Annotated in this window: 97 protein-coding genes, 1 other RNA gene and 1 pseudogene (2 of these 99 cut by a window edge); 49 read left to right on the top strand and 50 right to left on the bottom strand. The window is 72.4% G+C overall.

Translation table 11 applies throughout. The features are described from left to right. Together sucB and H291_RS0107045 are read left to right on the top strand one after the other, a co-directional pair. Positions 1-781, top strand: the end of a protein-coding gene (sucB, locus tag H291_RS0107050) for a 2-oxoglutarate dehydrogenase, E2 component, dihydrolipoamide succinyltransferase (protein WP_020014276.1). It extends 1,046 nt beyond the left edge of the window; 781 of the gene's 1,827 nt are visible here — the last part of the coding sequence; its start codon lies off the left edge, out of view; the stop codon is at positions 779-781. Positions 782-946: 165 nt separating this feature from the next. After that, positions 947-1,897, top strand: coding sequence for a TIGR01777 family oxidoreductase (locus tag H291_RS0107045; protein WP_033325787.1), 951 nt, complete (start codon positions 947-949; stop codon positions 1,895-1,897). Between the two features lie 46 nt (positions 1,898-1,943). On the opposite strand, the gene H291_RS0107040 is transcribed toward H291_RS0107045, so the two are convergent. Then, on the bottom strand, positions 1,944-3,335 hold the full coding sequence (locus H291_RS0107040; RefSeq protein WP_020014274.1) for a hypothetical protein: 1,392 nt from the start codon (positions 3,333-3,335) through the stop codon (positions 1,944-1,946). Between the two features lie 251 nt (positions 3,336-3,586). Continuing rightward, positions 3,587-4,675 (bottom strand): Gfo/Idh/MocA family oxidoreductase, encoded by a 1,089-nt coding sequence (locus H291_RS0107035; RefSeq protein ID WP_033325785.1) that lies wholly within the window; start codon positions 4,673-4,675, stop codon positions 3,587-3,589. Positions 4,676-4,841: 166 nt separating this feature from the next. Between H291_RS0107035 and H291_RS0107030 the strand changes: the two genes are divergently transcribed. The 9 genes from H291_RS0107030 to H291_RS0106990 all read left to right on the top strand — a co-directional run bounded on the left by H291_RS0107030 (position 4,842) and on the right by H291_RS0106990 (position 15,424). Next, on the top strand, positions 4,842-5,555 hold the full coding sequence (locus tag H291_RS0107030; RefSeq protein ID WP_020014272.1) for an HNH endonuclease family protein: 714 nt from the start codon (positions 4,842-4,844) through the stop codon (positions 5,553-5,555). Positions 5,556-5,838: 283 nt separating this feature from the next. Further along, entirely contained in the window at positions 5,839-6,834 is a 996-nt protein-coding gene (locus H291_RS32340; RefSeq protein WP_020014271.1) for a type IV toxin-antitoxin system AbiEi family antitoxin domain-containing protein, read from the top strand. 123 nt (positions 6,835-6,957) lie between these two features. Beyond that, entirely contained in the window at positions 6,958-7,671 is a 714-nt protein-coding gene (lipB, locus tag H291_RS0107020; RefSeq protein WP_026365493.1) for a lipoyl(octanoyl) transferase LipB, read from the top strand. A 91-nt stretch (positions 7,672-7,762) separates the two neighbouring features. Further along, on the top strand, positions 7,763-8,764 hold the full coding sequence (lipA, locus tag H291_RS0107015; protein WP_026365492.1) for a lipoyl synthase: 1,002 nt from the start codon (positions 7,763-7,765) through the stop codon (positions 8,762-8,764). 42 nt (positions 8,765-8,806) lie between these two features. Further along, positions 8,807-9,544 carry a DUF4191 domain-containing protein gene (locus H291_RS0107010; RefSeq protein WP_020014268.1) on the top strand — a complete coding sequence of 246 codons (738 nt, stop codon included), beginning with the start codon at positions 8,807-8,809 and terminating at the stop codon, positions 9,542-9,544. Between the two features lie 349 nt (positions 9,545-9,893). Further along, on the top strand, positions 9,894-11,318 hold the full coding sequence (glnA, locus tag H291_RS0107005; protein ID WP_020014267.1) for a type I glutamate--ammonia ligase: 1,425 nt from the start codon (positions 9,894-9,896) through the stop codon (positions 11,316-11,318). Positions 11,319-11,511: 193 nt separating this feature from the next. Next, on the top strand, positions 11,512-11,697 hold the full coding sequence (locus H291_RS0107000) for a hypothetical protein (protein WP_020014266.1): 186 nt from the start codon (positions 11,512-11,514) through the stop codon (positions 11,695-11,697). Between the two features lie 248 nt (positions 11,698-11,945). Next, positions 11,946-12,485 (top strand): DUF2199 domain-containing protein, encoded by a 540-nt coding sequence (locus H291_RS0106995; RefSeq protein ID WP_020014265.1) that lies wholly within the window; start codon positions 11,946-11,948, stop codon positions 12,483-12,485. A gap of 170 nt (positions 12,486-12,655) precedes the next feature. Beyond that, positions 12,656-15,424, top strand: a complete 2,769-nt coding sequence (locus H291_RS0106990) for a cation-translocating P-type ATPase (protein WP_020014264.1) — start codon at positions 12,656-12,658, stop codon at positions 15,422-15,424. Between the two features lie 114 nt (positions 15,425-15,538). Here H291_RS0106990 and H291_RS34785 read toward each other — a convergent pair whose 3' ends face one another. From H291_RS34785 to H291_RS0106965, 5 genes are all read right to left on the bottom strand, one after another. Further along, positions 15,539-17,482: an elongation factor G gene (locus H291_RS34785; RefSeq protein ID WP_020014263.1), complete on the bottom strand. Its 1,944-nt coding sequence runs from the start codon at positions 17,480-17,482 to the stop codon at positions 15,539-15,541. A 118-nt stretch (positions 17,483-17,600) separates the two neighbouring features. Beyond that, on the bottom strand, positions 17,601-18,245 hold the full coding sequence (locus H291_RS29010) for an AAA family ATPase (protein ID WP_020014262.1): 645 nt from the start codon (positions 18,243-18,245) through the stop codon (positions 17,601-17,603). Next, a complete protein-coding gene (locus tag H291_RS0106975; RefSeq protein ID WP_020014261.1) occupies positions 18,242-19,153 on the bottom strand; it encodes an alpha/beta hydrolase in 912 nt (303 codons plus the stop codon). The genes H291_RS29010 and H291_RS0106975 overlap by 4 nt, the downstream gene beginning before the upstream one ends. A 169-nt stretch (positions 19,154-19,322) precedes the next feature. Further along, positions 19,323-22,730: a bifunctional [glutamine synthetase] adenylyltransferase/[glutamine synthetase]-adenylyl-L-tyrosine phosphorylase gene (locus tag H291_RS0106970; RefSeq protein WP_020014260.1), complete on the bottom strand. Its 3,408-nt coding sequence runs from the start codon at positions 22,728-22,730 to the stop codon at positions 19,323-19,325. A gap of 52 nt (positions 22,731-22,782) precedes the next feature. Next, positions 22,783-24,117, bottom strand: coding sequence for a glutamine synthetase family protein (locus tag H291_RS0106965; RefSeq protein WP_020014259.1), 1,335 nt, complete (start codon positions 24,115-24,117; stop codon positions 22,783-22,785). A 105-nt stretch (positions 24,118-24,222) separates the two neighbouring features. Here H291_RS0106965 and panB point away from each other — a divergent pair, with 105 nt between their 5' ends. Then, the gene (panB, locus tag H291_RS0106960) at positions 24,223-25,053 is read left to right on the top strand and encodes a 3-methyl-2-oxobutanoate hydroxymethyltransferase (RefSeq protein ID WP_020014258.1); all 831 of its coding nucleotides are present in this window, start codon (positions 24,223-24,225) and stop codon (positions 25,051-25,053) included. A gap of 57 nt (positions 25,054-25,110) precedes the next feature. Here the strand turns inward: panB and H291_RS0106955 are convergent, their stop codons facing one another. Next, on the bottom strand, positions 25,111-25,296 hold the full coding sequence (locus tag H291_RS0106955) for a hypothetical protein (RefSeq protein ID WP_020014257.1): 186 nt from the start codon (positions 25,294-25,296) through the stop codon (positions 25,111-25,113). A gap of 14 nt (positions 25,297-25,310) precedes the next feature. On the opposite strand from H291_RS0106955, the gene ppgK reads away from it, so the two are divergent. After that, complete coding sequence (ppgK, locus tag H291_RS0106950) at positions 25,311-26,057, top strand: polyphosphate--glucose phosphotransferase (RefSeq protein ID WP_020014256.1); 747 nt, start codon at positions 25,311-25,313, stop codon at positions 26,055-26,057. A 98-nt stretch (positions 26,058-26,155) separates the two neighbouring features. Here ppgK and H291_RS0106945 read toward each other — a convergent pair whose 3' ends face one another. Continuing rightward, entirely contained in the window at positions 26,156-26,527 is a 372-nt protein-coding gene (locus H291_RS0106945; protein ID WP_020014255.1) for an STAS domain-containing protein, read from the bottom strand. A gap of 268 nt (positions 26,528-26,795) precedes the next feature. Further along, positions 26,796-27,152, bottom strand: coding sequence for a DUF3467 domain-containing protein (locus tag H291_RS0106940; protein ID WP_020014254.1), 357 nt, complete (start codon positions 27,150-27,152; stop codon positions 26,796-26,798). A gap of 267 nt (positions 27,153-27,419) precedes the next feature. On the opposite strand from H291_RS0106940, the gene H291_RS0106935 reads away from it, so the two are divergent. The 3 genes from H291_RS0106935 to H291_RS0106925 all read left to right on the top strand — a co-directional run bounded on the left by H291_RS0106935 (position 27,420) and on the right by H291_RS0106925 (position 31,870). Continuing rightward, positions 27,420-29,615, top strand: a complete 2,196-nt coding sequence (locus H291_RS0106935) for a HelD family protein (RefSeq protein ID WP_020014253.1) — start codon at positions 27,420-27,422, stop codon at positions 29,613-29,615. A 102-nt stretch (positions 29,616-29,717) separates the two neighbouring features. Beyond that, positions 29,718-30,926, top strand: a complete 1,209-nt coding sequence (locus H291_RS0106930; protein WP_020014252.1) for an NAD(P)/FAD-dependent oxidoreductase — start codon at positions 29,718-29,720, stop codon at positions 30,924-30,926. Beyond that, complete coding sequence (locus H291_RS0106925; RefSeq protein ID WP_020014251.1) at positions 30,923-31,870, top strand: RNA polymerase sigma-70 factor; 948 nt, start codon at positions 30,923-30,925, stop codon at positions 31,868-31,870. The genes H291_RS0106930 and H291_RS0106925 overlap by 4 nt, the downstream gene beginning before the upstream one ends. A 45-nt stretch (positions 31,871-31,915) precedes the next feature. Here H291_RS0106925 and H291_RS0106920 read toward each other — a convergent pair whose 3' ends face one another. Both H291_RS0106920 and H291_RS0106915 read right to left on the bottom strand, forming a co-directional pair. Continuing rightward, complete coding sequence (locus H291_RS0106920; RefSeq protein WP_020014250.1) at positions 31,916-32,578, bottom strand: histidine phosphatase family protein; 663 nt, start codon at positions 32,576-32,578, stop codon at positions 31,916-31,918. A gap of 104 nt (positions 32,579-32,682) precedes the next feature. Next, a complete protein-coding gene (locus tag H291_RS0106915; RefSeq protein ID WP_020014249.1) occupies positions 32,683-33,492 on the bottom strand; it encodes an inositol monophosphatase family protein in 810 nt (269 codons plus the stop codon). Between the two features lie 42 nt (positions 33,493-33,534). Between H291_RS0106915 and H291_RS0106910 the strand changes: the two genes are divergently transcribed. Continuing rightward, a complete protein-coding gene (locus H291_RS0106910; protein WP_020014248.1) occupies positions 33,535-34,422 on the top strand; it encodes a hypothetical protein in 888 nt (295 codons plus the stop codon). 70 nt (positions 34,423-34,492) lie between these two features. Next, on the top strand, positions 34,493-35,866 hold the full coding sequence (locus H291_RS0106905) for a glutamate decarboxylase (RefSeq protein WP_020014247.1): 1,374 nt from the start codon (positions 34,493-34,495) through the stop codon (positions 35,864-35,866). On the opposite strand, the gene H291_RS0106900 is transcribed toward H291_RS0106905, so the two are convergent. Next, complete coding sequence (locus tag H291_RS0106900; protein ID WP_020014246.1) at positions 35,867-36,433, bottom strand: pyridoxamine 5'-phosphate oxidase family protein; 567 nt, start codon at positions 36,431-36,433, stop codon at positions 35,867-35,869. Positions 36,434-36,483: 50 nt separating this feature from the next. Then, complete coding sequence (locus H291_RS0106895) at positions 36,484-37,980, bottom strand: collagen-binding domain-containing protein (RefSeq protein ID WP_198012421.1); 1,497 nt, start codon at positions 37,978-37,980, stop codon at positions 36,484-36,486. Between the two features lie 264 nt (positions 37,981-38,244). Between H291_RS0106895 and H291_RS0106890 the strand changes: the two genes are divergently transcribed. Further along, the gene (locus H291_RS0106890) at positions 38,245-38,757 is read left to right on the top strand and encodes a GNAT family N-acetyltransferase (RefSeq protein WP_020014245.1); all 513 of its coding nucleotides are present in this window, start codon (positions 38,245-38,247) and stop codon (positions 38,755-38,757) included. Positions 38,758-38,769: 12 nt separating this feature from the next. On the opposite strand, the gene H291_RS0106885 is transcribed toward H291_RS0106890, so the two are convergent. The 3 genes from H291_RS0106885 to H291_RS0106875 form a co-directional block, all read right to left on the bottom strand. Further along, positions 38,770-39,495: an AAA family ATPase gene (locus tag H291_RS0106885; RefSeq protein ID WP_198012420.1), complete on the bottom strand. Its 726-nt coding sequence runs from the start codon at positions 39,493-39,495 to the stop codon at positions 38,770-38,772. Positions 39,496-39,504: 9 nt separating this feature from the next. Then, the gene (locus H291_RS0106880) at positions 39,505-40,290 is read right to left on the bottom strand and encodes a phosphotransferase family protein (RefSeq protein WP_020014243.1); all 786 of its coding nucleotides are present in this window, start codon (positions 40,288-40,290) and stop codon (positions 39,505-39,507) included. A 210-nt stretch (positions 40,291-40,500) separates the two neighbouring features. After that, positions 40,501-41,466 carry an aminoglycoside phosphotransferase family protein gene (locus tag H291_RS0106875; RefSeq protein WP_020014242.1) on the bottom strand — a complete coding sequence of 322 codons (966 nt, stop codon included), beginning with the start codon at positions 41,464-41,466 and terminating at the stop codon, positions 40,501-40,503. Between the two features lie 106 nt (positions 41,467-41,572). On the opposite strand from H291_RS0106875, the gene H291_RS0106870 reads away from it, so the two are divergent. Continuing rightward, positions 41,573-42,136, top strand: coding sequence for a dihydrofolate reductase family protein (locus H291_RS0106870; protein ID WP_026365488.1), 564 nt, complete (start codon positions 41,573-41,575; stop codon positions 42,134-42,136). 171 nt (positions 42,137-42,307) lie between these two features. On the opposite strand, the gene H291_RS32335 is transcribed toward H291_RS0106870, so the two are convergent. The 5 genes from H291_RS32335 to H291_RS0106845 form a co-directional block, all read right to left on the bottom strand. Next, on the bottom strand, positions 42,308-42,898 hold the full coding sequence (locus H291_RS32335; protein ID WP_157236756.1) for a DUF7660 family protein: 591 nt from the start codon (positions 42,896-42,898) through the stop codon (positions 42,308-42,310). Positions 42,899-42,904: 6 nt separating this feature from the next. Then, positions 42,905-43,138 carry a hypothetical protein gene (locus tag H291_RS0106860; protein WP_020014239.1) on the bottom strand — a complete coding sequence of 78 codons (234 nt, stop codon included), beginning with the start codon at positions 43,136-43,138 and terminating at the stop codon, positions 42,905-42,907. A 335-nt stretch (positions 43,139-43,473) separates the two neighbouring features. After that, positions 43,474-44,103 carry a DUF7878 domain-containing protein gene (locus tag H291_RS0106855; protein WP_157236755.1) on the bottom strand — a complete coding sequence of 210 codons (630 nt, stop codon included), beginning with the start codon at positions 44,101-44,103 and terminating at the stop codon, positions 43,474-43,476. Continuing rightward, positions 44,100-44,942 (bottom strand): hypothetical protein, encoded by an 843-nt coding sequence (locus H291_RS34115; RefSeq protein WP_020014237.1) that lies wholly within the window; start codon positions 44,940-44,942, stop codon positions 44,100-44,102. Before H291_RS34115 ends, H291_RS0106855 begins: the two co-directional genes overlap by 4 nt. Positions 44,943-45,144: 202 nt before the next feature. Further along, complete coding sequence (locus H291_RS0106845; protein ID WP_020014236.1) at positions 45,145-45,438, bottom strand: hypothetical protein; 294 nt, start codon at positions 45,436-45,438, stop codon at positions 45,145-45,147. Positions 45,439-45,832: 394 nt separating this feature from the next. Here H291_RS0106845 and H291_RS33690 point away from each other — a divergent pair, with 394 nt between their 5' ends. After that, the gene (locus tag H291_RS33690; protein ID WP_157236754.1) at positions 45,833-46,873 is read left to right on the top strand and encodes a hypothetical protein; all 1,041 of its coding nucleotides are present in this window, start codon (positions 45,833-45,835) and stop codon (positions 46,871-46,873) included. 327 nt (positions 46,874-47,200) lie between these two features. On the opposite strand, the gene H291_RS0106840 is transcribed toward H291_RS33690, so the two are convergent. Continuing rightward, positions 47,201-47,602: a hypothetical protein gene (locus H291_RS0106840; RefSeq protein ID WP_020014235.1), complete on the bottom strand. Its 402-nt coding sequence runs from the start codon at positions 47,600-47,602 to the stop codon at positions 47,201-47,203. 249 nt (positions 47,603-47,851) lie between these two features. Between H291_RS0106840 and H291_RS0106835 the strand changes: the two genes are divergently transcribed. After that, positions 47,852-49,084: a cytochrome P450 gene (locus H291_RS0106835; RefSeq protein WP_020014234.1), complete on the top strand. Its 1,233-nt coding sequence runs from the start codon at positions 47,852-47,854 to the stop codon at positions 49,082-49,084. A 518-nt stretch (positions 49,085-49,602) separates the two neighbouring features. Beyond that, positions 49,603-51,612, top strand: a complete 2,010-nt coding sequence (locus tag H291_RS32330; RefSeq protein WP_020014233.1) for a cytochrome P450 — start codon at positions 49,603-49,605, stop codon at positions 51,610-51,612. Between the two features lie 67 nt (positions 51,613-51,679). Here the strand turns inward: H291_RS32330 and rnpB are convergent. Both rnpB and H291_RS0106825 read right to left on the bottom strand, forming a co-directional pair. Further along, positions 51,680-52,079: RNase P RNA component class A (gene rnpB / locus H291_RS32595), an RNA gene on the bottom strand. A gap of 46 nt (positions 52,080-52,125) precedes the next feature. Then, a complete protein-coding gene (locus H291_RS0106825) occupies positions 52,126-52,509 on the bottom strand; it encodes a tautomerase family protein (RefSeq protein WP_020014232.1) in 384 nt (127 codons plus the stop codon). A 187-nt stretch (positions 52,510-52,696) separates the two neighbouring features. Here H291_RS0106825 and H291_RS0106820 point away from each other — a divergent pair, with 187 nt between their 5' ends. Further along, a complete protein-coding gene (locus H291_RS0106820) occupies positions 52,697-53,536 on the top strand; it encodes a YaaA family protein (RefSeq protein WP_020014231.1) in 840 nt (279 codons plus the stop codon). A gap of 8 nt (positions 53,537-53,544) precedes the next feature. Then, the gene (locus tag H291_RS34110) at positions 53,545-55,200 is read left to right on the top strand and encodes an MFS transporter (RefSeq protein ID WP_332256668.1); all 1,656 of its coding nucleotides are present in this window, start codon (positions 53,545-53,547) and stop codon (positions 55,198-55,200) included. Between the two features lie 45 nt (positions 55,201-55,245). Here the strand turns inward: H291_RS34110 and H291_RS0106810 are convergent, their stop codons facing one another. The 3 genes from H291_RS0106810 to H291_RS0106800 form a co-directional block, all read right to left on the bottom strand. Then, positions 55,246-55,962, bottom strand: coding sequence for a histidine phosphatase family protein (locus tag H291_RS0106810; RefSeq protein ID WP_020014229.1), 717 nt, complete (start codon positions 55,960-55,962; stop codon positions 55,246-55,248). 7 nt (positions 55,963-55,969) lie between these two features. Continuing rightward, positions 55,970-56,725, bottom strand: a complete 756-nt coding sequence (locus H291_RS0106805) for a zinc ribbon domain-containing protein (RefSeq protein WP_020014228.1) — start codon at positions 56,723-56,725, stop codon at positions 55,970-55,972. Between the two features lie 165 nt (positions 56,726-56,890). Further along, the gene (locus H291_RS0106800) at positions 56,891-57,802 is read right to left on the bottom strand and encodes a Nif3-like dinuclear metal center hexameric protein (RefSeq protein WP_020014227.1); all 912 of its coding nucleotides are present in this window, start codon (positions 57,800-57,802) and stop codon (positions 56,891-56,893) included. Positions 57,803-57,913: 111 nt separating this feature from the next. Here H291_RS0106800 and H291_RS29000 point away from each other — a divergent pair. Then, positions 57,914-58,363: pseudogene (locus H291_RS29000) on the top strand (S-ribosylhomocysteine lyase); the annotation flags it as partial. 150 nt (positions 58,364-58,513) lie between these two features. After that, on the top strand, positions 58,514-59,245 hold the full coding sequence (gene mtnN / locus H291_RS0106790; RefSeq protein ID WP_020014225.1) for a 5'-methylthioadenosine/S-adenosylhomocysteine nucleosidase: 732 nt from the start codon (positions 58,514-58,516) through the stop codon (positions 59,243-59,245). A 118-nt stretch (positions 59,246-59,363) separates the two neighbouring features. Here the strand turns inward: mtnN and H291_RS0106785 are convergent, their stop codons facing one another. Further along, positions 59,364-60,269 carry a LysR family transcriptional regulator gene (locus H291_RS0106785; protein ID WP_033326272.1) on the bottom strand — a complete coding sequence of 302 codons (906 nt, stop codon included), beginning with the start codon at positions 60,267-60,269 and terminating at the stop codon, positions 59,364-59,366. A 174-nt stretch (positions 60,270-60,443) separates the two neighbouring features. Here H291_RS0106785 and H291_RS0106780 point away from each other — a divergent pair, with 174 nt between their 5' ends. After that, the gene (locus H291_RS0106780) at positions 60,444-61,748 is read left to right on the top strand and encodes an aspartate aminotransferase family protein (protein WP_020014223.1); all 1,305 of its coding nucleotides are present in this window, start codon (positions 60,444-60,446) and stop codon (positions 61,746-61,748) included. 14 nt (positions 61,749-61,762) lie between these two features. Here H291_RS0106780 and H291_RS0106775 read toward each other — a convergent pair whose 3' ends face one another. Beyond that, complete coding sequence (locus tag H291_RS0106775; protein WP_020014222.1) at positions 61,763-63,688, bottom strand: bifunctional 3'-5' exonuclease/DNA polymerase; 1,926 nt, start codon at positions 63,686-63,688, stop codon at positions 61,763-61,765. Positions 63,689-63,885: 197 nt separating this feature from the next. Between H291_RS0106775 and H291_RS0106770 the strand changes: the two genes are divergently transcribed. From H291_RS0106770 to H291_RS34470, 3 genes are all read left to right on the top strand, one after another. Then, positions 63,886-64,455 carry a DUF222 domain-containing protein gene (locus H291_RS0106770; protein ID WP_020014221.1) on the top strand — a complete coding sequence of 190 codons (570 nt, stop codon included), beginning with the start codon at positions 63,886-63,888 and terminating at the stop codon, positions 64,453-64,455. 121 nt (positions 64,456-64,576) lie between these two features. Continuing rightward, positions 64,577-64,894, top strand: a complete 318-nt coding sequence (locus H291_RS34105; protein ID WP_026365484.1) for a DUF222 domain-containing protein — start codon at positions 64,577-64,579, stop codon at positions 64,892-64,894. Positions 64,895-65,208: 314 nt separating this feature from the next. Then, a complete protein-coding gene (locus H291_RS34470; RefSeq protein WP_232216000.1) occupies positions 65,209-65,628 on the top strand; it encodes an HNH endonuclease signature motif containing protein in 420 nt (139 codons plus the stop codon). 343 nt (positions 65,629-65,971) lie between these two features. On the opposite strand, the gene H291_RS0106755 is transcribed toward H291_RS34470, so the two are convergent. From H291_RS0106755 to H291_RS28990, 7 genes are all read right to left on the bottom strand, one after another. Next, positions 65,972-68,077 (bottom strand): hypothetical protein, encoded by a 2,106-nt coding sequence (locus tag H291_RS0106755; RefSeq protein ID WP_026365483.1) that lies wholly within the window; start codon positions 68,075-68,077, stop codon positions 65,972-65,974. Then, complete coding sequence (locus H291_RS0106750; RefSeq protein WP_020014219.1) at positions 68,074-69,462, bottom strand: VWA domain-containing protein; 1,389 nt, start codon at positions 69,460-69,462, stop codon at positions 68,074-68,076. Before H291_RS0106750 ends, H291_RS0106755 begins: the two co-directional genes overlap by 4 nt. After that, positions 69,459-72,950, bottom strand: a complete 3,492-nt coding sequence (locus tag H291_RS32325; RefSeq protein ID WP_157236753.1) for a DUF5682 family protein — start codon at positions 72,948-72,950, stop codon at positions 69,459-69,461. Before H291_RS32325 ends, H291_RS0106750 begins: the two co-directional genes overlap by 4 nt. Further along, the gene (locus H291_RS0106740) at positions 72,947-74,095 is read right to left on the bottom strand and encodes an ATP-binding protein (protein WP_020014217.1); all 1,149 of its coding nucleotides are present in this window, start codon (positions 74,093-74,095) and stop codon (positions 72,947-72,949) included. The genes H291_RS32325 and H291_RS0106740 overlap by 4 nt, the downstream gene beginning before the upstream one ends. 146 nt (positions 74,096-74,241) lie before the next feature. Next, positions 74,242-78,117, bottom strand: a complete 3,876-nt coding sequence (locus H291_RS0106735; RefSeq protein ID WP_020014216.1) for a DUF4132 domain-containing protein — start codon at positions 78,115-78,117, stop codon at positions 74,242-74,244. Positions 78,118-78,341: 224 nt separating this feature from the next. After that, complete coding sequence (gene aspS / locus H291_RS0106730) at positions 78,342-79,817, bottom strand: aspartate--tRNA(Asn) ligase (protein ID WP_020014215.1); 1,476 nt, start codon at positions 79,815-79,817, stop codon at positions 78,342-78,344. Between the two features lie 313 nt (positions 79,818-80,130). Further along, entirely contained in the window at positions 80,131-81,111 is a 981-nt protein-coding gene (locus H291_RS28990) for an alpha/beta fold hydrolase (protein WP_232215999.1), read from the bottom strand. A 169-nt stretch (positions 81,112-81,280) separates the two neighbouring features. Here H291_RS28990 and H291_RS0106720 point away from each other — a divergent pair, with 169 nt between their 5' ends. After that, on the top strand, positions 81,281-81,937 hold the full coding sequence (locus H291_RS0106720) for a biliverdin-producing heme oxygenase (protein WP_020014213.1): 657 nt from the start codon (positions 81,281-81,283) through the stop codon (positions 81,935-81,937). Positions 81,938-82,062: 125 nt separating this feature from the next. Next, complete coding sequence (locus tag H291_RS0106715) at positions 82,063-83,799, top strand: L-aspartate oxidase (protein ID WP_020014212.1); 1,737 nt, start codon at positions 82,063-82,065, stop codon at positions 83,797-83,799. 68 nt (positions 83,800-83,867) lie between these two features. On the opposite strand, the gene H291_RS0106710 is transcribed toward H291_RS0106715, so the two are convergent. After that, positions 83,868-84,560, bottom strand: coding sequence for a cytochrome b/b6 domain-containing protein (locus H291_RS0106710; protein WP_020014211.1), 693 nt, complete (start codon positions 84,558-84,560; stop codon positions 83,868-83,870). Further along, positions 84,547-85,023: a hypothetical protein gene (locus H291_RS0106705; RefSeq protein WP_157236751.1), complete on the bottom strand. Its 477-nt coding sequence runs from the start codon at positions 85,021-85,023 to the stop codon at positions 84,547-84,549. Before H291_RS0106705 ends, H291_RS0106710 begins: the two co-directional genes overlap by 14 nt. 215 nt (positions 85,024-85,238) lie before the next feature. Here H291_RS0106705 and H291_RS0106700 point away from each other — a divergent pair, with 215 nt between their 5' ends. Together H291_RS0106700 and H291_RS32320 are read left to right on the top strand one after the other, a co-directional pair. After that, positions 85,239-85,802: an RNA polymerase sigma factor gene (locus H291_RS0106700; protein WP_026365480.1), complete on the top strand. Its 564-nt coding sequence runs from the start codon at positions 85,239-85,241 to the stop codon at positions 85,800-85,802. Then, a complete protein-coding gene (locus H291_RS32320; protein WP_157236750.1) occupies positions 85,799-86,824 on the top strand; it encodes a zf-HC2 domain-containing protein in 1,026 nt (341 codons plus the stop codon). The genes H291_RS0106700 and H291_RS32320 overlap by 4 nt, the downstream gene beginning before the upstream one ends. A gap of 86 nt (positions 86,825-86,910) precedes the next feature. Here H291_RS32320 and H291_RS0106690 read toward each other — a convergent pair whose 3' ends face one another. Beyond that, the gene (locus H291_RS0106690) at positions 86,911-87,930 is read right to left on the bottom strand and encodes a LacI family DNA-binding transcriptional regulator (protein WP_020014207.1); all 1,020 of its coding nucleotides are present in this window, start codon (positions 87,928-87,930) and stop codon (positions 86,911-86,913) included. 248 nt (positions 87,931-88,178) lie between these two features. Here H291_RS0106690 and H291_RS0106685 point away from each other — a divergent pair, with 248 nt between their 5' ends. From H291_RS0106685 to H291_RS28980, 6 genes are all read left to right on the top strand, one after another. Further along, positions 88,179-89,441: a sugar ABC transporter substrate-binding protein gene (locus H291_RS0106685; protein ID WP_026365478.1), complete on the top strand. Its 1,263-nt coding sequence runs from the start codon at positions 88,179-88,181 to the stop codon at positions 89,439-89,441. Positions 89,442-89,448: 7 nt separating this feature from the next. Beyond that, entirely contained in the window at positions 89,449-90,615 is a 1,167-nt protein-coding gene (locus tag H291_RS0106680) for a carbohydrate ABC transporter permease (RefSeq protein WP_084467789.1), read from the top strand. After that, positions 90,612-91,538 carry a carbohydrate ABC transporter permease gene (locus tag H291_RS0106675; RefSeq protein ID WP_020014204.1) on the top strand — a complete coding sequence of 309 codons (927 nt, stop codon included), beginning with the start codon at positions 90,612-90,614 and terminating at the stop codon, positions 91,536-91,538. The genes H291_RS0106680 and H291_RS0106675 overlap by 4 nt, the downstream gene beginning before the upstream one ends. An 8-nt stretch (positions 91,539-91,546) precedes the next feature. Further along, positions 91,547-93,709: a glycogen debranching N-terminal domain-containing protein gene (locus H291_RS0106670; protein WP_157236749.1), complete on the top strand. Its 2,163-nt coding sequence runs from the start codon at positions 91,547-91,549 to the stop codon at positions 93,707-93,709. An 83-nt stretch (positions 93,710-93,792) separates the two neighbouring features. Then, positions 93,793-94,893, top strand: coding sequence for a LacI family DNA-binding transcriptional regulator (locus H291_RS0106665; protein ID WP_020014202.1), 1,101 nt, complete (start codon positions 93,793-93,795; stop codon positions 94,891-94,893). Positions 94,894-95,340: 447 nt separating this feature from the next. Beyond that, positions 95,341-95,529, top strand: coding sequence for a hypothetical protein (locus tag H291_RS28980; RefSeq protein WP_020014201.1), 189 nt, complete (start codon positions 95,341-95,343; stop codon positions 95,527-95,529). A gap of 392 nt (positions 95,530-95,921) precedes the next feature. Here the strand turns inward: H291_RS28980 and H291_RS0106655 are convergent, their stop codons facing one another. From H291_RS0106655 to H291_RS0106640, 4 genes are all read right to left on the bottom strand, one after another. Continuing rightward, entirely contained in the window at positions 95,922-98,474 is a 2,553-nt protein-coding gene (locus H291_RS0106655) for a glycoside hydrolase family 31 protein (protein ID WP_020014200.1), read from the bottom strand. Between the two features lie 50 nt (positions 98,475-98,524). After that, entirely contained in the window at positions 98,525-99,346 is an 822-nt protein-coding gene (locus H291_RS0106650) for a carbohydrate ABC transporter permease (protein WP_020014199.1), read from the bottom strand. An 89-nt stretch (positions 99,347-99,435) separates the two neighbouring features. Further along, complete coding sequence (locus H291_RS0106645) at positions 99,436-100,326, bottom strand: carbohydrate ABC transporter permease (RefSeq protein WP_026365476.1); 891 nt, start codon at positions 100,324-100,326, stop codon at positions 99,436-99,438. After that, positions 100,323-101,591 (bottom strand): ABC transporter substrate-binding protein, encoded by a 1,269-nt coding sequence (locus H291_RS0106640; protein ID WP_020014197.1) that lies wholly within the window; start codon positions 101,589-101,591, stop codon positions 100,323-100,325. The genes H291_RS0106645 and H291_RS0106640 overlap by 4 nt, the downstream gene beginning before the upstream one ends. A gap of 170 nt (positions 101,592-101,761) precedes the next feature. On the opposite strand from H291_RS0106640, the gene H291_RS0106635 reads away from it, so the two are divergent. Next, on the top strand, positions 101,762-102,376 hold the full coding sequence (locus tag H291_RS0106635) for a TMEM175 family protein (protein WP_020014196.1): 615 nt from the start codon (positions 101,762-101,764) through the stop codon (positions 102,374-102,376). A gap of 80 nt (positions 102,377-102,456) precedes the next feature. Continuing rightward, on the top strand, positions 102,457-103,059 hold the full coding sequence (locus H291_RS0106630; RefSeq protein WP_020014195.1) for a VOC family protein: 603 nt from the start codon (positions 102,457-102,459) through the stop codon (positions 103,057-103,059). A gap of 80 nt (positions 103,060-103,139) precedes the next feature. On the opposite strand, the gene H291_RS0106625 is transcribed toward H291_RS0106630, so the two are convergent. After that, positions 103,140-103,730, bottom strand: a complete 591-nt coding sequence (locus tag H291_RS0106625) for a uracil-DNA glycosylase family protein (RefSeq protein ID WP_020014194.1) — start codon at positions 103,728-103,730, stop codon at positions 103,140-103,142. A 130-nt stretch (positions 103,731-103,860) separates the two neighbouring features. On the opposite strand from H291_RS0106625, the gene H291_RS0106620 reads away from it, so the two are divergent. Genes H291_RS0106620 through H291_RS0106610 form a run of 3 tightly spaced genes read left to right on the top strand, consistent with a single transcriptional unit; the run spans position 103,861 to position 106,561 of the window. Next, positions 103,861-104,721 carry a CPBP family intramembrane glutamic endopeptidase gene (locus H291_RS0106620; protein ID WP_020014193.1) on the top strand — a complete coding sequence of 287 codons (861 nt, stop codon included), beginning with the start codon at positions 103,861-103,863 and terminating at the stop codon, positions 104,719-104,721. Then, entirely contained in the window at positions 104,718-105,902 is a 1,185-nt protein-coding gene (locus H291_RS0106615) for a sensor histidine kinase (RefSeq protein WP_026365474.1), read from the top strand. Before H291_RS0106620 ends, H291_RS0106615 begins: the two co-directional genes overlap by 4 nt. Continuing rightward, on the top strand, positions 105,899-106,561 hold the full coding sequence (locus H291_RS0106610; RefSeq protein WP_020014191.1) for a response regulator: 663 nt from the start codon (positions 105,899-105,901) through the stop codon (positions 106,559-106,561). Before H291_RS0106615 ends, H291_RS0106610 begins: the two co-directional genes overlap by 4 nt. Positions 106,562-106,919: 358 nt before the next feature. On the opposite strand, the gene H291_RS0106605 is transcribed toward H291_RS0106610, so the two are convergent. After that, the gene (locus tag H291_RS0106605; RefSeq protein WP_157236747.1) at positions 106,920-109,862 is read right to left on the bottom strand and encodes a glycoside hydrolase family 43 protein; all 2,943 of its coding nucleotides are present in this window, start codon (positions 109,860-109,862) and stop codon (positions 106,920-106,922) included. A gap of 232 nt (positions 109,863-110,094) precedes the next feature. After that, positions 110,095-110,646, bottom strand: coding sequence for a hypothetical protein (locus H291_RS28975; protein ID WP_020014189.1), 552 nt, complete (start codon positions 110,644-110,646; stop codon positions 110,095-110,097). Between the two features lie 124 nt (positions 110,647-110,770). Here H291_RS28975 and H291_RS0106595 point away from each other — a divergent pair, with 124 nt between their 5' ends. Further along, on the top strand, positions 110,771-111,583 hold the full coding sequence (locus H291_RS0106595; RefSeq protein WP_020014188.1) for an NAD-dependent epimerase/dehydratase family protein: 813 nt from the start codon (positions 110,771-110,773) through the stop codon (positions 111,581-111,583). Between the two features lie 7 nt (positions 111,584-111,590). Here the strand turns inward: H291_RS0106595 and H291_RS0106590 are convergent, their stop codons facing one another. Next, positions 111,591-112,349, bottom strand: a complete 759-nt coding sequence (locus tag H291_RS0106590) for an SDR family oxidoreductase (protein ID WP_020014187.1) — start codon at positions 112,347-112,349, stop codon at positions 111,591-111,593. An 84-nt stretch (positions 112,350-112,433) separates the two neighbouring features. Between H291_RS0106590 and H291_RS0106585 the strand changes: the two genes are divergently transcribed. Beyond that, on the top strand, positions 112,434-113,360 hold the full coding sequence (locus H291_RS0106585; RefSeq protein WP_020014186.1) for a DUF2797 domain-containing protein: 927 nt from the start codon (positions 112,434-112,436) through the stop codon (positions 113,358-113,360). 60 nt (positions 113,361-113,420) lie between these two features. Here the strand turns inward: H291_RS0106585 and H291_RS28970 are convergent, their stop codons facing one another. Together H291_RS28970 and H291_RS0106575 are read right to left on the bottom strand one after the other, a co-directional pair. Next, the gene (locus tag H291_RS28970; protein WP_020014185.1) at positions 113,421-114,161 is read right to left on the bottom strand and encodes a hypothetical protein; all 741 of its coding nucleotides are present in this window, start codon (positions 114,159-114,161) and stop codon (positions 113,421-113,423) included. A 59-nt stretch (positions 114,162-114,220) separates the two neighbouring features. Then, a complete protein-coding gene (locus H291_RS0106575) occupies positions 114,221-114,793 on the bottom strand; it encodes a CGNR zinc finger domain-containing protein (protein WP_020014184.1) in 573 nt (190 codons plus the stop codon). A gap of 97 nt (positions 114,794-114,890) precedes the next feature. Here H291_RS0106575 and H291_RS0106570 point away from each other — a divergent pair, with 97 nt between their 5' ends. Next, positions 114,891-115,343, top strand: partial view of an MFS transporter gene (locus tag H291_RS0106570; RefSeq protein ID WP_020014183.1) — the beginning only. The gene runs 813 nt beyond the window's last position; the window shows 453 of its 1,266 coding nt (coding positions 1-453); its start codon is at positions 114,891-114,893; its stop codon lies beyond the right edge, outside the window.

Here is a 115,343-nt window from a genome sequence, read left to right as displayed (position 1 = left end):
CGCTGCCGCCGCGCCCGCTGCCGCCAAGGCCCCCGCGGCCAAGCTCGAGGTGTCGCCGCTGCGTGGCACCACCGAGAAGATGTCGCGCCTGCGCAAGATCGTCGCCGAGCGCATGCTCGAGGCCGTGCAGACGCAGGCCCAGCTGACCACGGTCATGGAGGTCGACGTCACGCGCGTCGCGAAGCTCCGGGCCAAGGCCAAGGAGTCCTTCGCCGCTCGCGAGGGTGCCAAGCTGACGTTCCTGCCGTTCTTCACGCAGGCCGCCGTCGAGGCGCTCAAGGCGTACCCGAAGATCAACGCCACGATCGACACCGAGAAGGGCGAGATCACCTACCACGGCTCGGAGAACGTCGGCATCGCCGTCGACACCGAGCGCGGCCTGGTGGTCCCGGTCATCAAGAACGCGGGCGACCTGAACCTCGCCGGCATCGCCCGGCAGATCCAGGACCTGGGTGCGCGCACCCGGGCCAACAAGGTCACGCCGGACGAACTCTCGGGCAGCACGTTCAACATCACGAACACCGGCTCGGGCGGCTCGCTCATCGACACGCCGATCGTGCCGCTGGGCCACGCCGCCATCCTGGGCACGGGCACCATCACCAAGCGCCCGGTCGTGGTGACCGACGCCGAGGGCAACGAGAGCATCGCGGTGCGCTCGATGTCGTACATCTTCCTGTCCTACGACCACCGCCTGGTCGACGGTGCGGACGCCGCGCGCTTCCTCACCGCGATCAAGAACCGTATCGAAGAGGGCGCGTTCGAGGCCGAGGTCGGCCTCTGACCAAGGCCTCCGGGTCGGCCGGGTAGCCTCGCGCGCCCGACGTCGACCAGCAGGTAGAACGCTGTGGCCGGTCCCGCTCCGGGGCCGGCCACGGTCGTTCCCGGGGGCAGCCGTGGCCCTTCCCGGAGACGACGGGAGGAGTGCCGGGCAGGCTAGATTCGCGGGATGGACGTAGTGGTGGCCGGGTCCCACGGTCTCGTCGGTTCCGCGCTGGTCGCGGACCTCGTGGAGCGGGGTCACGGTGTGCGCCGCCTGGTGCGCCGGGGCGCGGAGGCTGACAACGGCTCGGCCGCCGGGGCGACTCCCGCCGGGGACGACGCCGCCGTCCGGCAGGTGCCCTGGGACCCGCGGACCGGGGAGCTCGACCCGGCCGCGCTGGAGGGCGCGGGCGCCGTCGTGAACCTGGCCGGGGCCGGGATCGGCGACCACCGCTGGACCCCGGCCTACAAGCAGAAGCTCCTGGGCTCCCGCACCACCACCACGAGCCTGCTGGCTCGCACGATCGCGCGGCTGGACGGGCCGCCGGTGCTGGTCAACGCCTCCGCGGTCGGGGCGTACGGGGACCGCGGGGACGAGCTGCTGACCGAGGCGTCGGAGCGCGGGGACGACTTCCTCGCCCACCTGGTCAAGGCGTGGGAGAACGCCACGGCCCCCGCCGCGGAGGCCGGCGCGCGGGTGGTCTGGCTGCGCAGCGGCATCGTGCTCGCGCCGTCGGGCGGGGCGCTCGGCCGGATGCTGCCGCTCCTGCGCCTGGGCGTGGGCGGGCCGCTCGGCAGCGGCCGGCAGTGGTGGAGCTGGATCACGCTGGCCGACGAGGTCGCGGCCGTCCGGCACGTCATCGACGCGAACGTCCGCGGGCCCGTGAACGCCGTCGCGCCCGAGCCCACCACCAACCGGGAGCTGACCCGCGCGCTCGCCCGGGCACTGTCGCGTCCGGCGGGGCTGGCGGTGCCCCGGTTCGCGCTACGGATCGCGCTCGGGCAGCTCGCCGACGACCTGATCGCCTCGCAGCGCGTGGTGCCCGCCGTGCTGAACCGCACGGGGTTCACCTGGACGCACGCCGACCCGGAGGCGGCGGCCCGCTGGGTAGCGGGCCGCCCGGCCACCGGCGCCTAGCGCCGTCCGCTCTGTCGACAGCCGATCTTGCCGACAGCTGACCGGGTCAGCGGACCTCGCTGACCCGCCAGCCGCCCGGGGTCCAGACCAGGGTCAGGTCCGCCGACTCCTTCGAGGCGGGCACGGCCGTCTGACCGCTGTCGGACACCTGGATGTGGGCCGTGATCGTGTACTCGATCCGGACGACCGCCTCGATCGGCGCCCGCTTGTCCGACGCCTTGCTCTCGCCGGAGTCCGACGTCTGGGTCGTCTTGTTCGACGTCGTGGTCGCGCTCTGCACGGCCGACGCGGCACCCGGGCCCTGCGTCACGACCTCGGTGGAGCGGATCTCCGCGGAGGCGCCGACCACCTGGGCCTTGTTCTGCTTGAGCTCCTCGAGAACCTGCTGGTCTGCCAGGTAGGCCGGCGACCCCTCGAGGTTGACCATGCTGATGTCGGACACGGCGCCCGCCAGCAGAGCCAGGCGACGCTCGGTCAGCTCGACCGCGGCACCCGCCGGGTCCTTGGCGTTGCTCACCGGGTTGATGCCGCCCCACACGGGGGCCGAGGACTCGGGCGACGGCGCCGCGACCGCGGGCTCCTCGCCGCCGAAGGCCTCGGGGATCGCGGTGACGCCCGCGGAGATCCCCGCGACGACGCCGGCCGCGATCATCACGGAAGCGAGCACGGTGCCCACGGTGGTGCGCGGTTCGACGGCCTTGGCGCCCGGCCGGGTGCCGGCTCCGCGGCCGGTGACCGGCAGTGTCGCCCGGCGGCGGGCGGTGGCCGCCCAGGTGCGGGCGTCGACGGCGGCGATGGACCCCGTGAGGGTCCGGGCGGCCGAGCGCCACGCCGACGGCGTGTGCGCCCCGAGCGGCACGTGGCCGGCGAGGGGCACCGGGCCGCTGATGGCGGCCGAGACGAGCGCCGAGCCGTCCGGGAGCCGCACGGGCACGGGCCGCACGGCGTCGTTGGCGAGCGCCGCGAGCGTGCCCGGCTCGGGCCGGTCGCGCGGGTCCTCAGCGCGGGCGCGGGCCAGAACGGACCGCAGCGCCTGGTCGGCCTTGGCGTCCAGGCTCGGGCCGGGGAAGCCCAGCACGGACTCGACGAGCGTGGCCAGCGAGGTCACGTCGACGGGGTCGTCGCTGTGGTCGGGCAGCGTCACGCGGGGGCGGAGCACGGCGCTGCCGTCGCTGCGGAGCAGCACGTCGGTGGGCCGCACGCCGCCGTGGACCAGGCCCACGCTGTGCAGCGCGGCCAGGGCCTGCGCGACGGCGACGGTGATGCCCGCGCCCTCGGCGGCGGTCAGGGGGCCACGGGAGCCGACGGCGGTGGGCAGGTCGACCGCGCCCGTCCGCGACAGCCGGACATCGAGGTTGTCCGGTCCGTTCGGCGAGATCGCGATGAGCGGCACGAGATGGGGGTGGTCCAGTGTCGCGAGGGTGTCCAGGCGGCGCACCAGAAGGTCCCGAGACGCAGCGTCCGTCGGGACGGCTACGCGGACCAGTTCCGCGGATTCGATGTAGTGCACCCGTTCATGAGAACTCCGTGAATCGGAGCCCGCTCTTTATCCACAGGATTTGCCGAATCGTGAGCCCTGTGGGTGAACTCCTGGAAACGACAAAGGGCCCGGCGGGTGACCGCCGGACCCCTTTGGCCGTACCTGGGTGCGCCGTCGGCGCCGCGCCAGGACCTGCGCGAACGTTTGCGTCAGACGTCGACGAGGCGTCCTTCCTTGGCCGAGATCCGGGCCGCGTCCAGCACCTCCGCCGTGCGCACGGCGTCGGCCGGGTCGACCGGCACGTCGGCCTCGCCGGCGAGCCATTCGGCCACGGCCGAATAGAAGTCCTCGTGCCCGCCGCGGGGCTGCGGCACGGCGGTGCGCTCCCGGCCGCGGGTGAGCCAGCCGTGGGTGCCGTCGGGCTGGTCGTCGTCGAGCACGTCGAACGGCGAGGCGTCGCCCTCGAACGAGTTGACCACGTACGCGCCGCCGTCCCCCAGCACGCGCGTGCGGGGTCCGGGCGCGCCGACCAGGGAGCCGGCCCAGAGCCGCGAGACCACGCCCTTGGCCGGCGGCTCGACGCCGAACAGGACGTCGGCGGCCGCCGCGCGGCCCGGGACCACCCCGGGCTTCGTGCCCGGCGCGGCATGGTGCAGCACGAGGAAGACGTCGTCCTCGGTGGGCGTCGAGAGCGCGCGGGTCTCGGCGTACACGGACACGACCGGCCCGAACAGCTGGGTGGCCGAGTCGACGAGGTGCGGGCCGAGGTCGAGCAGGAGCCCGCCGCCCACGGTGTCGTTCTCCTTCCACCGCTGCTGCGGCTTGGGCCGCCAGCGCTCCCAGTGCCGCTCGAAGGTGTGCACCTTGCCGAGGTCACCACGGTCCAGCAGCGCCTTGAGCGTGAGCTGCTCCGGGTCCCAGCGCCGGTTGTGGAACACGGTGAACGGCGTGCCCGACGACGACGCGGCGCTCACCACCCGGCGCGCCTCGGCCGCCGTCGTCGCGATGGGCTTGTCCAGCACGAAGGGCTTGCCCGCCACGGAGACGGCGTTCGCGTGCTCGGCGTGCAGCGAGGAGGGGCTCGCGATGACCACGAGGTCGTAGAGCCCGGGCTCCGCGAGCATCGTCGTCAGGTCGTTGAACAGCCGCGCGCCCGGCCAGTCGCCGGCCGCCTGGACGCGCCGTCCGGGGTCGCGCGCGACGACCGCCGTTACCGACATACCCGCAGCTCGCGCCAGTCGAGCGTGAATTTGCCTGCCCGCTCCGCCGTAGCCGACAATCCCGATCCGAAGTGCCATGGCCCCATCGTGCCCCGCGGGGAGCAGCGACGCGAGATTACTGGTCAGCCGCTTAATCCCCGTAACACAACTCTGGCAGACTGGGGCAAGAGGTACGTTTCGCACGTTCTTAGTCTTTGTCCGGCCATCTGCGGTCCGGACCACCGGCCGACAGATTGAGGGGCTCGTGTCCGCCACAGCCAAGAAGTCCAGCCAGAACCGCAAGACCCTGCAGCTCGTGCTGATCGCCGTCGCGGCGCTCGTGCTCGCGGGAAACTTCATCGTCAAGTCGCTGGGTGACGACGTCGCCCCCGCGGAGGGCGCGGAGGGTTCCGCCCTCGCGACGCTGGACACCCTCACGGTGCAGGACGCCGCCACCAAGGACGGCTACGACCGCGAGTCCGACTTCGGCAGCACCTGGAAGGACGTCGACGGCAACGGCTGCGACACCCGCAACGACATGCTCCAGCGGGACCTCGACGACTTCGTGCTGACCGACGGCGACTCCTGCGAGGTGGCCTCCGGCACGCTCGACGACCCGTACACGGGCGAGACCATCGACTTCGAGCGCGGCGAGCGCTCCGGCGACGTGCAGATCGACCACGTCGTGGCGCTGATGAACGCCTGGACCACCGGCGCGGCCGACTGGGACAAGGACCTGCGCGTCGCGATCGCGAACGACCCGCTCAACCTGGTGGCCTCCGACGGCCCCGCCAACATGGGCAAGGGCGCCAAGGACGCCTCCGAGTGGCTCCCCGAGAACCAGGCGTACCGCTGCGAGTACGTGGCCCGGCAGATCGCGGTCAAGCACAAGTACGACCTCTGGATCACGCCCGCCGAGCACGACGCCATGGAGGACGTGCTGGCGAGCTGCCCGTCGGAGCCCCTCCCGGCGCCCTGACCCGGCCAATGCCTCTGGTTACCTTGGGGTAGCCGGTTGACCTCGGTTCAGCAGGCTCCGCGCGACCGTAACCGCACCCCGGACAGTCGCCCGCGGCCTGCTGAATCCCCCTCAGCTGGGGGGCTCCGGTGGCAGCTCTGGACGGGGCTTCCCCCAGGGGGCAGCCTCTCTGGACGTGGGAGCAAGGGTCGTGGCGCGACCACAGGAGGTCGGACGGCGGGGTTGTGCACAGGTGCCGCTTGCCCGACGGCGGCGAGGGGCCGCCCGGTGATCTGATCCCGGCATGCGTCCACTCGGTGCGGTTCCCCCGGCGATCTTCTCCCTCGCCGCGCGGCAGGAAGGCCTGGTCTCCGTCCGGCAGTGCTGCGCCGCCGGGGTCGACCGGCGCCGGATCGCCCGGCTCGTCAGCCACGGCGTCTGGCGGCGGGAAGGCGAACGGGTGCTCGACACGGATCCCGTCGAACCGGGAAAGCGGGTCCGGGACGACTACTTCGACCACCTCCGGCGCCGGTCCGCCGTGAAAGGCCTGCTCGTCTGGCCCGGGACGGCGGCCGTCGGGTCCGCGGCGCTCGCCCTGCACGGTGTCGCCGGACTGCCCCGGAACATCCAGCCCGAGGTCGCCTTTCCCCGGGGCGTGCGCCATCACGGGCGGGACGGCGTCGTCGTGCGCCAGTACGGGAACTTCGAGTCCCAGCCGTACAACGGCTGGCGCATCGCGAAGATCGGGCACGCGCTGGCCCAGGCCCTACCGAGCCTCTCCCGGGACGACGGCGTCGCGGTGGTCAGCAGCGCCCTGAACAAGAAGCTGCTCGACGACGCCGGGCTCGCAGAGGTGGAGCGCCTGCTGCACGGACGCCGCGGCGCGGCGCCCAGCCTGAGCCGCCTCGACCTGGCGAACCGCGGCGACGAGTCGCCCGCAGAGACCCGGGCCAGGCTCTCCTGCGTCGACCACGGCGTACCCCCGCACCGGGTTCAGGTCGTTTTCCGCAAGGGCGGGCAGTTCCTCGGCCGGTGCGACCTCGGCTGGCGCCTGCGCGACGGACGGTGGCTCGTCGTCGAGATCGACGGCATCGGGCCGCACTCCACGCCGGAGGCGCTGGTCAAGGACGCGCCCAGGCAGAACCGGCTGCTGGCGACCGGCAAGGTGGTGCTGCTGCGCTTCAAGCCCGCGGACAGCGACCAGCCCGGCGGCATCGGCGCCGTCGTCGCCGCCCACCTGAGAGACCTCCCATCCCAATCCCCACCCCCGGCTCGCCCGGCGGGCATCTCCCTCGACTGAGGTTGGTTCAGCAGGCTGGCAGCGGCCGTAATCGGGCTGATTACGGCCGCCTGCTGCCTGCTGAATTCCGGTCAACCAGGGTTGGCCCGTGCCCCGTCACCGGGCGGGCTTAGGGTGGCGGGCATGGATATCCGTCATCTCTCCGGGCACGTGGAGTACCACGAGGGCTGGGACCTGCAGCGGCGCACCCACGAGGGCGTCCGCGCGGACGAGCTGGCCGACACGGTCTTCTTCCTCGAGCACGAGTCCGTCTACACGGCGGGGGCGCGCACGCACCGGGACGAGTACCCGACCGACGGCACCGAGGTCATCAAGGTGGACCGCGGCGGCAAGATCACCTGGCACGGGCCGGGCCAGATCGTCGCCTACCCGATCATCAAGCTGGCCAAGCCGTTCGACGTCGTCGAGTACGTCCGCACGCTGGAGCAGGCCGTGATGGACGTGTGCGCCACGCTCGGCGTCGAGACCATGCGGGTCGAGGGCCGCTCGGGCGTCTGGCTCGCCGCGGACTCCCCCGACGTCCCCGACGCGCGGCTGGAGCGCAAGATCTGCGCCATCGGCGCGCGCGTCGCCAAGGGCGTCACCATGCACGGCCTGGCCCTGAACTGCGACGCCGACCTGGCGGCGTTCGACCACATCGTGCCGTGCGGCATCCCCGCGGAGGACGCCGACGTCACGTCGCTGACCGCCGAGCTCGGCCGGCAGGTCACCGTCGAGGAGGTGCGGCCGCTCCTGCAGGCGGCGCTGATCGAGCGCCTGGCACCCCTGCTCGCGGCCGACGAGGCTCCGTCCGCGGCCGACGAGGCGCCGTCGGAGGCTCTGACCGCGACCGCGTGACGAACGCCACTTGTCACCCGCCCGACGCCCGCGCGACGCCGGGCGCGCGAGGCATAGGCTGGGCCAACCCGCTGACCTGGGAGGGATCTGCGTGACCATCGCACCTGAAGGCCGACGCATGTTGCGCATCGAAGCGCGCAACTCGGCCACGCCCATCGAGAAGAAGCCCGAGTGGATCAAGACCCGGGCGGTGATGGGTCCCGAGTACCGCGACATGAAATCGCTCGTCAAGGGCGAGGGCCTGCACACGGTGTGCGAGGAGGCCGGCTGTCCCAACATCTTCGAGTGCTGGGAGGACCGCGAGGCCACCTTCCTCATCGGCGGTGACCAGTGCACCCGCCGCTGCGACTTCTGCCAGATCGACACCGGCAAGCCCGCCGACTTCGACAAGGACGAGCCGCGCCGCGTCGCCGAGTCCGTGCGGACCATGGGCCTGAAGTACTCGACCGTCACCGGCGTCGCACGCGACGACCTGGCCGACGGCGGCGCCTGGCTCTACGCCGAGACCGTGCGGCAGATCCACGCGCTGAACCCGGGCACCGGCGTCGAGCTGCTGATCCCGGACTTCAACGCCATCCCCGAGCTGCTCGACGCCGTCAACGAGTCGCGCCCCGAGGTGCTCGCGCACAACGTCGAGACCGTGCCGCGGATCTTCAAGCAGATCCGCCCGGCGTTCACCTACGAGCGGTCGCTCTCGGTCATCACCCGCGCCCGCGACGCCGGTCTCGTCACCAAGTCCAACCTGATCCTCGGCATGGGCGAGACGGTCGACGAGGTCAAGCAGGCGCTGCAGGACCTGCACGACGCCGGTTGCGACATCATCACGATCACCCAGTACCTGCGCCCGTCGCTGCGCCACCACCCGGTGGACCGCTGGGTGCGGCCGGAGGAATTCGTGGAGCTGTCCGAGACGGCGGAGGAGATCGGCTTCCTCGGCGTCATGGCGGGGCCGCTGGTGCGTTCGTCGTACCGCGCGGGCCGCCTGTGGGGCCAGGCGATGACCAAGCACGGCCGCCCGATCCCCGAGGCACTGTCGCACCTCGCCCAGCCCACCACCTCCCGCCAGGAGGCGGCGAGCCTGCTGGCGCGCTGACCCGGCACGCCGAACGCTCGCAGCGCACTAGAATCGATGACCATGGCCCGAACCTCGTCCGGAGGCGAAGCGCGCGACGACGCGTCCGTCACCAAGCAGAAGAAGCCCAAGAAGCGCCGCTGGTATCACCAGCTGTGGGACGTCTACAAGATGACCCGCAAGCAGAACCCGCTCGTCACCTGGTGGATGCTCGCCGCGTTCGTCGGTGTCGTCGCGGTAGCGCTGCTCATCGGCGTCCTCGCGGGCCCGTGGGTCTACGCGCTGGTCATCGGCGTGCCGTTCGGCGTGCTCGCGGCGATGTTCGTGCTGTCGCGCAGCGCCGAGAAGGCTGCCTACACGCAGATCGCCGGGCAGCCCGGTGCGGCGCGCGCCGCGCTCGGCACCGTCCGCGGCGGCTGGACGTTCGAGGACGAGCCGGTCGCCGTCGACGCCCGCAACCAGGACTTCGTGTTCCGGGGCGTGGGCCGGGCGGGCGTCGTGCTCGTCTCCGAGGGGCCGTCGCACCGCGTGACGCGGCTGCTCGACCAGGAGCGCAAGAAGGTCAGCCGCATCCTGTCGAACGTGCCGGTCACGGTGATCCAGTGCGGCGACGGCGAGGGGCAGGTGCCGCTGACCAAGGTCGCGCGCGCCGTCACCAAGCTGAAGTCGACGCTGACCCGCGCCGAGGTGGCCGAGATCAGCAAGCGCCTCAAGGCCATCGGCGGCATGAAGCTGCCGATCCCGAAGGGCATCGACCCGACCCGCGCCCGCCCCGACCGCAAGGGCATGCGCGGTCGCTGACCGGGCGCCGTCCGACGGCCGAACCGCCTGACCTCGAAGGGGGCGTCTCCCGCACGGGAGGCGCCCCCTTCGTTCGTCCGCCGACCGGTCCCCGGGCGTCCGATGGACGGACGCCGCCGGGCCGCCGCATGTGAGTTCTGGCACGCTGTGATAACGCGGCCGGGTCCACGACCAGCAGATCTCCTCTCGGTTACACCGTCGAGAGGCGTGAGAAACACACCGGCAACAATCAGTAACCCGAGAGAAACCACCTGCCCTTAGGTTCGTGGCGATCCGCGTGCAAGCCCCAGATCGTTCGGCACGGTGCGACGGACTCCCCCTGGACTTATCGAGCGAGCAAGGAGCGCAGATGTTCAACAACGCCGAGGAGGCGATCGCCTTCACCCGCAACGAGGGGGTGGAGTTCGTCGACGTCCGGTTCATCGACCTGCCGGGTGTCACTCAGCACTTCAACATCCCGGTCGAGCAGTTCGACGAGGACGCCTTCACCGAGGGCCTCATGTTCGACGGCTCGTCGATCCGCGGGTTCCAGGCGATCCACGAGTCCGACATGAAGCTCGTGCCGGACATCGCGACGGCGTACATCGACCCGTTCCGCAAGGCCAAGACGCTGATCGTGAACTTCTCGATCGTGGACCCGTTCACGGGTGACGCCTACGCCCGCGACCCGCGCAACATCGCGGCCAAGGCCGAGGCGTACCTCAAGTCGACCGGCATCGCCGACACCGTGTTCTTCGGTGCCGAGGCCGAGTTCTACGTGTTCGACGACGTGCGCTTCAAGACCGCCGCGAACGAGAGCTACTACTCGATCGACTCCGTCGAGGCCGCGTGGAACACGGGCCGCGAGGAGGAGGGTGGCAACCTCGGGTACAAGACCCGTTACAAGGGCGGCTACTTCCCCACCTCGCCGAGCGATCGCTTCGCGGACCTCCGCGACGACATGGTCAAGACCCTCGGCCAGGTCGGCCTCTCCGTCGAGCGCGCGCACCACGAGGTGGGCACCGCCGGCCAGCAGGAGATCAACTACAAGTTCAACTCCCTGCTGCACGCCGCCGACGACCTGATGAAGTTCAAGTACGTCATCAAGAACGTCGCGTTCGAGGCCGGCAAGTCGGCCACGTTCATGCCGAAGCCGATCTTCGGCGACAACGGCTCGGGCATGCACTCGCACCAGTCGCTCTGGAAGAACGGCGAGCCGCTGTTCTACGACGAGAAGGGCTACGGCGGCCTGTCCGACCTGGCTCGCTGGTACATCGGCGGCATTCTGAAGCACGCGCCGTCGCTGCTCGCCTTCACCAACCCGTCGGTGAACTCGTACCACCGCCTGGTGCCGGGCTTCGAGGCTCCCGTGAACCTCGTCTACTCGGCCCGCAACCGCTCCGCCTCGATCCGGATCCCGATCACGGGTTCCTCCCCGAAGGCAAAGCGCATCGAGTTCCGCGCGCCGGACCCGTCGTCGAACCCGTACCTGGCGTTCGCCGCGATGCTGATGGCCGGCCTGGACGGCATCAAGAACCGCATCGAGCCCCCGGCCCCGGTCGACAAGGACCTCTACGAGCTGCCGCCCGAGGAGCACGCGCAGATCGCCCAGGTCCCGACGTCGCTCGGTGGCGTGCTCGACGCGCTCGAGGCCGACCACGAGTACCTCACCGCCGGTGACGTGTTCACGGAGGACCTGATCGAGACCTGGATCGCGTACAAGCGCGAGAACGAGATCGACCCGATCCGCCTGCGGCCGCACCCGCACGAGTTCGAGCTCTACTACGACATCTGAGCCTGACCGGCTAGATCCCGGGCCTCACGAACCTTCCGAGGCCCCGTAGCACACGAAGAGTCCACACGAGCCGCAGTCACCTTCCCGGTGACGGCCCGTGTGGGCTCTTCCGTGTCCGGCCCAGTTTCTGTGTCCGGCCCAGTTCACCCCGGCCCCGGAGTGCCGAATCAGGGCGGCGTGGCATCGTCGAACTATGAGCACCGACGAGGCAATGACCAGCTTCAGATCAGCGGAGGACTGGGCCGGCCAGGCATACAGCCAGCTCTCCGGCGGAACAGGGCTCGACGCGGCGACGGCGCAAGCGCTCGCCGACCTGGCCCGAAGCATCGGCGCGCTGGCCAAGGGGCTGGGGCAGATGACCACCGAACCGCCGCCGTGATCGACATCCGGCTGGGACCCTGACCGGCGCGGGCTGAAGGCAGTTGACCACAGCAATTCCTGCCGGACGGCGGCCGCTCGTGGCAGCAACCGCTGTGGTCAACCGCGCGACCGCCGAGCAGCGCCGGCATCAGGCCGGTGCCGCTACGGTTCTGGCGTGGAGAACTCAGCCCGGACCATGACCTTGCACGAGCGCACAGCCCTGTCCCTGCTGTGCGGCGGCCTAGAGCGCCCCTCGGTGGTCGCGCGATGAGCGCCGAGAACGCCGGCACCGGCGGCTGGGTCTGCGCCACCTGCGGCACCATGCACTCGGGCCTCGCCATGGTGTTCGGACCGGACGCCCCGGACCCGTGGCTCGCGGTGTCCGACGCCGAGCGCGCGGCCGGGGAGCTCAACGCCGACATGTGCGTCCTGCCGACCGCCGACGGTTCCATCCACTACTTCGTGCGCGCCCACATCGAGATCCCGGTGCACGACTCGGACGACGGCCCCTTCTGCTGGTCCGTTTGGGTCTCGCTCAGCCAGGAAAGCATGCGGACCCAGGCTGAGCACTGGAACGACCCCGGACGCGCAAAGCTTGAGCCCATGTTCGCCTGGCTGTGCTCGTCCTTGCCCTACGACGCCCCGACCGTCCCGCTTCCGGCGCGGATCCACACCCGGGAGCCGGGCCGGGTCCCCTGGGTCGAGCTGCAGCCCGACCTCGACCACCCGCTCGTGCACGAGACGCACACCGGCATCACGATGCACCGCGTCGCTGAGCTCAACCGGACGCTCACCGAGGGCGCCTAGCTCGGTCCGGCCCGGTCGGCGTCCGAGGCCATGAACGCCGTCGTCCCACCACCAACGGTCGCCCGTTTCGGGGGAGGTCTCGCGCCCGGCCGTCCGTCATCGTGTGGTTTGCGGAGGAGGCGTCGCCTGACCTCAGGGTGCGCGCCCGATGGAGCGCGCTGGAGGCGACCATGACGCGGACCGTCGGCCGGATCTCGGTGGACCCGGCGACCACCCACGCGATCGAGGTCGCCAACCGGCTCCATGTGGACGTCGTGGAGGGGCTCAGCGCCGCCGAGGCGACCCGCCGCCTCAACATGTACGGCGCGAACCGGCTGGTCGCCGCCAAGAAAGAGTCCGCCCTGCAGGCGTTCGGGCGGCAGTACCGCGACTTCATGCAGATCGTCCTGCTGGTGGCCGCCGTCGTGAACCTGTTGGTCACGGGCGACGTCGGCACCTCGATCGTGCTGGCCGGCCTGACCCTGTTCAACGCGGTCATAGGCCTGCGGCAGGAGGCCAAGGCCGAGGAAAGCGTCGCCGCGCTGGCGCAGATGATGAAGACGGTCGCCCGGGTCCGGCGCGACGGTCAGGCGGTCGAGGTCGACGCCGGGGAGCTGGTGCCGGGCGACGTCGTCCTGGTCGAGGCGGGCAACCGTGTGCCGGCAGACGGTCGCATCACGCTGGCCGCCACCCTGGAGATCGAGGAGGCGGCGCTGACCGGCGAGAGCCTCCCGGTCAGCAAGTCGACCGACCCGGTGGCCGGCGACGACGTCCCCCTGGGCGACCGGACCTGCATGGCCTACATGAACACCTCGGTCACGCGTGGGCGCGGCGAGATGGTGGTCACCGCGACGGGCATGAACACCGAGATCGGGCACATCGCGAACCTGCTGGCGAGCACCGAGGCGGACAAGACGCCGCTGCAGAAGCAGCTGGACGGCCTGTCCAAGATCATCGCGTCGATCGCGGCGGTCGCGCTGGTCTTCGTCGTCGTCCTCGGGCTGATCCGGGGCGAGTCGTTCGACTCGCTGTTCATCACGGGCGTCGCGCTGGCCGTCGCTGCGATCCCGACCGGCCTGCCCGCCGTCGTGACGGCCCTGCTGTCCATGGGCACCCGCGAGATCGCGCGGCGCCACGCGATCGTCAAGCGGCTGCCCGCGGTGGAGACGCTCGGCTCGACGTCGGCGATCTGCTCCGACAAGACCGGCACCCTGACGCTGAACAAGATGACCGCCCGCGAGCTGGCTATCCCGGGCCACCCGGTCTTCGCCGTCACGGGCGAGGGCTACGGCACCACCGGCGAGATCAAGCACGTGGGCGGGTCGGGTACCGACCTCGACCCGTACCTCCTGCCGATGGTCCTGTGCGCGGACGCCGTGCTCGACGGCGAGAACCTGATCGGCGACCCCACCGAGGGCGCGCTGATCGTCCTGGGCGCGAAGGGCGGGCTCGACATCGAGGCCACCCGGCGTGACCACCCGCGGCTGGCCGAGGTGCCGTTCGACTCCGAGTACAAGTTCATGGCCACGTTCCACGAGATGACCGACGACGACGGGCGGCCCGTGGTGCGCTGCTTCGTCAAGGGAGCCCCGGACGTGCTCATCGCGCGTGGCACCAGCTACCGCGCCCCCGACGGCGCCGTCGTGCCGATCACGGACGAGAACCGCGGCCTGGCGCTCGAGGCGAACAACCGCATGGCGAACTCCGGCGAGCGGGTGATGGTCGTGGCCCGGCGCGACGTCGATCCGGCGGTCTTCGAGGTCGCCCGGACGCACGGCCGGAACCTGATCGCCCTGGTCAGCGAGCTGACGCTGCTGGCGATGGTGGGCATCGTGGACCCGCCCCGGCCGGAGGCCAGGACCGCGATCGCGGAGTGCCGGTCGGCGGGGATCCGGGTCCGGATGATCACGGGTGACCACGCCACCACGGCCGCTGCGATCGCCGCGGAGCTGGGCATCGAGGGCCGCGCGCTGACGGGCGCCGAGTTCGCGGACCTGACCGACGAGGAGCTGCTGGTGCAGCTCCAGGACATCGGGGTGGTCGCGCGGGTGGCGCCCGAGGACAAGATCCGGCTGGTGCAGCTGCTCAAGCGGTCGGGCAACGTGGTGTCCATGACCGGCGACGGCGTCAACGACGCGCCCGCGCTCAAGGCCGCCGACATCGGCGTCGCGATGGGTATCACCGGGACCGAGGTCTCCAAGGAGGCCGCGGTGATGATCCTGACCGACGACAACTTCGCGACCATCGTGAATGCCGTCTCGTACGGCCGCAGCCTCTACGACAACCTCGTGAAGTACCTGCGCTTCCAGATGTCCACGCTGGTCGCGTACATCGCGATCTTCCTGGTGGCGGGCATCGCGAACATCGCGGCCGGGACGCCACTGAACCCGCTGCAGATCCTGTGGCTGAACATGGTCGTCGACATCCCGATCGCCATCGCGCTCGGCTTCGACAAGCCCACCAAGGGGCTCATGGACCGGCCACCGCGCCCGGTCGGTGCGCCGGTCCTGTCGCGGACGGCCTGGATCCGGCTGTGCGTGCAGGGCGCGATCATGACCGCCGGGTCGCTCGTGGCGTACCAGCTCGGCCTCGGTCTGAGCGGCCCGATCGTCGCGGCGACGATGCTGCTCACCACGCTGTCGCTCTTCCACGTGCTCGCCGGCCTGCTCTCCCGCGACCAGCTCGGCACGATCTTCGACCGCGACGCCATACCCGGGGCCGCCCAGCTGCGGCGGTACGGGCTGGCGCTGCTCGCGATCATCGCGATCACGACCATCGACCTGCTGGAACAGATCTTCGGCACGACGGGGCTGGACGGGCAGCAGTGGGGGCTGTGCATCCTGCTGGCGCTGAGCCTGCTGGTGATCGAAGAGATCATCAAGATCTTCCTGCGGCGTCGGGAGGCGACGGAGGTCGCGCCGGGGCCGGTGCCGATCGCGGGGGTGGCGCGGCCGGCGTGAGCCCCCAACCTGCCGACCATGCAGTTGCTGCCAGGGTCAGGCCCGTCCTGGCAGCAACTGCATGGTCCGATATGCGGTGTCGCCGCGCCCGGCCGCCGCACCACCCGCGCCGCCTCACGCCCGCGCCACCTCCCGCACCGGCTCGAAGCGGTCGTGCTCCGTGCGGCACATGCCCTCGCCGTGCGTCAGTCCCGGCAGCTCCCGCTGCAGCCCCGCCACACCCGAAGCCGGGATCTCGCCGCGCATCACGACGATGCCGCTGCCGGAGGCCCGCGACTCGAACGGCACCCCGCCGAGCCGGCCCACCAGCGAGGCCACCGGTCCGACCGTGTCCTCGGGCAGCTCGATCACGAGCCGGTGCACCGGCTCGCACACGACCGTCCCGGCCCTCCGGATCGCCGCGGCGAGCACGCGCGGCGCCAGACCGCGGAAGTCCGCCCCCGTGCTGGACATCGCCTTGTTGAACTTCTGGTGCATGTGGCTCTGCCGCGGCGAGTAGCCGGAGTGAGTCATCACCACGCGGGCGTCCGGCACGGGGAACCGCAGCGGTCCGCGGGCCAGCTCGCGGCGCACGGTGTCCTCCGTCGCGTCGAAGAACGCCGGCGGCATCGACCCGCGCTCGCACTCCAGCTCGAACGTCACGCCGCTCCCCGGCGTCGCGGGCTCGACCCGCAGCCCGATCGTGGCGTGGAACTCGTTCCCGTTCTGCTTCTTGATCTCCACCGCGTGCCCCGTACCCACCAGGCGCTCGGTGCGCGCCGTCCGCACCTCGCCGAACCGCGCCCCGACGCGGTACTCCCGCTGCAGGATCGCGGCCAGCACCTCGCGCTGCACCTCCCCGTACAGCGACACGGTGATCTCCTCGTCGCGCCGTCGCACCCGGATCAGCGGGTCCTGCTCCGCCAGCTCGGACAGCGCCGCGTACAGCCGTCCGCGCTCGCCGGGCGCGGCGTCCACCACCGTCTCGTACGACGGCGGCGGGAACTGGCTCGCCCGCTCGTCCCCCGGCAGCCGGGGCCCGACGACGTCGCCCACGCGCGCCGTCGCCAGTCCCTGCACGACGGCGATCTGGCCGGGCCTCGCCGTCGACCGTGCCTCGAGCGTTCCCCGATCGGCGACCCGCAGGCCCGTGACCCGCTCGGAGCGGCCGTGGCCCAGGTCGATCCGGTCGCGCACCCGCAGGGCGCCCGACCGCATCCGGACGAACGCCCGCTTGCGGCCGTCCTCGCGGTCGATCGCGAAGACGACGCCGGACGGCGCGGCGGTGTCGGCGGCGGGCTGAGCAGCGGTGTCGACGACCGACGGCGCGTACTCGCCGAAGCCGACGAAGGACGACTCCGTGTCCGGGCCAGACCCGGCAGCGTCGTCGGCACGCCTGCTCCCACGCACAGCCAGTTCGCCGTCGGCCACGACCGGGAGGTACGTCCCGAGCGCGGCCGCCAGCTCGGGCACGCCGACGCCGGTCACCGCCGAGCCGAACAGCACCGGGTGCGCGGCCCCGCGGCGCGACTCGTCGCCGAGCCAGGCGCGCAGGCCGTCGTCGGGCAGAGGCTGGACCCGGGCCGCGGGCGTGCCGGCGTCGAGCACGCGCTGCACGGGCAGCACGTCAGGGCTGAGGCGGCGTGCGACGGCGTCGGCCACCGCGTCGGGACGCGCGCCGCGACGGTCGATCTTGTTCACGAACACGATCACGGGCAGCCGCAGGCGCTGCAGGGCGCGCATCAGCACGAGCGTCTGCGCCTGCACGCCCTCGACGGCGGACAGCACGAGCACCGCGCCGTCGAGCACGGCGAGGCTGCGGTCCACCTCGGCGATGAAGTCCGGGTGGCCGGGGGTGTCGAGCACGTTGACGGCGACGTCCCCCGCGGGGAAGGACGCAACGGACGCGCGGATGGTGATCCCGCGCTCGCGCTCCAGCGCGAGCGAGTCGGTGAGGGTGTCGCCGCCGTCGACGGAGCCGAGGCGGTCGATCACGCCCGCGTGGTGCAGCAGGCGTTCGGTCAGGCTGGTCTTACCGGCGTCGACATGAGCGACGATCCCGAGGTTGAGGTACGACAAAAGCTGTCACGTCCGTGGGCAGGTGGGTCAGGGCACGGGGCGTGACAGCTGTCATTGGTGTTCCAATCTCTCGGGTTGCCTCCGACCCTGCCCCCAGGGCGCGGGTCGGGGCAACGGTTTATTCGACGGCGGCCTCCACCAGCCCGGCCGTGAAGCCGGGCCAATCGGCGCCGGGCCGCGGCCGTGCGACGTCGGCGCCGGTCACCACGGCCCGCCGCGCGGCCTCGGCGACGATCAGGTCGGCGGTCTGCTCCGCCGTCTGCTCGCCGGAGTCCAGCCACCAGCCCAGGTCGCCGAGCTCCCGCTCCTGGTTCCGGGCCAGGGGCGCGACGTCGTAGTCGACGCGCGTCTCGGGGGCCCGCGTCGCGTTCCGGTGCCGCGCCACCTCCAGCGGCGGGCACAGCACCACCAGCATCAGGGGCCGCGCCCGCAGCCGCCCGTGGACATAGGCGAGCTCCGCCCGGGTCTCGACGACGGTGTCGACCACCGGCGTGAACCCGGCGTCCGCGAAGTCGTCCGCGGTGGAGCAGGCCGCCGTGGCCCGCAGCCGCAGCTGCGCCAGCCCGTCGGGCCCGGGGTTCCAGCTGCCCTGCTCGTCGATCATGTTCGCGCGGCCGCTGACCAGCATCATGCCGAACACGTCGCCGTCCACCTGGGCGGCGCGCGGCAACCGCTCGGCGACGAGCCGGGAGACGGTTGTCTTGCCGGCACCGGGCGTGCCGGTGAGCACGAGGCAGCCGGGCAGGTGCTCCGGTCGGTTCATCGGTGCGCTCCTTCGGTGGTCGGGGCAGCCGGCGCCGCGTCCCGCCAGGCCCAGCGGAGCGCGTCGGGCAGCAGCACGCCGGCGTGGTTCGGGTTGTGGCCGCCGTCGCCCAGCACGAGCCGGAAGTCGTAGCCGGCCTCCGCGAGCGCCGCACCGACCCGGAGGTTCTCGGCGAGCCAGTTGCGTTCGGGCCGGTCCCAGCCGAGGTCCCGGTGCCCGGCCTGGAGGAAGATCCGCAGCGGCTTGCGGGGCTCGGCGGCCAGCTCGGACGGGTAGGGGTTGCCGCCCGGCATCTGGGCGAAGCTGGACAGGAAGCCGACCACACGGCGGAACCGGTCGGGGCGGTGCCACGCCGCGGTGAACGCGCAGTTCCCGCCGCTGCTGCCGCCCACGATGCCCCAGCGGTCGGGGTCGTCGGTGACGGCGTACCGACGGCGGACCTCGGGGATCACCTCGGTCAGCAGGAACGTGGCGTAGCGGTCGTCGGCGGCGTCGTACTCGGTGTTGCGGTTCTTGCGCTCGACGGGGTCCGGTCGGTCCGGGAAGATCCCCGGGTCCACGAAGACGCCGATGGTCGGCGGGATCGCGCCGTCGTGCACCAGGTTGTCCAGCACGATGCCGCCGCGGACGTCGCCGTCGGGGTCGAGGTACCACCAGCCGTCCTGGAACAGGAGGAGGCCGGCGGGGCGGGCAGGGTCCGGATCGGCAGGGTCGGCCGGGTCGTGGGCGGCGGGCACGTGGATCCACACGGTGCGGGTCGTGCCGGGGTAGACGGCGCTGTCGGTCAGCCGCAGCTCGACGGTCTCGCCCGGCGGCACGTCGGGGCGACGTCGGGAGTCGGGCCCGAGCTCGTACCGGACGTCGTCGAGCTCGGCCGGCAGGGGACGGAACGGAACGGCAGCGGTCACGCCCCGACGGTAACGACGCCCGCGCCGCGAGTCCCGACTTTTCCCGACGGCAGGCGTTGACCACAGCAGTTGCTGCCACTCCAGGCCGTCCCGTGGCAGCAACTGCTGTGGTCAACGCCGCCCGGTCGGCGGTCCGGCAGCGGCAGCCGCCGGGCCACCGAACAGCAGCTCACTCCGCCCCGTAGAACACCCGCTCCATCACCGCGCGGGCCCGCCGCGCCACCCGCAGGTACAGCTCCTCCAGCTCCGGCCCGGTGCCGACGTCGCCGAGCAGGCGCGCGATGCCGGTCAGGGCGTGGCTGTCGTGCGGCAGCATGTCGACGCCCGATCCCGTGGTGCGACCGGACCACAGCACGATCGCCGACCGCAGCCGCGACGCCAGCACCCAGGCCTCCCGCAGCACGTCGGCGTCGTCGTCGGCAAGCAGGCCGGCCTCCCGGGCCGCCTCCAGGGCCGAGATGGTGCCGGTGGTGCGCAGGCCCGGCACCTCGAACGCATGCTGGAGCTGCAGCAGCTGCACGGTCCACTCGACGTCGGACACCCCGCCGCGGCCCAGCTTGAGGTGCCGCGCCGGGTCCGCCCCGCGGGGCAGGCGCTCCGACTCGACGCGCGCCTTGATGCGCCGCACCTCCCGCAGCACCGACGCGTCGGGCCCGTCCTCCGGGTACCGCAGCGGGTCGATCAGCTCGGTGAACCTGGCCCCCAGCGACCGGCCGCCCTCGGCGCCGGGCCCGAGGTCCAGCTCGCCGCCGGCGTCGGCGGGCGCGCTCCCGTCGTCGGGCAGCGACGCCGCCACGGCGCCCTCGCCGGGGCCGCCGGCCGCGACCACGCTGAGCGTGCCCGACAGGGCCCGCGCGCGCAGCAGCGCCTGCGCCTCCCAGGGCGAGGACCAGCGGCCGTAGTACTCGACGTACGACTCGAACGACCGCACCAGCGGACCGTTGCGGCCTTCGGGGCGGAGGTCGGCGTCCACGGGCAGGCCCGGCTCCGGCCCGACGGCCGTCAGGATGCGCCGCATCCCCTTGGCCACGGCCAGGGCGTAGTCGTTGGCCTCCTTGTCGGCGGCGCCGCCCACCGCCTCGTAGACGAACATGATGTCGGCGTCCGAGCCGTAGCCCATCTCCTGGCCACCGAGCCGGCCCATCGCGACGATGAGCAGCCGCGCGGGCTCGTCGCCGCGCGCGACCTTCCGTTCGGCGCGCGCCTCGTGCTCGGCGATGCGCAGCCCGCCCGCCAGGACGACGTCGGCGGCGTCCGAGATCGCCTTGGCGGCATCGACGGGTCCGAGCTCGCCCAGCACCTCGGCCACGCCGGTGCGGGCCAGCTCACGCCGCCGGAGCGCACGCAGCGCGATCGTCGCGTTGTCGACCTCCTGGGCGCGGCCGAGCAGCGCGTCGGCCTCCGAGGCCAGCCGCTGCGCCCCGCGCGGCGCCAGCGAGTCGGACTGCGCGAGCCAGCGCACCGACTCCGGGGACCTGCCGATCGCGTCGGCGAGGTACCGCGACGAGGACAGCACCTGCGCCAGCCGGGACGCCGCCTCCGCGGAGTCGCGCAGCAGCCGCAGGTACCAGTGCGTGGAGCCCAGCGTGTCCGACAGCTTGCGGAACGCGAGCAGGCCCTCGTCCGGGTCGGCGCCCTCGGCGAACCAGCCCAGCAGCACCGGTAGGAGCTGCCGCTGGATCGCCGCGCGCCGCGAGACGCCGTCGGTCAGGGCCTGGACGTGGCGCATCGCGCCCGCCGGGTCGCGGTAGCCGATCGCCGCGAACCGGGCCATGGCCGCCCGCGGCGCGAGCGACGCCTCGCTCGTGGACAGCAGCGCGGTGGCCGGCAGCAGCGGCCGGTAGTAGACGGCCTCGTGCAGGTCGCGCACCTCGCGTTTCACCGACCGCCAGGTCTTGACCAGGTCGTCCGCACCGCCGTAGCCCAGCCCTCGGGCCAGCCGGCGCAGCTCCGCCTCGGCGGTCGGCATGAGGTGGGTGCGGCGCAGCCGGAAGAGCTGGACCCGGTGCTCCAGCGCGCGCAGGAACCGGTAGCACTCCCCCATCCGGCGCGCGTGCTCGCGCCCCACGTAGCCGCCCTTCGACAGGGCCGCGAGGGCGTCGAGCGTGGTCCGCGAACGGATGTCCTCGTCCGCCCGGCCGTGCACGAGCTGCAGCAGCTGCACCGTGAACTCGACGTCGCGCAGGCCACCCTTGCCGAGCTTGATCTGCCGGTCCGCCTCGGCCACGGGCACGTTGTCCTCGACGCGCTTGCGCATGGCGCGCGCGTCCTCGACGAAGTTCGGCCGCTCCACGGCCTGCCACACCAGCGGCCCGACGGCGGCGGTGTACGCCTCCCCCAGCGCCAGGTCGCCCGCCACGGGCCGCGCCTTGAGCAGTGCCTGGAACTCCCAGGTCACGGCCCACCGCTCGTAGTACGCGACGTGGCTGGCCAGCGTGCGCACGAGCGGGCCCTGCTTGCCCTCGGGCCGCAGCGCCGCGTCCACCTGCCACAGCGCCGGCTCCGCCGAGGCGCCCGAGCACACCTGGGCGAGCCGCCCGGCCAGCCGGGTCGCGACTCGCAGGGCGTCGTCCTCGTCGCGGGCCGGTGTGCCGTCCGGCAGCACGCCCGGCTCGGCCACGTAGATGACGTCGACGTCCGAGATGTAGTTCAGCTCGCGGCCGCCGGTCTTGCCCATGCCGAGCACCGCCAGCCGGACGCCGGCGGCGTGGTCCTCCTCCTCGGATCGCGCGACGGCCAGCGCGCCCTCCAGCGCGGCCGCGGCGAGGTCCGCGAGCGCCGAGGCGACGGCGGGCAGCACGGCGGTCGGCTCGGGCGCGGTCACGTCGGTCGCGGCGATCCGCAGCAGCCGGGCCCGGTAGGCGCGGCGCAGGCGGTCCGTGTACGACGGCGAGGTGCTCTCACCCGGGTCGGTCCCGCCGGGCAGGGTTCCGCCGGGCGTGGAACCGCCAGGCCCGGAAGCGCCCGACCCGGCGGCGACGTGCGTCCCCGCGACCGGCTCGGCGGACTCCGGGTCGGCGTCGACGGCGCGCAGCAGCTCGGCGCGGACCGCCTCGGCGGGGACGCCGGTGCCCGGGGTGCGTTCGCGGATCAGGTCGAGCAGCGCGGGGTGCCGCACCAGCTCGTCGCCGAGCGCCGACGACGCGCCCAGCACGCGCAGCAGCCGGTCTCGGACGGTCGGGCGGGGCCGGGCGGCGTCGTCGCCGCCCTCGTCGTCGTCCGAGGAGCCGCGGTCGTCCGAGGAGGCGCGCTCCGCCTCCTGGATCTCGCCGTTCGCCGCCAGGACCGCGCGGAGCCGGTCCGGGGCGGCCGCCGCGAGGCGGACGAGCTGGAGCAGGGCGAGGTCGGGGTCGGCGACGCCGGCGAGCGAGCGCAGCAGCGCGACGTCGCCCGGCTCCAGGACGACCGCGCCGCGGTCGGGCCCGGCGGCGCGGTCCGCGCCGCCGTTGCCCGGGGGCCGGACGTCCAGGACGGCGACCAGGTCGGGGTCCCGCCAGAGCGAGGCGGACCGGGTGAGGTCGGCGAACCCGGCCCGGATCAGATGGGTCGTGAGGGTCTCGGGTCGGCGGCTCTGCACCCCCCGACCCTACGACGCGGGCGGGGCGTGCAGCACCCCCTGGTTCCCGAGGTCAGAGCTGCAGGAACCGCTTGAGCTCGAAGGGCGTGACCTGGGCGCTGTACGCCTCCCACTCCTCGCGCTTGTTGCGCAGGAAGTAGTCGAAGACGTGCTCGCCGAGGGTCTCGGCCACGAGCTCGGACTTCTCCATGAACTGGATGGCCTCGTCGAGGTCGCGCGGCAGGGGCGCGATGCCCAGCGCGCGGCGCTCGGCCGGGGTGAGCTCCCAGACGTCGTCCTCGGTGTGGTCCAGGAGGTCGTAGCCCTCCTCGATGCCCTTGAGGCCCGCGGCGAGGATGACGGCGAACGCCAGGTACGGGTTGGCGGCCGAGTCCAGCGCGCGGTACTCGATGCGCGCCGAGTTGCCCTTGCCAGGCTTGTACATGGGCACGCGGACCAGCGCGGAGCGGTTGTTGTGCCCCCAGCTCACGTAGCTCGGGGCCTCCTGCCCGCCCCAGAGCCGCTTGTAGCTGTTGACGTACTGGTTGGTGACGGCGGTGATCTCACCCGCGTGCACCATGAGGCCCGCGATGAACTGGCGCGCCGTCTTGGACAGCTCGAACTGGGCGCCGGGCTCGTAGAACGCGTTGCGGTCGTCCTCGAACAGCGACACGTGGGTGTGCATGCCGGAACCGGGCTGGTCGGCCAGCGGCTTGGGCATGAAGGAGGCGAAGACGCCCTGCTCGAGCGCCACCTCCTTGACCACGGTGCGGAACGTCATGAGGTTGTCCGCGGTGGTCAGCGCGTCGGCGTACCGCAGGTCGATCTCGTTCTGGCCGGGGCCGGCCTCGTGGTGCGAGAACTCGACCGAGATACCCATGGACTCGAGCATCGTGATCGCGGCACGGCGGAAGTCGTGCGTCGATCCCCGGGCCAGGTGGTCGAAGTACCCGCCCTGGTCGACCGGCTCCAGCTTCGGGTCGGCCTTGGTGAGCTGGTTGAACAGGTAGAACTCGACCTCGGGGTGCGTGTAGAAGGTGAACCCGCGGTCGCTCGCCTTGGCGAGGGTGCGCTTGAGCACGTTGCGCGAGTCCGCCAGCGACGGCTCCCCGTCCGGCGTCAGGATGTCGCAGAACATGCGGCCGGTACCGTGCCGCTCGCCGCGCCACGGGAGCACCTGGAAGGTGGTCGGGTCGGGCTTGGCGACCATGTCGGCCTCGAACACCCGGGTGAGCCCCTCGATGGCGCTGCCGTCGAAGCCGATGCCCTCGCTGAACGCCGACTCGAGCTCCGCGGGTGCCACTGCTACCGACTTCAGCACGCCGAGCACATCGGTGAACCAAAGCCGGATGAAGCGGATGTCGCGCTCCTCGACCGTGCGGAGCACGAACTCCTGCTGCCTGTCCATGGGCCCATCTTGCACTAAACCTGTTACAGGTGCGTGTACCGAGCATGGACGACCGGTCGTAGGCTTTCCAGCGGCACCGAGGCTCGTTCGAACCACAGGAGGACCATGTCCGCCCACACCTCACCCACTCAGGGTCCCAAGCGGGTCCGCGTGCATCACCTGGCCGAGGCCAAGGCCAAGGGTGAGAAGCTCGCGATGCTCACCGCGTACGACGCGGTGACCGCCGCGATCTTCGACGCGGCCGGCATGGACATCCTGCTCGTGGGTGACTCCATCGGGAACGTCATGCACGGGCACAGCACGACGATCCCCGTGACGGTCGACGACATGATCCCCGCCGCGCGCGCCGTGGCCCGCGCCACCAAGCGCGCCTTCGTCGTGATCGACCTGCCGTTCGGCTCCTACGAGGCCGGGCCGCAGCAAGCCCTGGAGACCTCTGTGCGGATCTTCAAGGAGACCGGCGCCGACGCCGTGAAGCTGGAGGGCGGCGTCCGCTCGGCCCCGCAGATCCGTGCGCTGACCGACGCCGGCATCCCCGTCGTCGCGCACCTCGGCTACACGCCGCAGTCGGAGAACCTGCTGGGCGGTCCCCGCGTGCAGGGCCGCGGCGACGACGCCGTCGAGCGGCTGGCCGACGACGCGAAGGCCGTCGAGGAGGCAGGCGCCGTCGCCGTCGTCCTGGAGATGGTGCCCACCGACGTCGCCGCGCGGATCACCGAGATCGTGCGCATCCCGACCATCGGCATCGGCGCGGGGCCGCACTGCGACGGCCAGGTGCTGGTGTGGACGGACATGGCCGGGATGACCGACTGGTCGCCGCGGTTCGCCCGCCGCTACGCCGAGCTCGGCGCGGCGCTGCAGCAGGCCGCGGAGGACTACGTGTCCGAGGTCAAGGACGCCTCGTTCCCTGACGAGGCGCACTCCTTCGAGAAGTAGCACACGTGTCAGACGTACAGATCACCCGGGTGACCTGTACGTCTGACACGTCGGGTGTTACTTGTCGCGCCACTCCTTGTCGTCCTGCTCCCAGGACTCGTTGCGCGACTTCGCGCTCTCCAGCGCTCGCTCGGCCTCGGCGCGGGTGCTGTACGGGCCCATGAGGTGCGACCAGGCCGAACGGCGACCCACCTCGACCGCCTTGGTCTCGGTGTTGTACCAGTACTGCTCGTCGGTGCTCATGAGACGATCCTGACATGAGCGACCTGGCGTTCGGCATAGACATCGGTGGTTCGGGCATCAAGGGTGCGCCCGTCGACCTCACGGTCGGCGACTACGCGGAGAAGCGGACCCGCATCCCGACCCCGCAACCGTCCACCCCGCAGGCCGTGGCGGACGTGCTCGCGGAGCTCGTCGACACCTACCACCTGCCCGACGACGTCCCGATCGGCGTCGCCTTCCCCGCCCCGATGCAGCACGGCGTGGTGCGGTCCATGGCCAACCTCGACCAGTCCTGGACCGGCGTCGACCTGCCGGGGCTCGTGCAGCGAGCCACGGGACGCCACGTCGTCGCGGTGAACGACGCCGACGCGGCGGGCGTGGGCGAGGTCCGCTACGGCGCGGCCCGCGACGCCGACGGCGTGGTGCTGGTCGCGACGCTCGGCACCGGCATCGGCTCGGCCCTCGTGGTGGACGGCGTGCTGGTGCCGAACACCGAGCTGGGGCACCTCGAGATCGACGGGCACGACGCCGAGTCGCGCGCGGCCGACTCGGCGCGCGAGCGCGAGGACCTGTCCTGGGAGGACTGGGCGGAGCGGCTGCAGCGCTACTTCGGGGTGGTCGAGGACCTGCTCTCCCCCGACCTCATCGTCGTGGGCGGCGGTGTGAGCAAGCATCACGAGAAGTACCTGCCGCACCTGCACCTGCGGGCGCCGATCGTCCCGGCGCAGCTGCGCAACGCGGCCGGCATCGTCGGGGCGGCGGCCCTGGCCGCGGGGCGCTGAGCCAGGGCTCTGACGGGCTCTGTGCCGGGGCGCTGAGCGAAGGACGCCACGGCAGCGCGCCCGGCCTCCGGGCCGGGCGCAGTCGTTCCCAGGGCCGGTCAGGCCTCCCGCGCGGCGCCGCCGCCGTGCGCGGCCTGCGCGAACAGTGCGTCGACCCCGAGCATCTCGATGACGTTCCGGACCACCGCGGGCGGCTCCGGAAGCGAGACGGTCAGCCCGTCCTGCGTTCCGTAGGTGTACATCTGCATGAGGAACGCGACGCCTGTCGAGTCCATGAAGGTCACCTTGGACGTGTCGATGACGACCGCCTTCGCCCGCTCGAGGGCGTTGGCTATGGCAGCACTCGACTCACCGCGCAAAGAGACATCGATCTCTCCCCACATGCTCACGACGCTCGTGCGGGCCTGTTCTTCGAACATGATCCCGCCCGTGCGCCCCCTGTTGTCGAATTCGGTGTTGCTCACTTGCATCGCCCCTGTTCATTGCTCCCCGACATGGCCGCCGGAACGGGTCGCCCGACCCCCCGGGCAACTCTGGGAGATTGCAACGCCTTCGTCGCGATCACGGGCAGCCTACATCCGTGAAGATCGCAAGTGGAACAGCCAGTAAGGGTTACATTTCAAGAACCCCAATGGTATAACCCGGTATTTCTACGGGCAAACTAGCACAAGTCTGCCGGTCAGATCGGACATATAGATACCGAGTTGGACATACGTCCAAGTAAAATTTTCACCAGATTTAATTCTCCGACGACCGATTTGGGCCATCCGGGCCCTCTGCGACACCGGGATTGCGAACGTTCGGTGCGCTTTCCTTCTCCCACGCGTCGAGCTGCATAGTGAGCGCCTTCGCGAGCTCGAACACCTGCTGCGGGGGAATGCGCACGCGGGAAACCACCCGGCCCGGCACGGTAATCGAGGTGACTTCACCCGACTCGGGGTCGGCCACCGGGCTCGGGGGCTGCTTCACGGCGATGAAGTCCAGGATGAACGACGTCGGCGTGTGCCAGACGGAGGCGAAGTCGGCCGGTACGCCGGTCTCCATCTCGTCGGGTACGTCGATCTGGAACTCCTGGGGCAGCTCGTCGGACGACACTGAGGCTCCTCGATAGGCCGGGCGGTGCACCCGACCGTACCGTGGGGCAGGTTGGTGCGACAGTGGAAACGGACTCGAGGGACATATGGTTCCGGACCAGCTCGCGGACCAGATCCCCGGTCCCGAAAAGATGCCGCGCCGCCCAGGTCCACGGGACTAGACTCGCGCGTTCGCGCGGAACGTCCCGCGACGAGCACCCCGGCGCCGACAGCCTTTCTTCCTGTGCCTGCGCCACCACCCCACCCCCGAGACCCTGGAGGTCCTCCCATGCCCGCCGACGCGTCCGAGCTCGCCACGGAGCGGGAGTTCCTTGCCGAGGCCAGGTCACAGCTCGGGCGGATGCGCGACCGGGTCGCCGCGCTCGACGGCAGCTACGCGGGCAACTGGGTGAGCGCGGAGATCCTGGAGGCCACCCTCGCGCGCCGGATGGAGCAGCTCACCGACGACCCGGAGATCCCGCTCTTCTTCGGCCGCATCGACCTCGTCGCCGGCGAGGCCTCCTACTCCGGCGAGACCTCCCCCACCGGCGAGACCTTCCACATCGGACGCCGACACGTGTCCGACCCGGACGGCGAGCCCATGGTCGTGGACTGGCGCGCACCCGTCAGCACGCCGTTCTACCGGGCCACGGCCAAGGAGCCCATGGGCATCTCGGCCCGGCGCCGGTACGGGTTCGCCCGCGGCCACCTCACGGCGTTCGAGGACGAGTCGCTGACCCGGCCCGAGCTGACCGGCGACCTTTCCGACGGCGATCTGGCCGGGGACGCGCACTCGGAGATCCTCGAGGCCGAGATCGAGCGCCCGCGCTCCGGCCCGATGCGCGACATCGTCGCGACCATCCAGCCCGAGCAGGACGTCATCGTGCGCATGCCGCTCGAGAGCACGCTCGTGGTGCAGGGCGCGCCGGGCACGGGAAAGACCGCCGTGGGCCTGCACCGCGCGGCGTACCTCCTGTACGCGCACCGCGACCAGCTCACGCGCCGGGGCGTGCTCGTCGTCGGGCCGAACAAGAGCTTCCTGCGGTACATCCGCGACGTGCTGCCCGCCCTGGGCGAGATCCACGCCCGCCAGGCGACCATCGAGGAGATCGTGGGCGACCACGCCCCGGTCCGCGCCACCGAGCCCGCCGACGTCGCGACCCTCAAGGGCGACGGGCGGCTCGCCGAGGTGCTGCGCCGCGCCGTCTGGTCCCACGTCGGCACCCCGGAAGAGACCCTGGTGCTGCCCCGCGGCTCGTTCCGCTGGCGGGTCCCGGCGTACGAGGCGCGCGAGGCCGTCGAGCAGGTCCGGGCGCGCGACGTGCGCTACGCGCTGGGCGCGGCCCAGCTCCGGCACGCCCTCGCGCACCGGGTGCTCGTCCAGATCGAGGAGACGGGCGACGCCCTCGACGACAAGGCCTGGGACGTGCTGGCCCGGACCAAGCCCGTGCGGGACTACGCGGCCGCCGTCTGGCCGGCGGTCGAACCGCGCCGGCTGCTGCACCGGCTGCTGTCCGACCCGGAGTTCCTGGCCGAGCACGCCGACGGCGTCCTGACGGAGGACGAGCAGTCCCTCCTGCTCTGGGCGCGCCCGCCGCGCACGGCGGGCTCCGCCCGCTGGACGACGGCGGACCTGGTGCTGCTCGACGAGATCACCGACCTGCTGGACCGGACGGAGTCCGTGGCGCACATCGTGGTCGACGAGGCGCAGGACCTGTCCGCGATGATGCTGCGCGCCCTCGGCCGGCGGGCCGCCACCGGCTCGCTCACCGTGCTCGGCGACCTCGCCCAGGCCACCACGCCCTGGGCGGCGCGCGACTGGGCCGACGTGCTGGCGCACCTGGCCAAGCCCGACGGGCACGTCGAACAGCTCACGGCCGGGTTCCGCGTGCCGGCCGACGTGATCGAGCTCGCCGCCCGGCTCCTGCCGAGCATCGCCCCCGGTCTGGAGCCGCCGCGGGCCGTGCGGCGCGCCCGCGGCCGGCTCACGATCACCGCGACGCCGCTCGACGACGTGCTGGTCGGCGTCGGCATCTCGGACCTGGAGGGCTCGGTCGGCCTGATCGTCCCCGACGCCGTCGTGCCGCAGGTCCGCGAGACGCTCGCCGCCGTCGGGCTGACGTTCGCCGTCGTGGGCGAGCAGGACGACGCGGAGCCGGCCGCGGGCCCGGCGACCGACGGCGACGGGCCGGACGCGGATGCGGCCGACGGGGCGCCGGACGACGGCTCCGAGTTCGACTTCCACCTGGACCTGGTGCCCGCCTCGCTGGCGAAGGGTCTGGAGTTCGACCACGTGGTGCTGCACGACCCGGCCGCGATCGTCGCGGCCGAGCCCAACCACGCCACCGGGCTGCGCCGCCTCTACGTCTGCCTCACCCGAGCGGTCACGTCGCTCGTGGTGCGGCACGACGGCGACCTGCCGCCCGAGCTCGGTCTCACGGCCCGGGACGAGATGGCTGCGGCCGCCGGGGTCGCGGGCGACTGACCCGGCCGGCGCCTGTGTCCCGCGTCATACCTGCCCGATGTCACGTTCCGACGCCCCGCCCCCATCTCAGGGGCATCAACGTCGAGCGAGGGAGCAGGAACGATGAACGCACAGCACACCGGCAGCACCGGCAGCACCGCCGCCCACCGCGTGGTGATCCTCGGGGCCGGGTACGCGGGGATGGCCGCGGCGGTCCAGCTCGCGGCCCGGACCAAGGGCCGCCAGGACGTCCAGGTGACCCTGGTCAACGGCTCCGACCGGTTCACCGAGCGGCTCCGCCTGCACATGACGGCCACCGGCCAGGAGGTCGCCGAGCTGAGCATCCCGGAGCTGCTCGACGGGACGGGCGCGCAGCTCGTCCGCGGCTGGGTGACCGCGGTCGACGCCGAGGCGCGGACCGTGCGGATCGACGACGACCGGGAGCTCCCCTACGACACCCTGGTCTACGGGCTGGGCAGCGTGGCCGACACGACGCGCGTGCCGGGCGCCGACGACCACGCCTACGGCCTGAGCGGCGCGCAGGACGCCGAGCTGCTGGCCGACCGGCTGGGCCAGCTCCGCGGCGGGACCGTCGTGGTCGTGGGCACCGGGCTGACGGGGGTCGAGTCGGCCGCGGAGATCGCCGAGCAGCGGCCGGACCTCGACGTCGTCCTGGTGGGACGGACCGAGCCCGGCGCCACGATGAACGCGAAGGCCGGCACGTACCTGCGGGGCGCGCTCGACCGGCTGCGGGTCACGGTCCGTTCGGGCGCCGACGTCGTGAAGGTACAGCCCGACGCCGTCGAGCTGGCGGGCGGCGAGCGCATCGCGGCCGACGTCGTCCTGTGGACGGGCGGGGCGCGTGTGTCGCCGCTGGCCGCGGCGGCCGGGCTGGAGGTCGATGACCGCGGCCGCGTCGTCACGGACGCGGCGCTGCGCTCGGTCTCGCACCCGGACGTCTGGGCGATCGGGGACGCCGCTGCGATCCGTCAGGGCTACGGCGTCATGCACGGCACCTGCCAGGGCGGCATGCCGACCGGCGTGCACGCCGCGCTGTCGATCGACCGGCTGCTGCGGGGCAAGGAGCCCCGCCCGTTCCGGTTCGGGTACTACCACACGCCGGTCAGCCTGGGCCGGGCGGACGCCGTCGTCCAGTTCACCCACCCCGACGACAGCCCGCGGCGAATCAGCCTGACCGGGCGCACCGCGATGAGGTACAAGGAGACGGTGACCGCATCCCCCTGGCCGACCTACGGCCGCATGAAGAAGGTTCCCGCCTCCGGCGCGTTCTGGCCCACCGGCGGGCGCTTCACCCGGAAGGCGGCGCGATGAACGACGCGGGAAGCGTGCCCGCCGGGCTCAGCCGTGAGAGCAGGCCCGAGCAGCAGGTCTTCCACGAGCACCGCCGGCTGCTGTTCTCCGTGGCCTACCGCCTGCTGGGCAGTGCCGCCGACGCCGAGGACGCCGTCCAGGACGCGTGGATCAGGTGGTCCGCCGCGGACCGCTCCCAGGTGGCCGACCCGAAGGCGTACCTGACGCGGATCGTCTCGAACCTGGCGCTGGAGCGGCTGCGCTCCGCCCGGCACAAGCGCGAGACCTACGTGGGCCCGTGGCTGCCGGAGCCGATCCTGACCGGCGGGGACGCGTCGGACGCCGCCGTCGGCGCCGAGTCGGTCTCGATGGCGATGCTCGTGGTGCTCGAGACGCTGAGCCCGCTCGAACGGGCGGTGTTCGTGCTGAAGGACGTGTTCGGCTTCAGCCACGCCGAGATCGCCGAGGCGACGGAGCGGTCCGAGCCGGCGGTGCGCCAGGCCGCGCACCGGGCCCGGGAGCACGTGCAGGCCCGGCGCCCCCGCTACAGCGCCGACCGGACCCGGCAGCGCGAGGTCACCGAGCGGTTCTTCGCGGCCACGACGGGCGGAGACCTCAACGCCCTGCTGGAGCTCCTGTCCCCCGACGTCACCTTGTGGACCGACGGCGGCGGCAAGGTGCGCCAGGCGCTGCGGCCCGTGGTCGGCGCCGACACGGTGGCCAAGTGGTTCGCCGCGCTGGGGACCGTCACCTACCAGGGCATCGAGCCCGCCGACATGCGCGCGGAGCTCGTCGAGATCAACGGCGGGCCCGGCGTCCTGTTCAGCGGGGCCGGCCGGGTCATCTCCACGGTCACCTTCGCGTTCGACGACGACGGGCGCATCGCGGCGATCCACAACGTGGCCAACCCGGACAAGCTCCAGGCGGTCGCCGCCGGCGTGCGGCACGACGTCGGGACGACGTGAGCCGGGCCGGCGTCGGCAGGACGGCCCGGCCCACGCCCTTCGGGATCAGGGCTCGACGGGCTCCCCCGTCGGGTCGTCCGCCACCAGCGGGGCCAGCTCGGCCCCGCCCACGGGCTCGGCGTCCCACGCGACCAGGCGCCAGCCGGTCTCGGGGTCGCCCTCGACCTCGACCGTGCCGGTGTTGGCGAGCGGCGTCCGCTCGGCGTGCTCGACGTCCACGCCCCCTACGCGGGCGGCCGCCCACGCGCGGATCGCGGCGCCGTGCGAGACGGCGACAACGCTGTCAGCGCCCTGCGCCGCGAGCTGCGCGATCGCGTCGTCGTACCGCTGCAGGAACGCGCGCCCGTCGGGGCCGCCCGGCATGGCGCGGCTGACGTCGCCGCGCGCCCAGGCGAACAGGGTGTCGAGGTAGCTCAGGTGCGCCTCGTGCGCGTCGGCCATCTCCAGGTCGCCGGCCTCGATCTCGCGCAGGCCGGGCAGCTGCACCGGCTCGATCCCGCGGTCCTTCGCGAGCGGCGCGGCCGTGAACGACGTCCGGATCATGGAGGAGACCGCGATGGCGCCGATCTCACGGTCCCGGAGCGCGTCCGGGACCGCGGCCGCCTGCTTCTCCCCGAGCGGGGTCAGCCCCGGGCCGGGAACCGCCGTGTCGAGCAGCCCCCTCACGTTCGACGGGGTCTGTCCGTGGCGCAGCAGCAGAAGTCGCATGGGCGCATTCTCTCCGACGGCGCCCGATGGGTCCGAACCCGTCCGTGGCTCGACGTGCTCAACCATGGGATCAATCGTGCGATCAGCCGTGGATCAGCCGTGGATCAGCCGTGGATCATCGACATCAGCTGCGCGTGGGTCCCGGCGTCGGCGGCCACGACCAGACCGCGGCTCGCGGGCCCCGCAGGGGCGCCGTCGAGCCCGGTGACCAGGCAGCCGGCCGCCCGGCACAGGGCGATGCCGGCCGCGAAGTGGACGCTGTCCGCCAGGCCGTCGCCGTCGGTGACGTACGCGGCGCGCCTGCCCGCCGCGACCCACGCCACGGCCAGCGTGGTGGACACGACCCGCGGCCGGAACCGCTCGCCGAACCGGGGGTGGGCCAGCAGGTCCACGGCCCGGAAGCCCGGCGCGGCCGGGAAGGGCGGGTCCAGGTTCACGTCGACCAGCCGGGTGGCGGACGTCGGCTCCAGCCGCAGGTCGACGTCGTCCCGGCGCACCCAGGCGGACACGCCGTCGGTGCGGAACACCTCGCCGCTGAACGGGTCCGCCACGGCGGCAGCACCGTCCCGCAGCGCCACGTTGACGGCGACCAGCATGCCGCCGGCCGCGTAGTTCAGCGTCCCGCACAGCGGGTCGACCAGCCACTGCCGCGCGGACCCCGCGGCGCCGTGCTGCCCGCTCTCCTCGCCGAGCACCGCGTCGTCGGGCCGGGCCGTGCGGAGGACGTCGAGGACGGCACGCTCGGCCGCGACGTCGGCCGCGGAGGCGAAGTCGCCGGCGCCCTTGTCGAACCGGGTGAGCGGTCCGCCGAACATCCCGCGCACCACGGCCGCGCCGGCCAGGGCCGCGGCGGCCGCGACGCCGGCGTCGTCCAGGTCCGGGTGCGGGTCCGGGTGCAGGTCTGCGGGAGACATGCCGGGCAGGCTACCGGGACCGCCGGATGTTAATTTCGGAAGGTGGCTGACGACGCGCCGCACGGCCCGCTGATCGCCCGTCCGGCGCGGTGGGTGCTGGGGCGGGTCGAGCGTTCTGGCGGGTTCGTCACGCGGGTGACCTGGCACCTCGTCGACGGGTCGTCGGTGCGCTGGGCGTCGCGGGCGGTACGCCGCCGGGGCCGGGTGGAGGTGCGGGACGCGAGCGGCGCCCTGACGCGCGTCGTCGGCGCGGAGCCCACCACCGCGGCCCGCCTGGCCCGGGTCAACGTGGTCGCGGGCGTCGCCTTCATCATCGGCGGGGCGATGTTCGCTCTCGGGCCGCTGCTCGCCCAGCTCGGCATCGGCAGCATCCGGACCGTCGACACGGTCTACCTGGTGGGCGGGCTGTTCTTCAGCACGGGCGGCTACGCGTCGGTGGTGCAGGCGTCCAACGTGCCCACCGCCATCGACGAGCGCGGCACCCTGAGCGCCACGGCGTGGCGGTGGTGGGCCTGGCTGCCGCGGCAGATCGGCTGGCTCAGCGTGGCGGTGCTGTTCGCCGGCACCCTGTTCTTCGGCGTCAGCCTGGTCGCCGCGTTCGCGTCCGACCTGACGGCGCGGCAGTCGAACGGCTGGATCTGGCTGCCGGACATGACGGGCTGCGTCTGCTTCCTCCTGTCAGGGCACCTGGCCCTGCTGGAGGTGTGCCACGGCCGCATCGGGGTGCGGCCGCGCGAGCTGGGCTGGTGGGTGGTGGCCGTCAACCAGGTGGGCTCGGTGTTCTTCTTCCTGGCCGGGCTCGCGGCGTTCACCCGGCCGGCGACGTCGACCGTGGTCGCCGCCGGGCTGGTCGACTGGGGCACGTTCATCGGGGCGGTCTGCTTCGTCGTCGGCGGGGCGCTGCAGCTCGGCGAGCACCCGGACCGTTGATTTTCCGGGGCCGAGAAGTTCGCCCACCCACCGGTCGACGGCGTCTGGGGCCCGTGCTTCACTCGAAAACATGGCCACGCGTGACGAGCGCACGACGGCGCTGTACGGCAACCGTTTCCTGACCGAGGAAGTTCCGTCCACGGTGTTCCCGGACACCGGCATGAGTCCGACGGACACCATGCGGATGCTCGGCGAGGACCTCGCGCTCGAGGGCGACCCGATGCGCAACCTGGCGACCTTCGTCACCACGTGGATGGAGCCCGAGGCGCAGCGGATCATCGCCGAGAACCTGCACCGCAACTTCATCGACCACGCCGAGTACCCCATCTCGGCGGAGATCGAGCAGCGCTGCGTGCGGATGCTCGCCGACCTCTTCCACGCGCCCGGCGAGACCACCGGGTGCCGCACCCAAGGCTCGTCCGAGGCGATCATGCTCGGCGCGCTGTCGCTGAAGTGGAAGTGGAAGGAGCGGCGCCAGGCCGCCGGGGAGCCCGTGGACCGCCCCAACCTCGTGTTCGGCGGGGACGTGCACGTGGTCTGGGAGAAGTTCTGCCGCTACTTCGACGTCGAGCCCCGGATCATCCCCCTGGGCGTGGGCAAGTACACGATCGGGCCCGACGACGTGGCCCCTTACCTCGACGAGAACACGATCGGCGTGGCCGCCGTGCTCGGCACGACGTTCACCGGGCACATGGACGACATCGTCGGCATCAACCAGCTGCTCCTGGACGTCAAGCGCGACCGCGGGCTCGACATCCCGCTGCACGTGGACGGCGCCAGCGGCGGCTTCGTCTGGCCGTTCCTGTACCCCGACTCGCGGTGGGACTTCCGGCTGGAGCAGGTCCGGTCCATCAACGTCTCCGGCCACAAGTACGGCCTGGTCTACCCCGGGATCGGCTGGCTGGTCTTCCGCGAGACGTCCGACCTGGCGCAGGACCTCATCTTCTACGAGAACTACCTGGGCAAGACCGACGCGACGTTCACGCTGAACTTCTCGACGGGCGCGGCCATGGTGCTCGCGCAGTACTACAACTTCGTGCGGCTCGGCCGCGAGGGCTACACCTACGTGATGACGCAGATGCAGCAGAACGCCCGGGTGCTGGCGGCCAACCTGCGCGACACCGGCCGGTTCGAGGTGATCGGCGACGACGCCGAGCAGCTCCCGCTGGTGGCGTTCCGGCTCGCGGGCGACCACGTCGGGTACGACGAGTCGGACATCGCCTGGCAGCTGTCGGCCGAGCGCGGCTGGATGGTGCCGGCGTACACGCTGCCGCCGGACGCGCAGGACGTGAAGATCCTCCGTGCCCTGGTCAAGGAGACGATGAGCCGGGCGCAGGTCGACCGCCTCACGGAGGACATCGATGAGGCGTGCAAGACCCTCGACCTGAAGGGCGGCGCGCACCCGAAGGAGCGCCGTCAGGCCAAGACCGGCACGGGCTACTGACTACTGCGGTGCGGGCAGCGGATCGTCGTCGTAGGCGGGCAGGCCGTCGATGCTCGTCCGGTTCTTGGTCCGGCGGTACTCCTGCTGCCCGTCCTCCCCCTTGCGCTCGAAGTACGGTCCGACCAGGCCGCGCTCGCCCTCGTAGGACATGAGCGGCACGCCCCAGCCGCAGCTGTCGGAGACCCGCTCGACGTCCACCACGACGACGGCGCGGGCGCCGGGAACGTCGGTGAAGCGGGCCGCGAGCGCCGCGTACCCGTCGTCGTACCGGCTGACGACGCGGCCGGTGCCGTGCAGGCGGACGATGTTCGGCGGGCCGTCGAACGCACAGAACATGACGGTGATGCGGCCGTTCTCCCGCAGGTGCGCCACGGTCTCGCTGCCGCTGCCCGTGCCGTCGAGCCAGGCGAACGTGTGATCGTCGAGCACGGCGAAGGTGCCGGGGATGCCACGCGGAGAGAGGTTGACGTGCCCGTCCGCGGACAGGGGCGCCGTCGCCACGAAGAACATGGGCTGCCGCTCGACGAACTCGCGGAGCCGGCCTTCGATCCGTTCGTGCAGCTTCATGCCCGCATGCTGCCACGGGGCCGGGCGGCGGCGTCTACCTGCCGACGCGGCTACCTGCCCACGCGGCGTCGGACGGCGATGAGGAGCGCCCCGAGGAGCACCGCGGCCGTCGCGGTTCCCGCCAGGACGGCGGCGGGCGAGCCGGTCACCGCGAGCGCGCCGGGGCCGTCGGGCGTCTCGGGCGTTCCCGGTGTGCCCGGGGTGCTGGGCGTCGGTGTGCCGGACGGCGCCGGGGTGCTCGGCGACGGGGTGTCCGAAGGCGAGGGGCCGGGGCTCGGAGCGCTCGGGCTCGGGCTCGGAGCGCTCGGGCTGGGGCTCGGGGCGCTGGGGCTCGGGCTCGGGGACGGCCCGGGGGTGCTGGGCGACGGGGACGGGCTGGGGCTCGGTCCGGGCGCCTCGTCGTCGCACAGGAGCAGACCGCCGAACGTGTGGTGGTGGATCTCGCCGCCGCCCGAGGTGGTGACGCCGTCGGCGAACCACTGGCCGTTGGTGGTGATCCCGGAGGCGAGCTCGACCGTGGCGTTCGGGGCCCAGATGGCACCCAGCTCCAGACCATCCACGGTGACGGTCCCGGTCACGGCGGACAGGTCGAGCATGATGTAGCGCGCGTAGTCCTGCTGCTCGCCGCTGCCGGCGGACCAGCCCTCGAAGTCGAGCGGCCCGATCGTGGTGGTGCCCTCGGGCACGCGGATCACGAGCGGCGCCTGCGCCGTCGGCACGTAGCCGTCGGCGCGGTCCATCTTGATGGTCGCGCCGGCGACGTCCGCGTAGTCGATGACGTTGGGCATCGTGGTGGAGAAGCCGGAGACGTAGACGAGCCCGCCCTCCTCCTCGACCGTGACGGCGTTGGACAGCTCCGGGTTGCCGTACATCGAGGCGAGGCACTCGTTCGTCCGCTCGACGTCCGCCTCCAGGTCGGGGAAGTAGTCCGCGACCGCGGCCTGGTCGGTCTGCAGGTCGGAGACCGCGAAGCCGGCGTACGGGGCGGCCTTCAGGTCGAGGAACCCGCCCTCCGGGTTGGTCACCCGGGGAAAGTCGCCGCCCGCGTTGTTGCCGACGCCGCCGCCGCGCACCTGGGCGGTGAGCCCCGTGGTGTCCGCGAGCTTCGCGAGCGCGTTCGCCTCCGGGCTGGAGGTGGCGATGGTCCCGGAGTCGTCGCGGTTCGAGATGTCGAAGGAGCCGGTGCCGGTGAACGTGCCGGCGAGGATCCGCACCGGTTCGCCGTCGACCAGGGGCACGGTGTAGTCGGCGCGGCCCGCCGACTGGTGGAGGACGTCGTATCCGTTCGGGTCGTCCGACGAGATGCTGCCGAAGGCGGCGACGGAGCCCTCCAGCTCGGCGTTCCCGAGGTGGGCGTTCCCGGTCGTGAGGATCGTGAAGTCGCTGTTCACGTCGAACGGGTTGTACGTCGAGACCGCGGCCTGCGCGGTGACCACGCCGGGCACGCCGGCCAGGCCGGTCAGGGCCGCCAGTCCGGACAGCCCGACGACGGCGGCCGCGGCCGCCACGATGCGGCCACGACGAACACCGCTCCTGAAGAAACTCACGTGTGTGCCCCCTGCACTCCGGCCGCGCGAGGACCGCGGCCTCGCGGCGCAGACGCGCCGTCGCTGGCGACCATAACGCCGGGCCAAAGAACCCGAAACTGCCAAACCGACGTTTGGCGCAAACACATACATCGGTGTGGATATATCGGGCTGAATGCAGTGCTGGGGGTGGGGCGCTCGGACGTCGGGTGTCTCGGACATCGGGTGTCTCGGACGTCGGGTGTCTCGGACGTCGGTCCGGAGGCGCCGGTTAGGGTCGGCCGCATGTTCCTGCTCGAGACGGATCGCCTGCTGCTGCGGCCCTGGCGCGTGTCCGAGGCCGCCGTTCAGCACGAGATGTGGACCGAGCGCGACCCGCGCGTGCCCCCGCACCGCCGGATCGGCGCCGACGGCCGGCCGACGGTCGCGGACGTCGCCCGGTGGATCGAGGACGCCGCCGCGCCGTCGACGCTCGGGCTGCCGGCGCTGGAGCTGAAGGGCTCGGGCGAGGTGATCGGCTACTGCGGCCTGATCACCGGCTCCCAGGTGCCGGACGACGAGCCGGAGCTCGCGTTCGAGCTGCTGCGCCGGGCCTGGGGCCACGGGTACGCGACCGAGGCCGCGTGGGCGGTGCTCGGCTGGGCGCGGGAGTCGGGCTACGAACGGCTGTGGGCCACGGTCCGGGCCTGGAACGACGCCTCGCTCCGCGTGCTGGCGAAGGTCGGGTTCGCGGAGTCGGGGCGCGTCGAGCCGGACGCGGTGCACGGTGACTCGCTGTTCCTCACCCGGGAGCTGTGAGGGCGGCGTCCGTCACTCGGCGTCGAAGAACACGTCCGGACGCCCGAGGAACCTCTTCCAGAGGGCGACCGACTCCAGCTGGGACCACGTGCGCTCGGCGATGCCGTCCTCGGTCATCTCCAGGATCTGCGCGCCGGGGATCGCCGCGACCAGCGGGGAGTGCGTCGCGTAGATGACCTGCGCGTCGTGGTCGGCCACGAGGTCCTGCAGCCGGTACAGCAGCTGCAGGGTCGACTCGAACGACAGCGGCCCCTCGGCCTCGTCGAGCAGGTAGAGGCCGGGGCCGGCGAACCTGCCGGAGATCGCCTGGAGGTAGGACTCGCCATGGCTGACCTCGGTCGAGAGCCGGTCGCCGTAGCCGCTCACCCCGGCCCCGGTCATGAACTCCAGCATCCCGGCGGCGGTCTCGGCGCGCAGGTAGAAGCCCTTCGCCTTCTGCCGGAGCATCCGGGAACCGGAGATCGTCCGGTCCAGGACGAGGGCTTCGCCGAGCGGGCTCGGCTCCAGCTGGCTCGCGTACTTGCGACCGCCGTGACCACCCCGCACGTCGATCCCGTACTGCTCCGCGATCGCTTCGAGCACCGTGGACTTGCCGGACCCGTTGGCCCCCATCAGGACGACGATGCCGCTGGTCAGCCGCACACCGCGGGCCGCGATCTCGGCGACGGCCGGCACCGTCCACGGCCACACGCCCCGCTCGACCTGGGCGGGCCTGACGCTCAGTCGCTCGATCAGCACCCGCACAGGCTACCGACCCTCGGGGTCCGCCATCCGGGACCGGAGCACGTCGAACTCGCACCCCGGTGAGTCCGGGTCGAAGCCGTGCTCGATCAGCCAGCGCGACGCCGTCAGGCTGCGCAGCGACCACCACGCACGGATCACGTCCCGGTCCGCACCCGGGCCGTAGCCGGCGAGCAGGTCGTCGAGGCGTTCCTCGTGCCCGAGGGTCAGGATGGCGAGGTCGAACATGGCGTCACCGGGCGCCGCCTCGGACCAATCGATGACGCCGGTCACCTCGTCGCCGTCGACGAACACATGGGTGATCTGCAGGTCGCCGTGGATGAACGCGGGCGTCCACGGCCGGAGCGCGGCCTCGGCGATCTCGCGGTTGCGCCGCACCACCTCGGCGGGCAGCGTGCCGCTGGCGAGCAGCCACGCGCACTCCGTGTCGAGCTCGGCCGCGACGTCGTCGAGCGTGCGTCCCGGCCACGGCGGCAGGGGCGCGTCGTGCAGCTTCCGGATCGCGGCTCCCGCCGCCGCCCACGCGGCCGACGACGCGGCCGACGGCGCGCCGAGCACGCCGAGGGCCGTGCCGGGCACGGCGGCGATCGCGAGCGCCGGGGGTTCGTGCCAGAGGATCGCGGGGGTCGGGATCGGCGCGAGGCCCATCGCCCGCACCTCGACGTCGGCGTGCGCCAGGTCGCCGTCGACCTTCAGGAACACGTCGCCGACGCGCAGCGTCGCGCGCTGGCTGTGGGCCACGACGACCTCGACCTGATCCGTGCCTGGCTTGTCCGTACCAGCCTTGTCCATGCCGGCCATCCTGACGGAGGGCGGCCACGGATCTCGCCGTTATTTCGGCGGGACGCCATCCGCCGTCCGCGGCCCCTCCGAGCGCGCTAGTCGCGCTCCCTGTTGAGCACTGCCTTGGCCATGCGGTCGACGTTGTCGGCGAGCTGGTAGACGCCGACGACGAGCTGAATGACGCCGAAGATGATTACGGGTAGTAGGACTACGGGCAGCCTAGGCAGGAGCTGTCAGCAACACCGCCAGATGTTCCGCGTACTCGGTGAGCTGGTCCGCCGGTGCCCCGTTCCGAGCGATCCGAAATCCCTGACGACGCCCCCAGAACGAGGCCTGCACCAGGTGGAGCTGGGCCCAGCGCTGAACACGCTCCCGGTCGAGCTCCGCGGCCTCGGCGAAGACGTCGAGGGTGCGACGAACGGCTTTTTCCAGGTCATCGGCCTCGAGAAACGTCACCGCACGCGCCTTCAGGAACGCGCCGACGTCGTAGGCGGGATCTCCCGCGTACCCCTTGGGATCGACCGCCAGCCACGGCTCGCGGTCGGCGCGCAGGATGTTGCGCGGATGAAGATCGCCGTGGACGAGCACGTCCGGCTGCATGCTGCCGATCTCACGGACGGTCGCCACGGCGGCGTCCACCACGTGGGCCGGTAGCCGGTGCGGCAGCTCCTCGGCGTCCCGGTGCAGCTCCTGCTCCCATCCCTCGGCCCGATGGCGCAAGCGGGGCAGGCCGGGTGGCGCGGGAATCGCCAGTCTTCGACTGAGCCGGCCTGCGACCGCCGCGACCTCGTCGCTGAGGTCGGCGGCGGCGTCGTCGGCGTCGGCATCTGTGTTTGCGTCAGCCAGGGTCGAGGTGTGGGCCCGCTCCAGGAGCATCGCGAACCGCGCGTCGTCCCTGGCGTGCAGCAGCACGGCGCCGCGCCCGCCCCACGCCGCGAACGCGTCCGGCCCGTGGACGTTGCCGGGGTGCGGGAACGACACCTTCAGCACCGCGGCGTCGCCGGACCGCCGTCGGACCGGAACGATGACGCCCACACCTCCGTGCAGGACGGCGCCGTCGGGCGCACACTCCCAACGCTCCATCAGCCCGTCCACGGTCACGGGCAGCTCGGCGAGCCATGCTGCCCCGGACTCGCCTTCCCGCTCGACGGTGGTTCGCGCGAACGCCTCCGGTACGTCGATCATCCGAGCACCCTAGGGGCCGCGGCGCGGGACCCGTTCCATCGCGCCGATGAGTTTTCCGCGACGCGCCGGTCTGTGCTGGAGACCGACCGACGGAAGGCACGAAGCCATGCGGAAACTGCTCTATGGCATGAACCTGAGCGTGGACGGCTACATCTCCGCCCCCGGCGACGAGCTCGGCTGGAGCGAGCCGAACGAGGAGCTGTTCCAGTGGTGGCTCGACGAGGAGCGGGCGATCGAGCTGTTCCTGTACGGTCGCAAGCTCTGGGAGATGATGAGCTCCTACTGGCCGACGGGCGACCAGCAGCCGGGCGCCACGCCGGCAGAGATCGAGTTCGCGCGGAACTGGCGGGACACGCCGAAGGTGGTGTTCTCGTCGACCCTCGACAAGGTCGACTGGAACGCCCGGCTGTTCGACGGCGACGCGGTCGCGGAGATCGCCCGGCTCAAGGCCGAGGGCGACGGACCGATACGGGTCGGCGGAGCGCAGCTCGCCGCGGCGGCCATGCGGGCCGGGCTGATCGACGAGTACACGATCGTCACGCATCCGGCCCTGGTGGGTGGCGGCAAACCGTTCTTCACCGCACTGGACAGCTGGGTGAACCTGAACCTGGTGGAGACGCGGACGTTCTCCGGCGGGGTGGTCCTGAACCGGTACGAGACGCGGCGCTGAGCGCTGGCCTGGTGACCTGCAGAGACCTAAAGGCGGACGAGCCGGTCTGTACGCTGGGTTCTCCCGGATGGTGTGCTGGTATGTCTCGCGGTGTCCGACAAGTGGGTTGGGCATCGCGAGATCGTTGGAACTGGGTAGCAGTCGGGAAACCCACCGTGCGCCGGCGGTTGCCTACTCGTAGCCGGTCGCGGCATGGAGCATCCGCGCCATGAGATTCCAGGACGGCGTCTCGGGTACCGTCTCGGCGTGGTTCAGGTAGAAGCCGTCGAGGTCACGGGTCCAGGCGGCAAGTGCACGGAGATAGGCAGGAAGCGTGACGTTCTCCCAGGCGTCGGGCGCGGCCATGATCGTGGTCGCGAGTTCGTCGATGAATGTCGCGAGCTCGCCGCGCGTGCGAGGTGAGTCGAGCAGCGGCGGAGCTGTAGGGCTGCGGTGCGGATGCCACGGTTCGGGTGGAGCGGGTTCCTTGCGCAGGTACACCCACGATTCTTCGGCGAGCAATGATCGCGGCTCGGGCGGGGTGGCAGCGACGGCACTGAGGCTGACCACTACGTCGTCGGGGAAATCGGCAACGACATACGTCTCCACCAGTGAACAGTCCTCGCGATCCGCGGGGCCAGGTTCGTGGTCGTAGATCATCCGGCCCTCGATGCTAGAACCACCAAAACTGACTGCCACTCCGCGCAGCCCGGGTGTGACCACATCCCAGAGTGCGCGCTGAAGCGAGAGGAGAACGCTCGTCCGTGAAAGCGCGGTGATCATGCGCGGCTACCAGCCCATGTCTTGTGCGACGGACAACTGGGCTTCCTCGATCTCCGCCTGGGCAACGCCCGGAAGGTCGGTCTCCGTCTCGAGCCTCGTCACCAGGTCCATCAGTGCCTGCTTCTGCGCAGGGTGCGAGATCGGAACGGTGTCCAGGTCTACCGACATGAGCCAGTCGAACAACACGACTGCGTCGGCACGCCACAGGTCCACCTGCACGATCGGCAACTCCGGGTCCATATAGGGATCATGGCAGAGGCCGGGCCGCAGCAGTCACGAGAGCGCGACCATGGTGAATTTCGATTCTGGCCTCGTGTTATCTGCAGTAGTTCGTGGATCGCAGTTCGGACATCCGGCACGGTGTGATGAGAGCGACGACGGCCGGGAACGTTGGGATTCGAACGTTCCCGGCCGTTGGTCGTGTTGGGGCCGGATGGGCTGGTGCGGACCTCTTGCGGACTATCTGCGGACTGGCACGGGCCCGCAATCTGCGGGGGAGCAGGCAACCCGTCGGGGCAGCAAGGCGACGCGTGCTGCAAGTGCGAGAAGGAATGGCGTTGTCTGGCAGTCGGGACTCATTCGCGAAACTCCAGTGCGTCATCATCCGCCGGGACGGCCTTCAAAGCGGCCCAGGCCTCGTCCTGGAATGCGTAAAACTCGGACGCGCGGCCACTCGCCCGGACAACCAGGGGCTTGGCTTCTCGCAGTGGCACGCCGAGCCCGCGCCGCAGGGCAGCCATCGTTTCGATGATTGACCACCCAACTTCGAGCAGGGATCTCGCCGTGAGTTCGCGCGCGACCGCGATGAAGGTGTCGATCGACTCCCTGACGACCGGCCACGGCTGCGCCGCGGTGGTCCCCGTGATGAAGCACGAGCCGGCGGCCCAGCCGCCGTCGGTCCGGATGATACGGATGACGCCCGTCTCCTCGTATGACGACGGATCGTGCACGAAGTCGTGGTCCGGCTCAGTGCCTTCGCCCACCCACTGAGTCAAGGCAACAGCAAGCTCGGCGACTTCGAATCGCGGTTCCTCGAACAGGATCCTGTCGTCGTCGCGCAATTGGAGGTCGGCCTCGACGTAGAGCAGGAGTTCTGCCGCCGTGATGCGGCGTCCGGTCGCCCAGAAGTTGCGCAGGTCCGTGAGGTTCGGCGCGCCGATGCGGAGCCACCGGCCGGAGGTCCATCCGTCAGTCGTCTCGGTCATGCCCACCGCCACCATGCTGCGTCACCGTTGATGTGGAGCAGGAACGCCTCGACGTCGTTCCCGTCGGGGTCACGCAGGGTTAGAGCATTGCCGACGATGTCGTAGGCGGCTTCCCACGCCTCCGGGTCGTCGTCGATCTTGTCGAGCGCCCGGCGTTCGTCGTCGAATACAGGACGCCAACTCTCGAACGCTGGAGCGGGCGCGAGCGTCGCGTTCAACCAAGGGAAGTCGCTGTCGGTCACCGTGAGCAATGCCAGGAAGCGGTCATCGTCCATGAGGGACCACGACCGGTTCAGCGGCCCAGCCACGACGTCCACGAACCGCCGCTCGACCGACCACAATGCGTCCCTCAGGATGAACTCGGCACATGCCTCGACCTCGTCATCGAACATCCACGTGGGTCCGCGGACTGTTCCTGTCGACGGCGAAACCCAAGTGACACGCCGCCCCTCCAAGGCCCAGGATGGCGTGAACCGCTTGTCCTGCGAGTACGCAGCCCAGGAGTCGACCAGTTCTGGTTCCGCCTGGAGGTCGGCTCGGACCCGGGCGCCCAGCGTGTCGCGGTCACCGAGCCCGGCTGTCCGCACGGGGTGCCAGATGTCCGATATCGCTCTCGGGTTCCAGTCCCGCGCCAGCCGGGCGATCTCGGTCTCCACGCGCCGAGGGTAGCGCTCGGACAATGTGGCTGTGGGGAGACTCCCCTCGTGCGCTGCGTAATCGTGCAGCGGTTCGGCGGCGGGACGACAACCGGCGTCGGCCACTACCTCGAATGGCTCGGCGAGCATGCCCATGAGGTACCTCCCGGCGCCCGAGCCCTCGCGCTTGATCTGGAGCACCACACGTTGTGCATAGTGGTTCCCACGCAGAGCGTCGTTCGACCGGACGTCCAGACAGTTCTAGGACGAGGGCGTCGAGGTCGCCCTGGCCCTGGCAGCGCCGCTGCCGAATTGACCTCTGCAAGGGCGCGGCTTCACCGCGCAGTCTGGACCCCGCTGCGGGCCCCGCGCCCTACGTGCACCCCCGTCGCATCTCTCCGGCACATCAGGCTTTGCGTTGATTGATGTACTCCCCGAGCGCCATGTCCGGCCACTTACGCCACACCTTCCGGCGACGACCCCGAAGCCTCAGTTCGGCTGACTCGGTGACCTCGGCATCGTTGTCGCCGGTCGCGTCGGTGAGGGTTCGCCGGTCCGCGTGCCGGTTCGCACGGTTCACCGAGGCCTTGCGGAAGGGGACCGTCTTGCGGGACGCCTTGTCGTTCTCGCCGTAGTTGTTCCGGCGGTCTCTGGCAAGGCTGAGCTGTTTCTTCTCCTGTGGCGTCTTCCGGGACCGCATGGCGCAACGGTAACGGGCAGGTTGAGCCGGCCAACTGCCCGTCGTCGAGGTACAGACGCATCGCCGCCGTGCCGTCGACCAGCAGATCGCCGCATTATAATTCCAGCAATGAAATCTACCGCAGGTTTCGGCCCTCACGCCGGTGCGATCGACGTCCGCTTCGGGCACCGCTAAAAGAATCACCCTGCGAATGGCAGTTTGTACGAGATGATGCCCCGTTGGGCGCTTCGCGAAGCGCCATTAGCCCCAGTCTGGACGGATCGTCCTGCGATGCCCATCTCCCGCAGAGGCCGCTAGACCTCACTGGGGGCAGCTCGGACTACTACATCGGAAGTAGCTCGCGGTATCATCACCAATTGCGACACCAAACCGTTCGAGTCGATTCGGATGATTGATGAAGCAGTGGGCTCGCTGGTTGCTGATCGGCGTGAGCGCGGCCGTGACCGCGCTATCGGGCACCTTTGCGACCGTCACGGCCAACCAGGTCACGCGCGCTGGCGGAAGCATGATTCTCAGCAACCAATTTTGGATTGCGGCAGGCGTTTCATTCATCGCCGCCGTTTGTGCGGCCATCACGGCCCAAGCACTCACGAACGCCAAACACGCGTCACGGGAAGATCTCGACCGCGCCCCGGAACCCGCCTCGACTACCGAGGCGACAGTTGACCGCGACGCATTCAACGATGCCAGGTCGGTCGAGATCAACCAAGGACCGAGCACCGTCGACTCGGGGCTGCCGCACCGCCAGGCGGTCGAACGCCACCCCCAAACCACGACTCGCTCCCCCTCGGAGGTTACGGGAGCGTTCAGATGGTTCCCAGAACCGCTCAAGCGTCTCATCCCGACGAAATGGGATCTGGTCCGCAGTTTATTTCTGGTGGCGGCCTGTTGGTTCAGCTCGATTGTTGCGGTGACCTTTCTTGATATGTCCGGCCGGCCCCCAGGCCTCGAATCCACCGATGTCCTTGAGCCCAACCTGATTACGTGGCCCGCCCTCCTGCTCACGTTCATCGCGCCTTGGGCGGTGCTCTTTCGAAAGCGCTACCCGGCGGCAATCTGTCTGGCCACGAGCGCCATCCCTGTCCTTCTTCCCTACGATGCACTGACGCCGTTGGTGGTCCTACCGGCGGTGTTCACGTCGCGACCCTTGCGCATCACGATCAGCTGCACAGCGGCAACGAGCGTGGCGATCGCAGCCGCGATGGCTCGGGACCTAGCCATGCACGATGAATACCAAATTCTCGCATCCCCCGACCCTGTTACGGGCAGCGTCGACGCACTTCCCGTCACTGGGTATGTGGTCATCGGGATCTTATGCCTAGCGGCATCTATTGGCACTGGCCTTTGGCTCCGACTGCGGGCAGCCGGTCGCAACGCGAACCCTCCAGGAGGTGCTAAACCCGCAATTGGACCTGCTGAGCACGACCTTGACTAGGTCCTGCCGTCGCTGGCCGCGAGCGTACATCCCCGTCCCACCGCGCGGCGCCCGAGCCACCAACTCTGGGAGCGGACGAGCCGGTCTGCACGCCGGGTTCTCCCGGATGGTGTGCTGGTATGTCTCGCGGTGTCCGACAAGTGGGTTGGGCACCGCGAGATCGTTGGAAATTCGCTGTTCTGCCGGGTCCGGGGCGCGTTGGTGGAGGTGGCGTCGGATGGCCTCAGCCGGCGGTCATGTGTACCCGATGTGTACCGAGCGGCCCTTCTGTCGGACCACGTGCAGGCTCGCCGCCGTCCGAGTGTGAACGGCCTTGTGCTTGCCTCTTCACTCCCGATAGAAGACCTCGTCGTCCTCGCTCGGCACGAGGGGCGCGAACTGCCGAAGCTCGTCACCGCGGATCATCCACAGCCGGAAGAAGTCCTCTTCCTGGTCCATCACGAACAGTTGCACCGCGTTCGGCTCGCGCCACGGCATCTCGAAGAAGCGCTGCCGGACAGCATCGAGGTCAGCATGGTTCAAGGCTCCTGCCCACACCTCGCACTCGGGTGCCTTCCACCCGCCCCATTGGTTGTCCTCCGTGCTTGTGAGCAGTCTCAGGTACCCCACTCCGCCACGCTCAGGACCCGACCGGCGGGGGGCTTCTGTCCGTAGCCACTCGCTCAGCGCCTCCGCGTTCTCGGTGTCGTCCAGGTCGACCGAGATCATGACGTTCGCCACCCAGCTCATAGCGATCGTTCTACCGGAGCGGACAGCAGGTCACCACAAGCGGTCATGAACAGAGCGTGGGTCTCGCGAGGGGCGTTCCGGGCGCTGGTGTTCGCGACGGCGATGAGCCCGGACCTGGCCGCCGTGGGGAAGAACGCCGCGTGTTTCGTGTTCTCTGCCGCCCGTGATAGAAACGCCTGATCGGGCGTCTACGCAGGTCGCCCCCGATTTCGATGGATAATTGAGATGAATGTCGAGGGGTGGAGGGGCATGCCTGACCTCGAACCGCAGCGGAGCGGGGGCCGGGTCGCGCTGGTGGACCTGACCGGTGCAGAGGACATGACTGCGGCACTGCGCAAGCTGCAGGACCAGTGGGGGCCGGTGGCCCCCGTGGACCTGGAGCCAGGCGTACCGGGCTGGCTCGTGCTGGGGCACGCCGAGGTCATGGAGGTGATGCGCACCGAGAGCGTCTTCGCCCGGAACCCACGGCACTGGAGAGAGCAGCTACCACCGCAGTCGACCCTGCACGCCATCCTGTCCCCGACCGGACGGCGGAACCTGTACTTCTCGGACGGCGCGGAGCACCGGCGGCTGCGGCTCCCGGTGGACGAGGCGTTCGCCGACATGGACGAGGTCCGGACGGCAGCGCTCGTGCGCGTCGTGTGCGCCCGGCTCATCGACTCGTTCGCCGCCAAGGGCAGTGCGGACCTGATGGGCGAGTATGCGGCGGCGGTGTCGTTCCTGGCGGTGTCGGGCATGTTCGGCTTCGACGAGCGGCAGGGGGTCGACCTGTTGCACTGCGCGAGCGAGATCTTCGGGCACGGCGGCGATCCCGTGTCAGCCCTGGTCCGGATGGACCAGATCGTGATGGACCACGTCATCGCGACCCGGGCGGAGCCAGGCCCGAACCTGACCACCAGCTTCATCGAGCACCCGAATTTCGAGGACGACACCGAGATCGTGCACTCCATGGTGATCGCGATCTGCGCGGCCAACGAGATGCTCGTGACCTGGATCGCGGCCACACTTCGCCGCATGCTCACCGACCCCCGGTACACCGGCCGCGTCACCGGCGTGCGCCGCGGCCTGGACGACGCGATGGACGAGACGCTGTGGAGCGAGCCGCCCGTGGCGAACCTGCCCGCCCGGTACGCCGTGACCGACTGCACCCTCGGCACCGCCCAGATCCGCGCCGGTGACGCGATAGTGATGGGCGTGGCCGCCGCGAACAACGACCCGCGGGTACGCACCAGTGACGACCTCTTCGAGGCGGGCAACCGGTCGCACCTGTCCTTCGGCGTCGGGCCGCACGCGTGCCCCGCCAAGCGCCCAGGGCGGCTCGTGGTCAAGATCGCGGTGGAGAGCCTCATGGAGCGGCTCGACCTGAGGCTCACCGACCCGGTGGTGAAGTGGGCGCCATCGCCGTGGTCGCGCTACCCGTCCACGCTGCCGGTGACGTTCACTCCCGAGCGCCAGGCCGCCCGCACGCCTGCCCGCGTCTGACCTGCCCCTGGAGCGTCAGACGGCATCGACGTGCGCCTTGCCGTTAACGCAGGTCTTCGTGCGCCATGCCCGCGCAGGGTTCGCCGTCGGGGACCTGCATCTTGAGCATGAACTCGAGGTTCCGGCGTGCCTCGTCGAGGATGTCGGCGACTCGATCTACCGATGCTCGGGACGAGCACCAGCGGCTGGGGGACTCAGGCCGTGATGGCGAGGGTCTTCGGCACCGGGGTCGACCTGGCAGGCGGTTGCCGAGGCTGCCAGGTTGCGCCAACGGCGCACAAGACTACCCACACCGTCACATGGCCGCCTCATAGTCATTTTTTTACGCAATGGTCACACGGCGACCCTCAAGAGCCGAACGTTCTGCCCGGTATGCACGTTATGTTTAACGTTGTCCGTCGGCAGACGAGATGGTGTCTTGGCTGAATAAGGAGCCCCCAGTGCCTGACCACAGCGGTAGATCCCGGAAGACGACAGACGCCGTCGCAGCCAGTTCGGACCGCGATGCCCGCCGCCGCGTGACCAAGCTGATCCGGCACCTGAGCTCGCCCGAAGGGCGCGCCGACCCCCACGCCGTCTACGACGAGCTGCGGGCCATGGGCCCGGCGGTCCGCATGCCGTGGGGAGCCTGGATGGTCACCTCGCACGGCGCGAGCCACGAGGTGCTCAGCGGATCCGGCTGGCGCACCGTGGACGCCGCCTGGCGCACCGCGCGCCAGCCGACGTGGGTGCGGCACCCGGGCCTGAAGTTCCTGCACGACTCCGCGCTCGGCACCAACCCGCCCGGGCACGCCGGGCTGCGCCGCAGCCTTGGCTCGTTCGTCTCGCCGCAGTCGGTCGCTGACCTCACACCGCAGATCGTCCAGACCGTCCACGAGTACCTCGACCGGTTCGATGCGGTGCTGCGCGCCGACGGCGAGGCGGACTTCGGGGCCCTGGTCGGCGACCGGCTGCCCATGGCGGTGCTCTGCATCGTTCTCGGGCTGCCGCGCGAGGACATCCCGCTGCTGTGCGAGATGAGCCGCATGCTCTCGAACGTGCACGACCTCGCGCCGAGCAAGGCGCGGATGGCGCAAGCCGACCGCGCGGGCAAGCTGTGGAACGCGTACTGGGAACAGCTCGTAGCCCAGCCCAGACCCCGGCTCGCGGAGGACTCCCCGCTGGGAGAGTGGCTCGACACAGAGACCGACCCCGCGGTGCGCGCGGTGGCCGGCTCCCAGCTCAACGTCATGATCGAGGCGGGCCTCGAGACGACGACGTCCCTGCTGTCCGACGGCGTGGTGCAGCTCCTGCGCCGGCCCGACCAGGCCACGTGGATGCTCGAGCACCCGGAAGCCGTGCACGGCGCCGTCGAGGAACTGGTCCGTTTCGTATCGCCCGTACAGCTCATGACCCGGTACGCGGCACAGGACACGGAGCTGCCGGGCGGCATCCCGGTGTCAGCCGGGCAGATCGTGCACGCCGTGGTCGCCGCGGCCAACCACGACCCCGACGCCTACGACTCGCCGCACGACCTGAACCTCTCGCGCCCGCCCCGCCGCAACCTCGCCTTCGGCGTGGGCATGCACTACTGCCTGGGCGCGCCGCTGGCCCGTCTGGAAGCGACGACACTGTTCCCCGAGGTGCTGCAGCGGTTCGATCTCGAGTTCGCCGGGCCAGTGGGCTACGACGAGACCCTCGCCTTCCGCGGAACACGTTCGGTGCCGGTACGGCGGCGACCCCGTCCAGCCGCGACCGCGGGTGCTGGTGCGGCGGTGGCCGCTGGTGAGAGCGCGTCGGCCGCCGGACCCGTCGTGGTCAACCGCGAGGACGCCGTGCTGGTGGTGACCCTCACGCGGCCCGACGGCGACAACCGGCTCGACCGAGCGACGCTGACCGCCCTGGGCGACGTGCTCAAGACGCTGCCCGACGACGTCGCCGCCGTCGTGCTGCGCGCCGAAGGGCGCCACTTCTGCATAGGCGGCGACCTGGACGAGCTCGGCCGGCTCGCCACCAACGACCCCGACGGCTACCGGAACCTCGTCGAGCTCAGCGACGAGGTGCTGCGCGCCTGGCGCACCTGCCCGGCGGTGACAGTCGCGGCGCTGCACGGCAACGTCGCCGGAACAGGGCTCGGGCTGGCGGTCGCGAGCGACCTGCGCGTGGCCGCCGAGGACGCACGGTTCCGCGCGCCCGAGACGGTCGTCAGGATCCCGGTGGGTCCGAGCGAGGTGCTGGACCGCCTGGTCGCCGAGATCGGTTCCGGCTGGACCCGCGCGATGCTGCTGCTCGGCGATGCCATCAACGCCCAGGAGGCGCTGGAGGGCGGGCTCGTGCAATCCGTCGTCCCGACCGAGAACGTGTGGAACGAGGCCAAGCGCCTGGCCCGGCGCATCGCCCGGCGCGACCGGGAGGCTATCCGCGTCACCAAGCAGACGATGGCCCGGCTTCCGCACGACGGTCCCGATCCGGCGGAGGGCACCGACGTGTGGGAAGCACCACTAGCCCAGGCCCTGCGGCGCCGGATCAGCCTTGGCGGCGCGAGGTAGCGACTCCTCGTCGACGAAAGGCCGGCGGGGCCAGCGACAATGCTGGTGCAGGTCAGGGCTCTAAAAGCGGACGAGCCGGTCTGTACGCCGGGTTCTGTTCCCGCGCGGGGTTACCCCCGCGCGGGCGACGGTCATCCATCTAGGCCCTGCGTTGCCGCAGGGCTCGAGCGGTCTACCCGACGGTGTTTCTCCAGAAGAGAATCGGGCGAGCAGCCCTCGAACACCGTCTGTCTGACCTTGCTCCAGGTGGGGTTTACCTAGCCGCCGCCGTCACCGGTGGCGCTGGTGGTCTCTTACACCACCGTTTCACCCTTACCCCCGGTCCGAGGACCGAGGGCGGTCTGTTTTCTGTGGCACTGTCCCGCGGGTCACCCCGGGTGGCTGTTAACCACCACCTTGCCCTGTGGAGCCCGGACGTTCCTCGGCGGGCACCCGAGGGTGCCCGACGCGACCGCCCGACCGACTCGTCCGCAAGCAGAAGAGTACCGTCATCTCTCCGCACCGCCCGCCGGTTCAGACGTCCACGCGATAGCTCAGCGCCAGCTCGTCGCCCGACACCCCGCGAATCCCCCAGTTCTCGCGCGGGCTCTCCAGGATCACGACCTCCAGGTCGTCCGCGGGCAGCCCGAGGCGCGGTGCGACGTCGTCGTACAGCGCGGCGATCAGCGCCCGCTTCGCCTCGCGGCCGCGGCCGGTGAAGCAGACGATCTCGACGACCAGGTAGGCGTCCGAGCGCGGGGCGACCAGGTCGCCGTCGTCCAGCAGGAGGAAGCGGTGGAACCGCTTCTCCGCCGGGAGCTGCCAGGTGCGCACGAGCGCCTCGTGCAGCGCGTCGGAGACCTCCGTGCGCCGCCCGCCCCACACCGACCGGTTCCCGTACACCTTGATCTGCACCATGCACGTCACCCTAGAGGGATCTGGCTGCCCGCCGGACGGCGCAGGTGAACGTAGGCTTCGTCGGCGTCTGAGCCGCCAGAAGCCGACGAACCCTACGTTCACCGGCTGCTCGGTCCACGGTCATCGGCCGCCGTCAACGTGACCCGGCTCATGCGCGCGCACCGGGTCCGCGACCTAGGCTGAGCGGGTGCTCCTGCTCCTTCCGCCCTCCGAGGGCAAGACGCCCGCGCCCGACGGCGCCGCTCCCCTCGACCTGGCCGCGCTCGCCCACCCGGAGCTCACGGCCCGACGCCGGCAGGTGCTGACCGAGCTGGCGCAGGTCAGCGCACGGCCCGGTGCGACGGCGGCCCTCGGGGTCAGCGACGGGCTCGCCGAGGAGGTGGCGCGCAACACCGCGCTGCACGAGGCGCCGGCGGCGCCCGCCGCCCAGGTCTACACCGGCGTCCTGTACGCGGCGGCGGGCCTCGCCGGCCTGCCTGACGCCGCGGCGCGGCGCGCCCAGGAGAGCGTCCTCACCTTCTCTGGGCTGTGGGGCGTGGTCGCGCCCGGCGACCGCATCCCCGCCTACCGGCTCGGCATGGGCGTCGGCCTGCCCGACGCCGGCCGGCTCGCCACGTTCTGGAAGCCCGCCCTGACCGAGGTGCTGGACGCGCGGGCCGCGGGCGACGTCGTCGTCGACTGCCGGTCCGCGACGTACGTCGCGGCGTGGAAGCCGCGCACCGCTCCCGGACCGGGCGGGGAGCCGCCCGCCGAGTGGGTGGAGGTGCGCGTGCTGCGCGAGACGAACGGGAAGCGGACCGTGGTGTCGCACAACGCCAAGCACACCCGGGGGGTGCTCGCCGGGCACCTGCTGCGGCGCGAGTCCGAGGCCCGGACCAGCGAGGACGTGCTCAAGGCCGCCCAGGAGCTGGTCGGCTCGGTGGTGCTGACCGAGATCGGCTCGGGCAAGGACCAGACGCTGATCGAGGCGAACCTGCTGGACGGCAAGGCCCGCGGGCCGCGGACGCTGGAGCTCGTCCTGGCGTAGGACGGCGGCTGGGCAACCGTTCGAAGCGGTCCGTTCGAAGCGATCCGTTCGGGGGGCCGTGGTCGAAGCGCCCTGGTCAAGGCAGCGGGGTCGAAGGGCGCGCTCGGCCCTCCCCTTCGAGGCCTAAGTTTCTTCGCTCTCGGTCGGGTGAAAGCGAAGAAGAGTCGGCCCTCGAAAGGGATGAGCCGGGCCAGAACCCTGGCGCCGAAGCCAACCGACCGGTTGGATGTGCGGTCATGAGGATCAGCAGCCTGACGGGCGCCCGAATCGCAGTGGCCGCGGCGTTCTTCGCGCAGGGCTTCGTCTTCATCAGCCTCACCACCCGGCTGCCGCGATTCCTCGAGCAGTGGGGCATGGACGAGGTGGCTCTATCGCTCCTGCTGCTCATGATGGTGCTGCTCGCGGGGGTCGGATCCCTGGTCGCCGAGCGCGCGGCGCACCGCCTCGGCAGCGCGCCCATGCTCCGGCTCGGGCTCGCCCTCATGGTCGTCGCCGTCCCCACGATCACGCTCGCCCCCGCGATGGCGTTCTTCGTGGGCGGGGTCGCGCTCTACGGCATCGCCCTCGGACTGGTCGACGCGACCACGAACATGCAGGCCGTCGACCTCGAGCACCGGTACGGCCGCCCCATCCTGCCGTCGTCGCACGGCTACTGGACCACCGGCGGCATCACCGCCGCGATCATCGCCCTGGCCACCGGGCACCTCTCCCCCGAGGTCGGCGCGGCCGTGGCCGTGGTCCCGCTCGCGATCGCGTTCGCGCGGTTCCTCCCGCGAGTCGCGTCCGGGGCGGGCACGCCCGGGCTGGTCAGCCCATTGCCGGGCGCGACGACGGCGGGGGCCGGCTCTCCCGGCGTCGGCTCCCCGAGTGCTGGTTCTCCGGGCGCCGTCTCCCCCGGCACCAGCGCAGAGGCGACCCCGGTCCCGTGGCGGCCGATCTGGCTGGTCGGGGCCGGACTGGTCGTCTTCTACATGGTCGACACCACGGCGTCGGCCTGGGGCCCCGTGTACCTGGCGCGGTCCTTCGACGCCCCCGGCAACCTCGTCGCGCTGGCGACGTTCCCCTACCTCGTGACGTCGATCGTGGTGCGGCTCGCGGGCGGGCAGCTCGTGACCCGGTTCGGTGTGGTGCCGCTGCTCCGGATCGGCGCGGTCGTGGCCTGCGGCGCCCTCACGCTCGTCGCGCTCGCGCCGACCTGGCAGGTCGCGGTCGCCGGGTTCACGATCCTCGGCGCGGCGGTCGCGCTCGTGGCCCCGCTCAGCTTCTCGGCGGCGGGGCGCATCGCGTCGGCTCCGGCGGACGCAGGGACGGCCGGCCGGACGGCGGGGACGGCGGGAACGATTGCGGGAGCGGCGGGAACGGCGGGAACGACGGGGACTACGGCGGGAGCAACGGCCGGCGCTGCAGCCGGTTCAGCAGCCGATTCAGCAGCAACCTCGGCCGCGGGCAAGGCCGACGCCATCGAGCCCGACCGTGCCCGCACCGACGCCGTGATCGCGCGCTTCAACCAGTTCAACTACGTGGGCGCGCTGCTCGGCTCGGTGCTGACCGGCTTCGTCGGTGCCGAGAACCTGCGGCTCGGCTTCGCCCTGCCCGCCGTCCTGGTGCTGGCCCTGGTACCGCTCGCCCCGGCGTTCGCGCGGGGCGCGCTCGGCCGTCGGTAGCTCAGCCGTCGGTAGCCCAGCCGTCGGTAGCTCAGCGTCAGTGGTTCAGCCGTCGGTCGGGACGCCGACGGCGGTCACCTCCGTGCTGCCGTCCGCCCACAGGCGCAGCACCGACAGCGACGCCGGCGGGATGCGCAGCCGGGACCAGGTCGCGGCGGGCGCCCCCAGCGCCTGCCCGACGGCGGTCCGGATCTGCCCGGCGTGCCCCACCACGACGACGGTGCGGTCCACGCCGCCGGCCAGCAGCTCGGCCAGCCCGTCCCACACGCGGGCGCCGAGCTGCGCGTACGACTCGCCGCCCGGCGGCTCGAACGTCCCGGTCGAGCGCCACTGGGCCAGCGCACCGGGCCACTCCTGCTCGATCTCCGGGACGGTGCGCCCCTCCCACTGCCCGAACCGGAACTCGGCGAACCGGTCGTCCGTGCTGACGTGCAGCCCGAGGCGCCGTCCGACGGCGGCCGCCGTCTCCTGAGCGCGCACCGCGGGGGACGCGACGAGCGCCGTCGGGCGGGGCAGGTCCGGCCAGAGGCCGCCGCCGCGCATCCCACCCGACGACGCCGCCCCCGCCCTGGGCGCACGCCCGACGCGGAACACGGCGTCCGCGGCCTGAGCCGCCTGGATCCGGCCGCGGGGGCTCAACGGCGGGCCCGGGACGTCCGACCCGGAGCCGACGCCGGCCTCCGTCAGCGGGGTCACGCCGTGCCGGACGAGGACCACGGTGAGCGGGAGGGCGTCGGTGTCGAGGCCGGGTGCCTCGCTCATGCCCTGCTCATCCGGCGGCAGCGCCCGTCGGGGAGGCGACACGCACCAGGATGCGGCCGCACTCCTCGCAGCGCACCACGGCGTCGGGCGCGGCGCTGCGGATCTTGTCCAGGTCGACGGGCGGCAGGTCCATGCGGCAGCCGTCGCAACGGTTGCCGTTCAGCACCGCGGCACCCGTGCCGCCGAGCTGCGCGCGCAGCTTCTCGTAGAGGGCGACCAGGCCGGCGTCCAGGCCGTCCACCGCGGTGACCCGGCTGGCCGCGAGCGCCGCGGCCTGCGCGTCGAGATCGGCCCAGCCCTTGTCACGCTCCCCCTCGACCTTGGTCTTCTCCGCGACGAGCTCGTCGTTCGCGGCCTCGACCTTGGCCAGCGCGTCCTCGTGCGCGTCGAGGCGCTCCATGACGTCGAGCTCGACCTCCTCGAGCGCGGCCTGGCGGGCGGCGAGCGAGCGGAGCTCGTCGGTCAGCGCGACGGCGTCCTTGGCGCTCACGCTGCCCGTGTCGAGCCGCTGCTGGTCGCGCGCGGCGCGGTTGCGCACCTGCTCGACGTCGCCCTCGGCCTTGGTGAGCTCACGCTTCAGGTCTGCCACCCGGGTGCGCGACTCGACGAGCGAGGCGCGCAGGTCGGCGATGCGGCCGTCGAGCTCGGTCAGCTGCGTGAGCGCGGGCAGGCTCTTGCGCTGGTGCTCGAGCTGCTGCGCGCGGGTGTCGAGCGCCTGGACCTCCAGCAGCCTGCGCTGGTCTTCGGGTGGTGCAGTTGCCACGGGAGGTGTCCTCTCGGTCGTGATCTGGGGGTGGTCCAACGCTACCCCGCGACCGACGGCGCGGGCGCACCCGGCCCGAGGCCCGCTCGCACCGAGCACGCCCACGTGTCAGACGCACAGATCACTCTGGTGACCTGAGCGTCTGACACGGCGGGAAGGGCTCGGTCAGCGGGACGGGACCTGGCCCGTCCAGGGGTCGGTGACCAGCTCGCTGACGCGGGCCTCGACGGCGAGGCCGTCGGCCGCGAGCGCCGCGGCGAGGTCCTCGACGGCGTAGCGCAGCCAGGGCCACTCGCTGGCGTAGTGGGCGGTGTCGACGAGGAACGGGGTGCCGGCGGGTCCGGGGGTGCCGGCGGCGCGGGCCTCGAACTCGGCACGTTCGCGCAGCTCGGATGCGGGGTGGTGGCGCAGGTCGGAGGTGACGTAGACGTCGGCGTCGGCGGCGCGGACGGCGTCGAAGTACCCGTCGCCGGAGCCGCCGAGGACGGCGGCCGTGGTCACGACGGCGTCGGGGTCGCCGGAGAAGCGGATGCCCTGCGCGGTGGCGGGCAGCACGGCGGCGACGCGACGGGCGAAGCCCGCGAGCGTGGTGGGCTCGGCGAGGCGGCCGACGCGGCCGATGCCGCGAGCGGCGTCGTCGGTTCCCGGAGCGCCGGCGGCGCTCAGCTCCAGCGGCCGGCGGTCGGTGATGCCGACCAGGTCGGCGAGCGCGTCGGCGACGCCGCGCGGGGCGGCGTCGGCGTTGGTGTGCGCCACGTGCAGGGCGCAGCCGCCGGTCAGCAGCCGGTGCACCACGGAGCCCTTGAAGGTCGTGGCGGCCACGGAGCTCACGCCACGCAGGAACAGCGGGTGGTGGGTGACCAGCAGGTCGGCGCCCCAGCCCAGCGCCTGGTCGACGACGGCGGACACCGGGTCGACGGCGAACAGCACCTTGCGCACCGGGGCGGCGGGGTCACCGGCGACGAGCCCGACGGCGTCCCATCCCTCCGCGGTCGACGGCGGGTAGAGGCCGTCGAGGGCGGCGACCACCTGGGCCAGCGTGGGGGCGGTGGGGTCGGGGGCGTCGCTGCTGCTCACGCGTTGCAGCGTAGTACGGGGGCGGTACGGGAGTAGTACGGGGGTAGTACGGGGCCGAAGACGGCATAGGCTCGGACCGTGACCGAGTCAGCATCCTCCCCAGCGCCCCGCATGAACGTCGAGTCCTTCAACCTGGACCACCGCGCCGTGTCCGCGCCGTACGTGCGCCTGGCGGACCGCAAGCAGCTCCCGGGCGGCGACGTCATCGTCAAGTACGACGTGCGCTTCACCCAGCCCAACGTCGCGCACCTCGAGATGCCGACGGTGCACTCGCTGGAGCACCTGTTCGCGGAGCACTCCCGCAACCACTCGGACGCCGTCCTGGACTTCTCCCCCATGGGCTGCCAGACCGGCTTCTACCTGATGCTGCAGGGCGAGCCCGCCTACGACGACGTGCTCGCGCTGATCGACGCGACCCTGCGCGACATCATCGCGGCGACCGAGGTCCCCGCCGCCAACGAGGTGCAGTGCGGCTGGGGCGCGAACCACACCCTGAGCGGCGCGCAGGAGGCCGCCTCGGCGTTCCTCTCCGCCCGCGGCGTGTGGTCGGAGGTCTACGCCAAGGACGCGCCCGGCGACGCCTCGGCCCGGGACGCCGCCGCCCGCGACGCGGCCGCGCTCGAGGCCGCCGCACGGGACGCCGCGGCCGGGACCCACCGGCCGGGCTCGCCGCTGCCGCTCGGGTCGGTCGAGACCGAGGGGAAGTAGCCGGTGGCCGCCACTGTCTCCGGGACCGGCGAGCGCCCGGTCGCCGTCGTGCTCGTCGCGATGGACGACGAGGCCGCGCCGTTCCTCGCCCTGGCGTCCGAGGTGGGCGAGCCGGAGCGGGTCGGTCTCGCCGAGCAGCGCCGGATCGTGCTCGGCGGGCAGCCCGTCGTGCTGGTGCGCACCGGCATCGGGTTCGTCAACGCGACGTCCGCGGGCGCGGCCGCGATCCTGCGGTTCGGCGCGGACGTGCCGCTGATCAGCGCGGGCAGCGCCGGCGGACTCGCCAAGGACGTCGCCGTGGGCGACGTCGTCCTGGGCGCCCGCCTCCTGAACGCGGACGCCGACGCGCGCGCCTTCGGCTATGTGCTCGGCCAGGTGCCCGGCATGCCCGAGGCGTACGACGCCGCTCCCGCGCTCGCCGACGCCGTCCGCCGCGCCGCGGCCGGCATCGCCGACCTCGAGGTGCGCGAGGGCGCGATCGGGTCGGGCGAGAAGTTCGTGACGGCGGACCTCGCGGTCACGCTCCGCGCCGACTTCCCGGACATGCTCGCCGTCGACATGGAGTCCGCCGCACTGGCGCAGCTCTGCCACAACTTCGGCGCGCGGTTCGTGTCCGTGCGCGCGGTGTCGGACCTGTGCGCCCCGGACGGCACGGAGTTCCTCACCCACGTGGACGACGCCGCACAGCGTTCGGCGCGGCTGGTCACGGCCGTGGTCGGGCTGCTCGGGGGCTGAGGGCGGGGCGCGCTGGGTCGCGGCGTCGTCGGGCGACGTCGTCGTGGGGCGACGTCGGGCGGGCCCGCCGGGCGGGCCTACCGGGCGGGCGACGCCGTCCGGTAGGACGGCGGGCGCGCTACGCGGCTTCGGTCTCGCGGGCGCTCGCCCGTAGCTGCGCCACGGCACGGCCGATGAGCGCCGCCCGGCGCCGGTCCTGGCGGGCGTGCACCACGATGCGGCGCGCCACGGCGGGACCGACGACGGGCCGGATGACCAGGCCGTCGGGCAGGTCCGTGACGGCCAGTCGTGGCAGGACCGTCACCCCGACGCCCGCCGCCACCAGGCGGAGCGTGGCCCGGTGGTCGTCCAGGCGGGCGGCGTACCGGGGGACGAACCCGGCGGCGCTGCACGCGGCGAGCACGATCTGCCCGATCGGGCTGTCGTAGATGTCGTAGTCGATCCAGGGCTCGTCGGCGAGGTCGCGGAGACTGACCTCCGGGCCGGACGCGAGCGGGTGCGCGGTCGGGAGCACGGCCACGAAGCCCTCGACGGTCAGCTCGTGCCGCTGGTACCCGTCGAGGTGCACCTCGGCGCCGCCCGCGGGCTCGGTCCTGACGTCGAGGTCCGGCAGGCGGCGTCCGCGGCCGTCCACCGGCTCGTTCAGGCTGATCTCGACGGTGAGGTTGGGCTGGAGCTCGCGCACCGTCCGGACGACCGCGGGCATCCACTGCTCGGCCGCCGAGGCGAAGCACGCCACCGCGAGATGCTGCCCGTGACCTGCACGGAGGTCGGCGACCACGCGTTCGAGGCGGCCGAAGTCGGCCAGGAGCGACTGCGCCTGGTCGGCGAGGTGCCGCGCGTCGTCGGTGGCGACGATGCCGCGCCCCTGCTTCTCGAACAGGACCAGCCCGGTCTCACGCGCGAGCGCGGTCATGTGCTGGCTGATCGTCGCGGGCGAGTAGCTGAGGTTCCGCGCCGCCTGGTTGACCGACCCGGCCGCCAGGACCGCGCGCAGGATCTCGAGCCGCCGGGGGTTGAGCATGCGGTGACTGTAGGTCGGGAGGGCGGCCGGGCGCGGCCGCGACCGTACGTTGATCACGAACGGTGCGCCGGTTTTGTTTGCTTGTCCTGATGCTTCTGGGCGACAGAGGATGGCATCCGGCTCGGGCTCCCGGGAGATACGGCGAGAGGGATGGCTAGAGGGATGGCTGGAGAAATGGCGACGGACACGACGTTCTTGGACGAGGCGGACCGCCTCCTGATCCGCTACGGACCCAGCTTCAGCCCACGGCTGATCGACCGCGCGGCGGGCTCGTACGTGTACGACAGCGAGGGCACGCCGATCCTCGACTTCACGTCCGGGCAGATGAGCTCGATCCTCGGGCACGCGCACCCGGACATCGTCGCGACGGTGTCGTCATCGGTCGCTTCGTTGGACCACCTGTTCAGCGGCATGCTGAGCGCGCCGGTCCTCGGGCTGGCCGACCGGCTGACGGCGACGCTGCCCGCGGGCCTGGACAAGGCGCTGCTGCTGAGCACGGGCGCGGAGTCGAACGAGGCTGCGATCAAGCTGGCGAAGCTGTACACGGGCCGGTACGAGATCGTCTCGTTCGACCGCTCGTGGCACGGCATGACCCAGGGCGCGGCGTCCGCCACCTTCTCCGCGGGACGGCGCGGGTACGGCCCGCCGACGCCCGGCAACCTCGCCCTGCCGACGCCGAACGCCTACCGCTCCCCGTTCCGAGCGGCCGACGGGTCCTACGACTGGGCGGCCGAGCTCGACTACGGGTTCGCCCTGGTCGACCAGCAGTCCGCCGGCAGCCTCGCCGCGTGCGTCGTCGAGCCGATCCTGTCGTCCGGGGGGATCATCGACCTGCCGCCCGGTTACCTCCGGCGGCTGAAGGAGATGTGCGAGGAGCGCGGGATGCTGCTCGTCCTGGACGAGGCGCAGACGGGGCTCGGGCGCACGGGCACCATGTACGCGTTCGAGCGCGACGGCGTGGCCCCCGACATCCTGACGCTGTCGAAGACGCTCGGCGCCGGGCTGCCGGTGGCCGCCGTCGTGACCAGCGCCGAGATCGAGCAGGTCTGCCACGAGCGCGGGTTCCTCTTCTACACGACGCACGTGTCCGACCCGCTGGCGGCGGCCGTCGGGCTGACCGTGCTCGACGTGATCGAACGCGAGGGCCTGGTCGAGCGGGCGGCGCGGCTGGGCGAGCAGCTCACCGGGCGGCTGCTCAAGCTGCGCGACCGGTACGAGGTGGTCGGCGACGTCCGCGGGCGCGGCCTGCTGCAGGGCGTCGAGCTCGTCGAGGACAAGGCGAGCAGGACTCCCGCCGACGCCCTGGGCAACGCGGTGACGACGGCCTGCCTGGAGCGGGGGCTGCACATGAACATCGTTCAGCTGCCCGGGATGGGCGGGATCTTCCGGATCGCGCCGCCGCTGACGATCAGCGAGGACGACCTGCACGGGGGCGTGGACATCCTGGAGGCGTCGCTGAAGGCGGTACTGGGTGGGTAGTTCCCGGCCGAGCGTCAGCCCTTGGCGTCCGCGTAGCTCTCCGTCACGGCGACGCTGAGCGGGAAGTCGACCGGGAAGTCGCCGAACAGCAGCCGGCCGGCCTCTTCGGCGGCGGCCCGCACCTCCTGCGCGACGACGTCGGCGAGCGCCGCCGGTGCATGCACCACGATCTCGTCGTGCAGGAAGAACACGAGGTGCGGCCGGCGGTCGAACGGCGCAGGGGCGAGCCCGGGTCTGGCACCGTCCGACGTGTCCTCGCCCAGGGCCCAGAGCCGACGGCGGATGGAGGCGATCCAGCACAGTGCCCACTCCGCGGCGGTGCCCTGGACCACGAAGTTCCTGGTGAACCGGCCCCAGGAGCGGGTCTGGCTGCGGGCACGGGACTGGGCGTCGGCGCCAGCGTCCTCGTCGAACGCGGAGCCCTGGACCGCGGCCCACGACTCGCCCGGCCGGGGCGAGCTGCGACCGAGGCGGGTGGTGACCACCTCGCCGCGCTCCCCCGCGCGTGCCGCGCGCTCGACCAGGTCGATGGCCTGCGGGAACGCTCGCGCGAGCCGGGGCAGCACCTGTGCGCTGACGCCGGTGGTGCCCCCGTACATGGCGCCGAGCATGCCGACCTTCGCGTGCTCGCGGGAGTCGACGGCGCCGGTCGCGACGATCCCGGCGTACATGTCGGTGCTCGCCCCGTCCTTGGAGCGACCGGCGGCAGCCATGCGCTCGTCGCGTGCCAGGGCGGCCAGCACGCGGGGTTCGAGCTGGGCGGCGTCGGCGACGACGAAGGTCCAGCCCGGGTCGGAGACCACCGCACGCCGGACGTTGTGCGGCAGCTGGAGCGCGCCGCCGCCCGTGCTCGCCCAGCGGCCCGTGACCACGCCGCCCACGACGTACTCCATGCGGAAGCGGCCGTCGGGCGCCCAGGTGTCGAGCCAGTTCCAGCCGTTCGCCGTGTAGAGGCGGTAGAGGCTCTTGTACTCCAGGAGCGGCGCGATGACCGGGTGGTCGAGCTTCTCCAGCTCCCACTTGCGCAGGCTGCGCGCGCCGACGCCCGCGTACTCCATGGCCCGCAACAGGTCGGGATGGGAGTCGGGGTTGAGCGTCGGCGGGGCGTCCAGGGCGCTCCGGATCTGGTTGGCCAGCGCCTCGAGCTTGGCCGGACGCGCGCCCGGTCGTGGCCGTGGGCCGAGCGCCTCGGTGAGGATCTGGTCGTGGATGTCGCCGCGCCACGGCAGGCCGGCGTGGTGCATCTCGGCGGCGGCCAGCGCGCCCGCGGACTCGGCCGCGAGCAGGAGCCGGAGCCGGCCGGGGTCGGTGCTGTCCTTGATCGCGCGGAGCTGGGCGGTGAGCTCGGTCAGGGGGTCGAGGGGGTTGGCGGGGTCTGTGCCGACGCCAGGTGCGGCGATGCCGGCTGTGCCGAGGTTGGCCGGGCCGAGGTTGGCCGGGCCGAGGTTTCCCGGGCCGAGGTTTCCCGGGCGAAGGCCGGATGCACTGGGGCCGGATGCGGCGCCGTCGGCTGTGCTGGGGCCCCTACCGGGGCTGACCGTGCCGAGGTCGAAGAGCGGTTCGGAGCCGGGGTGGCGGTCGGGCCGGACCAGCGCGGCCGCCGTCGGCCCGCCCGGGGGCGGAACCGCGGCGAGGCGGTCCCAGGCCGTGGGCCCGGCCTCGGCGAGCGCCGTGCGCGCCGACAGCGCCGAGGTGCGCAGTACGGCGTGCGCGAGCCGCAGGTCGTGCGCGCGGTCGACCCGGACGCCCTCCGCGAGGAGGGCCGGGTACCAGCCGTTGGTGTCGTCCCAGGTCCAGCGGACGTGGGACGACTCGGCGGCCATCACCTCGCGGGTCAGTCCGGAGGCCTCGACGACGTGCGCCTCGCCCTCGGGCGTGCCGGTGTCGGACACCGACCGTAGGCCGATATCCGCGCCGTCCTGCGAGACCACCGTGTGCATGGGGACCAGTCTGCCGTGCGCCACTGACACTCGGAGGTCGGGGGCTCCTCACCATGGCGTCCGGTCCCAGGACTGTTGGGCCACACCGCGATGGGTTATCCACAGATCTCAAATCTCACGAGAAATGAGCACCTTTGTTCGATAGCCTCGTCGAGTCGCCGGCACCAGGCCGAGCGTCGGATCGAGGGGGTGACCGGATGGTGCTGGCACAGCCGAGCACGACGAGCGCCGGGGCGCGCTCGCTCGAGGAGATCGTCACGGACCTCCAGGTACTCACACGGGAGCTGGTCGGCGTCGCCGGCCCGGGTGCGCTGGACGACACCCTGCCGGGCGGGACGTCCGGGATCACCAGCCGCCTGACGGCGGCATCGCCCCTGCTGCGCGCGGTGTGCTCGCAGCTGGAGGTGCTCCGGATGACCTGGCTGCCACGGATCGAGGCGGACGGCAGCTGGGCGCTCGACGGTTCACGGACGTTCCGGGTCTGGCTCGCCCGCCGAGAGAAGGTCACCATGCGCACGGCGAGCCGAGACGTGCTGACCGGTGAGCGGCTTCTCGAGCACCTTCCGGCCACGCTCGCCGCCGCCCTGAGCGGACGGATCGGGATGGACCAGGTGCGGGCGATGGTCGACGTCGGCCCGACGTCGGACGACAGGCGCAAGGCACTGGTGAGCCCGGTCGACGCGACGCCCGGTGGACACGGCGAGGGCGACCCCGTGGACGACGGCGCCAAAGCCACTGCGGACGGCACCGACGGTTCGGCCGGCTGACGCCGGCGAACCGACCGGGCCGGCTGATGGGGACACGGCTGGCGATGGCGCGGGGGCACTGGTTCACGCGCCGACCGGGGAGGAACTGCTCCTGGATCTGGCCGACCAGCATGGCCCGCTCGTGTTCCGCCGGCTGGTGGACCGGTTCGCCCGCGTCGCCGACCCGGAGTCCGACGAGCGCGGGTACAAGCGGGCCTCGGAGCGTGAGCACCTCGACGTGGCCAAGACCTTCGGCGGCTATCACGTCGACGGATTTCTCACCGACGAGCATGGTGAGGCCCTGCGCACCGCGTTGGACTCGGTGATGGGCACCCCGACGCCGGGCGACGACCGCACCCCCACGCAGCGACGTGCTCAGGCGCTTGCCGACCTTGCCCGCACCGAGCTCGACAACGGCCACACCGGTACAGGCGGGCCGTACGACCGCACGTCACCGTGACCGTGTCGTGGAGGGAGCTCACTCGCCTGACCGGTCGATCCGGTGCGCCTGGCAGCGACCTCGGCGCACGGACGATTGATGGTGGCGGTTACGGTGAGAGCCCCAGCAGCAGCACCAGCGCTAGCGGGGACAGTGGAAGCGACAGTGGAAGCGACAGCGACAGCGGGGCCAGCGCGGCTGATGGCGGACGCGGGGTCGACCGTAACTACGCGTCGGACCGGCGCCGGCCCAAGGACCTGCCGGGGAACGACGGCACGCCGAGCCTGACCGACGTCACCGCGGCGCCCGCGAGATTCGGCATCTCCACATCGCTCGTGCCGACGAGCACCCTGCGGCGTCTGCTCTGCGACGCCGCGGTGAGCCGGGTGGTCTTCGGGCCGGACAGCCAGGTGCTTGATGTCGGTCGGGCACAGCGCACGGTCACCGGGCAGATGCGCCGGGCCGTGATCGCCCGCGACAAACATTGCGTCTACGTCGACTGCACGCAGCCACCAGCGCGCTGCGAGGTCCACCACGCCGAACGCCACTGGGCCGACGGCGGAGAGACCAGCGTGCGCAACGCGGCCTTGCTGTGCTGGCACCACCACGACCTGGTCGACCGAACCAACGTCACGATGCGGTGGACCGGGAACCCGGACGGCGCCCGCCACTCCGGCTGGACACTCGTCGACCGGCACGGGCGCGAGCTCACACCGACAGGTACCCCGCGCGGTGCGGCGGGGAGGCGAACATGAACCGGCCGGTCGAGCCGGACCAGCACCGACCAAGCTAGAGCGAGCCGGTAGGGCTGGTCCGGTTCGGTCAGGACCACTCGGTCAGGACCACTCGGTCAGGGCCGTTCGGTCAGGGCCGTTCGATGAGGGCCGGGCCAGACCGGGCCAGCCGAGCCAGTCGGGCAGGCCGGACCGGCCGAGCCAGTCGGGCAGGCCTGTCCGGTCAGGTCAGGTCGGGCCGGTCGGGCCGGTCAGGTCAGGTCAGGTCGGGTCAGGCCAGTCGAGCTGAGCCGGCCGCACCGGACCAGGCCGGTCGGGCCGAGCCAGGCCAGGCGGGCCGGGCCCGTCCGCCCGGCCCACCGGATCAGCCCGCCACGTCTGCCACCGCTCGCGCTCGGCCCACCACGAACGCGGCGTGCAGCACCGCGGGCGGAGTCAGGTCGCCGGCCAGCAGACCCTGGGCCGTACGCTCCAGGGTCGTGAGGCCAAGGTCCCGGGCCAGGGTGCGCGCCTGCTCGATGTCGGACCGCTGCCGTGTCGTGAGCGCTGGCCGACCTGTCGCGGCAGCGGCCAGCAGGACGTCGCCCAGCAGCAACGTCACGCGGCGCACCGGGGCCGGTGGGGCCGGCGCCGGACGCACCGTCTTGGCCGAGGACGCCTGAGCCTTGAGCTTTCGCAGCCGCCGGCGCCAGAAGTCCCAGTAGCTGCTCTCGAGCGACCACGCGGGGGTGATCGTAGGGCTGACCAGCCTGATCGCCCCCTTCTTGTCGCGCACGAAGAGGCCGACCGGCTCGTCCCGTTCCTCGCGGCGCTCGATCGTCACCGCGACCAGCTTGGACCGGACCGACAGCAGCGTCTGGACCGCCTGCTCGCCCGCGACCGGCAGTCGCAGCAACCGGGCGTCGCCCTCCGAGGTGACAACAGAAAGCGTCAGCTCCTGCCGCACCTCGTCGATGCCGACCTCGCCGACGTCGCGCACCAGCACCAGCCGGACGTTGGCGGGACGGCGTCCGAACCCGACGACGTCGCGCGGCTGTACCCCCGCGCCGGTGCGCTCCGCGATCACGCGGAGCTCGTCGAGGTCGAACCCGTCGCCCTCCAGGCGCTGGTGCACCGGGGTACCGCCGGCGCCGAGGCTGCCGTCCGGCTTGGTGCGCACCCTGGTCAGGGCGAACGCGCCCTCGCACAGCGTGCTCAGGGACCTGTTCCACAACAGCGGGCTGGTCCAGCTGCGCTGGAACCGCGGGTCGGTGCCCGAGGGGCGCCCCGTCACGGCCTGACGCACCTGGCCGGAGTCGAGCACGGAGTGCGCACCTGATTCGGTTTCGGCGTCCCAGCCCAGGTAGGCCAGACCGCGCGAACCGCTCTGCGAGGTCCACCACCGGGCCCCGAGCGGCACCCAGCGCGCGATGTCCGCCTCATCGTCGGCGTCCTTGCCCTTGCCCTTGCCCTTGCCGGACGCGGTGGTGCCGACCGGGCCGGCGCCAGTACCGCCAGCGTCACCACCGCCGGCACCAGCACTGCCGGAACCAGCACTGCCGGCACCAGCACCGCCGGCACCGGTTCCGGCAGCGGCCGGGTCCGTCGCCCGCTCCAGCACCTCGCACATCGCCCAGACCTCGGCGAGGACGTCGAGCAGGTCGGACTCGGTGACGGCGTCGTCGCGACCGGCAAGGCCCGCGACCATGCCTCCGGCGACCTTGACGAGGCTGTGGAACCGCACGTTGCCGACCCGCTCGGGCGCGACCTGGTCGAACCCGGCGACCCGCACCCGGCCGGCCAGCGCGGTCAGCGACTCGGCGTCGTCGGAGCCGAGGTGGGACAGGCCACCCGACATGAGCCGTCCGACGACGTCGCGCACCTCCGCGAGCGCCTCCCGGCGGCGCTTGAGCACTGCCGGGGTCGGGCCGCGCTTCGCCGACATCTCAGAACCTGCGGCCGTCGCTCCGGAACCAACCGATCCGTACCCGGCCGAAGCTCCCGGTGCACCGAGAGCAGCAGGGGCACCGGGAGCGGCAGGAACACCGGGAGCACCGACGCCGGGCTCCCCCGAATCGCCGGGCTCCGCGCTCGCCCCCGCCGACCTGGGCACCGACTGCGCCACGACCGACGTCGAACCGGCCTGCCCCGCACCAGACGGCGCCGCACCAGTCTGTGCCGCACCAGACTGCCCCGCACCGACGGGCGGCGCCTCGGGCGCGACCCCGACCGCCCACAGGCAGGCGGTCAGCACGTGCTGGCACACGCCCGCCGTCGGGCAGTCGCACGAGACCGCCGCGGGACCGCGGCCGTCCACGCGGACGGTCACCCCGGACACGTCGAGGACCGCGCCCTTGGCGTCGTGCGACACCTCGGTCACGGTGTCCTTGCGGGCGCGACGCAGGAGGCCCGGGTTGCCGAGCGCCTTGAGCGCGTCATCGTCCAGGCCGGCGTACGGCGCCGCCCAGGCGTAGGTCTGCTTCTCGCTCACGAGAGCACCTCCCCCAGCCACTCGGCGAATCGTTCGGGCGTCAGGGCGGCGACCTCCATGCCGCACTCGGCCAGGTGCCGGGCCGTGCCCTGGTCGTAGACGGGCTCCGCCGCCTCGTCCAGGGCGGCGAGCCCGAGCATGGTGACGCCGGAGGAAGCCATCCGCCGCACCGTCGTCAGCAGGCTGGACACCGATCCGCCCTCGTAGAAGTCGCTCACCAGCGCCACGACGGTCCGGGACGGGTTGCGGACCTGCTGCTCGGCGTGCCGCACAGCGCGCGCGATGTCGGTGCCGCCGCCGAGCTGCGCGGTCATCAGCACCTCGACGGGGTCGGCGGCCAGGTGCGACATGTCCACCACCGAGGTGTCGAACAGGTAGAGCTGCACGTTGATGCCGGGCAGGCCCGACAGGATCCCCGCGCACACCGCGGAGTACAGCAGCGAGGGCGCCATCGATCCCGACTGGTCGACCAGCAGGATGACGTCCCAGGTCAGGGTGCGCTTGGCCCGCGCGGAGAAGCGGACGTCCTGCACCATCATCCGGCCGTCCGCGTCGACCCGGCCGAGGTTGGCGCGGAGGGTGCGCTTCCAGTCGAAGTTCCGCGCGACGCGGTGCATCGAGCGGCGCGACCGGTCGATGCGGCCGTTGACCGCGGTGGTGAACCGCGGCCGTAGCCGCTTCACGACGTCGTCGACGACCCGGCGGATGATTCGGCGCAGGCCGGTCGCGGCCTGGTCGTTCAGGGCGCCGCGCACCTGCAGCATCGCGACCGCGAGCTCGCGCGACGGCTCGAGGGTCTCGAGGGCGGTCTCGTCCTGCAGCAGCTCGGTGAGGCCGTACCGGCTCACGGCGTCGACCTGCATGCGCTCGAAGGTCTCGCGCGGGAACAGGCTGCCGGCCTCGTTGAGCCAGCCGAGCGCGGTGACGTCGACGCCGTGCGGCTGGGAACCGCCCAGCCCCGCACCGCCGCCGCTGCGCCCGCCGCCCTCGCCGCCTGGTCCATCCCGGCCGACGCGGTGCCCGCGGGCCGTGTACTCGCGGTCGTACAGGTACCGCAGGGACCGCTCCAGCCCCTGGTCCTGCTGCCCCACCTGCAGCTCGTCGGCGGCGTACCGGCCCAGGACCAGGCGCCAGCGACGGGCGGCCTCGTCGTCCGATACCGCCAGTCCCGCTGCCAACCCGGCTGGCGGCGACACCGACGTCGGGGAAGCGGACGTCGGGGAGGCGGACGTCGGGGATACGGGACCCGATCCGCTGCCGGACCCGGGGTCGACGGCGGAACCGAACTCGGAACCGGACTCGGAGCCGGACTGGGAGCCGGGCTCAGGGCGGGTCGCTGACGCGTCCACCACCGGATCGGACTGCGTCCGATCGATCGTGCTCATGCTTCTCCTCCTGCCGGGGTGGTGCCCACGGCACTCTCCATGTCAGTTGCGGCGGCTTCAGTTGCAGCGGCGTCAGTTCCGGGGGCGTCACTTCCTGGGGCGTCACTTCCTGGGGTGCCAGCTCCGGAGGCGTCAGTTCCGGCGACCCAGTGGGCCAGACCGTCCCGCTCCAGCACCGCCGCCAGCTCGCGGTCCAGGGCCAGGCCGGTGACGAGGTCCTCCTCGGACAGCGCGACCCGCACGTCCACCTGGTCGACCCGCGCTCCCGTCCGCTCCGCGACCCGCTTGGCCAGCCGGTGCGTCTCGGTGGGGCGCAGCCACGTGAAGGCCCGCCGCAGGTCGGGCAGCACCGCCAGGAACGCGCCGCCCTCCAGCGTGCGCAAGGCTTCGTCGACGGCGTCGAACATCTCCGGGGTGTGCAGGATCAGGTCCGGCGCCGCCCGCATGACGCCGCCCAGGAACCGCACGGCGGCGCCTGGGTCGGCGCCCGCGGCCAGGGCCCCACGCACCCGCGTGACCAGGACGTCGTCGGCCACCTCACCGTCCGTGAAGCCAAGGGCGAGAAGGGCGCCGGCCACCGCTGGGGCGGTGTTCTCGTCGTCGCGCAGTCGTGCCAGCTCGCGTGCGACGGCGAGGCGGTTCACCGCGCCGACCGTTGCCCAGTCGGCGCCGGCGGCTGCCTTGCCAACGGCTGCACCGTCGGCGGCTGCACCGTCGGCAGTCGCATCGCCAACGGCTGCATCATCAGCGACTGGATTGCCTGCCACAGCGCCGCTCGCCGCAGCGCTGTCAGCCAGTACGCCGCCAGCCGGCACGCCGTCAGCCAACGTGTCGTCGGCCGCCGCCGCGTCGCGCAGGAGGGAACGCAGGCCGATCAGGGTGCCGATCGCGGCGTCCTCGTCCTCGGCGCGCACCTTGCCCAGGTCGTTGACCAGGTAGGCGGCCGTGGCAAGCGCCTGGCTCACGAGGTCGAGCAGCTCGCCCGCGTACTCTTCGGCGCCCAGCTCGACCCGCGCCTCCCACAGGCCGAGCAGCCGGCGCGCGCCCGAGACGACGGAGTCGACGTCGCGGTCGGTGTCCAGGGTGACGCGCAGCAGGGAGACGATCCGCGGCAGGTGCGAGCCCATGCCGATCACCAGCGCCTGCGCGACGAGCCGGGCGAGAGCGTCGACCGACGCGGACCCGGTACCGGACACAGACCCCGTCGCCGAACCCGTTCCGGAGGCAGCCCCCGACCCTGCGCCCGACCCCGCTCCGGCGCCCGACAGTCGTGCCTCCGCCTCGGTCAGCCGGGCGACGGCGACGGCCTCCAGCGTGGCGCCGAGGTGCACCATCTCCACGAGACGCGCCTCGACGAGCGGCGTCCAGCAGTACTGCCACTCCTCCGTGATCAGGCCGAGGCCTCGGCCGGCCACGTGGTCGGGCCCCGAGACGAGCTGTCCGAAGCCGGCCCCGACGAAGTCGAGCAGGGCCAGCACCTGACGCTTGGCCCGATGCGACGCCGTGCGGCGCGCGTCCAGGCGGGCCGTGCGCGGGAGCGAGTCGTCGACGACGAGCCGAACCGCGCGCACCCGCTCGCGCACGTCGCGCACGAGCGGCGGGGACGCGCTACCCGGCGGCACCTCGCCGAGCGCCCGCCCGCCGAACACCTCCGCGATCGCCAGTCCCAGCGGGCGTTCGGGCTCACCCGGCCCGCCGACGCCGCCGTCGTCCTGCACGTAGCACGAACGCATCGCGTCGAGCAGGTCGGTGCGACCCGCGAAGGCCCGCTCGCGCAGGTCCGCGAGCCGGGTGGCCGACTCGGCTGCGGCGCTGACCTGCGGCAGGCTCACCGCGTGGCCCCGTTCGACGGCGCCGCGGGCGACGTCGACCAGGATCTCGGCGGCGAGCGCGCGGGCGCCGACCGGTCCGGAGGCCACGGCAGCGCTGGTCACGCCGGCAACAGCACCGGTCGCGGCACCGGGGACGGAGTCGGGCACAGCACGTGCCGCCGCCGACTTGCGGCCCTTCCGGCCGGGCGCCTTGCCGGCAGCACCGCCGACAGCGCCGACGACAGCGCCGCCGGCCGCGCCAACATCACCACCGCCGGCCGTGCCAACGACAGCGGCGTCGCGCACGCCACCGTCGAGCGCGCCACCGACGAACACACCGCGGACCGCGAGCTCCCGGAGGTGTGCCGCGTGCAGGCGCTCGTAGTAGCCCGGCGAGGGCATGCCCGCGCCGTATCCGCGGAGACCGTCGAGCCGTTCGTGGTCGTACCGCACGAGCCACGCCTCGCCCTCCGCGACCGGGCCGAAGCCGCCCTCCGGCTGGCGGTCGCGCACCGGGGCGCCCTCCGCCGCGCCGGACAGCGCCTCCACCAGCGCGAGCGTGTGGAAGGCGCCGGTCACCACGAGCACCGGCCCGCTCGCCGCGCCCGCGACCTCGGTCGCGACCTCGGCCGTAACCTCGGCCGCGGCCTCGGCGACGCGAGCGGCCATGCGCGCCTCTCGGTCCAGGGAACCGTCGGCGGCGAGCACGCCCTCCTCGTAGTCGAGACGCGCGAGCGCCGCCCACGCGAAGACGTCGTCGAAGACGGCCCGCCAGTCGGCCAGCTCGGCGCTCGACCGCGACTCGAACAGGTGGTCCCAGACCTCGTCGTGGTCCCGGCACCCGAGCCGGCGCGCGAGCGCGGCGACCGCCTCGGAGTGCGCCAGGTACCGCTCGGACATCAGCGTGCGCGCGAAGGGATCGGGCTCGGCATCGGCCCCTCCGGCGCCCGAACCGCCACCGTTCGGACCAGCACCATTCGGACCAGCACCGTTCGGACCAGCACCGTTCGGACCAGCACCGTTGGGTCCGGACCCTCCAGTACCGGACCCGCCCGGCCCCGGCCCACCCCGCCCGGACACAGCGCGCTCCGCCGCCGACCGCTCGCCGAAGGACCGGTCGATGAACCGGAGCTCGGCGCCGACGTCGCGCCCCGCGTGCAGGGCCACCCACTCCGGGGAGAAGGAGGCGAGCGGGTAGAAGCCGGAGCCGCCGCCGGACTCGGAGTCCTCCGCCGACGAACCGGACCCGGAGCCGCCGAGGCTCAGCACCGCGATCGGCGGTCGCGTCGCCTCGTGCAGCAGGTCCGGGATGAGCCGCGTGAACTCCTCGGGCCCCTCGATGAGGACGGCCGCCGGCCGCAGCTCCTCGATCGCGGCGCGCACCGCCACGGCGCACGCCGGGCTGTGGTGCCGCACCGGCGCGAAGTAGACGCCGCGGTCGGCACGCAGCCCGCCGACGGCGTCCGCGGCCGCACGCAGGCGCTGAGGAGCCGCCTCCCAGACGGCATCGGCGCGCCGGCGGTCCCCGACGGCGCCCGCGCGTGCGGCACCGGCCCCACCAGCAGACACCGCTCCGCCGTACGTCACCGCTCCGCCGTACGTCACCGCTCCGCCGTACGTCACTGCTCCGCCGTCCGGCGCCGCGCCGACGCCCGCCGCCGCGCCCCCGCCCGTCACCGCCACAGCGGCTCTGCCGCGGTGAAGAACGCCTTCCAGCGCGCGTCGGTCCGGGCGCGCTCGCGCACCACGTTGTCGACGTAGTGCCGCAGCCGACGCGCGTCCTCCTCCTCGCCCTTGAGCGCAACGCCGGCGACCTGCCGCGCGACCTCGGCCGCGGTCACGGTGCCGTCGCCCAGGTACCGGGCCTCCAGCGACGCCGCGACGGCGACGTTGACGGCCTCGGCCGTCGACATGACCGTCTCCGGCCGCTTGACCGGCGCGCCCTCGCGGGTGCTGCCCGTGCGCAGGTCCTGGAACACGGTGACCAGCACCTCGAGCACGTCGCGCGGGACCTCGGGCCGGTCGCCCTCAGGGCCGAGCTCGGCCGCGAGCTGACGCTGCACCAGCTCGATCTCGAACGCCCGGTCCCGCACCGGGGCCACGGTCTCGAAGCTGAACCGGCGCTTGAGGGCGGCCGACATCTCGTGGACGCCGCGGTCCTTCAGGTTCGCGGTCGCGATCACGGTGAACCCCGGTCGGGCCGCGACCCGCGCGTCGGGGCCGAGCTCGGGGACCATGAGCTGCTTCTCCGACAGGATCGATACGAGCGTGTCCTGGATCTCCGGGGCGCAGCGCGTGATCTCCTCGAAGCGCACGACGCGGCCCTCGCGCATGCCGGTGCAGATCGGCGACGGCACCAGCGACCGCTCGCTCGGCCCCTCGGACACGAGCAGCGCGTAGTTCCAGGAGTACCGCACGTGGTCCTCGGTGGTGCCCGCGGTGCCCTGCACCGTCAGGGTCGAGCTGCCCGACACCGCCGCCGACAGCAGCTCCGACAGCATCGACTTGGCCGTGCCCGGCTCGCCCACGAGCATCAGGCCCTGGCGCCCCATCAGGGAGACGACGGCGCGGTCCACCAGCGGGTCGTCGCCGTAGAACTTGCGGCTCACGCCGAGCTCGTCGGAGCCGACGACGAACGCCCGCACGGCCCGCGGGCTGAGCCGCCAGCCCGGAGGAAGCTCGTGCCCGCGCTCGGAGTCCCAGGCGGCCAGCGTCGCCAGCTCGGCGGCGTAGCGGACCTCTGCGGGCGGGCGGATCTCGTCGTTTCCGGCAGTCGTTCCTGCCGTCGCGGTGGTGTCCGGGAGGGTGGTTTCGGTGGTCATGACGTCCTTCTGTGCTCACAGCGAGTGATGACGCAACGGCCCAGGTCAGGGCGTTGCGGTCGGCGTGCGGGTAGCGGGGGCCACTGACACGCCTGTCGGGTCCGGTGCCGGCTCCGTGCGGGGAGCCGGCACCGGACCACCGAGCCTCAGTACTGGCTCTTCTTCTCCCAGTCCGCGTCGAACGCGCCGCCCTCGGCGACGTTCACGTAGTCCCGGTAGGACACCGCGAGCAGCACCTTGGGCACGTCCTTGATCGCGAGCCGGCCCCGGTCGTCCCAGGTGCCGGTGCGGCGGAACACGAGGTGCTCCACGGCGGCGGTGATGTTCTCCTCGGGCAGGAACGCGCCGGTGAACTCGATCTCGACCGTGAGGTCGAGCGTCGGGTACTCCTTGCGGTAGGCGGAGAACCAGCCGGCGTCCTCGGCCTGCGACCTCGAGTAGCCGAGCTTCGTGGCGCGCCCCCGGATCGTGAACGAGTCGCTGAGCCAGCCCCGGCGGGTGTCGATCAGGGTGGCGGTGTCCGGCAGGTCGGGCAGCGCGCCGGCGGCGTCCTCTCCGTCGACCGCGGCGTCGGCGCCCAGGCCCTGGTCGAAGAGCGGCGTGATCTCGTAGTCACCGAGGTGAGCACGCCAGGCGGGCGTACCGGTCTCCTCGTCGTCCCCGAGGGTGGCCGCGTGCACCAGCGACACGAGCGCGTCGTCCGGCAGGGTCACGTCCTCGTCGTCGACGCCGATCAGCGCACCGCCGTCGCCCGGCCGGAACGTCACGGTCCCCGCGCCCGACCCGGCGCCCGCGGCAGCCGACCCGGCAGCCGATCCAGCCCCAGGCACCTCCGCGGCCCACACCAGGCGCGCGGCGAGGCGCGACATCAGCGGGTGGCCCAGCACGAACTCGCGCCAGTCGGCGAACGTCCAGGTGCGACCGGTGACCATGGCCTCGGCGAACCGCTGGGTCTGGAGCGCCACCACGGCCTTCAGCTCGGCGCGCGACTCCTTGAGCTGGCGCTTGGCCTCGGCGTACACCTCGTCGTCGTCCGACGCGCGCTTGGCCGGCAGGGCCTTGACGACCTTGCCCGCGGGGTTGCGCAGCTCGAGCGTGAACGCCTCGGTGATGCGGCCGGTGACCACCCGTGCCTCGGCCTCGTCCCCGGCGGCGGGTCCGCCCAGGTCGAGGCGCAGGATGCCGTCGTCGTCGAACCCGGCGGTCTGCACCGTGCGGTCGGCGAGCTGGTCGCCGTCCCAGCCGTTGCGGTCCGCGATGTCCTGGGCCAGCATGCCGGCCGTCTCCTGGACGGTGCGCTGCTTGAAGCGCCGCGAGACCGCGAGCAGCTGCTGCACCGCGGCGCGGTCGCCGTTGGCGGCCAGGGCCCGCATGAGGTACTCGGCCTGGGCGCGACGGCCCTTGTGCGCGGTGAAGTAGTGCTGGGCCGTGGTCGCGAGCCCGGACCCGGGCATCCCGACGGTCAGCGCGAGCAGGCCCTTCTCCTGCGTGGCAGACCCGAGGTAGGTGGCCTGGTCCTCGCGGTAGAGCCGCTTCCAGAAGTCCTCGACGGTCTGGCCCGCCTGGTCGGCGTAGTACTCGGGGTAGCGCTTGATCGCGGACTGGAGGCCGTCCCACCGGGACTGCGCGTACTGGTCGGCGTACTCGCGGGAGTGCTCGACCGAGGGGTTGCGCGTGTCCTGGGCGACCCAGGCGCGCAGCACGAACGAGCCGAGCGCGGCCTGCGAGGCGGGGTCCAGGAGCCCGACGTACCGGGCGATCAGGCCCTCGCCGCTGGGCGACTTCAGCTTGGTCGCGAGCACGGCCCACCAGCGCACGACGTCGCGGGGCACGACGTCGCCCGCCCCGCCAGCACCAGCAGCCCACCGGACCTCGGGCAGCTGCTCGAACGGGAACCAGTCCAGGCTCGCCGGGACCTTGGCCTTGAGCCCCTTGGCGGCCTCGGCCTGCAGTACCTCGGGCGCGAGGTCGGCCGAGATGTCGTCGCCGAGCGTCTCCAGCGCCGAGAGCAGCGCCGCCCGCGCCGCCTCGCGCCGCTCCTTCTTCAGGGCGGCGCGCAGGGCCGGGACCGCCGCGGCGTCGCCGATACGGCCGAGCCAGGCCGCGGCCGACGCCCGCACCTCGCTCTTGGTGTCCGCGAGCGCCTGCTCGGCCAGGGGCCGGGCGCCGGTGTGGGCCTCGAGCACGTGCTGCGCGGTGATGCGGTGGGTCTTGCCCGCGCCGAGCGCGAGCGCGGTGAGGTTGGGCAGCAGCAGCGGGGGCACCACGGGGAACTGGCGCAGCACGTCGAGCGCCCTGCCGACGCGGTCGCTGCCGCCCTCGCCCGACTGGAGCGTGCGCTCCAGGAGCTGCGGCCGCTCGGCGAACCACGGCCAGGACACGGTCGTCGGGATCTCCTCCTGCCCCCACCAGCGGTTGAGCACGAGCTCGGTGATGAGCTCCTCGGGCTCCTTGATCTGCACGCGTTCCAGGGCGTCCTGCAGCTGGCGCAGGTCGGTGAGCTCGTCGAGGTGGCCGCGCAGGGCCCACAGCAGGTTGTTGTTGCCGTTGCCCCGGTGCGAGAGCGCCTGGAGCCGGATGTGGAGCATGAGGCCCTGCCCGGCGAACGGGTCACGACGGCGCTCGGTGAGCCACTGGACCAGGGCCGACGCGTGGTACTTGCCCTTGACCGGCGTCTGGCCGGACAGGTGTCCGGGCAGCGCGTCGAGGTCCTTGTCGGTGATCTTCTGCAGCCGGTCGAGGTTGCTCTGGGCGGACCGCAGAGCCCAGTCCTTGGCGTTGCCCGAGGAGCGCTTCTTCATCTCGGCGAGGTTCGTGCGCGCCTCGACGGTCGCCTTCTCGACGTCGGCGCGGAGCTGGGCCAGCCAGGCGGCGTCGAGCGCGACGTCGGGCAGCGGCGCCCACTCCGGGAGCTCGATGACGACGTCCTCGGTGGGCGTCTCCAGCGCGCGGGAGCGCTCGACGGTCTGCTCCAGCAGCTTGACGCGGGCGCTCTGCCCGTTGGCGATCTTGCCGTTCTCGTCGCGCAGCGGGACGAGGGCCGCCTCGCACGCGGCGATGCCGCCGTCCAGGGCGGCGAGCCGGGTCACGGCCTCGGCGAGGCGGCCGGACGGCGCCGTGGCCAGGTGCGGCGCGAGCAGCTCGACCTGCTGGTCGTCGGGCAGGCTCGCGAGGTACTTGAGCGCGGCGGCGCGCACACCCTTGGCGGGGTCGACGGCGAGGGCCGCGACGATCCGCGCGAAGTCGTCGCTCGCGGCCTCCTGCGTGGAGACGCGCTTGCCGATGCGGTCGAGCACCTCCTCCTTGCCGGCGGCGCCCACCGTGTGGACGACGTCGGCCAGCAGGCTGGCGTGCCGGGCGACGTACTCGTCGAACCCGAGGGACTTCAGGATCCCCTCGCGGGCGTCGGAGTACCAGGAGCGCCCCTTCGCGGAGCGGTGCGCGATGCCCACCAGGACGACGCGCGGGGCGTCCTCTGCCGGGACGCCGCCCTCGATCGCGGCCTCCTCGAACGTGGACGGCGTCCAGCGCGTGCGCGTCGCCTGGTCGCCGGAGCCGGACCGGCTGCGCTTCGGCGTGCCGATGTGGCCGATGTCGTGCAGCAGGAGGGAGAGCCACTCGGGCACGCCCGGGATCTCGACGGTCTCGGTGATCTGCGCCAGCACCCGGCCGAGGCGGACGACCTGCGGCATCGCGCCGACCGCGTAGACGCGGCGGCGGCCGTTGAGGCCCTTCTCCTTGGTCCAGTTCTTGTGGTGGGCGGCGACCTTCTTCTCCTCGTCGGGCGAGACCCAGCTCGACCAGTAGCTCGAGCGGCCCGGCTCGTCGAGGAGCTTGTCGATCTCGCCCGTGCTGGCGGACGCCAGGCTCGTCAAGATCTCCGGCGTCGTGCCCTGCAGCACGTAACCCACCGCGTCCTCGTACGAACCGGTGCCGAGCAGCGACAACGGTGCGAGCGCATCCGCCACGCCTCGCGCCGTCTCGTCGCCGCCCCGCACCCGGTCCATCAGCTCCTGCAGCATCTCGCCCCATCACGTCGTCGTCGGCCATCGGGGCAGAGCTCGCCCCTGAAATGTGTTGCTTTCAGCAGCACGCGCCACAAGTTACTGGTGGCCTCTGACACACCCGCGTGCCCGGCCGGACGACGGACAGGACGCCCGGGTGAAACGTCCGGCCGATCGCCCGGAACCACCCGGGTCGACCGGCCGGACGCACGCCGGACGGACGCCGGACGCTACGGCAGCCGCTACGGAACGAGCCGGTGCAGGTCCCGCGGGAACGGTGTCACCTCGCGGACGTTGGCCGCCCCCACCAGCCGCGCCACCCAGCGCTCCAGCCCGATCGCGAACCCGCCGTGGGGCGGCATCCCGTGCCGGAACGCCTCCAGGTAGGTCGCGTACGACGCCGGGTCCTCGCCGCGGGCCTCGATCGCCGCCACGTAGTCGGCGTACCGGTGCAGGCGCTGGCCGCCCGTGACCAGCTCCAGCCCGCGGAACAGCAGGTCGAAGCTGTTGCTCCACCGGCTCTCCCCCGTCGTCTCGTGAGCGGGTTCAGGGTGCGTGTAGAACGGCCGCTTGGCCATGGGGTAGCCCTCGACGGCGACGAAGTCCGACCCGTGCTCGGCCAACGCCCACTCCCCCAGGGCCCGCTCGTGCTCGGGCGCGAGGTCGGGCTCGTCGGCGGGCGCGCCGACCAGCTCCAGGGCGTCGGCGAAGTGCAGCACCGGGAACTCGTCCGGAACCTGCGGCACCTCCACGCCGAGCCGGTCGGCCGCCCCGGACGCGCGGACGGCGTCCGCCATCCCGGCCAGCACGTCGCGGAGCACGGCGAGCACGTCGCGGTGGTCGCGCACGAACCCGAGCTCGACGTCCAGCGAGCGGTACTCGGCGAGGTGCCGCACCGTGTCGTGCGGCTCGGCCCGGAACACCGGACCCACCTCGTAGACCCGCTCGAAGACGCCGACCATCTGCTGCTTGTAGAACTGCGGCGACTGCGCGAGGTAGGCGGGCCGGCCGAAGTAGTCGACGGGGAACACGTTCGCCCCCGACTCCGTGGCCGTGCCGACCAGCTTGGGCGTGCAGACCTCGGTGAAGCCCGCCGCGTCCAACGTGGCGCGGAACCCGCGCAGGCTCGCGGCCGCGACCTCCCAGCGCGCCTTCTGCGCCGGATGCCGCCAGGCGACGGCGGCGTGGTCGAGCAGCGTGGGCAGCGCGGCCGTCAGGGCGGGCCGCCACAGCTCGACCGGCGGGGTCTCCGCCGGGTCGGTGAGGGGCGTGATCAGCGGGTTCGCGCCGTCCGCCCCGGTCACCTCGACCCCGCCGGGCGCCTGCGGGTTGGCGGTGACCGTGCCGGTCACCTCGACGGTCGTCTCCTCCGGCGGCACGACCGGCACCGCTGGCCCGTCCGGCTGCACGTTCGGCACCTTGTCCGACGTCGCGGGCCCGGCGCCGGTGCGCACCACGACCTGGGCGAGCCCGGTGCGGTCGCGCAGCACCAGGAACGTCACCGTGGCGAGCTCGCGACGCCGGTGCACCCAGCCCTGCAGCCGCACCCTCGACCCGGGCGGGACGCCCGGCAGGTCACGGGCGAGCACGCGGGCCGGTTCGACGGCGCCGGATTCGTGGACGCCGGACTGGTGGGCGCCAGTTTCGAGAACGTCGGCCTCGGAGCCGCCGGTCTCGAGGTCCCGGACCTCGGACGCGGACGTGCTCGGGGACGACAAAGGGGACGGCAAAGGTGGTCTCATCATTCCTCCAGAAGGCGCAGGCCCTGGAGGAGCGGGCGGGGGCTAGGTCGCGGTGCCACCACTCCTTTGCCGGGAAGCCCCGGCCTCTCGTCGGTACGCCGCACGCGCGGGTGGGCGGCTGCCCGGCGCACCGGGCGGAGGTTTGTCAGGCCTCCCGCTCACCACCGCACACGCTATGCCCGACGGCGCCCGCCGCGCCACCACGATGCGGAAACGAGCCCGACCGCGTGGTCGGCAGAACGTCAGGTGTTCGGCAGCTCGGATTGCCGATCACCTGACGTCCTGCCGATCACCCGACGCGGGCCCCGGGCCCCGACGCCGAGCCGCGGGACGCGGCGAGCCACTCGCGGACCGCCTGGCCGACCGCGGCGTCGTCCTCCAGGGGCACGAGGTGACCGAGCCCGGGGAAGGCGACCACCTCGGGGTCGCCGGGCAGCGCCTCGCGGAGCCGGGCGGCCTGCTCGAACGGGATCCACGGGTCGGCGTCGGCCCAGCCGACGCGGACCGGGCAGCGCACCTCACCGAGCCGGCGCACGACCGGCGCGGTGTGCTCGGGCGAGAGCTGCGCGATCTGGTGGTAGAACGCCGCCTGGCCCACGCCGTCGAGCCACGGTTCGGCGAGCATGCCGACGACGTCGTCCGGCAGCCCGTGGTTGGCGGCACCGGCGATGTACTCGCGCACCAGGGCGCCGTGCAGCGGGCCGGGCACGGCCGCGAACACGGCCTCGTTCTCGGCCACGAGGCGGAAGAACGGCGAGCCCCAGGGGTCCAGCGTGACGATGTCGAGCAGGAACAGGCTCGCGACGTCGGCGTCCTCCAGGAGGTGGGCGCCGAGGGCGACCGCTCCCCCGATGTCGTGCGCCACGACGTGCGGCCGGTCCAGCGGCCGGTCCAGCGACCGGTCGACCGCCCAGTGCCGCAGGAGCGCGGCCAGGCGCCGGCGCTGGGTCACGAGGTCGACGGCGACGTCGGGCCCCTTGGGCGAGGCGCCGTAGCCGGGCATGTCCCACAGGAAGACGCGGTACTCCTGGCTCAGGGCGCGGGCCACGGGCGCCCACACCCGCGCGGACCAGGGCGTGCCGTGGCACAGCACGACGTCGCCCGCCGGTTCGCGGCCGGCCGGCTCCAGCACCCAGGTGGCGACGCGCTCGCCCTGCCCTCGGAAGTCACCGCCCCCGGGACCAGGGCCGAGATCCAGCTCGACGACGACGGGCTCCGGCAGCTCGGAAGTAGTGAGAGAGGCAGCGACAGAGGCAGCGGCTGTCGTCACGGCTGATGTCAGAGGCTGTGCAGATGACATCGCTCGACCGTACCGAAACCGCCGTCGGGCACCCTCCAAAGTCACCCATAGGAAGGTTAGGCTGGCCTTACTTCTGTTGCTATGATCCCGTCGTGATGACACATTGTCAGCACGTCAGAACTGCGTCGGAGGAGACCACGTGAGCCTGCCCGCCGAGGAATTCGCCCCAGTCCCCCTGTCGGCCGTGCTCCGTCAGGGCACCCGAGACGCCCACGCCGGCGCCAACTCAGAGCAGTTCATCGAGGAGCTCCTGTCCGGCGCGCTGACCCGGGAGGCCCACGCCGACCTGACGGCCCAGCTCCTGCCGGTCTACGAGGCGCTGGAGGAGGCGAGCGCCGCCCTGGGCGACGACCACCGCGGCGCCGGCCTCGTCTTCACCGAGCTCGCCCGCGTCCCGGCGCTCGAACGGGACCTGGCCTTCCTGTACGGCCCCGGATGGCGCGAGGAGATCCGCATCCTGCCGGCCACCCACGCGTACGCGGACCACGTCCGCGAGGTCGGCGGCAGCCTGCCGCACTACACCGCGCACTCCTACACGCGGTACCTGGGCGACCTGTCCGGCGGGCAGATCGTCAAGCGCATGATGAAGGAGCACTACGGCCTGGACGAGGAGGGTGTCGCCTTCTACACCTTCCCCGACATCCCGAAGGTGAAGGTCTTCAAGGACGCCTACCGGCACCAGCTCGACCTGCTCGACCTGGACGACGACGAGGTCGCCGCGACGCTGGCCGAGACGCACCTCGCGTTCAAGCTGAACCGCGCGGTCTTCACGGAGCTGGCCGCCGTCCACTGCTGACCGCCCCTGCGTGTCAGATGCTCGCGCACGGGGTTCTGACGCCTCTTCGTCCGACATGTCACAACGTCTGACTTGTCACAGCTCAGAGGGGTCACAACCCGGCGGTCTGCGGTGTCAACTCGAGTATGGACACCATCGAACGGCGCATCTCCACCACCGCACTGGTCATCGGCACCGGGGGCTCCGGCCTGCGGGCCGCGATCGAGCTCGCCGAACAGGGGGTGGACGTCCTGGCGCTGGGCAAGCGGCCCCGCATGGACGCCCACACCTCGCTCGCCGCGGGCGGCATCAACGCGGCTCTCGGCACGATGGACGCGGAGGACAGCTGGCAGCAGCACGCCGCCGACACCATCAAGGAGAGCTACTTCCTGGCCAACCCGCACACGGCCGAGATCGTCGCGCGGGGCGCCGCCCAGGGCATCGCCGACCTGGAGCGGTACGGCATGGCCTTCGCCCGGGAGGAGGACGGCCGCATCTCCCAGCGGTTCTTCGGCGCGCACACCTACCGCCGCACCGCGTTCGCGGGCGACTACACGGGCCTCGAGATCCAGCGGTCCCTGGTCAACCGGGCGACGCAGCTCGACATCCCGATCCTGGACTCGGTCTACGTCACCCGGATCCTGACGCACGACGGCGCCGTCTTCGGCGCCTACGGCTTCGACCTCACCGACGGCACGCCGTACCTGATCCACGCCGACGCCGTGATCCTCGCGGCGGGCGGGCACAACCGGATCTGGCGGCGCACGTCCTCGCGCCGCGACGAGAACACCGGCGACTCGTTCCGCCTGGCCGTCGAGGCGGGCGCGCGCCTGCGCGACCCGGAGCTGGTGCAGTTCCACCCCTCGGGCATCCTGGAGCCCGAGAACGCCGCGGGCACCCTGGTCTCCGAGGCGGCGCGCGGTGAGGGCGGCATCCTGCGCAACGCGCTGGGCGAGCGGTTCATGGAGAAGTACGACCCCGAGCGCATGGAGCTGTCCACCCGCGACCGCGTGGCCCTGGCCGCGTACACCGAGATCAAGGAGGGGCGCGGCACCGAGAAGGGCGGCGTCTGGCTCGACGTCTCGCACCTGCCGCGGGAGACGATCATGACGCGCCTGCCGCGCGTCTACCAGACGATGCTCGAGCTGCAGATGCTCGACATCACCACCGACCCGATCGAGATCGCGCCCACCGCGCACTACTCGATGGGCGGCGTCTGGGTGCGGCCCGAGGACCACAGCACCGAGGTGAACGGCCTGTACGCGATCGGTGAGGCGTCCAGCGGCCTGCACGGCGCCAACCGCCTGGGCGGCAACTCGCTGATCGAGCTGCTGGTCTTCGGCCGCCTCGTCGGCCGCGCCGCCGCGGCCTACTCCGCGGGCCTGGAGGCCCAGCTCCGCTCGCACGACGCCGAGGCCCGTGCCCGCGCCGAGGTGGCCGACCTGCTGGCCGCCGACGGCACCGAGAACGTACGTGCCCTGCAGCGCGCCGTGCGCAACACGATGACCGAGCACGCCGGCGTCGTCCGGGACGAGGAGGGGCTGCTCGCGGGCCTCAAGGAGCTGGCGGAGATCGAGGAACGCGCCACGCACGTCGGCGTGCACCCGGACATCGCGGGCTACCAGGACCTCGCCCACGCCTTCGACCTCAAGGCGTCCCTCATCGCGGCGCGGGCCACGCTGGAGGCCGCGCTCGAGCGGCGCGAGACCCGCGGCTGCCACAACCGCAGCGACTACCCGGACCTGGACCCGAACCTGCAGGTGAACCTGGTCTGGTCGCCGACCACAGGCATCGTCCGCGAGGAGATCCCCGCCGTCCCGGAGGAGATCGCCGCCCTGATCGCGGCCCAGGAGGTCTCGACGGCGGGCAAGCTCGTCGAGTGACCGGCCCACGGCTCGGTTGAGCGGACCTCGGCCCTTTTCGAGACTCGGAGAGGGCCGAGGTCCCGCGCTCAGCGGAGGTGGCGGGGGTCGTGGGTGTCGCCCGTCGCGCGCTCCGTCCAGCCCGGCCAGACGCGCTGCGCGTCGCGCGGGTGCAGCTTGCCACCCAGGTGCATCGCCCGCCACACCCCGCGGTATCCGGGCAGGATGCCGGACGCGATGATCACGTGCCCGACGACGACCGGGGTCACCACGTACGTCGACCACCGGTGGATCTGGGCGAACCACACGAACGCCGGCCCGCCGCTGACCAGCACGAGCCCGATCCCGGACCCGATCAGGGCCAGCAGCGTGACGACGAGCACGAGGTTGGCGACCCGCTGCCCCGGGTCGAACCGACCCTCGTGCCGGCCGAACCGGCCCGTCAGGATCGCGGCCGGCCAGCGCCGGAACCACGCGCCGTCGCCCCGCTGGAACCGGACGGTCTCGCGCCAGAAGACGCGCCATCCGCGCGCGCCGACGACGGCGGTGAGCGCCGTGAGTCCCGCGAGCACCCAGCCGGCCACGGTGTGCACCTCGGTGTCCGGGACCCCCGTGACCTGGGCGATGAAGCTCGGGCTGCCCTCGTTGCCGAGCAGCAGCCACCACCCGGTGATCAGCAGCACGACGACGGACAGGTACACGCCGGCATGGAACCAGCGGGCGGCCCGCGGGTTGCGCTCGACGGTGCCGCCGGCGACGTCGAGCTGCTCAGTAGGACTCACCGCTGTCTCCCGTGCTGCCGTCCATGCTGCCGCCGGACCCCACGGTCACGTTGACCTGGGTCTCCACCCCGGCCGCGGAGTGGTCGGCGTTGCGCAGCGACGCGTCGATCTCGTGGTCGCCTGCGGGCAGGTCGGTGATCTCGACGCTGTTGCCTTCGACGACCTGGTACTCCTGGTCGTTGCCGTCGAAGAACACGTGGACGTGGTCCTTGCCAGTGTCGGGCGCACCAAGCTCCTCGCTGGACTTGAGCTCGACCGTGAACGGTGTCTCGACCGTGGCGCCGTCGGCCGGGGACGTGATCTCGAGGGTCATGCCGCCCCCGCCCCCGGATCCGCCCGAGTCGGTCGAACCACCACCACCGCCGTAACCGCCCCCGGTGCCGCCGTTGCTGCCGCAACCCGCCATGAGCAGGACCGCCAGCCCCGCGCCGGCGGCGAGCCTCGCTCCTCGTAGTCTGGACATGGTTGTCTCCTTGGTCCCGGGTCTCCCCGGGGTCGGTCCGGACGTCGTCGGCGGCGCCCGTCACCAGTCCCTACGTGGCGGGGCGCCCGGCGGATCTCTCGCCCCGCGGACTCGTCACGAACTTCGGCCGGCACGAGATCGGCCCGGTCCGGATCGGCCGGCACGAGATCTGTCCTGCAGAGATCCGTACGCGGGTCACGCACGTAGGAATGGGCATGACGGCATCGGACGAGGCGCTCCTCGCCGGCATGGCCGCGGACGACCAGGACGCGGCCGCCGTCTTCGTGCGCCGGCACCAGGCGCGGGTCTACGGGCTCGCGCTGTTCGTCGTCGGCATCCCGGCGGTCGCGGAGGAGGTGGCGCAGGAGACCTTCGTCCGGGCGTGGCGGCACGCCGACGGGTTCGACCCCCGGCGCGGGCGCGCGACGACGTGGCTGCTCGCGATCGCCCGGCACGCCGCGATCGACGTGCTCCGGGTGCGCCGTGACGTGCCCGTGGACCCGGTGATCATGGCGGAGCGGGTCACGGCGCAGGCGGTCGGCGACCCCGACCGGCTCGCGGACCAGGTGGCGACCGGCACCACGGTGGACGCCGCGTTGTCCCACGTGCCCCGCGAGCAGGCGACGGCGGTGGTGCTCGCGTCGGTGTTCGGGCTCAGCGGCGCCGAGATCGCGGAGCGCACCGGGGTCCCCCTCGGGACGGCGAAGACCCGCATCCGGCTCGGGCTGCGGCACCTGCGGGACGAGCTGGCGAGCAGCCGGGAGGTGGATCGACCATGAACTCGCGCGACAGGAGCGGGGACGGGGACCGGAGCGGGGACATGTACGGCACCGACCGCTGCGCCGAGCTGCGCGACGCGCTCACCGAGGTGGCGCTGGGGGTCGCCGACGGCACCACGCGCGGCGAGGTGATGGCACACCTGGCCACGTGCGACCGCTGCCGGGACGAGCTGTCGTCGCTGTCCGCGGCCGCGGACGAGCTGCTCCTCCTGGTCCCGGAGCGTGAGCCCGCTGCCGGTTTCGAGGGCCGCGTGCTGGACCGGCTCACGCCGAGCCCGACCAGATCAGCCGAGGAGGCTGGGGCTGCCGGAGAGGCTGGGCTCGCCGAGGCCCCCCGGTCCGCACCAGCGGCCGGGGCTGCCGGAGCCAGAGGCCCCGCAACCGTCCGCCGACACCGGGTACGCCGCGCGGCGCTCGCCGGCGTCGCCGCGGCGGGACTGCTCGTGGCGGGCGGCGCGGTGGTGTGGACCGTCACGGCGCCGGACCGCGAGCTGGCCGCGAGCTACCGCACCACCCTCGACACGGCGGGCGGCCACTACCTTGCCGCAGCGGACCTTGTCGCGGAGGGCCCGGCGAGCGGCAGCACAACGGGAGAGAGCACAGCGGGAGACGGCACAGCGAGCTCTGTCGGCACCGTCTTCCTCTACGACGGCGACCCCTCCTGGGCCTACGTGGTGGTCCGCGACGCCGGCGCCGCGGCCGGCTACGACGTCACGGCGCTCGTCGCGGCCGGCGGGACCCGCCGCACCGACACGGGCACAGCCGCCCCCTACGGCCGGGGAGTCCACGCGACGGAACCTGGCCACACGACCTTCGACCGCAGGAACTCCGACGCCGGGACCCCACCCGGAGCAGGCACGCCCGGCAGCGCCGAGACCCGGGAGAGCGCGCTGGGGTCGTGCATCGTGACGACGGGCACCTGCTCGGCGGGCGGCGTGCTCGACGTGCCCGTCCGCGACGTCCGTTCCGTACGGCTCACCGCCCCGGACGGCACGACCTGGGCCACGGCGTCCCTCCCCTGACCCACAGCACGAGCACCAGCACCAGCACCAGCGGAAGCGCCCGGCCCCCGACCCAGCCCAGCCGAGCCCGGCCACCAAGCCCCACCTCACTCCGCCCCGCGCACCACCAGCCGCGGCTCCACCAGCACGTAGGCCGCGTCCTGCCCGGCCTCCCGCTGCAGCACGACGTTCCCCGTCGGCCCCATCAGCAGGTCCAGCACCCCGGCCGCGACCTGCTCGGGCAGCTGCTCCACGCTGCTGATCCCCAGCGCCTCGGCGGCCGGCGTGTTGTCGAAGCCGACCACCGGCAGCCCCGGCCGGCCCAGGGCCGTCGCCGCGAGGTGGGCGCCGATCGCCAGGGAGTCGCTCACGCAGACGACGCCGTCCACGGGATCGTCCGCGAGCACCGACCCGACCAGCTCGCGCGCCAGGCCCACGCTGTCCTCGGTGTGCCAGCGAGGTCCGGTGTGCCCGGCGTCGGACATCGCCTCGCTCCAGCCGCGGGCGCGGTCGTCGCCGGTCCCGGAGCCCTCGGGCCAGCCGAGGAACGCGATGCGGGGTCCGGCCTGGTCGAGCAGGTGCTTCGTCGCGGCGCGGGTGCCGGCGGCGCCGTCGACGTCGGCCCACGGGTGCGCGGGCGCGCCGTCGTCGTCGGAACGCCAGGGGCGGCCGAAGGAGACGAACGGCACGTCGCGCTCCTGCAGCCAGGTGGTGCGCGTGTCCTCGTGGGAGGTGCCGGTCAGGACGACGGCGTCGATCTCGCCTCCGTCGACGAGGTCGCCGATGCGGTCGATCTCCTCGGCGGGCGTGCGGGCGGCGTAGAGCAGCACGCGCATGCCGCGCTCGCTGGCGCGTTCGGTCAGGGCGTGCACGAACCGGTCGAGCACGACGCCGGAGATGCCGCCCGCGTACGGGTCCAGGCGCACGCCGATGGTGGAGCTGCGCCGGGTGCGCAGGCGGCGCGCGGCGGCGTGCGGGCGGTAGCCGAGCTCGACGATGGCACGCTGGACGCGCTCACGGGTGGGGCCGCGCACGATGTCCGGGGAGTTCAGGACGTTGGAGACGGTCTGCCGCGAGACGCCGGCCGCACGGGCGACGTCCTCGACGGTAGGCGCCTTCGCCATCATGCCCCTCCCCTGTTCAACCCTGTCGATACGAATCCGGTCGGAAACCAACCTTCCGGAGACCGGCCCTGCCGGAACCAGTCCTGCCGAACCACGCCTGTCGTGAATGTTCGGAATCGTCATCCTAGGTGGCACATCCCGTCACCCGTCCACCTTGACATCGCGCTCGGCGCCTCCTTAGTGTCCTGCCCAGCATAATTTGATCGTTCAAACTTCGTCACCACCACGTGCCTCATCAAGGGAGAAGAGACATGACAAGGCCCATCTCACGACACCTCGCCGGCGCGGGCGCCGTCCTGGTGGCCGGTGCGCTCGTGCTCACCGGCTGCGGCGGTTCCGGCTTCGCCGACGGGCCCGCGGCGCAGGACGACGCCGCCGCCGACTCGCTCACCAGCTCCGACGACCCGCTGTCGATCCTCATCGGCAGCTCCGGCGACGCCGAGACCGACGCGGTCACCGAGGCGGTCGCCGCCTGGTCCGAGGAGTCCGGGGTCGAGGCGGAGGTGCAGGTCGCCAGCGACCTGCCCCAGCAGCTCTCGCAGGGCTTCGCGGCCGGCTCCCCGCCGGACCTGTTCTACCTGGCGCCCGAGGCGATCGCCGGCTACGCCGACAACGGCTCGCTCCAGGCCTACGGCGACCTGCTGGCGAACAAGGACGACTTCTACCCGTCGCTCGTGGAGAACTTCACCGTCGACGACACGTTCTACTGCGCCCCCAAGGACTTCTCGACGCTCGGCCTGGTCATCAACACCCAGCTCTGGGCGGACGCCGGCCTGACCGACGCCGACGTCCCCACCACGTGGGACGAGCTCGCGGCCGTGGCCAAGACCCTGACCACCGACGACCAGGTGGGTCTGTCGTTCGGCGCGGAGTACCAGCGCGTCGGCACCTTCATGGCGCAGGCGGGCGGTGGCCTGGTGGTCGACGGCGCCCCGGTCGCCGACAGCGCGGGCAGCGTCGAGGGCCTGGAGTACGTGCAGAGCCACCTCGAGGACGGCACGTTCGCCTACGCGGCCGACGTCGGCGCCGGCTGGGGCGGCGAGGCCCTCGGCAAGGGGCTGGCCGCGATGGTCATCGAGGGCAACTGGGTCACCGGCGCGCTGACGAACGACTTCCCGGACGTCGAGTACACGGTGGCCGAGCTGCCCGCCGGTCCCGCCGGCCCCGGCACGCTGCAGTTCACCAACTGCTGGGGCATGGCCGCCGACAGCCCCAACCAGGAGGCCGCGCTGAGCCTGGTGGAGCATCTGACGAGCACCGAGCAGCAGCTCGCGTTCTCCGAGGCGTTCGGCCCGATGCCGTCGATCGAGTCGGCCGCCGCCGACTGGACGAGCGCCAACCCCGACCTGACCGCGTTCCTGGACGGCGCCGCGTACGCGCAGTTCCCGCCGAACTGGGCCGGCGCCACCGACGTCATCACGGACCTGAACTCCCAGCTGGAGTCGCTGAAGACCGGTGACGTCGCCACGATCCTCGGCACCGCGCAGTCGAACCTCGAAGCGATCGCCGAGTAGCACGCCCATGTCTCTTCTCGCGACGCCGCGCGACGCCGGTTACCGTTCCGGGCCCGATGGGGCCCGGAACGGTGCCGGACGCGGCATCCGACGCGGCGAGGCCGTGGCCGGGTGGCTGTTCATGCTGCCCGTGCTGGTGATCCTCGGCGTGTTCCTGCTGGTGCCGGTGCTGATGGCCCTGTGGGTCAGCTTCTCGGACTGGTCCGGACGCGGCAGCCCGCTGTCGTCCGGCGTCGGCTTCGTGGGGCTGGACAACTACGCGGCTGTCACCACGGGTGGCGGCCTCGCCGAGCGCGATTTCGGCATCGCTCTGCGCAACAACGCCTGGTACGTGCTGCTGGTGGTGCCGCTGCAGACGGCGCTGGCGCTGTTCCTGGCGGTGCTCGTCAACCGCGCGGTCCTGCGGGGCCGCGGCGTGTTCCGCACGGCGTTCTACTTCCCGTCGGTCACGAGCTCGGTGGCGATCACCGTGCTGTGGCTGTTCCTGTTCTCGACGTCGGGCGTGGTCAACACGGTCCTGGCCCGGGTCGGGATCGCCGGGCCCAACTGGTTCAACGACCCGAGCGGAGTGCTGCACAACCTGCTGGGCGCGCTCGGCCTGCGTACCGGGCCGGACGCCCTGACGCAGCACGGCTTCCTCGGCGTCACGTGGTGGGACTGGCTGGCCGGGCCCTCGGTCGCGATGTCGGCGTTCGTGCTCATGGCGATCTTCACCACCAGCGGCACGTTCATGCTGCTGTTCCTCGCGGGCCTGCAGAACATCGGCCCTGAGGTCGAGGAGGCCGCCATGGTCGACGGCGCAAACGCCTGGCAGCGCTTCTGGCGCATCACGCTCCCCCAGCTCCGGCCCACCCTGTTCACGGTGCTGACCCTGGGCCTGATCGGCTGCTGGCAGGTGTTCGACCAGATCTACACCGGCACGCAGGGCGGGCCCGGCAAGACGACGCTGACCCCCGCCTACCTCAGCTACCAGTCGGCGTTCCTGTCGCAGGACTGGGGCCAGGGCGCGGCGATCGCGTTCATCCTCTTCGTCATCATCGTGCTGCTGACGATCCTGCAGCGCTGGATCCTGCGCGAGCGCCCCGACGTGCCGCGCCGGTCGCGGCGCGGCCGCCCGAATCCCCGCCCGAACCCGAGCGGGAACCCGGACCGGACCACGGAGGCAGACCGATGAGCCTGACCCTGGGCCGCAACGCGGGCCGCACCACGGGCGGCGGCAGGAGCCGCGGCACGAACCGAGGCACGAACGGTGGCCTGCGCCGCCGCCCGCGCAAGGCGCTCGCCTGGCAGATCGGGCTGTACGCGCTGCTGATCGGCCTCGCGCTGGTCTACGTCTACCCGTTCCTGGTACAGCTCGCGACGTCGGTCAAGACCGAGGCGGACGCCGCGGCCGACCCCGTCTCGCTCGTGCCCGACCCGCTGACCTGGTCCGCGTACGCGCGCCTGTTCCTGCGGTCGGACTTCCCCGTGTGGTTCGCCAACTCCGCGATCGTGACAGTGCTGGTCACCGCGGGGCGCGTGTTCTTCGACTCCCTGGCGGGCTACGCGCTGGCCCGGCTGCACTTCCGCGGCCGCGGCGTGATCTTCGCGGCGCTCGTCGCGGTGATGGCGGTGCCCACCGTGGTGCTGCTCATCCCGAAGTTCCTGGTGATCAACCAGCTCGGCATCTACGACTCGTACGCGGGCATGGTGCTGCCGCTGCTCGTGGACGCCGCGGGCGTGTTCATCATGAAGAACTTCTTCGAGTCCATCCCGGCCTCGGTCGAGGAGCAGGCCCGCATCGACGGTGCCGGCACGTTCCGGATCTTCTGGTCCGTGGTGCTGCCCATGGCGCGGCCCGCGCTCGTGACCATCGTGATCCTGTCGTTCCAGGGGTCGTGGAACGAGCTGAGCCACTTCATCGTCGCCGCCCAGTCCCCCGACCTGACGACCCTCACCAAGGGCGTCGCCTCCCTGGCCAGCGGCCAGCTCAGCCAGGGCAGCCAGTACCCCATCAAGCTCGCCGCCGCGGCGATCATGACCATCCCCGTGGCGGTCGTGTTCTTCGTGTTCCAGCGACGCATCATGAACACCAGCGAAGGAGCCGTCAAGGAATGACGACGAGCATGACGACGAGCATGACGACGCCCACCACCCCACCGTTGCAGCCGCTGCTCGGCGACGCCGTCATCGCCCTGCGCGCCCCGACCCAGGTCTGGTCGGGCCGCGACGGCGACCTCGGCGCCGCGCCGATCGACGGCGTCTACCACGGCGACGTGCGGCACGTGCGCGGCCTGACGCTGGAGTGCGCCGAGTCGGCGATCGAGTACATCTCGCTCGCCCCGGACAGCGCCTCGCACGTCGTGTTCGGCGGCCTCCTGCGCGGGGCGGACGACGCCACGCCCGACCCGAAGGTGCGCCTCGTGCGCGACCGCCGCGTAACCGACGGCTCGCTCGCCGAGACGTGGACCGTCGCCTCGCACCTGGCCGAGCCGACGCGCGTGACCCTCCGCCTGCGGCTGCGCCCCGACTTCGCGAGCATGCACGAGGTCAAGGCCGGGCTCGCCGCGCCGGGCGGCGCCCCGGAGATCACGCTCGGCGACGGTTCTGGGCTTGGTGACGGCTCAGCGCCTGGCAGCAGCACCGCGGTCGCGCGCTCCGGCGGCCACTCGTTCACGCTCACGGCCGCCGGCGCGACCGTCACGACCGGCGCGGACGGCGAGATCGTCGCGACCTGGCCGCTGGACGTCCCGGCCCGCGGCCGCGCGGAGGCCGCCTGGTCGCTCGCCCTGCACGACGACGCCATGGTCGTCCGGGGCGCCGCCGGCACCTGGCCGGGGACGGCGGAGGCGCTGCGCGGGGCGGCGGCCGGTGACTCGACCCCTGCCGGCTCGACCCCTGCCGGCTCGACCCCTGGCAGCTCGACCCCTGCCGACCCGGCTCCCGCGGGCGCCGCCCGGATCGCCGTCTCCGAGGGCGCCGACCCCCGACTCGGCCGCTGGCTCGACACCGCGCTGGACGACCTCGACGCCCTGCGCCTGACCCTGCCCGGCCACCCCGACGACGAGTTCTTCGCCGCCGGCGCCCCCTGGTTCTTCACGCTGTTCGGCCGCGACGCCCTCTGGGCCGCCCGGCTCGCGCTCCCGCTCGACGTCCGGATCGCGGCGTCCACGCTGCGCGTCCTGGCGCGGCTGCAGGGCACCGACCACGACGTCGACACCGCTCAGGAGCCCGGCAAGATCCTGCACGAGCTGCGCGCGACGCCGCTCGAGATCCCCGGCGAGGGCGTCGTCCTGCCCCCGCTGTACTACGGCAGCGTCGACTCCACCCCGCTGTGGATCTGCCTGCTCGCCGACGCCTGGCGCGCCGGCATGCCCGACGAGGAGGTCGCCGCCCTGCTACCGGCGCTGCGCGGCGCCCTGACCTGGCTCGTCGAGCACGGGGACAGCGACGGCGACGGGTTCCTCGACTACATCGACCGGTCCGGGCGCGGCCTGGCCAACCAGGGCTGGAAGGACTCCGGCGACTCCATCCAGTGGCGCGACGGGGCACTGGCCGACGGCCCCATCGCGCTCTGCGAGGTCCAGGGCTACGCCTACGAGGCGGCGCTCGCGGGCGCGGACCTGCTGGAGGCGTTCGGCACGGAGGCGTCGCCGTCGGACGCCGCGTCCTCGGATGCCGGGTCCACGGAGGCGCCGTCCGGGGAGACCGCCGCCGTCCTGAACCCGGCCGGGCTGCGCGCCTGGGCCGCCGACCTGCGGGCCCGGTTCGCGGCGTCGTACTGGGTGCAGACGCCGGAGGGCCGGTACCCGGCCGTGGCGCTGGACAAGGACAAGCGTCCGGTCGACACGCTGACCAGCAACATCGGGCACCTGCTGGGCACCGGGATCCTGGAGCCGGACGAGGAGCAGCACGTGGCCGACCTGCTGCTGGGCCCGGCGATGTCGACCGGGTTCGGCATCCGCACCATGTCGACGGGCGCGGCGGGCTACTGGCCGCTGTCGTACCACGGGGGCAGCGTGTGGACGCACGACACCGCCATCGCGGTGCACGGCATGCACCGCGCCGGCCTGGCCGGGCACGCGCGCCGCGCGGTGGACGGGCTGCTCGCGGCGGCCGAGGGCTTCGACTACCGCGTGCCCGAGCTGCACGGGGGCGACCCCGCGACGCGCGCCGGGGTGCCGACCCCGTATCCGGCGGCCTGCCGCCCGCAGGCCTGGTCGGCGGCGGCGGCGATCACATGCCTCGCGGTGACGAGCGCGCCGCGCGCGGACGCCGTCGTCGGCTGAGGCCGATACGAAGGTCCGTCCCGAACGAGCGGTTCGGGGCGGGCCTTTCCCGGCCTTCCGGGGGCCAAAGGTAATCTTCCGACATGAACCGGGTGACCCTGCAGGACGTCGCGGAGCACGCGGGGGTCTCGATGAAGACCGTGTCCAACGTGGTCCGCGGGTACCAGCACGTCAGCCCGGGGATGCGCGAGCGGGTGCAGGCCGCGATCGACGAGCTCGGCTACCGGCCCAACCGCACGGGCCGCAGCCTCGCCACGGGACGGTCGAGCATGCTCGGGCTCGCGTTCCCCGACCTGCGGCGCCCGTACTTCGCCGAGCTCGCGCACGTCTTCGCACGGGTCGCCGAGTCGCGCGGCTACCGGCTCCTGCTCGCGGAGACGGGCGCGACGGCGGACGGCGAACGGTCCGTGCTGCGCGACCGCGAGGCCGGGATCATGGACGCGATGGTGATGCAGCCGCAGGTCCTGGCCGCGCGCGAGCTGGACGGCGAGCGGCACGGCATGCCCATCGTGTTCCTGGGCGAGGACCCGCAGCCCGACGGCGCGGACCAGGTCGCGATCGACAACGTGGCCGCCGCCCGCGACGCCGTCGGACACCTGGTACGCGCCGGACGCCGCCGCATCGGGTTCCTCGGGCACGAGACCGACCGGATCTCCTGGACGTCCACGCTCCGGATCGAGGGCTACCGCCAGGCGCTCGCCGACGCCGGCCTGTCCGCCGACCCGGAGCTGCTCGTCACCCGGCGGCAGGACGGCGACGCGCGCGACGCCGAGGAGGCCCTCCACGCCGCGCTGACCGCCGGGCTCCAGCTGGACGGGCTGCTGTGCCGCGACGACCTCGCGGCGATCGGCGCGCTGCGCGCCCTGCGGCGGCACGGCCTGGACGTGCCGGGCGACGTCGCCGTGATCGGCTGGGACGCGATCGAGCTCGGCGCGAGCACCGCGCCGAGCCTGACGTCGGTCGCCCCGGACACGCGGGCGCTCGCCGAACGTGCCCTGGACCTGCTGCTGGAGCGGCTGGAGGGCTACGCGGGGCCGGGCCGGCACGTCACGGTGGGCCACACGATCGAGTTCCGCGAGAGCGCGCCGGCGGTTGGGGTGGAAGAGGGCGGCGCGGCGCGCGGCGACACGGGGCGCGGGGGCACGGGGCGCGGGGGCACGGGGCGCGGGGGCACGGCGCGCTGAGCTCGGCACTTTGCCCTGGGCCACTCGGCAGTCCGCCCCTGGGATTCGGCAGTTCGCTGCGCTGATCGGCAGTCCGCCCCTGGCGGTCGGCACTTGGCACCTGGTGTTCGGCAGTTGGCATTCAGATCGGCTCAGGCCTGGACCGATCTCAGTGCCAACTGCCGAGCACTCGGGCAACATGCCGACGTCACCGCCCGGTGGCCCACCCCGGTAGTTAGGAGTCCGTCCTTGGGCTCGGCAGTTCGCCTCGGGGCTCGGCAGTCGGCAGTCAGCACCTGGCGGTCGGCAGTTGGCATCGAGATCGGCTCAGGCCTGAGCCGATCTCGATGCCAGCTGCCGAGCACTCAGGCAACATGCCGACGCCGCCACCCCACAGACCGCTCCAGTGCTCGACAGCCGACCGTTGGCGTCCAGCGGCCCGACCCGTGGCTCGGCAATCAGCGCCCGGTGTTCGACAGTCAGCACCTGGCGTTCGGCTGTCAGCACCTGGCGGTCGGCACCTGGCACCTGGCGGTCCGCACCTGGCACCTGGCGGTCCGCACCTGGCACCTGGCGGTCCGCACCTGGCACCTGGCGGTCCGCACCTGGCACCTGGCGGTCCGCACTTGGCACCTGGCGGTCGGCAGTTGGCATTGAGATCGGCTCAAGCCTGGACCGATCTCAGTGCCAGCTGCCGAGCACTCGGGCAACATGCCGACGCCGCCGCCCCGTGGCCCACCCCGGTAGTCGGGAGTCCGCCCTTGGGCTCGGCAGTTCGCCTCGGTGCTCGGCAGTTCGCCTCGGTGCTCGGCAGTTCGCCTCGGTGCTCGGCAGTTCGCCTCGGGGCTCGGCAGTCGGCTCCAGTGCTCGGCAGTTGGCATTGAGATCGGTCCACCCCTGGACCGATCTCAATGCCAAGTGCCGAGCACTCGGGCAGTGTGCCGAGCTCGGTGCGCGACACGAGTGCCCGGCCGCCGAGCCGGGCACTCGAGGTCAGGTCACCGAGGTCACGGCCTCGAGGTCAGGTCACCGAGGTCACGCCCCCGAAGTCACGCCTCCGGCGTCACCGCCGCTAGCTGTTCGACCAGGGCCGCGCGGACCTGGGCCGGCAGGTCGACGGCGGAGAGCTCCGCGATCTTCTCGGCCGCGCTGCGCGCGCTGCTGACGATGTCCCAGGCCGCGAGCTTCTCCGGGTTCGCCGACTGCGCGGACTCCAGGATCACGCGGGCCGCCTCGGTGCGGTCCGTGCCGACGCGCAGCGGTCCGCCGTCGACCCGCACGACGACCTCGGCCGTGGGCGCGGCGGAGGCGGTGACGCTCCACCGCCCGTCGACGCCGTCCACCGGGACGACCGTGCCGTTCACCGTCACCGACCCCTCGGGCCGGGCCGCGAGGAACGTGAGGGTCCACTGCCGCTGCGCGGGCAGCGCCGACGCGTCGCCGCGCGCGGGCTCGATCCGGAACTCACCGCGCTCTCGGTCCCACGTCAGCGAGGTACGCGCGGCCGGGCCGGCAACTGCACCGACACCATTCGCCCCTGCGAAGCCGTCGGTCCCAGCGCTACCCGCGCCGTCCGCTCCCGCGAAGCCGTCGCCAGCACCACCCGCGCCGTCAGCCCCCGCGAAGCCATTCGTCCCAGCACCACCCGCGCCGGCACCCTCCGCGTAGCCACCAACACCCGACCCGACACCACCCTCAAGATCCTCCGCCAGCACGAACTCCCCCGACGCCCCCGGCGCGACCAGCACCTCCAGCGCCTCCGGGTTCCGCGTCGCGTCCAGCTCGTCCCCGCCGTCGAGCGGCAGGATCCCGCCGCCCCGCAGCAGCGCGGGCACCGACCCCAGCGTCCGGTGCATCTCGACCGTGCGTCCGCCCTGGTAGACGGCGTCGGTGAAGATGTCGGTCCACAGCCCCTCGGGCAGCCACACCTTGACGCGGCCCCGCAGCGAGGCGGCGTCACGGGGCGTCGTGACGGGCGCGACCAGCAGCTCGCTGCCGAACGCGTACTGGTTGGGTACCTCGTACGCCTCCTGCCGCCGCGGCTCCAGGTGGTACATCGGCCGCACGAGCGGTACGCCGGCGGCGGCGCGGTGGTTCATCGTGTGCAGGTAGGGCACCATGCGGTGCCGGAACCGCAGCGCGTCGTCCATCGCGGTGCGGTGCTCAGGCGGGAAGACCCACGGCTCCTTGCGGATGAACGGGTTGTTCGCCGAGTGCAGCCGCATGATCGGCGAGAAGACGCCGAACTGCACCCACCGGGTGGCGAGCTCGTCGTCGCGCACGCCGCGGGTGTGCCCGCCGATGTCGTGGCTCCACCAGCCGTAGCCGATGTTGGCGGCGGTCGCGGTGAACTCGGGCTGGAAGTCGAGCGACTCCCAGGAGACCACGGCGTCGCCGGAGAACCCGACGGCGTACCGGTGGCTGCCGGGGCCCGCGTACCGGGAGAACGTCATGCCCGGCTTGCCGTCGCGGGCGGCGTCGAGGTGGTGGAAGTGGTTGAGCACCCACAGCGGGTCCACGCCCGGCATCCCGGACGTACGCCCCTGCTGCCAGTCGATCCACCAGAAGTCGACGCCCTGCTTCTCGAGCGGGTGGTGCAGCTCCGCGAAGTAGGCCTTCAGGAACGCCGGGTCGGTCGGGTCGAACGGGATGGGCTGCTCGGTGTCCGGGTCCACGCCCAGGGCGCGGGCCATCGCCGGGTACGCGTCCTCGAAGGCGCGGACGCCGTCGGCCGGGTGCAGGTTCAGCGTGGTGCGCAGCCCGCGCTCGTGGAGCGCGCCGAGGAACGCGGCGGGGTCCGGGAAGAGCGTGGGCTCCCAGGAGTAGCCCGTCCAGCTGCTGCCGAACCGCTTCGGCACCGAGTCGACCCGGTGCCAGTCCATGTCGATCACCGCGACGGAGAACGGGATGCGCTCCTCGTCGAACCGGTCCATGAGCGCCAGGTACGACTCGTCGCTGTAGGGGTGGTACCGGCTCCACCAGTTGCCGAGCGCCCAGCGCGGCAGCCGCATCGGACGCCCCGAGACCCGGTAGAGGTCGCCGACGGCGTCGGTGTAGTCGCGGCCGAACGCGAACACGTACAGGTCGCTGCGGCCGGGCACGCGCGAGCCCACCCAGCCGTCGTCCTCGAACAGGAACGACGTCGAGTCGTCGACCACGCCGATGCCGTCGCGGGAGACGACGCCGGGTTCGAGGTCGGCCCGGCCGTCGACGTCGTCCAGGGTGCGCGCGGTGCCGCCCAGGTCCCGGGGCTCGTCGCCGTACCGCCAGCGCCCGGAGTCGCTGCCGAGGATCTCGACGACGAGCCCGCTCGCCGAGAACTCACCGCCGTCGTACCGCAGGCGGGCGCGCGCCGTGGTGACCACGACGCCGTCGCCCACCCGCTCGACGCCGAACTCGGCCGGGGGCAGGTCGCGCCGGATCGCGAAGGTCGAGGCGCGGTCCTCGAACCCGCCGTCCGCCGAGCGCTCGATCCGGAAGACGCCGTCGCTCAGCACGGTGATGCGCCAGCCCGCGCCGTGCACCTGCTGCTCGGACCGCGCCCGGGGCGCGGCCTCCGGCAGCGGCCGGACGACGGACAGGCTGTCGACGATCTCTGACATGGAACTCCTCGGTGCTTTTCCGGCTCGGTGCTTGGTACGGCTCGTGCGGCTCAGCTCTTGACGGCGCCCTGCGTCACGCCGCTGATCACCCAGCGCTGCGCGAACAGGTAGGCGATGATGCTCGGCGCCATCGCCATCAGGTACGACGCGAAGGCGACGTTGTAGTTGGTGCCGAACTGGCTCTGGAAGATGTTCTGCACCACGGGCAGGGTCTGCAACGTGGGGTCGGACATGATGAGCGACGGCATCATGAAGTCGTTCCAGGACGCCAGGAACGCGAAGATGCCGACCGTGGCGTTCATCGGCCCGAGCAGCGGCAGGATGATGCGCCAGAAGATCTGCCACGTGCTCGCGCCGTCGATCCGCGCGCTCTCCTCCAGCTCGATCGGGATGGAGCGCAGGTAGGCGGTGTAGAGCAGCACGCTGAACGAGAGCTGGAACATCGCGTGCAGGATGCCGACGCCCAGCGGGTTGTCCAGGCCGGTGAGCGCCGTGAGCTGGATCTGCGGCAGCGCGACGACGGGGAACGGCAGGAACAGGGCCGCGAGCAGGTAGATCATCGACCACCGGAAGAACCGGCGGTCCCAGTTCCGGGCGATGGCGTACGCGGCCAGCGAGCTGAGGAACAGCGTGAGCAGCACGGCGATCGCCGCCACGGCCAGCGAGATGCCGAACGAGACCGGGAACCGCGTCAGCGACCAGGCCTCGGCGAAGCTCGCCGGGTTGAACGGCGCGGGCAGCGAGAACGCGTTCCCGTCCGCGGACTGCGCGCTGGTCTTGAACGCCATCGACAGCGTCACGTACAGCGGCACGAAGACGGTGAGCGTCGCCAGGCCGAGCAGGATCGTGAGCGGCCAGTTCGTCCGGTGCACCCGGCCCGCGTGGGCCGGGCGTGCGGGTCGGGCGGACGGGCGCGGGCCGGCCGCGCGGGGGCCGTCAGCGCGAGAAGTTTCGACGGTGGTCACAGCTGGACCGCCCTTCCACGGGTGGCGACGATCTGGGCGACGGAGATGAGCGCGGTGACGATCAGGAACACCGTGGCGTTGGCCATCTGGTAGGCGTAGTCGCCGCCGGTGAAGCCGCCGAAGATCGTCATGGCGACGCTGCTGGTGGCCGTGCCGGGACCGCCGCCGGTCAGGCCGACGATGACGTCGTACACGCCGAGGTAGCCCTTCACGCCGAGGATGGTGTTGATCAGGATGAAGCCCGCGATGAGCGGCACGGTGATGGACCGGAACTGCCGCCAGGGCGTGGCGCCGTCCAGGGCGCTCGCCTCGTACAGGTCGTTCGGGATCGACGTCAGCCCGGCCGTGTAGACCAGGAGCGCCCCCGGGATGGTCTGCCACGCGGACACGATCACGATGGACAGCCAGGCCAGGTCAGGGTTGCCGAGGATGCTCTCCTCCAGCGGCCCGAACCCGACCGCCGTCGCGATGGCGGGCAGCGAGTTGGAGAACAGGAAGTTGAACACGTACGCCACGACGATCCCGGAGACCACCATCGGGATCACGAACACGGTCCGCAGCGTGGTCGCGAACCGGATGCGCCGGGTCAGCGCCACGGCCAGGGCGAGCGCGATCGTCTGGGCGACGACGACGGTGACCAGCGCGAACCCGAGCGTGAACCCGTACGACTGGAGGATGCGCGGGTCGCTGAACAGGGCGGCGTAGTTGCTCAGGCCCAGGAACGACCAGTCGCCGAAGCCGACGTAGTCGGTGAGGCTGTAGAAGATGCCGATGAGCGCGGGGATGATCACGAACGCCGTGAAGATCAGCAGGGTCGGGATCAGAAACACGTAGTAGAGCGGCTCGACCCGCCGCCTCGTGCGCTGGTACATCGTTGTGTCAGTCATACCGTGGCCTCCCGTCCGGCGAGCCGGCGCCAGTCGGCGTCGAGCTGGCGGAGCATGCCCTGGAAGTTGCCGCTGCGGATCGCGGACTGCAGGTAGTTGCCGAGCGGGATCGACGTCGGCACGAACGTCCCGGCCCCCTGGTAGAAGGCGGCGCGGTCCACGTAGTCCTGGAGCCCGGCGAGCCGCTCGTCCTGCTGCGGCGGGGCGTCCTTGAGCGTCGAGTACGCGAGGTTGTCGGCGTTGTAGGCGTTGAGGATGTCGGGCCGCATGAGGAACTCGACCAGCTCGCGGGCCTCGTCCTGGTGGGTCGACGCCGTGGGGATCCACAGGCCCAGGTCGATGTTGACGCGCGCCTGCCGGTCCTCGGGGTTCTCGGAGACAGGCAGCGCGAAGGTGCCGATCTCCAGGTCCGGGTCGACCAGCGCGATCTGGCTGAGCGCCCACGGACCCTGGAGGTACATGGCGGCCTCGCCCTTGCCGAACGCGAGGTTGCCGTCGGCGTAGGCCCGCACCGCGTGGTCCTTGTTGAAGTACGACGAGATCGTCTTGGCGCGCTCCATCGGCACCGCGAAGTCCTTCTCGAAGGAGACCTCCGAGTCCGGCCCGACGTCGGTGCCCAGCTCCTTGAGGCGAGCGAAGAACTCGCCCGGCGCCACGAGGCTGCCCACCGAGTAGTCGAAGAGCCCCTGCCAGAGCGTCCAGGTGTCGCGGTCGGTCGCGTAGATCGGCGTGATGCCGGCGCTGACGAGCTCGTCGCAGACGTCGACGAACTGCGACCACGTCTCCGGGACGGGCAGCTCGTGCTCCGCGAAGATCCTCTTGTTGTAGATGACGCCGGCCGCGGCGAGCGAGTACGGCAGCACACTGGTGCGGCCGGGGTAGGTCGCGTACTGGTCGGTCAGCTCGCCGATGTCCGTGCGGACCGTCTGCGCCGACGGCAGGTCGGACAGGTCCCCGAGCACGCCGCGCTTGATGTAGCGGGCCAGCTCCAGGTTGTCGTTGAAGCAGCCGACGTCGGCGGGCTCGTTGCGCACGAACTGCGGGGCGATGGCCACGGTGCTGTCGTGCACCACGGTGATGCCCGGGCGCTCCTTCTCGAACCGGCGGAGCAGCTCGTCGAAGTAGGCGATGACCTCCTGCTTCTGCTCGTAGAAGCGCAGGGTGACACCCCCGCCTCCGCCGGACGGCGAGGACGACGGCGCGCAGCCGGCCACGCCCAGCGCGACCAGCGCGGCGGAGCCGGCCAGGAATGACCGCCGGCTCACCGGGGCGGAACGACCAGAACCTGGACTCACGCTGCATCTCCCATGCTCGAACTCCGTTGCTCGCGGCGACCGTCGGAATTTACAGCGCTGTAAACAATCTCGTCAAACGTCCGGCGATCCGCGGGCGCCCCGCGTGGCGGCGCGTGGCAGGATCACGCACGGAGGTCCAGATGAACACCGCACAGCCGCCCGAGCGCACCAGCGAGCGCCTCATCGCGTTCCTGGACGCCGCGATCGCCATCTCGATGACGCTGTTGATCCTGCCGCTCATGGAGAGCGTCTCGGAGGCGGTCGCCGACGAGCGGACCGTGGTCGAGTACGTCCGGGACCACTCCTGGCAGCTGGTCGCGTTCGCGCTGAGCTTCGTGATCATCGCGATGTTCTGGCGCCTGCACCACGGCATCCTGCACGCGGACACCCCCACGGGCCGACGTCGGACGAACCTGCAGCTCGCGTGGCTGTTCACCATCACGCTGATGCCCGTGGTCACGGCGCTGACGGGCGGCCTGGACACCGACCGGCAGGTCGTGGCGTCGTACGTCGGCACGCTCGCGGTGAGCGCCTGGCTGCTGTTCACGATCGCGGTCGTCGAGCGCAGGACCCGGACCGCCGCCGGGCTGCCCGTGGATGCCGCGATCGCGGCGATGCCGCTGTCCCTGGCGCTGCTGTTCACGCTCGCGCTGCTGCTCGGGCTGCTGGTTCCGTCGTACCTCTGGCTGTTCGTCATGGTGCTGGTGACGCCGCTGCGGGCGCTCCTGCTGCGGGCCCGCGTCGTCGGCCGGTAGAACGCCCCGTAGAACACCTCGGGGAAGGCGGTCAGGAATCGAGAAGCGTTGCCCGCAGGCCGCTCCCTAACGTTGTGGGCATGGCAAACATCGACTCCGTCACCCTCGAGGTGGCCGACCCCAGCACCGCACGTTCCTTCTACGACGCCGCCTTCGGCCTGGGCGAGGACCGCCTCCGGCTGACCGCGGGCGAGACGCCGTCCTCCGGCTTCCGCGGGTTCCACATCTCGCTGGTCGCCGACCAGCCGGGCGACGTCCACGCCCTGTTCGACGCCGCCGTCGGCGCCGGGGCCACCGTGCTCAAGCCCATGGCCAAGTCCATGTGGGGCCACGGCGGCGTGGTCCAGGCGCCCGACGGCACGATCTGGAAGGTCGCGACGTCCGCCAAGAAGGACACGCGGCCCGCCGAGCGGCGGTTCGACGAGATCGTCCTCCTGGTCGGCGCCGACGACGTGTCCGCGAGCAAGAAGTTCTACGTGGGCCACGGCCTCACGGTCGGCAAGAGCTTCGGCTCGTACGTCGACTTCAAGATGGGCTCCAGCCCCATCGGCTTCGGCCTGTACAAGCGCGCCGCGCTGGCCAAGGACGCCGGGGTGCCGCCGGAGGGCACGGGCTCGCACCGGCTCACGGTCGGCGGCGACGTCGGCGAGTTCACGGACCCGGACGGGTTCGCGTGGCAGTAGGGGTCCCCGGCAGAACACCTGCACCTGGGGCGAGGTAACGGAGAGGTAGCAATGCTCCCTGTCCGTTACCTCGCTCCCCGTCACACGTCCGCGAGCGCCCCGGCCACGGCCGTCCGCAGCGCCGGCACGACGTCCGCCTCGAACCAGGGGTTCTTGGCCTGCCAGCGAAAGTTCAGCGGCGACGGATGCACCAGCGGCACCGTCTGGGGCAGGTACTCCTGGTACGCGTGCACGGTCTCCGTCAGGCTCTTCTTGGCCCGGCCGCCGAGGTAGTACTTCTGGGCGTAGCTGCCCACGAGGACCGTGAGCCTGCGGCTCGGCAGTTCGGCGAGGATCCGCGGGTGCCACCGCTCCGCGAAATCTTTGCGCGGCGGCAGGTCGCCCGAGGCCCCCTTGCCCGGGTAGTAGAAGTCCATCGGGAGGATCGCGAACAGGTCCGGGTCGTAGAACTGCTCGTCGGTCACGCCGAGCCAGGAGCGCAGCTTGACGCCGCTGGCGTCGTTCCACGGCTTGCGGCTCTCCTGGGCCTTGCGGCCGGGCGCCTGCCCCACCAGGACGATCCGGGCTCCCTCCGACACGGAGTAGAGCGGCTCCCAGCCGAGCTCGGCCGCCCACGCGTTGGACGGGTCGGCGACGATCTCCGCACGGATCAGGTCAAGGGTGCTGGCCACCGGCCCAGTCTGTCCCCCGTGCGAGCTACCCGCGAGTGTCCACCCTGTGGTGACGACTGTTGACCTGGGAATTCATAGCGTTCGGGGTGGCACGCGGCGCCCGGCCGCGGCCTCTTCCCAAGGAGTCATCGTGCGTCTGGTGTGGCAGCTCATCGCGGTTGTGGCGGTCTCGTTCCTCGGCGGCCAAGGCCTCATGGCGGTCCAGGACAACCCCTGGCTGACGTTCGCCGTCGGCCTCGCCACGGCCGTGGTCGGCGTCGTCGTCTACAGGTGGGTGGTGCGGCTGACCGAGCGCCGTCCCGTGGTCGAGGTGGCCCTGAAGGGTGCCGCGCCCGCCCTGACCTGGGGCACGCTGCTCGGGCTCGGGCTGTTCGGCCTGGTCATCGTCAACCTCACCTTTCTCGGCAGCTACACCGTGCACGGCCTGGGCTCCCCCATGGGCGCGCTGGGGCTGCTCGGCTTCATGGCCGCCGCGGCCGTGACCGAGGAGCTCATGTGGCGCGGCGTCGTGTTCCGGATCGTCGAGAGCTGGACCGGCACCTGGGTCTCCCTCACGATCACGGGCCTCCTGTTCGGCCTGGCGCACCTGCTCAACCCGAACGCCACCCTGTGGGGCGCCGTCGCCATCGCGCTGGAGGCCGGCGGCATGCTCACGGCCGCGTACGTCGCCACCCGCAAGCTCTGGGTGCCGATCGGCCTGCACCTCGGCTGGAACGTCGCCGGCAGCGCCGTCTTCAGCACCGAGGTGTCCGGCAACGACACCCCGCAGGGCCTGCTCGACGCCTCGACGTCCGGCCACGTGCTGGTCACCGGCGGGGCCTTCGGCCCTGAGGGCAGCCTCTACTCCGTGGTGTTCTGCGTGATCACCGCCGCGATCTTCCTCGTCGTCGCCCACCGCCGCGGCCGCATCGTGCCGCTGAACCGCGCCGCCCGGGCCGCGCACGCCGCCGCTGCCGCCGCTGCTGACAAGGCCGCTAGGCTCCCCGCGTGACCGACCTGCGTGGGGCCATGGACCGGTGGCGCCGGCTCGACGTCACCGTCCGGGACCTGCCGCTCGCCCTCGGGCTCGCCGGGCTCGCGTTCCTCCCGTTCCTGCGCGACTACGGCACCCAGGTCGGCGAGCTGCCCGCCCGCCCCCTGGACGGGTGGGCGGTCCTCGTCATCGCCCTGCAGTGCCTACCCCTCGCGGTCCGACGGCGGTTTCCGGCGGCCTGCATGCTCCTGGTCGCGGTCGGGTTCGCCGCCGCCCAGGTCACCGGGTACCACTCGTTCGCGGGCAACACGCTGGGCATCGCGCTCGTGAGCACCGGCGCCCACCTGGACCGACGACGCCGCGTGGTCCCCGCCGTCCTGACCGTGGGCTACGTGGCGCTCGCCGTCGCGCTCGACCGGCTGACCGGGGCCGAGCGCGTGGACGAGCTCGTGACGTTCTACCTGGCGATGGCGCTCGCCTGGGGCGTCGGCACCTGGCTGCGCTCGACCCGGGCGGCCGAGGCGGAGCGGCGGCTGCGGGTCGCGCAGGACACGCTGGTGGCGGAGCGCACCCGGATCGCCCGCGAGCTGCACGACGTCGTGACCCACCACGTCACCGCGATGGTCGTGCAGACCGAGGCGGCGAAGTACCTGACCGCGGCGCCCGAGCGCCTGGAGCAGACCCTGGACGCCGTCACCGACACGGGCCGGCATGCCATCGCCGACCTGCGACAGCTGCTCGACCTGCTCGATCCGGGGCACGACGGCGCCGCGCGGACGCCGTCGGCGGGCGAGGTGCGCGACCTGGTGGAGCAGACCCGCCGGGCCGGGCAGCCGGTGGAGCTGGTGGAGGACGGCGAGCCGGCCGGCTCGGCGGACAGCGCCGGGCTGACCGCCTACCGCGTGGTGCAGGAGGCCCTGACCAACGCGCTCAAGCACGCGCACGGCGCCGCGACGACGGTGGACGTGCGGCACACGGAACGGGAGATCGTCGTGGAGATCAGTACTGCGGGTTCGGGCGCGGGCGGGGGCCAGGGTTGCGGGGCCGTCCCCGGCGGGAGCGGCAGAGGCCTGGCCGGGCTCCGCGAACGCGTCGAGACCCTGGGCGGCGAGTTCGGCACGGAGCGGCGGGACGACGGCGGCTTCGTCGTCCGGGCACGGATGCCCCGCGCGTACTCGGCCGTGGCGGACCGGACGTGAGCGCGGCGCCGATCCGGGTGCTCGTGTGCGACGACCAGGCGCTGATCCGCACGGGCTTCGCGACGATCATCGACGCCCAGCCCGACCTGGAGGTGGTGGGCGAGTGCGCGGACGGGCGCGCAGCCGTCGACCTGGCGCGGCGGCTGGAGCCGGACCTCGTGGTGATGGACGTGCGGATGCCGGTGCTCGACGGGATCGAGGCGACCCGCCTGCTGGCGGGCGCGGGCGTCGAGCGGCCGGTCAAGGTGCTGGTGGTGACGACGTTCAACCTGGACGAGTACGTGTACGAGGCGCTGCGCGCCGGGGCCAGCGGGTTCCTGCTCAAGGACGCGCCGGCAGGCCAGCTCCTGCAGGGCATCCGCACCGTGGCGAGCGGCGCGGCGCTGCTGGCACCCGAGGTGACGCGGCAGCTCGTCGGCCGGTACGCGGCGCGCATCCGGCCCGCCGAGGCCCCGGTCGCCGAAACGGCCCTGACGCCGCGTGAGCTGGAGGTGCTGCGGCTCATCGCTGACGGGCAGTCCAACGGCGAGATCGCCGCGACCCTCGTGATCAGCCAGGAGACCGTCAAGACGTACGTGTCGCGCATCCTGGCCAAGCTGGGCCTGCGCGACCGGGTCCAGGCGGTGGTCCACGCCTACCGCACAGGTCTGGTCACCTGATCGAGGCCGACGTCGCCGGCAGCCGCCGACCCGGCCGGCGGCCGGACGCCCCCACGCCGTCGGCGGCCGTAACTGCCGACCCGGCCGGCGACCTCCCCTTTGAGGCCTAAGTTTCTTCGCTTTGGACCGGCGAAAGCGAAGAAACATAGGCTTCGAAGGAGAGCCCAGCCACCAGTTCCAGTCGTCAGCCAGCAGCCAGCAGCCGGCAGCCGTCCGCCGTCCAACGGACGTCGCTGACGTCCCGGCCGGGTCCTCACCTTTGAGGCCTAAGTTTCTTCGCTTTCCGGCGTCGGATAGCGAAGAAACTTAGGCCTCAAAGGGGGACCCAACCGTCAGATGCGGCTGTCAGAGGCAGCCGTCAGCCGCAGTTCGCCGCCGGGTAGCCCGCCGTCAGGCCGGCCTCGCCCCGCTTCCCGACCGTGACGCTCCCCGCCTCGAGCGCCGACCCCCGCGTGCTGACGACGGCCTGCCCCGTCCGCCCCGGCGCGACGTCGCGCACCACGCGGGTACCGAACGGCGTCCGGATCTCGATGTCCGCCCTCCGGTCACCGAGGTTCCGCACCGTGGTCACGAGCTGGGCCTTGTCGCGCCCCACGCACCGCGCCGCGACCTCCGGCACGACGGCGGCAGAACGTGCCCCCACGCCGAGCGTCGGGATCTTCACGTACGAGCCGGGCGTCGCGAACGTCAGCCGCACCGCCGACGCCCAGACGGGCTCGAACTCGACCGACGTCGGCGCGCCGGTCGCGGCGGGCGCCACGTCCTGGGCCGTCGTCGGGTGCCACGTGCCCTGGGCGTCGCGGTACTCGACGCCCACGGTCGCGATGGTGCCCTCCGTCGTGGTGAAGCCGACCCGGTCGACGGCGCGCGCCTCGGCCGGCTCGACCGTGAACGTCACCTCGTCGCGGCCCGCGCTGCCCGACCACGTCGACCACGAGGTCGAGGCGTTGCCGTCGCACGCGTTGGCCGCCGGCATCGTCTCCCACTCGGTCTGGTGGAAGCTCGCCGAGACCGTGGTGCCCTCGGCCCGGCAGAGGTCGACGACGTCGTCCGCGCCCCAGACCTGCACCTCCGAGATCGACTGCCATGTGTTCGTCGCCGTCGTCAGCCGCACGCGCAGGGCGTTCGTGCGCGGCAGGTCGGACACGTCGAGCGTCGCGACCGGCGCGGCGGAGGCGGCGTCCTGCGCGAGGTCGACGCGCACGTCCGTCGTCGTCCACGCGCCCGACGCGTCCAGGTACTCCGCGGCGACCGTGGACGGCCAGGTGGCGCCCGCACCGTCCTTGTAGGTGTGCACCACCACCTCGGTCAGGTCCTGCGTGAGCGGCCACGTGAAGGACAGCCAGCTGTTGCGGGGATAGCCCGACGACGTCCAGTCGTCCCAGCCCTTGCCCTTGACGTTGCCGTCCACGACGGTCGGCGCGAGGTTCGCCCGGCTGGAGGCCGCGACGGACGCGCCGGGGGCGAGGTTGGCGACGCCGTCCTCGTGCACCTCGACGGTGCGCGTGAAGGTACGTCCCGCCGTGAAGCCGTCGCCGGCGGCGAGCGTGCCCGTGAGGGTCTGCGTGCCGCGCGTCTCGAACGACGTCGCGCTCCAGGTCACGGCGACGTCGGAGGTGACGCCGCCGACCTCGACCGGGACGGCGTCTGGCAAGGCGGCGCCGAAGTCCTCGCCGGGCGCCACCTGGTCGGGCACGCCGTCGTCGGTCACACGCCAGATCTCGGTACCGGTGCCCTTGTCGTCCCAGTAGCTCTCGTCCCAGCCGTCGGCCCAGCGGGCCGGGTCCTCGGTGGCGGGGTTGCGCATCTCGGCGCGGCCGCTCTCGCCGATCGTGACCGGGAGCCACACGTAGTTGGAGTTCGCGGCCCCGGCGTTCCAGCGGTCGCCCATGTAGACGAAGCGGCCGCCGCCCAGGTCGAGCACGTTCGTGGACTGCGAGCCGAACGTGGTGCGGCGGGTGTCACCGACCGAGAGCAGGCCGTCGCCGCCCTCGGGGATCGCGTTGTAGGCGACGTTCTCGTGCTGGTCGCCCGCCTCGACGCCGCGGATCCAGGAGCCGAGGATGCTGTCGGCCGTGTAGTAGGTCTGCGGGTTCGGGGCCCAGCCCGTCGCGCCCGACGCCACCGTGTAGTACTTGCCGCCGTGCTGGAACAGGGCGGGCGCCTCCAGCACGCCGCACTCCTTGACGATCTGGAAGTCCTCGCCGCGCACCGGCGCGCCAGTGGTGCCGTCCGCGAACAGATACGGGTAGCGGCCGTCCTCCGAGTACTGCCCGGCGTCGACCATGTCGACGTCGGTGGTGTGCGTGACGTTCGTGTAGTCGGCGTCGAGCTCCGCGATGTACAGCGTCCGGTTCTCCTCGGAGGAGTAGACGATGTACGCGGTGCCGTCGTCGTCCTGGAAGACGGTCATGTCGCGGGCCTGCCCGGGCACGGCCGCGGAGATGCACGCCTGGTAGTTGGTCCGGTTCGGCATCCGGTACACGCCCGTCATCTTGAACGGCCCGGTCGGGCTGTCCGAGACGGCGACCCCGGCCATCGAGCGCGCGTACATGCTGCCGCCCGGGGTGGTCTGCCCGTCGGAGTGCCACCACAGCACCCACTGCTTGGTCGCCTCGTTGTAGAGCACCTTGGGCCGCTCGAAGATCGTGGTGTGGTCGGCGGCGTCGTTGGTGTTCAGGTGGTAGTCGAGCTCGGCGATGCGGTCCGCGCGGGGCTCGCCGGCGTCGTCGACCGTGTCGTAGAGGGCGTCGAAGTAGTCCGACTCCAGCTCGGCGGCGTCGGACACCGAGCGCAGGACGATGCCCTCGTCGGTCCAGTTCCTCGTGTCGTAGGACTTGTAGGCGTGCACGCCCGGGCTGCCGTAGTAGCCGTTGCTGCGGTCCTCGCCGTACCAGTAGTAGACGGTCTCGCCCGCCTCCTCGCCCTGGACGACGGAGCCGGCGTCGACGCCGAGGTCCTCCGCCGAGACGGAGACGACCTGGCCGCCGTGGGCCTGGATGTGGTTGCCGCCGTCGTCGAGCCAGGACGGCGTGAAGTAGTCGGCCGCACCGGAGCCGGGGTCGAGGATGGGCGGGTAGGCGGAGTAGGCGGCGTCTGCCGTGGTGGCCTTGACCGGCGCGGCCGGTGGGGCGTCGTCTGCCACGGCCGGGGCGGCCGGGACCGCGACCGCCGCAGCCAGCGCCACGGCGAGGGCGGCACCCAGGGGTACCGGACGGGTGGCTGCCGAACGGGCTGCGGTCCAAGCGGATGGTGCGGTGCTGCGCGGGGCGCGGCGGTGACCCATGTCCGTCTCCTTCATCCTCGAAGTCTGTGGACGCGGAAGTCTGTGGACACGCGAGGGCGGACGGCGCCGGCCTCGCGGAACGCGACTCTGCGTTCCGGCGGGCCCTGCGGGACCGCCGCGGAACAGGCTGGCACCCGCCAAATGTTGGCGTCAACACGATGTCCGAAAGTGATCGACTCCGGGGTGGGGTCCGACGTCGGGAGGCAGAGCCCGCGGGCCACTCAGACGGCCCGCCCGGGCGCCCCGCTCAGCCGTGCGCGAGCAGCTTGAGCCCGACCACCCCGACCGCGAGCGCCGCGAGCACGCCCAGCGCGAGGATGCGGGCGGGCCAGGGCAGCTTGGTGCGGCGGATGCCGAGCCAGGCGATGAGCACGAGGGTGGCGATGAGCACGCCGACGCCGACGCGCAGGGCGGTGGTGACCTCCCACCAGCCGAGGCCGGCGATGGCGAGCGCGAGCAGCGGGAAGACGAGGGTGACCAGGGCGCCGGCGCTGGTTCGGGTCATGGCGGCCAGGTGGTGCCGGTCGGGGAATCCGCCGTGGGCGGCGAGGTGGGAGATGAGCTCGGCGAGCCAGGCGGCGGCGACGGTGCCGACGGCGGTGATGGTGAGCGACGCGGCCGCCGTCCCGGCGCCGAGCCCGTGGGCGTGCGCCATGAGCGTGAGAGTGACGGCGAGGGTGGCGAAGGTGACGTAGACGCGCTCGCGGAGCCGCTCGGCGAGGTCCTCGCGCTGCTCGGGGGTGATGGTGGCGCGGGTGCCGGGCTGGTCCGGGTGCGCGGGGCGGCGCGGGGTGCTCATGGGGTCATTCTCTCGTGTCGCTGTCTCGCGTCGCCGCAGGTCGCCGCCCGCGTGGGCGTGGCGGTCGACCGGTCTCTCGTCAACTAGCCTCTCGTCAACACCGGTCGGACGAGGGAGCCCGAGCATGTCGAACGAGGAGAACCAGGTGGTCGCGATCACCGGGGCCGCGGGCCGGATCGGCCGCGCGATCACCCCGCTGCTGCGGCGTCCGGGGCGGGAGCTGCGGCTGCTGGACCGGGTGGTGCCCGCCGACCGCGACGAGCGGGACCGGTGGTTCGCGGGGGACATCACCGAGGCGGGCGCCCTGGACGAGGCGTTCCGCGGCGCAGACCTGGTGGTGCATCTGGCGGCCCACCCCTGGGAGCGGCCGTGGCCCGAGATCATCGCCGTGAACATCGACGGCACCCAGCGGACGCTGGACGCGGCGCACGTCGCGGGCGTTCCGCGCGTGCTGTTCGCGAGCTCGATCCACGCGGTGGGGTACGCGACGCCCGCCGAGGCCGGCGCCGTCGACGAGCTGCACCCGCGCCCCGACACGTTCTACGGCATGAGCAAGGCCGCCGGCGAGGCCCTGGGCAGCGTCTACGCGGACCGGTTCGGCATGACCGTGGTGAGCGCGCGGATCTGCGCCTTCAGCCCGGACGTCGCGGGTGGCCACTCGGTCGCCCTGTGGCTCTCCCCCGCCGACGCCGCCCGGCTGGTCGAGGCCGTGGCCGCGCTCGACCGGCCCGGGCACCACGTGGTCTGGGGCGTCTCGGACAACGGGCCGGGCTGGTTCCCGCTCGGGCCGGGGCGCGCGATCGGCTTCCACCCGCAGGACGACGCGGTGCGCCGGGCGACCGAGCGTGACGGCGTCGCGCCGCCGGAGCCGGAGCGCGACCGGATCCTCGCGGGGATCTTCGCCGACGAGGACCACCCGCTGGGCGGGGAGTGGTGAGGCCGCCTCAGTGCGCGGCCGCGCCCGACCAGTCGCGCAGCGCGGTCGGGGCGATCCGCGCGTCGGGTCCGGGCAGGAGCGCGCCCCGGTCCACGATCCCGCCGAAGTAGGTCGCGTCGGGGTCGCGGACGACGGTGCCGGCCTCGCCCAGGTGCGCCAGCGCGGTGCGGACGAAGACGTCGAGCTCGAACCGTTCGGGTCCTGCGAGGTCGAGGTCCGGCGTGGGCGACGGCTCGTCGACGAGGCGGGCGAGCTCCGCGGCGACGTCCGCCCCGGCGACCGGCTGGACCAGGATCGGGGCGAGGCGCGCCGGTCCGCCGTTCGGGCCGGCCGAGGCCCGCGCGATGGTGGGCGCGAACTCGAAGAACTGGGTGGCGTGCAGGATCGTGGAGGGCACCTCACCTGCGCGGACGGCGTCCTCCAGGCGCACCTTGGCCGCGTAGAACGGGACGCCGGGCGCCCGGTCCGACCCGACGATGGACAGCATGACGTGGTGCTGCACGCCCGCCTCGCGCTCGTACCGCGTGAGGTGCTCGCCGGCGCGTTCGAAGAACTCCGCGATGCGGGCGGGGTCGAGCGAGCCGGTCTTGGCGGTGTCGATGACGACCTGGGCGCCGTCGAGCACCTCGCGCAGGCCCTGCCCCGTGACCAGGTCGACGCCGCTGGTGCGCGAGGCGACCCGGACGTCGTCGCCCCGCTCGCGCAGGAGCCGCACCACCTGGGTGCCGATGGTGCCGGTGCCGCCCAGCACGGTGATCGTCGTCATCGTCGGTCCTTCCGCGTAGGACACCATCTTGTGCCGCGGCGGCCTTACTGGCTCGGCGTCGGGGGCCCGCCCTAGAGTCGTGGCGTGTCCGAGGAACGCACCGCCTGGCGCCCCACGGGGCTGACCTGGTCCGACGACGGCGCCGGGCTGGAGTGGCTTGCTCCCACTGGCGGCACGCGCACCAGCCCGCTGCCGGTCGGGGCGATCCTGGCGCTGACCGTCGGCGCGGACCGCCGGTGCCTCGGGCTGTGGTGGGAAGGACGGCGAGTGCCGTGCGTGGCGGCGACACCTTCCGGCGGGGCGCTGCTCGACCCCGGGGCGAAGTCGGGCCAGTGCGAGTCCTGCGCGGCGATCGCGCGGACCCGGTCGGTCGCCACGGACACCCGGCTCGACGACCCGCGGGAGTTCCGCGTGTACCTGGCGCACCACGGCAGCGTGGTCAAGGCCGGCATCACCGCCGCCCAGCGCGGGCAGGCGCGGCTGCTGGAGCAGGGCGCGCTGTCGTCGCTGTTCCTCTCGGCGGGCACGCTCATCTCGGCCCGGCGGTGCGAGTCGCTGCTCACCACGGCGCTCGGCCTGCCGCAGCAGGTGCACACCGCGCGCAAGCGGGCCGCCCGCGCGGCGCCGGGGACGGCGTCGTCCCGCGCCGCGGAGCTCTCCGCCGTCGTCGGGCGGGCCGCCGCGCTGGACTGGCCGCCGGGCCAGGCCTGGGACCCGACCGAACCTGCCGACCACACCGTTGCCTACGGGCTGGCGGACGGCGGCGTGGTGCCGACTCGGCAGCTCGATCCGCTGCGGCCCGGGGTGACGGTCACGGGCGAGGTGCTCTGCCGGGTCGGGCGGGATCTGTACTTGTCGATCGCGGACGGGGTGCTGCTGGTCGACACCGGCCTGCTGGCGGGCTGGGACCTGGGGCGGGCGGAGGCGGGGGCGCGCGGGACCGCGAGCACCTCACCCGTGGCCGCGCCGGCCGGGACGGGTCCGGGCGCGGAGCAGGACGCGCTGTTCTGACGAAGGCCTGGATTCTGACCACGGCCTCACGCAGCGGCCTCCGCCGGACGACTGCGCACGTCAGAGCCGCAGCAGGTCGCGCGCCAGGCCCTCGCGCAGCCCGGCAGGCGGGTCCACCCACCCGTACCCCTCCTCGCTCAGCGCGCCGGGAAACCCGCCGGCCGCGAACGCGTTGTTGAGGTCGTCGACGAACCAGAGCGTCGGACCGACCAGCCCGTCGACGCCGACGCCGGGCAGCTGGATCCCGTACGGGCCGTCGCCGCTGATGTTGGCCTTGTGCAGGGCGTCGGGGGCGAAGTCGATCTGAAAGTCGTCATCCGGATCGGCGTCCGCGCTGAATCCGGACAACTCCATCTCGTAGTACTCGCGCGCACCGCCGCCGTAAGCGATCTGCTCGAACTCGACCACCAGCGGGTCCGCGAGCACGCTCTCGGGCCACCGCGGGTGCTCGCCCACGAGCCACACGTCCCCGACCTCGCGGATCCACGCCGACACCGTCATCGGGACCGGCCCGAACCTCGCCTCCAGCCAGTCGGCCAGAGCGGGCGCGTCGTCGGAGGGCGGGAAGTGCGCCGCGCGTGGCGTGGCCTCGTCGTCGTTCTGCGCCGCGACGAAGCCGTCGGCCTGGAGACGGTCCACGATCGTCTCGACGTTGCGGCGCGCCCGCAGAGCCATCTCGCGGGCCACGGCCTGCGCGTCCTCGCGGTGCGGCTGGTCGAACGCCGCCATCCCCAGGGCGCGCAGGTCACGCCACACGCCGTCGTGCTCACCGGCCTGGTACCGGGCGAAGTAACTGGTCACGAGGGAATCCTGGCAGATCCCGCACCTGTTCAGGGGCGTTGCCGTCGGGGACGGCGCCGTCAGGCGCGGGCCCGCTCCCCCGCCCGCCGGCGCATCTTGATGTAGTTGCCGCAGCCGGCCATGGAGCACCAGCGCCGGGCGTGGTTGCGCGAGGCGTCGTAGAACGCCCAGCGGCAGGTGTCGCGCGCGCAGACCTTGAGCCGCTCCCACTCGCCCGCCGCGGTGCTGGCGCGGATCGCGTCGAGCACCCCGGCGATGCCGCGTTCGAAGTCGCTGCCCGCGGTGGTGAGCCGCAGATCGCCGTCGGCGTCGAACGAGGCGCGCAGCGGGAGGCGCGCGAGCTCGGCGTCCAGCCCGCTGCGGGCGGCGGGGTCGGCATCATCCGCGTGCCCGGCGTGGCCGAGCAGCACGGCGCGCAGCCCCTCACGGATCCGGTGCGCGGCGGCGACGTCGTCCGCCGTCATGCGGGCTTCCGCGGGGACGAGGCCGCGGGTGGCGAACCAGTCGCGCAGGGCCGTCGCGGTGCCGAGGCTCTCCGCGTCCTCCTGCGGCTCGTAGCTGTTCACGAAGTCGCGCACGAGCCCGGCCGACGGCGGGGCCGGCGTGTCGAAGCCGTTCTCCTCGAGCTGCATGACACCAGCGTAATGGCTTGACCGGTGTAGGTGCCGTGGGCAACCATGACACCGGCCATCGGCTTACGGTGGTGTACAACGATGTGCAGGGGGAACGATGACGAACGCGGCAACGGTGCGGCGCACGGGACTGCTGGTCGTGGCACTCGGTCTGCTCACCACGCTCGGCCCGCTCTCGATCGACCTCTACCTCCCGGCGTTCCCCACCCTGCGCGACGAGTTCGGGGCGGACGACGGCGCCGTGCAGCTCACGCTCGCCGGCATGACCGTCGGGCTCGCGCTCGGCAACCTCGTCACCGGCGCCTGGAGCGACCGGGTCGGACGACGCCTGCCGCTGCTGCTCGCGTCCGCCCTGCACGTGCTGGTCACACTGCTGTGCGCCGCGGCCCCGACGCTGGAGGCGCTCGCCGCGCTGCGGGTGGCCCAGGGCGTGGCGGCCGCGGGCAGCTCGGTGCTCGTGCTCGCCATCGCGCGCGACGTCAGCGACGGGCCGGGGCTCGTCCGGCTCATCTCCCGCATCACGCTGATCACGACGACGGTCCCGCTCCTC

It is taken from the genome of Promicromonospora sukumoe 327MFSha3.1, from assembly GCF_000385135.1.
GTDB classification, from domain to species: Bacteria; Actinomycetota; Actinomycetes; order Actinomycetales; family Cellulomonadaceae; genus Promicromonospora; species Promicromonospora sukumoe_B.
This window is presented reverse-complemented; position numbering and strand designations above follow the sequence as displayed.

Excerpts from the sequence above, each read along its gene's own strand:
- H291_RS0107045 (WP_033325787.1), top strand. The coding sequence starts at position 947 with ATGGACGTAGTGGTGGCCGGGTCCCACGGTCTCGTCGGTTCCGCGCTG.
- H291_RS0107035 (WP_033325785.1), bottom strand. The coding sequence starts at position 4,675 with ATGGCACTTCGGATCGGGATTGTCGGCTACGGCGGAGCGGGCAGGCAA.
- H291_RS32340 (WP_020014271.1), top strand. The coding sequence starts at position 5,839 with ATGCGTCCACTCGGTGCGGTTCCCCCGGCGATCTTCTCCCTCGCCGCG.
- lipB (WP_026365493.1), top strand. The coding sequence starts at position 6,958 with ATGGATATCCGTCATCTCTCCGGGCACGTGGAGTACCACGAGGGCTGG.
- H291_RS0107010 (WP_020014268.1), top strand. The coding sequence starts at position 8,807 with ATGGCCCGAACCTCGTCCGGAGGCGAAGCGCGCGACGACGCGTCCGTC.
- glnA (WP_020014267.1), top strand. The coding sequence starts at position 9,894 with ATGTTCAACAACGCCGAGGAGGCGATCGCCTTCACCCGCAACGAGGGG.
- H291_RS0107000 (WP_020014266.1), top strand. The coding sequence starts at position 11,512 with ATGAGCACCGACGAGGCAATGACCAGCTTCAGATCAGCGGAGGACTGG.
- H291_RS0106995 (WP_020014265.1), top strand. The coding sequence starts at position 11,946 with ATGAGCGCCGAGAACGCCGGCACCGGCGGCTGGGTCTGCGCCACCTGC.
- H291_RS0106990 (WP_020014264.1), top strand. The coding sequence starts at position 12,656 with ATGACGCGGACCGTCGGCCGGATCTCGGTGGACCCGGCGACCACCCAC.
- H291_RS29010 (WP_020014262.1), bottom strand. The coding sequence starts at position 18,245 with ATGAACCGACCGGAGCACCTGCCCGGCTGCCTCGTGCTCACCGGCACG.
- H291_RS0106965 (WP_020014259.1), bottom strand. The coding sequence starts at position 24,117 with ATGGACAGGCAGCAGGAGTTCGTGCTCCGCACGGTCGAGGAGCGCGAC.
- panB (WP_020014258.1), top strand. The coding sequence starts at position 24,223 with ATGTCCGCCCACACCTCACCCACTCAGGGTCCCAAGCGGGTCCGCGTG.
- H291_RS0106955 (WP_020014257.1), bottom strand. The coding sequence starts at position 25,296 with ATGAGCACCGACGAGCAGTACTGGTACAACACCGAGACCAAGGCGGTC.
- ppgK (WP_020014256.1), top strand. The coding sequence starts at position 25,311 with ATGAGCGACCTGGCGTTCGGCATAGACATCGGTGGTTCGGGCATCAAG.
- H291_RS0106945 (WP_020014255.1), bottom strand. The coding sequence starts at position 26,527 with ATGCAAGTGAGCAACACCGAATTCGACAACAGGGGGCGCACGGGCGGG.
- H291_RS0106935 (WP_020014253.1), top strand. The coding sequence starts at position 27,420 with ATGCCCGCCGACGCGTCCGAGCTCGCCACGGAGCGGGAGTTCCTTGCC.
- H291_RS0106930 (WP_020014252.1), top strand. The coding sequence starts at position 29,718 with ATGAACGCACAGCACACCGGCAGCACCGGCAGCACCGCCGCCCACCGC.
- H291_RS0106925 (WP_020014251.1), top strand. The coding sequence starts at position 30,923 with ATGAACGACGCGGGAAGCGTGCCCGCCGGGCTCAGCCGTGAGAGCAGG.
- H291_RS0106920 (WP_020014250.1), bottom strand. The coding sequence starts at position 32,578 with ATGCGACTTCTGCTGCTGCGCCACGGACAGACCCCGTCGAACGTGAGG.
- H291_RS0106915 (WP_020014249.1), bottom strand. The coding sequence starts at position 33,492 with ATGTCTCCCGCAGACCTGCACCCGGACCCGCACCCGGACCTGGACGAC.
- H291_RS0106905 (WP_020014247.1), top strand. The coding sequence starts at position 34,493 with ATGGCCACGCGTGACGAGCGCACGACGGCGCTGTACGGCAACCGTTTC.
- H291_RS0106900 (WP_020014246.1), bottom strand. The coding sequence starts at position 36,433 with ATGAAGCTGCACGAACGGATCGAAGGCCGGCTCCGCGAGTTCGTCGAG.
- H291_RS0106890 (WP_020014245.1), top strand. The coding sequence starts at position 38,245 with ATGTTCCTGCTCGAGACGGATCGCCTGCTGCTGCGGCCCTGGCGCGTG.
- H291_RS0106880 (WP_020014243.1), bottom strand. The coding sequence starts at position 40,290 with ATGGACAAGGCTGGTACGGACAAGCCAGGCACGGATCAGGTCGAGGTC.
- H291_RS0106875 (WP_020014242.1), bottom strand. The coding sequence starts at position 41,466 with ATGATCGACGTACCGGAGGCGTTCGCGCGAACCACCGTCGAGCGGGAA.
- H291_RS0106870 (WP_026365488.1), top strand. The coding sequence starts at position 41,573 with ATGCGGAAACTGCTCTATGGCATGAACCTGAGCGTGGACGGCTACATC.
- H291_RS32335 (WP_157236756.1), bottom strand. The coding sequence starts at position 42,898 with ATGATCACCGCGCTTTCACGGACGAGCGTTCTCCTCTCGCTTCAGCGC.
- H291_RS0106860 (WP_020014239.1), bottom strand. The coding sequence starts at position 43,138 with ATGGACCCGGAGTTGCCGATCGTGCAGGTGGACCTGTGGCGTGCCGAC.
- H291_RS0106855 (WP_157236755.1), bottom strand. The coding sequence starts at position 44,103 with ATGACCGAGACGACTGACGGATGGACCTCCGGCCGGTGGCTCCGCATC.
- H291_RS0106845 (WP_020014236.1), bottom strand. The coding sequence starts at position 45,438 with ATGCGGTCCCGGAAGACGCCACAGGAGAAGAAACAGCTCAGCCTTGCC.
- H291_RS33690 (WP_157236754.1), top strand. The coding sequence starts at position 45,833 with ATGAAGCAGTGGGCTCGCTGGTTGCTGATCGGCGTGAGCGCGGCCGTG.
- H291_RS0106840 (WP_020014235.1), bottom strand. The coding sequence starts at position 47,602 with ATGAGCTGGGTGGCGAACGTCATGATCTCGGTCGACCTGGACGACACC.
- H291_RS0106835 (WP_020014234.1), top strand. The coding sequence starts at position 47,852 with ATGCCTGACCTCGAACCGCAGCGGAGCGGGGGCCGGGTCGCGCTGGTG.
- H291_RS0106825 (WP_020014232.1), bottom strand. The coding sequence starts at position 52,509 with ATGGTGCAGATCAAGGTGTACGGGAACCGGTCGGTGTGGGGCGGGCGG.
- H291_RS0106810 (WP_020014229.1), bottom strand. The coding sequence starts at position 55,962 with ATGAGCGAGGCACCCGGCCTCGACACCGACGCCCTCCCGCTCACCGTG.
- H291_RS0106785 (WP_033326272.1), bottom strand. The coding sequence starts at position 60,269 with ATGCTCAACCCCCGGCGGCTCGAGATCCTGCGCGCGGTCCTGGCGGCC.
- H291_RS0106780 (WP_020014223.1), top strand. The coding sequence starts at position 60,444 with ATGGCGACGGACACGACGTTCTTGGACGAGGCGGACCGCCTCCTGATC.
- H291_RS0106775 (WP_020014222.1), bottom strand. The coding sequence starts at position 63,688 with ATGCACACGGTGGTCTCGCAGGACGGCGCGGATATCGGCCTACGGTCG.
- H291_RS0106770 (WP_020014221.1), top strand. The coding sequence starts at position 63,886 with ATGGTGCTGGCACAGCCGAGCACGACGAGCGCCGGGGCGCGCTCGCTC.
- H291_RS0106750 (WP_020014219.1), bottom strand. The coding sequence starts at position 69,462 with ATGAGCACGATCGATCGGACGCAGTCCGATCCGGTGGTGGACGCGTCA.
- H291_RS0106740 (WP_020014217.1), bottom strand. The coding sequence starts at position 74,095 with ATGACCACCGAAACCACCCTCCCGGACACCACCGCGACGGCAGGAACG.
- H291_RS0106735 (WP_020014216.1), bottom strand. The coding sequence starts at position 78,117 with ATGCTGCAGGAGCTGATGGACCGGGTGCGGGGCGGCGACGAGACGGCG.
- H291_RS0106715 (WP_020014212.1), top strand. The coding sequence starts at position 82,063 with ATGGACACCATCGAACGGCGCATCTCCACCACCGCACTGGTCATCGGC.
- H291_RS0106705 (WP_157236751.1), bottom strand. The coding sequence starts at position 85,023 with ATGTCCAGACTACGAGGAGCGAGGCTCGCCGCCGGCGCGGGGCTGGCG.
- H291_RS0106700 (WP_026365480.1), top strand. The coding sequence starts at position 85,239 with ATGACGGCATCGGACGAGGCGCTCCTCGCCGGCATGGCCGCGGACGAC.
- H291_RS32320 (WP_157236750.1), top strand. The coding sequence starts at position 85,799 with ATGAACTCGCGCGACAGGAGCGGGGACGGGGACCGGAGCGGGGACATG.
- H291_RS0106690 (WP_020014207.1), bottom strand. The coding sequence starts at position 87,930 with ATGATGGCGAAGGCGCCTACCGTCGAGGACGTCGCCCGTGCGGCCGGC.
- H291_RS0106685 (WP_026365478.1), top strand. The coding sequence starts at position 88,179 with ATGACAAGGCCCATCTCACGACACCTCGCCGGCGCGGGCGCCGTCCTG.
- H291_RS0106680 (WP_084467789.1), top strand. The coding sequence starts at position 89,449 with ATGTCTCTTCTCGCGACGCCGCGCGACGCCGGTTACCGTTCCGGGCCC.
- H291_RS0106675 (WP_020014204.1), top strand. The coding sequence starts at position 90,612 with ATGAGCCTGACCCTGGGCCGCAACGCGGGCCGCACCACGGGCGGCGGC.
- H291_RS0106670 (WP_157236749.1), top strand. The coding sequence starts at position 91,547 with ATGACGACGAGCATGACGACGCCCACCACCCCACCGTTGCAGCCGCTG.
- H291_RS0106665 (WP_020014202.1), top strand. The coding sequence starts at position 93,793 with ATGAACCGGGTGACCCTGCAGGACGTCGCGGAGCACGCGGGGGTCTCG.
- H291_RS0106655 (WP_020014200.1), bottom strand. The coding sequence starts at position 98,474 with ATGTCAGAGATCGTCGACAGCCTGTCCGTCGTCCGGCCGCTGCCGGAG.
- H291_RS0106645 (WP_026365476.1), bottom strand. The coding sequence starts at position 100,326 with ATGACTGACACAACGATGTACCAGCGCACGAGGCGGCGGGTCGAGCCG.
- H291_RS0106635 (WP_020014196.1), top strand. The coding sequence starts at position 101,762 with ATGAACACCGCACAGCCGCCCGAGCGCACCAGCGAGCGCCTCATCGCG.
- H291_RS0106630 (WP_020014195.1), top strand. The coding sequence starts at position 102,457 with ATGGCAAACATCGACTCCGTCACCCTCGAGGTGGCCGACCCCAGCACC.
- H291_RS0106605 (WP_157236747.1), bottom strand. The coding sequence starts at position 109,862 with ATGAAGGAGACGGACATGGGTCACCGCCGCGCCCCGCGCAGCACCGCA.
- H291_RS28975 (WP_020014189.1), bottom strand. The coding sequence starts at position 110,646 with ATGAGCACCCCGCGCCGCCCCGCGCACCCGGACCAGCCCGGCACCCGC.
- H291_RS0106595 (WP_020014188.1), top strand. The coding sequence starts at position 110,771 with ATGTCGAACGAGGAGAACCAGGTGGTCGCGATCACCGGGGCCGCGGGC.
- H291_RS0106590 (WP_020014187.1), bottom strand. The coding sequence starts at position 112,349 with ATGACGACGATCACCGTGCTGGGCGGCACCGGCACCATCGGCACCCAG.
- H291_RS0106575 (WP_020014184.1), bottom strand. The coding sequence starts at position 114,793 with ATGCAGCTCGAGGAGAACGGCTTCGACACGCCGGCCCCGCCGTCGGCC.